89 protein-coding genes are annotated in these 97141 nt (G+C 71.7%); 32 read left to right on the forward strand and 57 right to left on the reverse strand.

Annotated features, from left to right (window positions below; all coding sequences use genetic code 11):
• From ACIA77_RS33880 to ACIA77_RS33895, 4 genes are all read right to left on the reverse strand, one after another.
• Positions 1–313: hypothetical protein (locus ACIA77_RS33880; RefSeq protein ID WP_395890122.1), on the reverse strand; the 313-nt coding region annotated here is incomplete at its 3' end.
• A 268-nt stretch (positions 314–581) separates the two neighbouring features.
• Positions 582–1412, reverse strand: coding sequence for a 4,5:9,10-diseco-3-hydroxy-5,9,17-trioxoandrosta-1(10),2-diene-4-oate hydrolase (gene hsaD / locus ACIA77_RS33885; RefSeq protein ID WP_395890123.1), 831 nt, complete (start codon positions 1410–1412; stop codon positions 582–584).
• The gene (hsaA, locus tag ACIA77_RS33890; RefSeq protein WP_395890124.1) at positions 1412–2581 is read right to left on the reverse strand and encodes a 3-hydroxy-9,10-secoandrosta-1,3,5(10)-triene-9,17-dione monooxygenase oxygenase subunit; all 1170 of its coding nucleotides are present in this window, start codon (positions 2579–2581) and stop codon (positions 1412–1414) included. The genes hsaD and hsaA overlap by 1 nt, the downstream gene beginning before the upstream one ends.
• A 33-nt stretch (positions 2582–2614) precedes the next feature.
• A complete protein-coding gene (locus ACIA77_RS33895; protein ID WP_395890126.1) occupies positions 2615–4198 on the reverse strand; it encodes an FAD-binding protein in 1584 nt (527 codons plus the stop codon).
• A 99-nt stretch (positions 4199–4297) separates the two neighbouring features.
• On the opposite strand from ACIA77_RS33895, the gene kstD reads away from it, so the two are divergent.
• The 6 genes from kstD (at position 4298) to ACIA77_RS33925 (ending at position 9861) form a co-directional block, all read left to right on the forward strand.
• Positions 4298–5962 (forward strand): 3-oxosteroid 1-dehydrogenase, encoded by a 1665-nt coding sequence (gene kstD / locus ACIA77_RS33900; RefSeq protein ID WP_395890127.1) that lies wholly within the window; start codon positions 4298–4300, stop codon positions 5960–5962.
• 68 nt (positions 5963–6030) lie between these two features.
• Positions 6031–7152 (forward strand): Rieske 2Fe-2S domain-containing protein, encoded by a 1122-nt coding sequence (locus ACIA77_RS33905; RefSeq protein ID WP_395890204.1) that lies wholly within the window; start codon positions 6031–6033, stop codon positions 7150–7152.
• Entirely contained in the window at positions 7149–7457 is a 309-nt protein-coding gene (locus ACIA77_RS33910; RefSeq protein ID WP_395890128.1) for a hypothetical protein, read from the forward strand. Before ACIA77_RS33905 ends, ACIA77_RS33910 begins: the two co-directional genes overlap by 4 nt.
• On the forward strand, positions 7450–8469 hold the full coding sequence (locus ACIA77_RS33915; RefSeq protein WP_395890129.1) for a 2Fe-2S iron-sulfur cluster-binding protein: 1020 nt from the start codon (positions 7450–7452) through the stop codon (positions 8467–8469). Before ACIA77_RS33910 ends, ACIA77_RS33915 begins: the two co-directional genes overlap by 8 nt.
• Before the next feature lie 9 nt (positions 8470–8478).
• Positions 8479–9339, forward strand: coding sequence for a MaoC/PaaZ C-terminal domain-containing protein (locus tag ACIA77_RS33920; protein WP_395890130.1), 861 nt, complete (start codon positions 8479–8481; stop codon positions 9337–9339).
• Positions 9340–9393: 54 nt separating this feature from the next.
• Positions 9394–9861: a riboflavin kinase gene (locus tag ACIA77_RS33925; protein WP_395890131.1), complete on the forward strand. Its 468-nt coding sequence runs from the start codon at positions 9394–9396 to the stop codon at positions 9859–9861.
• 16 nt (positions 9862–9877) lie between these two features.
• On the opposite strand, the gene ACIA77_RS33930 is transcribed toward ACIA77_RS33925, so the two are convergent.
• The 6 genes from ACIA77_RS33930 to ACIA77_RS33955 form a co-directional block, all read right to left on the reverse strand.
• Positions 9878–10447 carry a DUF5134 domain-containing protein gene (locus ACIA77_RS33930; protein ID WP_395890132.1) on the reverse strand — a complete coding sequence of 190 codons (570 nt, stop codon included), beginning with the start codon at positions 10445–10447 and terminating at the stop codon, positions 9878–9880.
• Positions 10448–10634: 187 nt separating this feature from the next.
• Positions 10635–11804 carry a lipid-transfer protein gene (locus ACIA77_RS33935; protein ID WP_395890133.1) on the reverse strand — a complete coding sequence of 390 codons (1170 nt, stop codon included), beginning with the start codon at positions 11802–11804 and terminating at the stop codon, positions 10635–10637.
• The gene (locus tag ACIA77_RS33940) at positions 11801–12187 is read right to left on the reverse strand and encodes a MaoC family dehydratase (RefSeq protein ID WP_395890134.1); all 387 of its coding nucleotides are present in this window, start codon (positions 12185–12187) and stop codon (positions 11801–11803) included. Before ACIA77_RS33940 ends, ACIA77_RS33935 begins: the two co-directional genes overlap by 4 nt.
• The gene (locus tag ACIA77_RS33945) at positions 12184–13092 is read right to left on the reverse strand and encodes a bifunctional MaoC family dehydratase N-terminal/OB-fold nucleic acid binding domain-containing protein (RefSeq protein ID WP_395890135.1); all 909 of its coding nucleotides are present in this window, start codon (positions 13090–13092) and stop codon (positions 12184–12186) included. Before ACIA77_RS33945 ends, ACIA77_RS33940 begins: the two co-directional genes overlap by 4 nt.
• A complete protein-coding gene (locus ACIA77_RS33950) occupies positions 13089–14267 on the reverse strand; it encodes an acyl-CoA dehydrogenase family protein (RefSeq protein WP_395890136.1) in 1179 nt (392 codons plus the stop codon). The genes ACIA77_RS33945 and ACIA77_RS33950 overlap by 4 nt, the downstream gene beginning before the upstream one ends.
• Positions 14264–15331, reverse strand: a complete 1068-nt coding sequence (locus ACIA77_RS33955) for an acyl-CoA dehydrogenase family protein (RefSeq protein ID WP_395890137.1) — start codon at positions 15329–15331, stop codon at positions 14264–14266. The genes ACIA77_RS33950 and ACIA77_RS33955 overlap by 4 nt, the downstream gene beginning before the upstream one ends.
• 149 nt (positions 15332–15480) lie before the next feature.
• On the opposite strand from ACIA77_RS33955, the gene ACIA77_RS33960 reads away from it, so the two are divergent.
• Positions 15481–16443 (forward strand): alpha/beta fold hydrolase, encoded by a 963-nt coding sequence (locus tag ACIA77_RS33960; RefSeq protein ID WP_395890138.1) that lies wholly within the window; start codon positions 15481–15483, stop codon positions 16441–16443.
• Between the two features lie 3 nt (positions 16444–16446).
• Here ACIA77_RS33960 and ACIA77_RS33965 read toward each other — a convergent pair whose 3' ends face one another.
• Entirely contained in the window at positions 16447–16986 is a 540-nt protein-coding gene (locus ACIA77_RS33965) for a Uma2 family endonuclease (RefSeq protein ID WP_395890205.1), read from the reverse strand.
• A 514-nt stretch (positions 16987–17500) separates the two neighbouring features.
• Here ACIA77_RS33965 and ACIA77_RS33970 point away from each other — a divergent pair.
• Positions 17501–19174 carry a TIGR04141 family sporadically distributed protein gene (locus ACIA77_RS33970; RefSeq protein WP_395890139.1) on the forward strand — a complete coding sequence of 558 codons (1674 nt, stop codon included), beginning with the start codon at positions 17501–17503 and terminating at the stop codon, positions 19172–19174.
• A 74-nt stretch (positions 19175–19248) separates the two neighbouring features.
• Positions 19249–19641: a nuclear transport factor 2 family protein gene (locus ACIA77_RS33975; protein WP_395890140.1), complete on the forward strand. Its 393-nt coding sequence runs from the start codon at positions 19249–19251 to the stop codon at positions 19639–19641.
• Between the two features lie 6 nt (positions 19642–19647).
• On the opposite strand, the gene ACIA77_RS33980 is transcribed toward ACIA77_RS33975, so the two are convergent.
• The gene (locus tag ACIA77_RS33980; protein ID WP_395890141.1) at positions 19648–21042 is read right to left on the reverse strand and encodes a wax ester/triacylglycerol synthase family O-acyltransferase; all 1395 of its coding nucleotides are present in this window, start codon (positions 21040–21042) and stop codon (positions 19648–19650) included.
• 58 nt (positions 21043–21100) lie between these two features.
• Between ACIA77_RS33980 and ACIA77_RS33985 the strand changes: the two genes are divergently transcribed.
• Positions 21101–22348 (forward strand): alpha/beta hydrolase, encoded by a 1248-nt coding sequence (locus ACIA77_RS33985; RefSeq protein ID WP_395890142.1) that lies wholly within the window; start codon positions 21101–21103, stop codon positions 22346–22348.
• Between the two features lies 1 nt (position 22349).
• Here the strand turns inward: ACIA77_RS33985 and ACIA77_RS33990 are convergent, their stop codons facing one another.
• Positions 22350–23570, reverse strand: a complete 1221-nt coding sequence (locus ACIA77_RS33990) for an NAD(P)/FAD-dependent oxidoreductase (protein WP_395890143.1) — start codon at positions 23568–23570, stop codon at positions 22350–22352.
• 14 nt (positions 23571–23584) lie between these two features.
• Entirely contained in the window at positions 23585–24184 is a 600-nt protein-coding gene (folE, locus tag ACIA77_RS33995) for a GTP cyclohydrolase I FolE (protein WP_395890144.1), read from the reverse strand.
• Positions 24185–24383: 199 nt separating this feature from the next.
• Here folE and ACIA77_RS34000 point away from each other — a divergent pair, with 199 nt between their 5' ends.
• Positions 24384–25043 (forward strand): helix-turn-helix transcriptional regulator, encoded by a 660-nt coding sequence (locus tag ACIA77_RS34000; protein ID WP_395890206.1) that lies wholly within the window; start codon positions 24384–24386, stop codon positions 25041–25043.
• Here the strand turns inward: ACIA77_RS34000 and ACIA77_RS34005 are convergent.
• From ACIA77_RS34005 to ACIA77_RS34015, 3 genes are all read right to left on the reverse strand, one after another.
• Positions 25028–26188: an SWIM zinc finger family protein gene (locus ACIA77_RS34005; protein WP_395890145.1), complete on the reverse strand. Its 1161-nt coding sequence runs from the start codon at positions 26186–26188 to the stop codon at positions 25028–25030. The genes ACIA77_RS34000 and ACIA77_RS34005 overlap by 16 nt on opposite strands.
• Complete coding sequence (locus ACIA77_RS34010; protein WP_395890146.1) at positions 26188–28929, reverse strand: DEAD/DEAH box helicase; 2742 nt, start codon at positions 28927–28929, stop codon at positions 26188–26190. Before ACIA77_RS34010 ends, ACIA77_RS34005 begins: the two co-directional genes overlap by 1 nt.
• Positions 28930–29398: 469 nt before the next feature.
• Positions 29399–31462, reverse strand: coding sequence for an acyl-CoA dehydrogenase family protein (locus ACIA77_RS34015; protein ID WP_395890147.1), 2064 nt, complete (start codon positions 31460–31462; stop codon positions 29399–29401).
• Between the two features lie 146 nt (positions 31463–31608).
• Here ACIA77_RS34015 and kstR point away from each other — a divergent pair, with 146 nt between their 5' ends.
• On the forward strand, positions 31609–32238 hold the full coding sequence (gene kstR / locus ACIA77_RS34020) for a cholesterol catabolism transcriptional regulator KstR (protein ID WP_395890148.1): 630 nt from the start codon (positions 31609–31611) through the stop codon (positions 32236–32238).
• Between the two features lie 38 nt (positions 32239–32276).
• On the opposite strand, the gene ACIA77_RS34025 is transcribed toward kstR, so the two are convergent.
• Genes ACIA77_RS34025 through ACIA77_RS34035 form a run of 3 tightly spaced genes read right to left on the reverse strand, consistent with a single transcriptional unit; the run spans position 32277 to position 34962 of the window.
• Entirely contained in the window at positions 32277–33266 is a 990-nt protein-coding gene (locus tag ACIA77_RS34025) for a TIGR03557 family F420-dependent LLM class oxidoreductase (RefSeq protein ID WP_395890149.1), read from the reverse strand.
• A gap of 15 nt (positions 33267–33281) precedes the next feature.
• Positions 33282–34112, reverse strand: a complete 831-nt coding sequence (locus ACIA77_RS34030) for an LLM class F420-dependent oxidoreductase (protein ID WP_395890150.1) — start codon at positions 34110–34112, stop codon at positions 33282–33284.
• A 19-nt stretch (positions 34113–34131) separates the two neighbouring features.
• A complete protein-coding gene (locus ACIA77_RS34035; RefSeq protein ID WP_395890151.1) occupies positions 34132–34962 on the reverse strand; it encodes an LLM class F420-dependent oxidoreductase in 831 nt (276 codons plus the stop codon).
• A gap of 119 nt (positions 34963–35081) precedes the next feature.
• On the opposite strand from ACIA77_RS34035, the gene ACIA77_RS34040 reads away from it, so the two are divergent.
• Positions 35082–35798 carry a class I SAM-dependent methyltransferase gene (locus ACIA77_RS34040; protein WP_395890207.1) on the forward strand — a complete coding sequence of 239 codons (717 nt, stop codon included), beginning with the start codon at positions 35082–35084 and terminating at the stop codon, positions 35796–35798.
• 48 nt (positions 35799–35846) lie between these two features.
• Here the strand turns inward: ACIA77_RS34040 and icmF are convergent, their stop codons facing one another.
• Positions 35847–39107 carry a fused isobutyryl-CoA mutase/GTPase IcmF gene (gene icmF, locus ACIA77_RS34045; protein WP_395890152.1) on the reverse strand — a complete coding sequence of 1087 codons (3261 nt, stop codon included), beginning with the start codon at positions 39105–39107 and terminating at the stop codon, positions 35847–35849.
• A 145-nt stretch (positions 39108–39252) separates the two neighbouring features.
• On the opposite strand from icmF, the gene ACIA77_RS34050 reads away from it, so the two are divergent.
• The 4 genes from ACIA77_RS34050 to ACIA77_RS34065 all read left to right on the forward strand — a co-directional run bounded on the left by ACIA77_RS34050 (position 39253) and on the right by ACIA77_RS34065 (position 41402).
• Complete coding sequence (locus ACIA77_RS34050) at positions 39253–39597, forward strand: ArsR/SmtB family transcription factor (protein WP_395890153.1); 345 nt, start codon at positions 39253–39255, stop codon at positions 39595–39597.
• Positions 39594–40037, forward strand: coding sequence for an SRPBCC domain-containing protein (locus ACIA77_RS34055; protein WP_395890154.1), 444 nt, complete (start codon positions 39594–39596; stop codon positions 40035–40037). Before ACIA77_RS34050 ends, ACIA77_RS34055 begins: the two co-directional genes overlap by 4 nt.
• Complete coding sequence (locus ACIA77_RS34060; RefSeq protein ID WP_395890155.1) at positions 40034–40684, forward strand: DUF899 domain-containing protein; 651 nt, start codon at positions 40034–40036, stop codon at positions 40682–40684. Before ACIA77_RS34055 ends, ACIA77_RS34060 begins: the two co-directional genes overlap by 4 nt.
• Before the next feature lie 151 nt (positions 40685–40835).
• The gene (locus ACIA77_RS34065; protein WP_395890156.1) at positions 40836–41402 is read left to right on the forward strand and encodes a dihydrofolate reductase family protein; all 567 of its coding nucleotides are present in this window, start codon (positions 40836–40838) and stop codon (positions 41400–41402) included.
• Positions 41403–41434: 32 nt separating this feature from the next.
• Here ACIA77_RS34065 and ACIA77_RS34070 read toward each other — a convergent pair whose 3' ends face one another.
• Genes ACIA77_RS34070 through ACIA77_RS34085 form a run of 4 tightly spaced genes read right to left on the reverse strand, consistent with a single transcriptional unit; the run spans position 41435 to position 47687 of the window.
• Positions 41435–42046, reverse strand: coding sequence for a GTP-binding protein (locus ACIA77_RS34070; RefSeq protein WP_395890157.1), 612 nt, complete (start codon positions 42044–42046; stop codon positions 41435–41437).
• On the reverse strand, positions 42027–42812 hold the full coding sequence (locus tag ACIA77_RS34075; protein ID WP_395890158.1) for a DUF742 domain-containing protein: 786 nt from the start codon (positions 42810–42812) through the stop codon (positions 42027–42029). Before ACIA77_RS34075 ends, ACIA77_RS34070 begins: the two co-directional genes overlap by 20 nt.
• Before the next feature lie 7 nt (positions 42813–42819).
• Positions 42820–43272: a roadblock/LC7 domain-containing protein gene (locus tag ACIA77_RS34080; protein ID WP_395890159.1), complete on the reverse strand. Its 453-nt coding sequence runs from the start codon at positions 43270–43272 to the stop codon at positions 42820–42822.
• Positions 43269–47687: a nitrate- and nitrite sensing domain-containing protein gene (locus ACIA77_RS34085; protein WP_395890160.1), complete on the reverse strand. Its 4419-nt coding sequence runs from the start codon at positions 47685–47687 to the stop codon at positions 43269–43271. Before ACIA77_RS34085 ends, ACIA77_RS34080 begins: the two co-directional genes overlap by 4 nt.
• 978 nt (positions 47688–48665) lie before the next feature.
• Between ACIA77_RS34085 and ACIA77_RS34090 the strand changes: the two genes are divergently transcribed.
• Entirely contained in the window at positions 48666–49094 is a 429-nt protein-coding gene (locus tag ACIA77_RS34090; RefSeq protein WP_395890208.1) for a DUF485 domain-containing protein, read from the forward strand.
• Positions 49091–50686 carry a cation acetate symporter gene (locus ACIA77_RS34095; protein ID WP_395890161.1) on the forward strand — a complete coding sequence of 532 codons (1596 nt, stop codon included), beginning with the start codon at positions 49091–49093 and terminating at the stop codon, positions 50684–50686. Before ACIA77_RS34090 ends, ACIA77_RS34095 begins: the two co-directional genes overlap by 4 nt.
• A gap of 73 nt (positions 50687–50759) precedes the next feature.
• On the opposite strand, the gene ACIA77_RS34100 is transcribed toward ACIA77_RS34095, so the two are convergent.
• Positions 50760–51323: a TetR/AcrR family transcriptional regulator gene (locus tag ACIA77_RS34100; RefSeq protein ID WP_395890162.1), complete on the reverse strand. Its 564-nt coding sequence runs from the start codon at positions 51321–51323 to the stop codon at positions 50760–50762.
• Positions 51324–51480: 157 nt separating this feature from the next.
• On the opposite strand from ACIA77_RS34100, the gene ACIA77_RS34105 reads away from it, so the two are divergent.
• A complete protein-coding gene (locus ACIA77_RS34105; protein WP_395890209.1) occupies positions 51481–52911 on the forward strand; it encodes an MFS transporter in 1431 nt (476 codons plus the stop codon).
• On the opposite strand, the gene ACIA77_RS34110 is transcribed toward ACIA77_RS34105, so the two are convergent.
• The 5 genes from ACIA77_RS34110 to ACIA77_RS34130 form a co-directional block, all read right to left on the reverse strand.
• Complete coding sequence (locus tag ACIA77_RS34110) at positions 52908–53258, reverse strand: DUF3817 domain-containing protein (protein WP_395890163.1); 351 nt, start codon at positions 53256–53258, stop codon at positions 52908–52910. The genes ACIA77_RS34105 and ACIA77_RS34110 overlap by 4 nt on opposite strands.
• Positions 53259–53284: 26 nt before the next feature.
• Positions 53285–53701, reverse strand: a complete 417-nt coding sequence (locus tag ACIA77_RS34115) for a hypothetical protein (RefSeq protein WP_395890164.1) — start codon at positions 53699–53701, stop codon at positions 53285–53287.
• A 116-nt stretch (positions 53702–53817) separates the two neighbouring features.
• Positions 53818–54699 carry a lytic transglycosylase domain-containing protein gene (locus ACIA77_RS34120; RefSeq protein WP_395890165.1) on the reverse strand — a complete coding sequence of 294 codons (882 nt, stop codon included), beginning with the start codon at positions 54697–54699 and terminating at the stop codon, positions 53818–53820.
• A gap of 122 nt (positions 54700–54821) precedes the next feature.
• On the reverse strand, positions 54822–55304 hold the full coding sequence (locus tag ACIA77_RS34125) for a helix-turn-helix transcriptional regulator (RefSeq protein WP_395890166.1): 483 nt from the start codon (positions 55302–55304) through the stop codon (positions 54822–54824).
• Between the two features lie 317 nt (positions 55305–55621).
• Entirely contained in the window at positions 55622–55789 is a 168-nt protein-coding gene (locus ACIA77_RS34130) for a hypothetical protein (RefSeq protein ID WP_395890167.1), read from the reverse strand.
• A 185-nt stretch (positions 55790–55974) separates the two neighbouring features.
• On the opposite strand from ACIA77_RS34130, the gene ACIA77_RS34135 reads away from it, so the two are divergent.
• Positions 55975–56502, forward strand: a complete 528-nt coding sequence (locus tag ACIA77_RS34135) for a GNAT family N-acetyltransferase (RefSeq protein WP_395890168.1) — start codon at positions 55975–55977, stop codon at positions 56500–56502.
• Positions 56503–56506: 4 nt separating this feature from the next.
• On the opposite strand, the gene ACIA77_RS34140 is transcribed toward ACIA77_RS34135, so the two are convergent.
• Positions 56507–57643 carry a CaiB/BaiF CoA transferase family protein gene (locus ACIA77_RS34140; protein WP_395890169.1) on the reverse strand — a complete coding sequence of 379 codons (1137 nt, stop codon included), beginning with the start codon at positions 57641–57643 and terminating at the stop codon, positions 56507–56509.
• 31 nt (positions 57644–57674) lie between these two features.
• Positions 57675–58826 carry an acyl-CoA dehydrogenase family protein gene (locus ACIA77_RS34145; RefSeq protein ID WP_395890170.1) on the reverse strand — a complete coding sequence of 384 codons (1152 nt, stop codon included), beginning with the start codon at positions 58824–58826 and terminating at the stop codon, positions 57675–57677.
• 94 nt (positions 58827–58920) lie between these two features.
• On the opposite strand from ACIA77_RS34145, the gene ACIA77_RS34150 reads away from it, so the two are divergent.
• The 3 genes from ACIA77_RS34150 (at position 58921) to ACIA77_RS34160 (ending at position 62083) form a co-directional block, all read left to right on the forward strand.
• Complete coding sequence (locus ACIA77_RS34150; protein ID WP_395890171.1) at positions 58921–59532, forward strand: TetR/AcrR family transcriptional regulator; 612 nt, start codon at positions 58921–58923, stop codon at positions 59530–59532.
• A 93-nt stretch (positions 59533–59625) separates the two neighbouring features.
• Positions 59626–60387: a hypothetical protein gene (locus tag ACIA77_RS34155; protein WP_395890172.1), complete on the forward strand. Its 762-nt coding sequence runs from the start codon at positions 59626–59628 to the stop codon at positions 60385–60387.
• Positions 60388–60469: 82 nt separating this feature from the next.
• Positions 60470–62083 (forward strand): succinic semialdehyde dehydrogenase, encoded by a 1614-nt coding sequence (locus tag ACIA77_RS34160; protein ID WP_395890173.1) that lies wholly within the window; start codon positions 60470–60472, stop codon positions 62081–62083.
• Here ACIA77_RS34160 and ACIA77_RS34165 read toward each other — a convergent pair whose 3' ends face one another.
• The 7 genes from ACIA77_RS34165 to pyk form a co-directional block, all read right to left on the reverse strand.
• Positions 62084–63025, reverse strand: coding sequence for an amidohydrolase family protein (locus ACIA77_RS34165; protein ID WP_395890174.1), 942 nt, complete (start codon positions 63023–63025; stop codon positions 62084–62086). It lies immediately after the preceding gene.
• Between the two features lie 67 nt (positions 63026–63092).
• Entirely contained in the window at positions 63093–66110 is a 3018-nt protein-coding gene (locus tag ACIA77_RS34170; RefSeq protein ID WP_395890175.1) for an AAA family ATPase, read from the reverse strand.
• Positions 66111–66180: 70 nt separating this feature from the next.
• Positions 66181–66390: a hypothetical protein gene (locus ACIA77_RS34175; RefSeq protein WP_395890176.1), complete on the reverse strand. Its 210-nt coding sequence runs from the start codon at positions 66388–66390 to the stop codon at positions 66181–66183.
• A 171-nt stretch (positions 66391–66561) separates the two neighbouring features.
• Positions 66562–66768 (reverse strand): DUF397 domain-containing protein, encoded by a 207-nt coding sequence (locus ACIA77_RS34180; protein ID WP_204090361.1) that lies wholly within the window; start codon positions 66766–66768, stop codon positions 66562–66564.
• A 17-nt stretch (positions 66769–66785) separates the two neighbouring features.
• Positions 66786–67688: a helix-turn-helix domain-containing protein gene (locus ACIA77_RS34185; protein WP_395890177.1), complete on the reverse strand. Its 903-nt coding sequence runs from the start codon at positions 67686–67688 to the stop codon at positions 66786–66788.
• Positions 67689–68179: 491 nt separating this feature from the next.
• The gene (locus ACIA77_RS34190) at positions 68180–69076 is read right to left on the reverse strand and encodes an acyl-CoA thioesterase (RefSeq protein WP_395890178.1); all 897 of its coding nucleotides are present in this window, start codon (positions 69074–69076) and stop codon (positions 68180–68182) included.
• A 36-nt stretch (positions 69077–69112) separates the two neighbouring features.
• A complete protein-coding gene (gene pyk / locus ACIA77_RS34195) occupies positions 69113–70537 on the reverse strand; it encodes a pyruvate kinase (RefSeq protein ID WP_395890179.1) in 1425 nt (474 codons plus the stop codon).
• Between the two features lie 253 nt (positions 70538–70790).
• Here pyk and ACIA77_RS34200 point away from each other — a divergent pair, with 253 nt between their 5' ends.
• Positions 70791–71738, forward strand: a complete 948-nt coding sequence (locus tag ACIA77_RS34200; RefSeq protein ID WP_395890180.1) for a hypothetical protein — start codon at positions 70791–70793, stop codon at positions 71736–71738.
• Positions 71739–71744: 6 nt separating this feature from the next.
• On the opposite strand, the gene ACIA77_RS34205 is transcribed toward ACIA77_RS34200, so the two are convergent.
• The 3 genes from ACIA77_RS34205 to ACIA77_RS34215 form a co-directional block, all read right to left on the reverse strand.
• Positions 71745–72410: a DUF2461 domain-containing protein gene (locus tag ACIA77_RS34205; RefSeq protein ID WP_395890181.1), complete on the reverse strand. Its 666-nt coding sequence runs from the start codon at positions 72408–72410 to the stop codon at positions 71745–71747.
• Positions 72411–72495: 85 nt separating this feature from the next.
• Positions 72496–73734 (reverse strand): glycoside hydrolase family 18 protein, encoded by a 1239-nt coding sequence (locus tag ACIA77_RS34210; protein ID WP_395890182.1) that lies wholly within the window; start codon positions 73732–73734, stop codon positions 72496–72498.
• A gap of 175 nt (positions 73735–73909) precedes the next feature.
• A complete protein-coding gene (locus ACIA77_RS34215) occupies positions 73910–74272 on the reverse strand; it encodes a winged helix-turn-helix transcriptional regulator (protein ID WP_395890183.1) in 363 nt (120 codons plus the stop codon).
• Between the two features lie 32 nt (positions 74273–74304).
• Between ACIA77_RS34215 and ACIA77_RS34220 the strand changes: the two genes are divergently transcribed.
• A complete protein-coding gene (locus tag ACIA77_RS34220; RefSeq protein ID WP_395890184.1) occupies positions 74305–75117 on the forward strand; it encodes a group II truncated hemoglobin in 813 nt (270 codons plus the stop codon).
• Positions 75118–75419: 302 nt separating this feature from the next.
• On the opposite strand, the gene ACIA77_RS34225 is transcribed toward ACIA77_RS34220, so the two are convergent.
• Positions 75420–76445, reverse strand: coding sequence for a 6-phosphofructokinase (locus ACIA77_RS34225; RefSeq protein WP_395890185.1), 1026 nt, complete (start codon positions 76443–76445; stop codon positions 75420–75422).
• 299 nt (positions 76446–76744) lie between these two features.
• Here ACIA77_RS34225 and ACIA77_RS34230 point away from each other — a divergent pair, with 299 nt between their 5' ends.
• Positions 76745–77836, forward strand: coding sequence for a 3-deoxy-7-phosphoheptulonate synthase (locus ACIA77_RS34230; RefSeq protein WP_395890186.1), 1092 nt, complete (start codon positions 76745–76747; stop codon positions 77834–77836).
• Between the two features lie 4 nt (positions 77837–77840).
• On the opposite strand, the gene ACIA77_RS34235 is transcribed toward ACIA77_RS34230, so the two are convergent.
• The 3 genes from ACIA77_RS34235 to ACIA77_RS34245 are packed head-to-tail and all read right to left on the reverse strand — an operon-like array spanning position 77841 to position 80100.
• Entirely contained in the window at positions 77841–78809 is a 969-nt protein-coding gene (locus tag ACIA77_RS34235; RefSeq protein WP_395890187.1) for a S41 family peptidase, read from the reverse strand.
• Between the two features lie 23 nt (positions 78810–78832).
• Positions 78833–79321 (reverse strand): polyadenylate-specific 3'-exoribonuclease AS, encoded by a 489-nt coding sequence (locus ACIA77_RS34240; protein ID WP_395890188.1) that lies wholly within the window; start codon positions 79319–79321, stop codon positions 78833–78835.
• Between the two features lie 17 nt (positions 79322–79338).
• A complete protein-coding gene (locus ACIA77_RS34245; RefSeq protein ID WP_395890189.1) occupies positions 79339–80100 on the reverse strand; it encodes a lysophospholipid acyltransferase family protein in 762 nt (253 codons plus the stop codon).
• A gap of 221 nt (positions 80101–80321) precedes the next feature.
• On the opposite strand from ACIA77_RS34245, the gene ACIA77_RS34250 reads away from it, so the two are divergent.
• The 3 genes from ACIA77_RS34250 to ACIA77_RS34260 are packed head-to-tail and all read left to right on the forward strand — an operon-like array spanning position 80322 to position 82751.
• A complete protein-coding gene (locus ACIA77_RS34250; protein WP_395890190.1) occupies positions 80322–81089 on the forward strand; it encodes an alpha/beta hydrolase in 768 nt (255 codons plus the stop codon).
• Positions 81086–81601 carry a hypothetical protein gene (locus tag ACIA77_RS34255; protein WP_395890191.1) on the forward strand — a complete coding sequence of 172 codons (516 nt, stop codon included), beginning with the start codon at positions 81086–81088 and terminating at the stop codon, positions 81599–81601. The genes ACIA77_RS34250 and ACIA77_RS34255 overlap by 4 nt, the downstream gene beginning before the upstream one ends.
• Positions 81602–81611: 10 nt before the next feature.
• Positions 81612–82751 carry a glutamate--cysteine ligase gene (locus tag ACIA77_RS34260; protein ID WP_395890192.1) on the forward strand — a complete coding sequence of 380 codons (1140 nt, stop codon included), beginning with the start codon at positions 81612–81614 and terminating at the stop codon, positions 82749–82751.
• A 9-nt stretch (positions 82752–82760) separates the two neighbouring features.
• Here ACIA77_RS34260 and ACIA77_RS34265 read toward each other — a convergent pair whose 3' ends face one another.
• Complete coding sequence (locus tag ACIA77_RS34265) at positions 82761–83504, reverse strand: IclR family transcriptional regulator (protein WP_395890193.1); 744 nt, start codon at positions 83502–83504, stop codon at positions 82761–82763.
• 121 nt (positions 83505–83625) lie between these two features.
• Here ACIA77_RS34265 and ACIA77_RS34270 point away from each other — a divergent pair, with 121 nt between their 5' ends.
• Entirely contained in the window at positions 83626–84936 is a 1311-nt protein-coding gene (locus ACIA77_RS34270) for an MFS transporter (RefSeq protein WP_395890194.1), read from the forward strand.
• 4 nt (positions 84937–84940) lie between these two features.
• Here ACIA77_RS34270 and ACIA77_RS34275 read toward each other — a convergent pair whose 3' ends face one another.
• The 7 genes from ACIA77_RS34275 to ACIA77_RS34305 all read right to left on the reverse strand — a co-directional run bounded on the left by ACIA77_RS34275 (position 84941) and on the right by ACIA77_RS34305 (position 90134).
• A complete protein-coding gene (locus tag ACIA77_RS34275; RefSeq protein ID WP_395890195.1) occupies positions 84941–85804 on the reverse strand; it encodes an NUDIX domain-containing protein in 864 nt (287 codons plus the stop codon).
• A gap of 66 nt (positions 85805–85870) precedes the next feature.
• Positions 85871–86824, reverse strand: a complete 954-nt coding sequence (locus ACIA77_RS34280; protein WP_204097353.1) for an ROK family protein — start codon at positions 86822–86824, stop codon at positions 85871–85873.
• Positions 86825–86839: 15 nt separating this feature from the next.
• On the reverse strand, positions 86840–87283 hold the full coding sequence (locus ACIA77_RS34285; RefSeq protein WP_395890196.1) for a hypothetical protein: 444 nt from the start codon (positions 87281–87283) through the stop codon (positions 86840–86842).
• Positions 87280–88440 carry an ArsA family ATPase gene (locus tag ACIA77_RS34290; protein ID WP_395890197.1) on the reverse strand — a complete coding sequence of 387 codons (1161 nt, stop codon included), beginning with the start codon at positions 88438–88440 and terminating at the stop codon, positions 87280–87282. The genes ACIA77_RS34285 and ACIA77_RS34290 overlap by 4 nt, the downstream gene beginning before the upstream one ends.
• A gap of 8 nt (positions 88441–88448) precedes the next feature.
• The gene (locus tag ACIA77_RS34295; RefSeq protein WP_395890198.1) at positions 88449–88886 is read right to left on the reverse strand and encodes an SRPBCC family protein; all 438 of its coding nucleotides are present in this window, start codon (positions 88884–88886) and stop codon (positions 88449–88451) included.
• 26 nt (positions 88887–88912) lie between these two features.
• Positions 88913–89707, reverse strand: a complete 795-nt coding sequence (locus ACIA77_RS34300; RefSeq protein WP_395890199.1) for a metallophosphoesterase — start codon at positions 89705–89707, stop codon at positions 88913–88915.
• Between the two features lie 13 nt (positions 89708–89720).
• Positions 89721–90134, reverse strand: a complete 414-nt coding sequence (locus ACIA77_RS34305) for a polyketide cyclase / dehydrase and lipid transport (protein WP_395890200.1) — start codon at positions 90132–90134, stop codon at positions 89721–89723.
• A 114-nt stretch (positions 90135–90248) separates the two neighbouring features.
• On the opposite strand from ACIA77_RS34305, the gene ACIA77_RS34310 reads away from it, so the two are divergent.
• Positions 90249–92045, forward strand: coding sequence for an AMP-dependent synthetase/ligase (locus ACIA77_RS34310; RefSeq protein ID WP_395890201.1), 1797 nt, complete (start codon positions 90249–90251; stop codon positions 92043–92045).
• 64 nt (positions 92046–92109) lie between these two features.
• Here the strand turns inward: ACIA77_RS34310 and ACIA77_RS34315 are convergent, their stop codons facing one another.
• Positions 92110–92757 (reverse strand): pentapeptide repeat-containing protein, encoded by a 648-nt coding sequence (locus ACIA77_RS34315; RefSeq protein ID WP_395890202.1) that lies wholly within the window; start codon positions 92755–92757, stop codon positions 92110–92112.
• The gene (locus ACIA77_RS34320) at positions 92732–97108 is read right to left on the reverse strand and encodes an RHS repeat-associated core domain-containing protein (protein ID WP_395890203.1); all 4377 of its coding nucleotides are present in this window, start codon (positions 97106–97108) and stop codon (positions 92732–92734) included. The genes ACIA77_RS34315 and ACIA77_RS34320 overlap by 26 nt, the downstream gene beginning before the upstream one ends.
• Between the last annotated feature and the right edge of the window lie 33 nt (positions 97109–97141).

The following is a 97141-nucleotide window of genomic DNA, read 5'->3' on the forward strand; positions in this document are numbered from 1 at the left end:
GGTGGCCCCTGGAATCGATGCCGATCACAAACATCTGAAAGCAGCCGGAGCGCAAGACTCGCCACACCGCGACATCAGACGCTTCGGCACGGAGGTGGCCCCTGGAATCGATGCCGATCACAAACATCTGAAAGCAGCCGGAGCGCAAGACTCGCCACACCGCGACATCAGACGCTTCGGCACGGAGGTGACGCCTGGAATCGATGCCGATCACAAACATCTGAGAACAGCCGGAGCGCAAGACTCGCCACACCGCGACATCAGACGCTTCGGCACGGAGGTGACGCCTGGAATCGATGCCGATCACAAACATCTGAGAACAGCCGGAGCGCAAGACTCGCCACACCGCGACATCAGACGCTTTGACACGGAGGTGACGCCTGGAATCGATGCCCATAACAAATACCCGAGAACGGTCGAGCCGCAACGCACGCAACGCCGCGAACTCAGCCGCTGCGGTACGGAGACAAACCAGGGAACGGACTCTCATCACGACGCACCGAGAACAGTGACGGCGTGGACACGCCCGGCCGCGGCATCGGCCGCGTCGCTGGCGGGATACCCCAAGAAACCGTTGCTCATCAGGAACTCCCGAGGAAATCCAGGGCGAGGCGGTTGAACTCGTCGAACTTTTCGAGTTGGGCCCAGTGGCCGCAGCCGCCGAAGATGTGGAGTTGGGCGCGGGGGATGGTTTTCAGGGCGATGAGGGCGCCGTCCAGGGGGTTGACGCGGTCTTCGCGGCCCCAGACCAGCAGGACGCGCTGGCGGAGGCGGTAGGCATCGCGCCAGAGGAGGCTTTCGTCGGGGGACGTGGCGAAGGAGTGGCCCAGGGCGCGGAGCGCGGCGAGTGACTCCGGGGTGGAGGCCAGGGCGAAGCGTTCGTCGATGAGGTCGTCGGTGACGAGGGACTGGTCGTGGACCATGATGCGCAGGAAGGCGGCCATCCGCTCGCGCGTGGGTGACACGGCGAAGCGGCCGAGCAGGCGCACGCCCTCCGTCGGGTCGGGGGCGAAGAGGTTCAGGCTCACGCCGCCCGGGCCCATGAGGACCAGCCGGCCCGCGCGGGACGGGTGGTTGAGCGCGAGGCGCACGGCGGTGCCGGCGCCCAGGGAATTGCCGACGAAGTGGGCGCGTTCGATGCCGAGGGTGTCCATGAGCTCGACGACCGCGTCGGCGCTGTAGCGGAAGTACTGCGGGTGCTCCACGGGCTTCGACGACTGGCCGAAACCCGGCTGGTCGACCGCCACGGTGCGGTACGCCTTGCCGAACACCGGCAAGTTACGGCCGAAGTTGCCCCACGCCGACGCGCCCGGGCCGCCGCCGTGCAGCAGGATCACCGCCTCAGCATGCTCGGCGCCGGCTTCGTGGTAGTGCAGCGACAGTCCACTGGGGACCGAAACGACCGAACCCATCACACCATCGCATTCTCGACGGGCAACCCGAAGGCGCCGGTGCCGAACATGACGTACGCACGCTCCGCGTCGTTGGCCGCGTGGACGCGGCCGGCGTGCGCGTCGCGCCAGAAGCGCTGGATCGGCGTGCCCCGGGACAACGCGCGGCCGCCGGAGTTTTCGAAGAGGCGGTCGATCGCCGAGATCGCGCGTTCCGTGCCGCGCACCTGGTCGCGGCGCACGCGCAACCGGGTGCTGAACGGCAGCTTCTCACCGCGGGAAGCCAGCTGGTACAGCTCGTCGATGTTGTGCGTGAGCTGCAGCCACGCGGCGTCGATCTCGCTCGCCGCCTCGGCGATGCGCACCTTCGCGAAAGGATCCTCTTGAGACTTCTCCCCCGCGTACGCCGCGCGTACGCGCTTGCCTTGGTGCTCCACGTGCGCGTCGTACGCACCCTGCGCCATGCCGATGATCGGCGCGGTGATCGTGCTCGGGTGCACCGACCCGTACGGCAGCTTGTACAACGGCCCCGGGTTCACCTCCTGCCCGGGCGTCCGGCACTTCGACGTGGCCACAAAGGACAGTGCGCGGTGCGCGGGCACGAACACGTCCTCGACCACGATGTCGTTGGACCCCGTGCCGCGCAGGCCGACGGTGTCCCACACGTCGACGATCGAGTAGTCGGCCAGCGGCAGCAAGTACGTGCAGAAGTCCACGGGCGCCCCGTCCGCGAACGCCGGCGCGCCCAGCAGCACCCACGAGCAGTGGTCGCACCCCGACGAGAAGCTCCACCGACCCGACAGCCGGTAGCCACCGTCGACGACGGTCGCCTTGCCCATCGGCGCGTACGACGACGAGATGCGCACGTCGTGGTCCTCGCCCCACACCTCCTGCTGCGCCCGCGCGTCGAACAACGCCACGTGCCACGGGTGCACGCCCAGGATCGACGCGACCCACCCGGTGGACCCGCACGCGCTCGCCACCAGCTTCACCGCGGTGTAGAACGTGACCGGATCGGCTTCCAGGCCCGCGTACGGTTTCGGCTGCAGCAACCGGAAAAAACCGGTCTCCTGCAAGGCCTTGACGGACTCCACCGGCACGCGGCGCGCGTCCTCGGTCTCCTGCGCGCGTTCCCGCAGCACCGGGAGCAGGTCACGCACTCCCGCGATCACGGCAGCCAGCTCGCTCATCGGCCGTCCCTCTCTCGTTCGACGCACCCAAGACTAGAACACGTTCTCGTTTTTGTCGACGCGATCGTCCTCCAGCGCACTGTGCTGCCCAGCCCGGCGGCCGGAAAACACGCAGTCGGCCAGCGACAACCCGCTCACGTACGACCTAGAACAGATTCCCACCGCGGTCCGCCCGGCCGCGTACAACCCGGGCACGCCCACGACCGCGCCGGTGTCCTCGTCCACGACCAGCCCGCCCAGTGTGAGCATCGGGCACGGATATCCGAGGTTCGGCTTGACGGACACGTCGATCAGCGAGAACGGCGGTTCGTCGAGCGGCCGCGCGAACTCCGCCGGCTTCCCGGTCGGGTCCGGGCCACGCCGGTACTCGTCGTACGTCGCCCGCAGCCCGGCCGGATCGACGCCCGCCCGCCGCGCGACCTCCTCGATCGACGCACCGGTGACGCGGCCGCGGTCCAGCAGGTACCGGAGCTGCAGCCGCGCGAACCACTGACCCTGCCCGCGCCCGTCGCGCCGCGCCGACGCGACCACCGGCTCGTCGACCAGCAGCCAGCCGAGGCCGCCGTGCGCCGTGATCATGCGCTCGCCGATCGCCGCACCGTAGCGGGATTCGTCGATGATCCGGCGGCCGTCGGCGTCGACGAGCAGCCCGCCGAGGAACACCGCCGGCGGCGTGAGGAACCGCCACGCCGAGATCCGGTCCAGCTCCGCCGCCCGGCCGCCGGCGGAAAGACCCAGCCGGATCCCCGAACCGTCGTCCGCCGACGTCCCCAGCGCCAAGCCGCCGCGGTACGCGGGCGCGTGCTCCCGCACCATCTCCCGGTTCGCGATGAACCCGCCCGCGGCGAGCACGACACCCCGGCGCGCGACGATCCGCAGCTCCCGCGCGTGCCGCCGTTCCAGCTGCTCGACCCGCCGGTGCAACGACCGCCGCACCGGCGGTACGTAGATCCCCGGCTTCGCCGAGTACGCCGCCAGCCGCGCGTGCCGCGCCCGAGCCCACCGCGGCGCGGCGCGCAGGCTGTCCGCGACAACCCCCGTCACCGCGCCATCGGTGACCACGAGATCCCGCACGCGCGTCTGCGGCAGCACGCGCACCCCGCGGTGCCGTGCCGCCGAAAGCAGGCGCGACATGAGCAGCTTCCCGGACGTCCCGGATCCCTTCACGCGGTGCCCGCGCGGCGCCGGTGGGGCCGCGTCGCGGAACCCGCCCGAAGCTTCACTGCCGGAGTAGTACAGGTAATGCGCGTTGCTGGGGTACGACGTCTTGTACGGACACAGGCTGCCCTCGAACGGCACGCCCCGCGCTTCGAGCCACGTGATCATCGCCGGGCTCGACTCGCAGAACCGCCGCAGCGTCCGCTCGGCCACCACCCCGCCGGTCTCGAGGCTGAGGTACGCGTGCATCGCGTCGACGCTGTCGGAGACGCCCGCCGCGAGCTGCTGCGCCGTGCCACCGCCGGCGTAGATCACGCCGCCGCTCACCCGGCTCGCGCCACCGCCCGAAAACCGGTCGAGGAGCAGCACGTCGGCCCCGGCGTCGGCGGCTTCGAGGGCTGCGCACACACCGGCCGCGCCGGCTCCGATCACGACGACGTCTGCCACGAGCTCGTCCATGTCGGCCACCCTAGAACTGAAACACGTTCTCGTCTATGGTGACAGAAACTGCTCCGAACAGGCCAGGAACTCGCGATAACACGTTACATGTGAGGTGGCATGGGGAACGAGTACGACGTGGTGGTCGCCGGCAGCGGCGCCGCCGGGATGACCGCTGCGCTCGCCGCCGCCCGCCGCGGCTTGAGCGTGGTCGTCCTGGAGAAGGCGGCGTGTTTCGGCGGGTCGACCGCGCGCTCCGGTGGCGGGGTCTGGCTCCCGGGCAACCACGCGCTGCGGGCCGCCGGCATCGACGAGCCGCCCGAACGCGCCCGCGAGTACCTGGCCGCGATCGTCGGCGACGTCGTGCCCGCGGCCAACCGCGACACCTTCCTGGCCCGCGGCCCCGAGGTGCTGGAGTTCGTCACCCGGCACACCCCGCTCGAGTTCCGCTGGGTGCCGGGCTACAGCGACTACCACCCCGAAGCGCCCGGTGGCCGGCCCGGCGGCCGCTCCGTCGAACCTCGGCCACTCGACGCGAAGCTGCTCGGCGACGACCTCGCTCGCCTCGAGCCGCCGTACAGCGCGCCGCCGCTCGGCGTCCCGATCACCCAGTCGGACTACCGCTGGCTGAGCCTGCTCGCGCGGCACCCGAAGGGCGCCGCGCGCGTCGCGAAGCTCGGCGCGCGCTGGCTCGCCGGCCGGCTGCGCGGGCAGCAGCCGATCGCCATGGGGCAAGCGCTTGCGGCAGGCCTCTACCTGGGCCTTCGCCGGGCAGGCGTCGAAGTCCTCCTCGACACGCCGTTGCTGGAACTGAGCACCGAAGACGACCGGGTGACCGGCGTGCGGACGCCACGAGGGTTCTTCGCAGCCCGCCGCGGCGTGCTGCTCGCGTGCGGCGGCTTCGAGCACAACGAGGAGATGCGTACCAAGTACCAGCGCGCGCCGATCGGCACCGGGTGGACCGTCGGCGCCGCCGCCAACACCGGCGACGGCATCACCGCCGGCCTGAAGCTCGGCGCGGCCACCGACCTGATGGACGACGCGTGGTGGGGCCCCTCGATGCCGCTGACCGGCGGCCCGTGGTTCGCCCTCGCCGAACGCTCGCGTCCCGGCTCGCTGATGGTCGACGCGCGGGGCCGGCGGTTCGTCAACGAATCCGCGCCGTACGTCGAGGCCGTCCACGCGATGTACGGCGACGGCGACGGCCCCGGCGAGCACATCCCCACCTGGCTCGTGTTCGACCAGCGCTACAAGGACCGCTACCTGTTCACCGGCATCGGCCCGCGCCAGCCGCTGCCCGGCCGCTGGTACAAAGCCGGGATCGTCGCCCGCGCCTCGACGCCGGCCAAGCTCGCCGAACGCATCGAGGTGCCCGCCGAGGCGCTCACCGCCACCGTCGAGCGCTTCAACGGCTTCGCCCGCACCGGCGTTGACGAGGACTTCCACCGCGGCCGCAGCGCGTACGACCACTACTACGGCGACCCGCGCAACCGCCCCAACCCCAGCCTCGGACCGCTGACCAAAGCACCGTTCTACGCGGTGCGGATCGTGCCCGGCGACCTCGGCACGAAGGGCGGGCTGCGCACCGACGAACACGCGCGTGTGCTGCGCGAAGACGGCTCGGTCATCGCCGGGCTATACGCGGCGGGCAACACCAGCGCGGCCGTGATGGGCCGCACCTACGCCGGCCCCGGCGCGACGATCGGGCCGGCCATGGTGTTCGGCTACCTTGCGGCGGAGCGGCTGGCGACCGAAGATCGGACCGGCACGGGAGGCAGGCAGTGACGCCCCAGACGACACCACAGGCGACGACACAGACCACGACGAAGCCGCGAGGATCCGAAGTCCGCACGATCGACGCGGGCGCGCCGCCCACGCGGTTCGCCCGCGGCTGGCACTGCCTGGGGCTCGCCGACTCGTTCCGCGACGGCAAGCCGCACGGCATCGAAGCGTTCGGCACCAAGCTCGTGGTCTTCGCCGATTCGACGGGCCGGCTCAACGTGCTCGACGGCTACTGCCGCCACATGGGCGGCGACCTCACCCAGGGCACGATCAAGGGTGACGAGGTCGCGTGCCCGTTCCACGACTGGCGCTGGAACGGCGTCGGCAAATGCGTCTCGATCCCCTACGCCAAACGGGTTCCGCTGCGGGCGCGCACGCGTTCGTGGCTCGTGCTCGAGGAGAACAAACAGCTGCTCGTGTGGCACGACCCAGAGGGCAAGCCGCCGCCCGGCGACGTCGTGATCCCGCGCGTCGAGGGCGCGTTCAGCGACGAGTGGAGCAACTGGACGTGGGATTCCATCCTCATCGAGAACGCCAACTGCCGCGAGATCATCGACAACGTCGTGGACATGGCGCACTTCTTCTACATCCACTACGCCTACCCCACGTACTTCAAGAACGTGTTCGAAGGCCACGTCGCCACGCAGTTCCTCAACACCAAGGGCCGTCCGGACAGGGGGATGGCCTCGAACTACGGCGGTGAGGACAACCTGCTGCGCTCGGAGGCATCGTACTTCGGGCCGTCGTACATGATCAACAAGCTGGTGAACTCGTTCCAGGGCTTCGAAATCGAGAACGTGCTCATCAACTGCCACTACCCCGTGACGCCGACGTCGTTCGTGCTGCAGTGGGGGATCATGGTCAAGAAGCTGCCCGGGATCTCCGACGCGCACGCGGACAAGATCGCCGCGAAGCTCGCGAAGGGCATCGGGGTCGGGTTCCTGCAAGACGTCGAGATCTGGAAGAACAAGACGCGGGTCGACAACCCGTTGCTGTGCGAGGAAGACGGCCCGGTCTACCAGCTGCGCCGCTGGTACGAGCAGTTCTACGTGGACGCCGAAGACGTCACCGAAGACATGACGCGCCGGTTCGAGTTCGAGGTCGACACGACGAAAGCCAACGAGGCGTGGGCGGCCGAGGTCGAGGAGAACCTGGCGCGGCAGCGCGCGGAGGCGGAAGAGGCAGGCGTGTGACGGCGGAGGTCACGGAGTTCCTCACCGCCGGGCTGCGGCCGCACGAGTGCCGCAGCTGCGGAACGGGTGTGCTGGTGAAGAAGAACAGCCTCGCGCACACGAGCATCCAGTGGACCAGCGAGGCTTCGCGCAGCTGCCCCGTCTTCGCGGCGCACGTGGCCGCCGGCCGGCACCCGGCGCTGCTCGACGCGTGCGAGAAGCTCACGGACAGCATCGCGGACGCGGTGCGCGACGGGACGCTCGCGGTGGCGGACGATCCGCGCGCCGGGGTCAACGGCTCGGGCCGGGCGGTGCGGGATGGCTGACGCCGTGACGCTGACCGTCGCCGAGGTGATCGTCGAGACCGACGACGCGCGGTCGATCGTGTTCGACGTGCCGGCGGAGTACGCCGAGGCGTTCGCGTACCAGCCCGGGCAATTCCTGACACTGCGGATTCCCAGTGACCGGACCGGTTCCGTCGCGCGGTGCTACTCGCTTTCGACCGCGCCGCACGAGGGCCGGGTGCAGGTGACGGTGAAGCGGACCGGGTTCGGGTCCGGGTGGGTGTGCGACGACCTCGAAGCCGGGGCGCGGGTGGACGTGCTGCCGCCGGCCGGGGTGTTCGTGCCGGCGTCGCTGGACGCCGACTTCCTGTTGTTCGCGGCGGGCAGCGGGATCACGCCGGTGATGGCGATCCTCAAGGCGGCACTGCAGCACGGCCGCGGCAAAGCGACTCTCGTCTACGCCAACCGCGACGAAACGTCCGTGATCTTCGCGAAGCAGCTCGCCGAGCTGGGCGGCCGGCACCCGGAACGGCTCACCGTGCTCCACTGGCTCGAGAGCCTCCAGGGCCTGCCGAGCGCGAAGGCCCTCGAAACGCTCGTCGAGCCCTACCGCGGCCACGACGCGTACTTGTGCGGGCCGGCGCCGTTCATGGCCGAGGCGAAAACCGCGCTGAGCGCGCTCGGGGTGCCGCGCGAGCGCGTCCACGTCGAGAAGTTCCACTCCCTCACCGGAAACCCGTTCGAGGCCGCGCCGGAACCCGAGCCCGAAGACACCGGCGAGACCGCTCACCTGACCGTCGACCTGGACGGCGAAACGCGCGCGGTCGCGTGGCCACGACAGCGGAAGCTCCTCGACCACCTGCTGGCGGAGGGCTTCGACGCGCCGTACTCGTGCCGCGAGGGCCAGTGCAGCGCGTGCGCGTGCCGGCTGGTGTCGGGTGAGGTCAAGATGCTGCACAACGAGGTGCTGGACGCCGAGGACATCGCCGACGGGATCGTGCTGGCCTGCCAGTCGCTGCCGGTGACGGACGAGGTTTCCGTGAGCTACGAGTGAGGAGAGCCCGTGCCCATCGATCCCGCGCTCGCCATCGGCGCCGACCTCGGCGAGGTGCGCTTCGCCTGGACGCCGTCCGACGTGCTGCTCTACCACCTGGCCCTGGGTGCGGGCGCCGACCCGGTCGACGAGCGCGAGCTGCGCTACGCCTACGAGCAGGACCTGCGGGTGCTGCCGACGTTCGCGACCGTCGCGGCGAACCTGCGCACGTTCGAGCCACCGGCGCTGAAGTTCCCGGGCGTGGACATCGACCTCGCCAAGGTCTTGCACGGCACGCAAGAGATCGAAGTGCACCGGCCGATCCCCACGAACGGCGAAGCGGTGGCGCGCACGCGCATCGCGGACGTGTTCGACAAGGGCAAGGCCGCCGTGCTCGTGCAGGAGACCACGGTGGCGCACGCCGACGGCAATCCACTGTGGACGGCCCGCTCCAGCATCTTCGCCCGCGGCGAAGGCGGGTTCGGCGGCGAACGGGGACCTTCGCAGCAGGTCGCGTTCCCGGACCGCGAGCCCGACGCCGTGCTGAACACCCCGACGCTGCCCCAGCAGGCCCTGCTGTACCGCCTGTGCGGCGACCTCAACCCGCTGCACGCCGACCCCGCGTTCGCGCGCGCCGCCGGGTTCGACCGGCCCATCCTGCACGGCCTGTGCACCTACGGCGTGGTCGCGAAGGCGCTGGCCGACGCCTTCCTCGACGGCGATCCGGCCCGGATCCGCTCATTCGGGACGAAGTTCGCCGGCGTCGTCTTCCCCGGTGAGCGCCTGCGCACCCGCGTCTGGCGGGACGACGGCCGGCTCCTGGCCACCACGACGGCGGCCGATCGGGCCGACGCCCCTGTGCTGTCCGACACAGTGCTCGTACCCCGCTGACCCGCCCGCCATTACGGTGTCGGGAACGGCACCAGGACAGGGACGGGACGGCGGATGGCGGACGAGCACGGCGGCACGTACTTCGTGGTTCGCGGGCCGGTGGAGCCGGGTGACAAGCGCGGCCGCGAGCTGGGCTTCCCGACGGCGAACATCGCGCTGCGCGACCAGAGCGGGCAGCTCGGCGAGGGCGTCTGGGCCGGCTGGGCCGAGCGCGCGGACGGCACGCACGTGGCCGCCGCTGTGTCGGTCGGGCGCCGCCCCACGTACTACGGCGCCGACGGCTACCGGCTCGTCGAGGCGCACCTGCTCGATTTCAAGGGTGACCTCTACGGCGAGACGCTCACCGTCTGGCTCGGCGAGCACCTGCGCGACCAGGAGAAGTACGGCTCCGGCGAGGAGCTGATCGCGGCGCTCGACCGCGACGTCGCCGCCGCCCGCAAGTGGGTCGACGACCACCCTGCGGCGCGGCTGCCCGACCTGGGCACTCCCCCGCCCGAGGGCGAGGTCCGGCGCATCGGCTGACCTCGGCGACAGACAGTCACACCGCCGCCAGCAGCACGTACCCCATACCCGCACCCATCACCGCGCGGCACACCGTGCGCGAGGTCAACCCGGGCGCGGCGACCCCGCGCGTGCGCACGGCGGTCACCCCCGACCACGCGGCGTCGACGAGGAAGTAGCCTGCGCCCACGATCGCGAGCAGCGGCACCGCGAGCCCGGTCTCCATTGTGGACATCGTGAGCCACGGTCCGTGCGCCATGCCGCCGTGGGGCATCGCGGTCACCATGTAGAGCATCGCCGCGGCCGAGAGCGCGTGGTGCCCGCAGCTCGCGGTGTGCGCTTGCCGGCGGCCGCGCCACCAGGCGAACCCGAACCAGGCCGCGGTGAGCACGAAGATCGCCTGCCAGCCCGCGGCGGGGATCGGGCCGCCGACGGGCGAGAGCATCGCCACCATGGCGATCACGAGCAGCAGTTCGGCGAGGTCGGCGTGGCGCAGGCCGTGGCCCAGCCGCGCGTAGTCGAGCCGCACGAGCCGCAGCACACACGGCAGGGCGAGCAGCGCGAACACCGCGGTGAGCAGCCACGCGAGCAGCTGCGGCCCGCTCACGGCGAGCCCGCCGGCAGGGGTCGGGACATGGCCTCACTCCAGGTTTCACGCTCTGTCGCCGATCTCGTGTCCACCGTGGCACCCCACAGCGGGTGAACGCCAGCCAGCAAAGAGGTGAAACCCGTTGGCCCACAAGAGTTACGACCTCGAATCACGCTACCGTACGGGGCCAGGGTATGAGTAGCGCTCAGTGACGAGTCAAGACTAGTCCACTGGTCGGGACGCCGGTACCCGCGGTCACCACCACGGTCTCGACGTCCCGCACCTGGTTCACCGCGGTGCCGCGCACCTGGCGGACCGCTTCGGCGATGCCGTTCATGCCGTGGAGGTAGGCCTCGCCGAGCTGCCCGCCGTGCGGGTTCAGCGGCAACGCGCCCTGCAGGGTCAGCGTGTCGCCCGCGATGAAGTCCTTGGCCTCACCCCGGCCGCAGAAGCCCAGCTCTTCCAGCTGCATGAGCACGTAGGGCGTGAAGTGGTCGTAGAGCACCGCGACGTCCACATCGGACGGTCCCCGGCCCGACTGCGCCCACAGCTGCCGGCCCACCACGCCCATCTCCGGCAGCGCCGCGAGATCGTCGCGGTAGTAGCTGGTCATCACGTACTGGTCCGGCCCGCTGCCCTGCGCGGCCGCGGCGACGACGGCGGGCGGGTGCCGCAGGTCGCGGGCGCGTTCGACGCTCGTGACGACCAGCGCCACCCCGCCGTCGCTCTCCTGGCAGCAGTCGAGCAGGTGCAGCGGTTCGGCGATCCAGCGCGACGCCTGGTGCTCGGCCAGCGTGATGGGCCGGCCGTGGAACCACGCCGCCGGGTTCGTCGCGGCGTGGGCGCGGTCGACCACGGCGATGCGGCCGAAGTCCTCGCTCGTCGCGCCGTAGTCGTGCAGGTATCGCTGCGCCACCATGGCGACCGTTGCCGCGGGCGTCGCGATCCCCATCGGGTAGTGGAACGCGTTGTCCACTCCGGACGAGTTCACCTGCGCCGCCGCGGCGGCCTGCACGCGGCCGAAGCGCTGTCCGGACCGCTCGTTGAAGGCCCGGTACGCCACGACCACGTCGGCGATCCCGGTGGCGACGGCCATCGCCGCCTGCTGCAAGGTCGCGGCCGCAGCACCGCCGCCGTAGTGGATCCGGCTGAAGAACGTCAGCTCCGGGATGCCGAGCTCGCGGGCGAGCGCGATCTCCGCGGTGCCGTCCATCGTGAACGAGACCAGTCCGTCCACATCAGACGCCGACAGCCCGGCGTCGGCCAGCGCGTGTGTCACGCACTCCGCCGCCAGCCGCAGCTCACTGCGGCCCGAGTCCTTCGAGAACTCCGTGGCGCCGATCCCGGCGATCGCCGCCGCCCCGGCGAGCGTCACGACGCACCCCCGGGCAGGGTCAGCGCGACGGTGCCCGTCACGTGCTCGCCGAGACTGCCCGCGGCGGACACGGCGACTTCCACGTCGGCGCCGTCGCGCGCGACGACCCGGCCGGTGAACGTGAGCGTGTCGCCCGCGTAGCACGGCACCCCGAGCCGGATCTTGATCGACCGGATCAGCGCCTCGGGCCCGGCCCAGTCGCTCACGAACCGTTGCACGAGCCCGGTGTCGGTGAGGATGTTGAGGAAGATGTCCCGCGAACCCCGGGCGACGGCGGCGTCGCGGTCGTGGTGCACGTCCTGGAAATCGCGCGTCGCGAGCGCGGTGCTGATCACGAACGTGGTGCTCGCCTCGATCTCCAGCGGCGGCAGCTCGGCACTCATCGCGCCACCCGCCACGCCGGCAGGGTCAGCTCGTCGTCCACCCGCACGAACGCCGCCACCACCGGCAGCCCGATCCGCACCTCGTCCGGTGCCGCGTCGAGCAGCTCCGCCACCACGCGCACGCCTTCCTCCAGTTCCACGAGCGCCACCACGAACGGCAGCCGTTTGCCCGGCACCGGCGGGTGGTGGTGCACGACGTAGCTGTGCACCGTGCCGCGCCCGCTCGCGACGACGTAGTCCGGCGTCGCGTCCAGCTCGCCGTCCGGCGGCATCGGGCCGGGCGGGTGGCGCAGCGTGTCGCCCCAACGCTGGATGCGCAGCTCGCCCTCGCGCAGGCCGGCCCAGAAGAACTCCGTGTCCCGGCTGATCACCGGCCGCAACACGGGCGCAGGGGGTTCCGCGGCGAGCGGCCGGAACTTCAGGACGCGGAACAGCATGTCCGCCACCGGTTCGCCGTCCACCGTCCAGTGCATCCGCGTGGTCAGGAACCAGCCATCGCCGAGCGCGGTGCGCTTCGGCCCGGTGACGTCGGCGAGCTCGGTCGTGACCGCGACGCGTTCGCCCGCGCGCAGGTAGCGGTGGTAGGTCTGCTCGCAGTTCGTGGCGACGATCGACGGGTACCCCGCCTCGTCGAGCACGGCGAGGATCGCGCCCATCGGGTCGTTTTCGGCGCGCACCCCGCGCAATCCCGGCATCGTCCACACCTGCGCCATCGCCGGTGGCGCGACCAGTCCGTTGTGGACACTCGACCCGGCGAACGACGAATCCGTGTACACGGGGTTGGTGTCGCCGATCGCCTCGACCCAGTTGTTCACCATCGCCTGGTTGACCGGATCCCGCGCCAGGCGCGGTGCGCACGGCCCCGCGGCGGCGATCTTCGCGGCGGCTTCTTCGATCGTCGTCATCGCGGCACCCTCGGCAGTCCCAGACCGGCGGAGGCGATGAGCTCGCGCTGGATCTCGCTGACGCCCCCGCCGAACGTCAGCACCAGGTTGCGTTTCGCCAGCACGTCGAGCCACTCGGCGAGGTCGGCCGTCTCCGGGTCGGCGAGGTCGCCGTGGCGCCCCACGAGTTCCTCCAGCAGCCGCCCGATCCGCTGGAAGCGCTCCGAGGCGAACACCTTGGTGGCCGACGCGTCGGCCACCGCGACCGGCGCGGTCGACGACGACGCCGCGACCTGCCAGTTGAGCAGCTCGTTGATCCGCGCCACCGCGAACGTTTCGGCCAGGACCGCGCGCACGTCCGGCAGGTCGAGCAGCGCTTCGCCGTCCGGGGTCCGGCGCGCGGCGGCCCACGCCCACACGCGGTCGTGCAGCCCGCCGATCCGCCCGGCGGGCCCGAGCATCACGCGCTCGTGGTTGAGCTGCGTGGTGATCAGCCGCCAGCCCTGGTTCTCCTCGCCCACCAGCAGGTCCGCCGGCACGCGGACGTCCTGGTAGTAGGTCGCGTTCACGTGGTGGGCGCCGTCGCAGGTGATGATCGGCGTCCACGAGTAGCCGGGGTCGCGGGTGTCGACGATGAGGATCGAGATCCCCTTGTGCTTCGGCGCGTCGGGCGACGTGCGCACGGCGAGCCAGATGTAGTCCGCGTCGTGGCCGCCGGTGGTGAAGATCTTCTGGCCGTTGACCAGGTACTCGTCGCCCTCGCGCACCGCGCGCGTCCGCAGCGCCGCGAGGTCCGTGCCGGCCTCGGGTTCGGTGTAGCCGATGGCGAAGTGCACCTCGCCGGCGAGGATCCGCGGCAGGAACCGCGCCTTCTGCTCCTCCGTGCCGAACTGCTGCAACGTGGGGCCGACCGTCTGCAGCGTCACGGACGGCAGCTGCACGTCCGCGCGCGCGGCCTCGTCGACGAACAGGTGCTGCTCGATCTCGCCGAAGCCCTGGCCGCCGTAGCGCTTCGGCCAGCCGACGCCGAGCTTGCCGTCCCGGCCCAGGCGGCGCACGACCTCGCGGTACACCGGCCCGTGCCGCTCGCGCAGCAGCGCCCGGCGTTCTTCGGGGGTCAGCAGGCCGGCGAAGTACGCGCGCAGTTCCGTGCGCAGCGCCTGCTGCGCGGCCGTCAGCTCGAGGTGCGGGCTCATCCGGCCACCCGCTCCCCGAGCCGGCCCAGCCGGTGCGCGGCACCACCGAGCGCCCGGCCGAGGTCCTTCACCGCCGACGAGTACCGGTGCAGCGGGTAGTCGCGGTCGACGCCCAGGCCGCCGTGCAGGTGGTGGCAGGTCGCGAGCGCGAGCGGCGCCTGGTCGGTGAGCCAGTAGGCGGCGACGTCGAGCTCGGTGTCGGCGTCCAGCCCGGCCGACAACCGCCACACCGCAGACGTCGCGGCCAGGTGCACGGTTCGCGCCGCCACGTAGACGTCGGCGATCTGCTGCGCCACCGCCTGGAACGCGGCCAGCGGACGGCCGAACTGCGTGCGCTCCCCCACGTGGCGGGAAGTCGCGGCGAGCGCGCCGGCCAGCAGCCCGGCACCGAGCGCGAGCGCACCCGCGACGGCGAAGCGGTGCAGCGTCGCCACGGCGTGGCCGGGTGCGCGATCGCGCAGGAACTCGGTGTCGGTGATGCGCACGCGGTCGAGGCGCACGGTGTATTCGGGCGCGCCGGCGGAGCTGTGCGTGCGCACGAGCTCCACGCCCTCGGCGTGCGGGTCGACGAGCGCCACCGCGGTACCGCCCGGCAGGGCGATCGGCGTGAGGATCCGCGTGGCGTCGGCCGCGTACGGCACGCCCGTCTTCACGCCGGTGAGCTGCCACACACCGTCGGCGGCCGAGCCGGCCGTGTCCGGCACGCTCGTGAGCGGCGCGGACGGTTCGTGCAGCGCCGCCGTGAGGAGCTCGTCGCCGGCCGCGACGGTCGGCAGCAGCTGCGCGCGCTGCTTCGGCGTGCCGAGCGCTTCGACGGGCAGCACACCCAGCGCCAGCACGGCGTACGCCGGCCCCGCGGCGGCCGCGCAGCCCACCTCCGTCAGCACGGCCGCGACCTCGGCCACGCCCAGCCCGTCACCCCCGAGGTCCGCGGGCAGGGCGAGCGCGAGCAGCCCCGCGTCCGCCAGCGCGCGCCAGGTTTCCCCGAGATCCGCGGTCTTGCCCAGCACCCGCGCGGTCAGCGCGGCGATCTCCGTCTGCGTATCGTCTGGGGTGAAGTCCACGCCGGTCCCTCCCTCCGGATGGCCGTCATAAGTGGAACACGTTCTAGTCTTAACCGGAAGGGGCGGGCTCGGCAACCCCCGGAAGCTTCGGCAACCGGGTACGCCAGAAGCGGAAGAGGTCGTCACACGAGAAGGGGCGCCGAGTCGACGTGGGTGCGGAACAGGTTCTCAAAGGCGCGCTGGGCGACCTCGGCTGGCAGGCGACCCGGCGGCTCGCGACGATCCCGTCCACCGCGGGCGTGCCGGACCCCGTGCCGCTCGCACTGCCCGGACGCGGCCAGACCGTGGTCGTCGACGTCGGCCCGCGCCAGGCGCCGGCGATCATCCTGCTGCACTCGGTGGCCTGCACGGGACTGCTGACCTGGTACCCGGTGCTCGACCGGCTGGCCAAGCACTACCGCGTGGTGGTGTTCGACCAGCGCTGGCACGGCCAGGGCATCCGCTCGCACGAGTTCTCGCTGCAGGACTGCGCCGAGGACGTCGTCGCGGTCGCCGACGCGCTCGGCATCGACCGCTTCGTGATCGCGGGCTACTCGATGGGCGGCATGGTCGGCCAGCTCGTCGCCTACCACGAGCGCGAGCGCGTGAGCGGGCTCGTACTGTGCTCCACGGCGAGCTACTTCCGCCGCGGCATCCGCCAGAAGGTGGCGCTCGACCTGTTCGGGCGCACGCTGCAGATCATGCGCGACCAGGCCAAGATCGGCCTCGTGCCGGGCGAGCCGCGGCGCGAGCGCCTCGCGCGCCTGGAAGACCACCGCTGGGCGCTCGCCGAATTCCGGTCCACGAGCCCGTGGGCCATCGCCGTCGCGCTCGACGAGATCGGCCGGTTCGACTCGGCCCCGTGGCTGCACACCCTGCGCTTGCCGACGTCCGTGGTCGTGACGAGCCGCGACGGGTTCATCGCGCCCGCGCACCAGCGGTCGCTGGCCCGGCGCATCGCGGGCGCGGCGACGTACGAGATCCCCGCCGGCCACACGGCGTGCGTGCTCGCGGCGAACCAGTTCGTGCCCGCGCTGATGGCGGCCACCACGTCGGTGCACGCGGCGATCGCCGACCAGGAGGCGGGCCGCACGCGGGCCGAAGACGAAGGCGAAGAGCCCGAGTCGGCGTAGGGGTCAGTAGGTCGAGACCAGGTCCGCCGGGCGGAGGTCGAGGCGGTAAGGCACTTCGAGGCGCACCGTGTCCTCGCCGGTGGCCTCGCCGTCGAGCACGTACTCGCTTCCTTCGAGGCGGTAGCACGACAGCGTCGGCTCAATGGGTTCGATGACCCAGTAGTACGGACAACCCGCCGCGGCGAGCCGGGCGGGTTTGAGGTGGCGGTCGATGTAGCGGCTCGACGGGGAGACGACCTCCACGGCGAGCACGGGCACCCCGACCAGGGCCCGTTCGGTGAAGGTCTCGCGCCGGCCGACCACCACGTCGGGGATCATCACGGTGAACTCGTCGAGCACGACGTCGACGGGCGCGGGGAGGACCTCGCAGTCCGCAGGACAAACCGGGGTGAGCGCCGCGAGCAGGCGCGCGACCACCCTCTGGTGCAGCGGGCGCGGGGACGGGCTCACCAGAAGCGTCCCGTCCACCAATTCGTACCGACGGCGTTCATCCGAGATCGTCTCCAGGTCCCGACGGGTGAGACGGTCGCCGTGCGCGAACATCGGGACTGTCATCATGCTGCCTTCGGGACGGGCCGACCGGAAAACGACTACGCAAGCGTAGACGTGTACAGGCCGCAGCGCGAACCCGCGCGCGGCGCGTCGCGGACCCGGGCGGCCCATTCCCCCGGACGTCCGCTCGTGTTCGCCATCACGATGCGTGACGGAAATGCGGCGAAACAGACCCGGTCAGCCCAGGGCAACGCCCGGTAACAGGGCCGTTCGAGTTATGTGGGCCAATTCTCGAAATGGTCATTCAGGGGAGGGTAATAGGACACCGCAGGATTACCAGTTGTACTTCTGAGCTGGGGTAACCACTTTGACGACTCGCCCGGTCGAAGTCCCCCCGGGCGCCCCAGCACGATATCATTGCGTGACTGAACGGGTCCGCGGAACCCCGATTAAGGTGAACTTCACCATTCCGCACCGCGTTCGCTCTCCGTGATTAACCGGATGGACGTGAAAAAAGGGCATTCTGGCCGGACGTTCGCAACGGCATCCGTTCCCGGTGGTGGTCATGCCTGCCCCATCCGCACCCAGCCGGCCCGTCTCCCTCTTCCGCCTCGACGGCACCGGCGCCGAGCCCGACCTGCTCGTGGCGCTCAAACCCGAACAGGTCAGCACCGACACGGCGGTCGACCTCTCGGGCACCCGCGCGCGGCTCGTCGCGGGCGCGTTCCACACCCAGGAGCCGCAGTGGCTCCCGCACGCGAGTGCGTTGACGGGCAACGACCTCGCACTGTCGTCGACGCTGCCGTTCGCCGTGCTGCTCGTGCCGCGTCCACCGTGGACATACGCGGTGTCGTGGGGCGCCGGGCACCTGGTGCTCAACGACGAGTACGTGGAACAGGGTTTCGGGCTGCTGTTCGGGATCCGCCGGCTCGACCCGTACGACCTGGGCCTGGTGGCGAGCGCCGCGCTCGACGTATCAGCGCGCGCCACGCAGATCTCGATCCCCGGTGGCGGCGAGCTTTCCGCGTTCCGCCTCGAACCCTACGGCGACCTCGTGAACCGGCTCGCGGGCTCGGCGGACCTCGGCGATCTCACCTACGGGCGCGTGACCGGCAAGCGCTACCGGATCCGCGTCGGCAACTCCCTGTGGGTGCCGCTCGCGAAGGACCCGCGAGCGTTCCTCGCCGATCTCGACGCCGTCGGCGCGGTGGTCGACGAACCGGACGCCGATTCGGCCCTGCGGTTCATCGCGCAGACGCGCCCGCTCGACCGCCGCCACCGGCTGGTGCCGACGCTCGAAGCCCGGCTCGCCTCCGCGCTCGGCGGTGGCACCGAGGCGGCGCTGGGGCTCGCGTGGCCCGCCACCGCCGTCGAGCAGGCGGAGAACGCCGGTTCCTTCCGCATCACCGGGCTGGGCCCGGGCGGCCCGCTGCACGTGGCGAACCGGCTGGAGCTCGACCACTTCACCGGACGGCTCGCGCAACTGCCCGCCGACAAGCGGGTGAAGGCCCTGCGCGCCGGTCGCGTCGTGACCTGCGCCGACGAGGCCGGTGAGGAGGAGACCGGCTCCCCCGTGCAGGTCGCGCGCTGGCTCGTGTTCGAGACGACGATCGGCCACACGCGCTACGTGTTCCACCAGGGCCGCTGGTACCGCATCGGCGAGACGTACGTGGAGCAGATGCGCGCGCAGGTCGCGAACCTGTTGTCCCGCAAGTACGAGTGGCCGGATCTCACGTGGAAACCCACCGGCGACCCCGACGACGAGAACCGCTACTGCCGGCGGGTCGCCACCCTCGACGGCTACGTCTGCCTCGACCGCGACACGGCGAGCACGCCGCTGCACCCGCGCTTCGAGCTGTGCGACCTGCTCGGCCCGCGCAACGAGCTGATCCACGTGAAGTGGCTCGGCCGCGCCACCGCCGCGAGCCACCTCTACACGCAGGCGCTCGTGTCCGCCGAAGCCCTGCACGACGAACCGGAAGCGCTGGCCCAGCTGGCCGCCAAGGTGTCCACCCTGGACGGTGGCCGGGTGCTCACGAAGGCGCCGGACACCGTCGTGCTCGCCGCGGCGGGCCGCGCCTGGACCGTCGACGAGCTGTTCACGCTGTCGCAGGTCTCGTTGCTGCGCCTCGACCGCGCCGTCCGCGGCCTGCAGGCGACGCTGAAGTTCGCCGACATCCCGCACGTGGCCAAGAGGAAGACCGCGGCGCGGCCGGCGAAACGGCGGCGCAAAGCGTGAACGCTTCAGGGTCGGTGCGCCGGCTCCGCCACTACACTGGAGCCGGCCCCGGCTCGAACCAGGCGGTGACGACGATGACTCGCGACTCCACGATCCGCGCCCGGATAGCAGAACACTGGTGGGCCTCCGAGGCCGGCGACATCGACGCCGAACACGCGATCTACGCCGTGGACGCGATCCTGGACTACCCGCAGTCCGGGGAACGCTTCCGCGGGCGCGAGCGGATCCGGGCGCAACGCGGCGGGCATCCGGCCGAGCGCCACTTCACCGTCACCCGGATTCTGGGCGGTGGTGGCCTCTGGGTGAGCGAGTGCGTGATCACCTACGACGGCGCGCCCACCCGCTCGGTGAGCATCATGGAGTTCACCGGTGATCTCGTGGCCCGTGAAACCCAGTACTTCGCCGATCCGTTTCCCGCTCCACCTTCCCGCGCGGCGCAGGCTGAGCCGATGCCGGACGGCGGCTGAGGAACCTCAGGCGGGCATCGCCTTCAGCAGTTCGGTCATCGCTTCCGGCAGCGAATCCGCGAGCGGCCACAGGTCCTTCACGAGTTCCTTGGCGCCCAGCAGCCCGACGCCGACCTTGCCGTTGTAGGAGAAGACCGTGATGTTGAGACCGGCGCCGTGGAAGACCGGGCCGAGGGGGTACAGACCGTTGACGCGTGCGCCGAGCAGGTAGAGCGGCAGCTGCGGGCCGGGCACGTTGGAGATGATCAGGTTGTGCACGACCGGATGACGCTCGGCCAGCCGCAGCGCCGAGTACGCGCGCACGCCCAGGCCGAAGGCCGTCGCCGGGGAGAACTGGGCCCAGTCGGCGAGCATGTCGGCGTCGATGTCGTAGTGGTGGTCCTTCGACAGCCGGTTGGCCTCGGCCAGGAAGAACACGCGGGCCGCGGGGTCGGGCAGGTGCGTGGGCAGCGACGCGAAGAACGCCGACACCTTGTTGCTGCCGTGGTCGCGTTCGGTGCGCTCGTGCACGGACACCGGCACCGTCGCCACCAGCGGGTCTTCCGGCAGCTCGCCGCGGCCGAGCAGGAACTGCCGCAGGGCACCGGAAACGAGCGCCAGCACCACGTCGTTCACCGTGACCCCGAAGGCGTTCTTCACGAGCTTGACGTCCGCGAGGTCGACCTGAGCGAACGCGACCGAGCGGTGGCCGGTGATCGTGCCGTTGAGCGAAGTGCGCGGCGCGGTGAACGGCACCGGCATCCCCTTGCCGCGCACCGCCTTGCCCAGCCAGCGAGGCACGAGCTCCACCAGCTCGGGCAGCAGGCGCGCCAGCTCGAACGGGCGTTGCGAGAGGCCGTGCAGGCTTTCGCGGAGGATTTCGACGCGCGTGGGCAGGCCGCTGTTGTGCCGTTCTTCCTGCGGGATCTCGGGCAACGGGGCTTCGGGCTCCAGGCCGGCGAGGTAGGTGATCAGGCTGGCGCCGCCGACGCCGTCGATGCTCGCGTGGTGCATCTTGATGAGCACCGCGATGCCGCCGCCCCGCAAGCCTTCGATCACGTAGAACTGCCACAGCGGGTGCGAACGGTCGAGCTGCTGGCCCGCGATGTGCGCGCACAGCTCGGCGAGCTCGCGGTCGTCACCCGGCGACGGCACGCCGATGCGGTGCACGTGGTTGTCGAGGTCGAAGTCCTCGTCCTCGACCCACACGGGGTGGCTGAGGTTCCAGAGTGGATTGTGCAGTTTGCGGCGGAATTCCGGGATCAGCGCGACGCGTTCCGCGAGGCGGCGCTTGAGTTCGGCGAACGAGTAACCGCCGGGGATCGTGGAGCCGTCGAGCGTGAGCAGGCCGCAGACGTGCAAGACCTGTGCCGGGGTCTCCAGGTAGAGGAAACTCGCGTCCAGCCCGCTCAGTCGTTGCATGCCGCCAGCGTAAGCCAGAACCGGCGCCCGGGCCGTACCCGGCGGTAGCATCGAGCAGGTGAAACCCGCCTTCCCGGCCCGGCGGGCAGTGCAGCTCGGGCTCACCGCCGTCGCCCTGCGCCCGCCCCGCCGCCGCTCCTCGTCCATCCCCGTGTTCTTCGCCGCCTGGCTCACCGACGAGCTGGCCCCGCACCTGCTCGCGCTCACCGTCGCCGACGCCGTGCAGCACGTCGCGCGCCACGGCCTGCGCGCACGCGGCACGAAGGCCGGACTGGCGCTCACCGCGCTGTCGGCCGTCGGGCTGGGTTCGCTGATCTCGACGGCGCGGAAGGCCCGCGGCGAGGTCGAATCGGCGCTGAACGAGGCGCTCGGGCCGGGCTACTCGCAGCGCCTGACGCACCCGCCGAGCCCGAAAGACCTGGCGACGCCGTGGGGTCAGCTGGCGCTGCCCTTCCGCACTCGCGACCCAGAGGTGGTGCGCGAGCGGAACCTCCCGTACGCCGAGGGCGGCAAGCGGTTCCTGCTCGACGTCTTCCGGCCGGCGAAACCCGTGACCGGCGCGCCGGTGCTGCTGCAGATCCACGGGGGCGCGTGGACGATCGGGAACAAGGACGAGCAGGGCCAGCCCCTCATGCGCCACCTCGCCCGCCGCGGCTGGGTGTGCGTCGCCATCAACTACCCGCTCGCGCCCGCGAACCGCTGGCCCGCGCACGTCGTCGCCGCGAAGCGCGCGCTGGCGTGGATCCGCGGGAACATCGCCTCCTACGGCGGCGACCCGGGGTTCGTCGCGGTCACCGGCGGCTCGGCCGGTGGGCACCTCGCCGCGCTGCTCGCGTTGAGCCAGAACGACCCGGCGCTGCAGCCTGGCTTCGCCGACGCGGACACGAGCGTGCAAGCCTGCGTGCCGCACTACGGCGTGTACGACATCGCCGCCACCAGCGGCGCGGAAGAGAGCCGCTACCGGCTGGAGAGCCTGCTGGCCCGCCGCGTCTTCTCCCCCGACCGCGACCCGGTGCGGTTCCTCGAGGACTACGTCGCCGCGTCGCCGCTGGACCGCGTCTCCGCCGATGCTCCCCCGTTCTTCGTCATCCACGGCCGCAACGACTCGCTGGTGCCGGTGGGGGAAGCGCGCGAATTCGTGCGACGGCTGCGCGCGGTGTCGAAGCAGCCCGTCGCGTACGCGGAACTCGCCGGCGCGCAGCACGCGTTCGACGTGTTCCCCTCGATCCGCAGCGCCCACGTGGTCCGGGGAGTGGAGCGGTTCCTCGACCACACCTACCGCACGTGGGCCGCCGCGGATCGGTGAATCAGGGTTCCAGCGGTGCGTTCGGGTCGGCCAGCCGGTCGGCGTCGATCGGGCCTTCCGCCCGGATCAGGGCCTTGAGCTGGTCGCCGACGTCCCAGACGTTCACGTTCATGCCCGCCAGCACCCGGCCCTCGAGGAGCCAGAACGCGATGAACTCGCGGGCTTCGACGTCACCGCGGAAGACGACCCGGTCGTAGCCGCCCGGGATGACGTGGCCGTGGTACTCCATGCCCAGGTCGTACTGGTCGGTGAAGAAGTACGGCAGCTCGTCGTACGTCTCGTCCTGGCCGGTCATGACGGCGGCCGCGACGGCGGGCTGGTTGAGCGCGTTGGCCCAGTGCTCCACGCGCAAGTGCTCGCCGAACAGCGGGTGCAACGCGGACGCGATGTCGCCGGCCGCGAAGACGTCCGGGTCGGAGGACCGCAGCGAAGCGTCCACCACCACGCCGTCGTCGACGGTCAGGCCCGCCGCCTGCGCGAGGCCCACGTTCGGCGCGGCGCCGACGGCGACCAGCACCGCGTCGGCCGGGACGACCGTGCCGTCGTCGAGGCGGACGCCGGTGGCCTTGCCGCCCTCGGTGGTGATCTCGTCGACCACCACGCTCAGCCGCAGGTCCACGCCGTGGGCGCGGTGCAGGTCGGCGAACACGGTGGCGACCTCGCGGCCGAGCACGTTCAGCAGCGGCAGCTCGGCCACTTCGAGCACGGTCACCTCGGCGCCGGCTTCCCGCGCGGCCGCCGCGACCTCCAGGCCGATCCAGCCGGCGCCGATCACGGCCAGGCGCGTGCCGGCCGTCAATGTCTCCTTCAGGCGCACGGAATCGGCGAGGCGGCGCAGGTAGTGCACGCCCTGCGCGTCGGACCCCGGGATCGGCAGGCGGCGCGGGCTCGACCCGGTGGTCAGCAGCAGCTTGTCGTAGCCCACGGTCTCACCCCCGTCGAGGCGCACGAGCTTCGCGGCCCGGTCGAGCTCGGTCGCCGTCACCCCGAGTCGCAGGTCGACGTCGTGCTCGGCGTACCAGCCCCCGTCGTGGACGAACACGCTGTCGCGCTCGGCCTTGCCGGCGAGGAACTCCTTGGACAACGGCGGCCGCTCGTACGGGCGGTCGGGTTCATCTCCGATGAGCGTCACGCGCCCGGCGAACCCGCTCGCCCGGAGCGCCTCCGCGGCCTTGGCGCCGGCCAAGCCCGCGCCGACGATGACAAAACCTTGCTCTGGCAAGGGGAACACCTCCGCTATGCGTTCACACCGGTCAGTGCGAAGAACTCCTGGCGGGAACGTGCATCCTCCCGCAAGGTGCCCAGCAGTGTCGAGGTCACGGTGCTCGAACCGGTGGCCTGGACGCCACGCAACGTCATGCACGTGTGCTCGGCCTCGATGACGACACCGACACCCTTGGGGCTCAGCTGCTCGGCCAGCCAGCCGGCGACCTGCTTGGTGAGCCGCTCCTGCACCTGCGGCCGGCACGCGAAGTGCTCGACGACGCGGGCGAGCTTCGACAGCCCGAGGATGCGGTCGCCGGGCAGGTAGCCGACGTGCGCGACCCCGGTGAACGGCAGCAGGTGGTGCTCGCACACCGACCGGACGGGGATGTCGCGGGCGAGCACGAGTTCGTCGTAGCCCTCGTCGTTGGGGAACGTGGTGAGGTCGAACGAGCGCGGCGTGAACAGCTCCGCGTACGCGCGCGCCATGCGTGCGGGGGTGCCCTGCAGGCTCTCGGAGTCCAAGGCGACGCCCAGTGCCTTGAGGAAGTCGCCCGCGGCGCGCGTGGCGGCGTCCAGGTCGATGCCGGGATCGGGTTCGTGCACGACGCGGAGAGCGGGGCCGGAGCGCATGGGGACACCTCGGGGTTCGACGAGTTTTCGCACATGATTATTGGTCTTATTCTGGGGACTGGTCAAGGTGAGCAGGTCAACACCACAGGTTGCTGCTTGTGGGTACCCTCATGGGCGTTATCGTGGAGATGTGACGACTGAGCCCGCCACGCCCGCCATCAAGGCGGTGGCCGCGCTGGAGGAGGACCTGCGTCGCGGGATGTACGCGTTCATCCGCGCCGCGGGGCGTCCCGTCACGCGCGACGAGGCGGCCGCGTCGGTCGGCATCTCGCGCAAGCTCGCCGCGTTCCACCTCGACAAGCTCGTGGCGGCCGGCCTGCTGCGCTCGCGGTACGAAGCCGTCGGCGGGATCCGCAAGGTCGGCCGCACGCCGAAGGTCTACGAGCCCGCGGAAACCGACTTCGCCGTCAGCATCCCGCCGCGCCGCCACGCCGTGCTCGCCGACATCCTGCTCGAGGCCGTCGCGACCGAGACCGAAGGCGAACCGGCCCGCGACGCCGCCCGGCGCGTGGCCGCCTCCCACGGTGCGGACCTCGGCGCCGCGGAACGCGAAGAGCTGCGCCCGGGCCGCCTGGGCACCGAACGCGGCCTCACGCTCACCGAAACCGTCCTGGCCCGGCACGGCTTCGAGCCGAACCGCGAAACACCCGCACGCGTGCGGTTGCGCAACTGCCCGTTCCACCCGCTCGGCGGCAAGCAGCCCGAGCTCGTGTGCGGCATCAACAAGGCCTTCCTCAGCGGCATCCTCGCCGGCCTGGAGGTACCGAACGTCGACGCCGTGCTCGTGACCCCGCGCCACGGCGGGTGCTGCGTCGAGCTGCGCGGCACCGGTGACGAGCCGGGTCACTCCGGCGGATAGGCGACGTCGAGCGGTTGCGCCGACGGCGGTCCGTCCAGGCGCCAGGCCGAACCCGCGCGGACGAAGCGGTACCACCGGTGGTCGCGTCCGTAGCGCAGTTGCAGGGACCCCTGGGTAATGCGGTTGCGCCACGTGGCCGTGGTGTCCGCGGCCCCCGAGTCCGCCAGGCACGCGCGGGCTTCCGCGAGCGGCCCCGGCCCCGGTGACCACGTGTCGCGCAGCGCCGCCAGGCCCCCGCGACCCGCCTCGGCCCAGGCTTGCGCCCACGCGGTGAGGTCCGCGACCGAAAGCCCGGTCTCGGCGGCCAGCCGCGGCCGCTCGACCGCCGGCCGCGCGGCGGCGCGGCGCGCGAGGTCTTCCTCGAACGTCAGCTCCGCCGCGGCGCCGCCCGACACCAGGAGGTCGCGCGCCCACGCCGCGGCGTCGGCGGCGAGCCCCACCAGGCTCTCCGAGGTCCAACCCGTGCTCGCCGGCGGATCGAGGTCGAGCACGGCCGGCGGGCCGGCGACGTCGGGCACCGGCGGCAGCGCGGGCACGGCCGTGACGCGGCGCGAGTACGCGCGTTTCGGCGTCAGCCCGGGGTCGCGCACGCGCGTGCGCTTCGGCCGGTCCGGCGTCCGCAGGCTGCGCAGCGTGGTGAGCACCTCGTCGCGCGGGCGGCCGCGGAGCTTGAACAGCACGAACGGGTCGGCGTCGACCTCGTCGGCCACCAGGTAGTACACGGCGGCGACGTGCTTGCACGGGTTCGCCGAATCCGGGCACGAGCAGCGCGGCCGCAGGTCACCCGGACCGGGCAGCAGGTCGGCACCGGCCTCGCGGGCCTGGGCCGCCAGCTCCTCGGGCAGCTCGCCGTCCAGCAGCGCCGCGGTGTGGCCCAGCCGGCGACCGACGACGTCGAGCAGCCGGCTCCACTGCTCGGGCGTGAACTCGCGCATCCGGATCGTCACCCGGTACGGCTCCGGACGGCTCCCCCGCACGCGCGCGGTCAGTTCACCCGGGCCGACGGCGAGCTCGCTCACCGTGCCCTTGCGCGCGTACGTGCGCCCGCGCGGCAACCGGTTCGGGTCCACGCTCGCGCGTTGCTCCAAGGCCTCCACCCACGCCCGGCCCCACCACGTGGTGCCGAACGTCCGCCGCGGCGGCATCACCCACCGCCGAGCCGAACGAGGTCGGCGAGCTCGTCGTCGGACAGCTCCGTGATCCAGTCCTCGCCCGCGCCCACCACGGCGTCGGCCAGCCCCCGCTTCGACTCCAGCACGGCGGCGATCCGCTCCTCCAGCGTGCCCTCGGCGATGAGCCGGTGGACCTGCACGGGCCGGTCCTGCCCGATCCGGTACGCGCGGTCGGTCGCCTGGTCCTCCACAGCCGGGTTCCACCAGCGGTCGTAGTGGATCACGTGCGTCGCCCGCGTCAGGTTGAGCCCGACGCCGCCGGCCTTGAGCGACAGCAGGAACACCGGCACCTCACCGGACTGGAACGACGCCACGAGCTCGTCGCGCCGCCTCGGCCCGACCTCACCCGAGAGCAGGGCGACGGGCAGCCCGCGCTCGGTGAGCCGGCGCTCCAGCAGCCGGCACAGCCGCACGTACTGGCTGAACACCAGCACGCTGTCGCCCTCGTCGAGGATCACGTCGAGCAGCTCCTCGAACGCGGCGAGCTTGCCCGACCGTCCACTGAGGACGCCGCCGCCCTCCTTGAGGAACTGGGCCGGGTGGTTGCAGATCTGCTTGAGCTCGGTGAGCAGCTTGAGCACCTGCCCGCGCCGCTGCACGCCCTGGGCCTCGCGGATCTGCGCCAGGTTCTCGCGCACCACGGCCTCGTACAGCGTGGTCTGCTCCGCGGTGAGCGGCACGAACCGGTCCGTCTCGGTCTTGCGCGGCAGCTCCGGCGCGATGTCCGGGTCGGTTTTGCGGCGCCGCAACAGAAACGGGCGCACGGTCGTCGCCAGCCGGTCGGTGGCGGCCTTGTTCCGGTCGCGTTCGATCGGCCGCGCGACCGTGCGGCGGAACCGGTCGAGCGGGCCGAGCAGGCCCGGCGTGGTCCAGTCCAGCAACGACCACAGCTCCGTGAGCCGGTTCTCCACCGGCGTGCCGGTGAGCGCCACGCGCGCCGCGGCCGGCACCTTCCGCAGCTCCTTCGCCGTGGCGGACAACGGGTTCTTCACGTGCTGCGCCTCATCGGCGGCGACGATTCCCCAGTCCACTTCGGACAGCGTCGCGCGGTCGCGGCGCACCACGCCGTACGTGGCGAGCACGACCTCGTCGGGCACCAGGTCGGCGAGGTGCCGGCCGCCGCCGTGGAAGCGGCGCACGCGCACGCCGGGCGCGAACTTCGCGAACTCGCGCTCCCAGTTGCCCAGCAGTGAGGTCGGGCAGACCACGAGCGTCGGCCCGGCGCCGAGCGGGCGCCGGTGCAGGTGCAGCGCGATGAGCTGGATGGTCTTGCCCAGACCCATGTCGTCGGCCAGGCACGCGCCGAGGCCGAGCTCCGTCATCGTCGCGAGCCAGCCGACGCCCGCGAGCTGGTACGGCCGCAGGGTCGCCTCGAGCCCGGCGGGCGCCGCGGGCGGTTCGGGGGCGCGCGAGCGCAACCGCTCCACCAGCCCGGCGAGCGCGGGCTGCGCGGCGAACTCGACGCGTTCCCCGTCCAGCTCCAGCTCGCCCGTGAGCGCCGCGGCCAGCGCCTCGGCACCCGTGAGCTTGCGGTCGCGCCGGGCCCGCACCCGTGCGAGCAGGCCCGGGTCGAGCTTCACCCACTGGCCGCGCAGGCGCACCAGCGGCCGCTTGGCCTCGGCCAGCGCGGCCACCTCGTCGTCGGTCAGCTCGGCGCCGCCGAGTGACAGGCGCCAGCGGAACTCCAGCAATTCCGTCAACGGGAAAGCCGGCCCCGCCTCGCTCGCCGGCGTTTGCGTCGCGCCGGCCTTCGCGCGGATCTCGCCGGCGAAGAGGTCTTTGGGCCACAGCACTTCGATGCCCGCGCCGCCGAGTTCGCGGCCGCCTTCGCCGAGCAGGTCCACGACGTCGTCGTCGGTCAGCGCGAGCTCCGTCGGCGCGGCTTCCGCGAGCACGCGCCCGAGCGGTGGCCACGCCCGCGCGCCGCGGCGCAGGCCGAGCAGCAGCTGCGTCTCCACCTGGTCGCCGAGCCGCTCCAGCACGGCGTCGGGCGCGTCCCACAGCGTCGCGGCTTCGACGACCAGGCTCGGCTCGAGCGCGGACCGCACGGCGAGCACGCCGGCGAACCGGTCCTCGTCGCGGACCTCGATCCGCAGGATCAGCTGCGCGCCGTGGGGACCGCGGGCCTCCAGCTCGGTGAGCCACGCCGCGCCGTCCGGCCCGATCAGCGTGGGCTCCGCCGCCGCGAACGCCGGCCCGCCCGCCCCGACGGACGCGGCCGGGCTGCGTACGAGCACGTCGGCCGCCGCGTCCCACAACGCCCGCACCAGCGACTCGGGCGAGTGCAGCCGGATCCGCTTCACCCCCGACAGCGGAAGCGCGTGCGCCTCCGGCGGCAGCGCCGAAGCCAGCCCGCGCAGCAGCTCCTCGTCGGCCGCGTCGAGCGGGCCCACGCGCCACGAACCGACGCCGCCGGGCGTGAGCGCGGGCCGCAACCGGCCGCGCGCCACGAGGTTCACCCCGGCGTTCACCGCCGCCGACCACGCCGCGACGGCCGGGCTGGCGTCGTCGGGCACCACCAGCAGCCGCGGGATCGCCCGCGCGAGCGGCACGAGCCGCGCCGACACCTTCGTGCGCGTGAACTTCCCGCCGCCGGGCAGCACGAGCTCGATCGCGGTGTCCCCCGCGACCTCGTCGCCCCAGAGCGCGAGCACGCCCTCCCGCGGCGGATCCGAGGGGAGGTAGGTGGCCTGGGTGTGTGCGCCGAACTCCACGACCAGCACCGTAGGCCAGGGGTACGACAACCGGCTCAGCGCGGCAGGCCCAGCACCCGCTCCGCCACGGCCGACAGCAGCACCTGCGTCGTGCCGCCCGCGATCGACAGGCAGCGCGTGAGCAGGAACTCGCCGGGGGCAGGCGCACCGGGACCGGCCGGTGTCGAACCTGTTCACACGCCCGACTCGCGTCGGCTCCTCAAGTCCCCTCACTCGAACCTGCGAAGTCGGAGCAACCACACCACCGGCTCTCGTCCGCTGCCGGCTCAGCCCGGCAGACCCAGCACCCGCTCCGCCACGGCCGACAGCAGCACCTACGTCGTGCCGCCCGCGATGGACAGGCAGCGCGTGAGCAGGAACTCGCCGGGGGCAGGCGCACCGGAACAGGCCGGTGTCGAACCTGCTCACACGCCCGACTCGCGTCGGCTCCTCAAGACCCCTCACTCGAACCTGCGAGAGCACCGGCGGCTCAGCGCGGCAGGCCCAGCACCCGCTCCGCCACGGCCGACAGCAGCACCTGCGTCGTGCCGCCCGCGATGGACAGGCAACGCGTGAGCAGGAACTCGTGCGACGTCGGGTCGTCGGGGAGCAGGGCGGGGTTCAGCTCGAGCGCGAACTCCGCGACGTCCTGCCGGTGGCGCACTCCCAGCAGCTTCGCGACGGACGACTCCGCGCCCGGGCCCTGGCCGTCGAGGCGGCGCAGCGTCGCTCGCAGGTCGAGGACCGAGCAGGCGCTGCCGGAGCCGATCAGCGCGCCGAGGCGTTCGCGGTCCGCCTCGGCGAGGTTCGGGCCGGGGCCCGTGACGAGCGCTTCCACGCCTTCCCCCGCCGCGGAGCCCTTGCCGAGGGCCACGCGTTCGCCGGCGAGGGTCGTGCGCGCGAGCCGCCAGCCGGCGCCCGGTTCGCCGACCACGTCGGCGTCGGGGACGAAGACGTCGTCCAGGAAGACCTCGTTGAACACGCTCGCGCCGGTGATCTCGCGCAGCGGGCGGGTGGTGATACCGGGCGAGCGCATGTCCACGAGGAAGTAGGTGATGCCCTTGTGCTTGGGCGCGTCCGGGTCGGTGCGCGCGAGGCAGATCGCGCGGTCGGCCTCGTGCGCGAGCGAGGTCCACACCTTCTGCCCGGTGAGCCGCCAGCCGCCGTCGACGCGCCGGGCCGCGGTGCGCAGCGAAGCCAGGTCCGAACCGGCGCCGGGTTCGGAGAACAGCTGGCACCAGACGAGTTCACCGCGCAACGTCGGGCCGATGAACCGCTCGCACTGCTCGGCCGTGCCGTGCGCGAGGATCGTCGGCGCGGCCCACGCGCCGATCACCAGGTCCGGCCGCCGCACGCCGGCGTCGGCGAGGGCCGCGTCGATGCGCAGCTGCTCGGCGGGCCCGGCGCCGCGGCCGTACGGCTCGGGCCAGTGCGGCGCCAGCAGTCCCGCGTCGGCGAGCGCACCGCGCCGGCGGTCTTCCGGCAGCTGCCCGATCTCCCGCACGAGCGCGGTGAGCTCGGGCGAGCCGTCGACGTCCACGTCGAGCGTGCGCCGCTCCCCCGCCAGCGCGAGGCCGGCCGCGCGCTGCCGCCAGCGCGCCGAACCGCCGAGCCAGTGCCGCAGCGCGAGCGCTCGCCGCAGGTACAGGTGCGCGGGGTGCTCCCAGGTGAACCCGATGCCGCCGAGCACCTGGATGCAGTCCTTCGCGGTGGCCACCGCCGCGTCGAGCACCACTGCGGCAGCGCTCGCGACCGCCGTCGCGTGCTGCGGCCCGCGCGCCGCCCTGGCCGCGTCCCACGCCAGCGCTTCCGCCGCCTCCGTGCGGCAGAGCATCTCGGCGCACAGGTGCTTCACGGCCTGGAACCCGCCGATCACCTGGCCGAACTGCTCGCGCACCTTCGCGTACTCGACGGCGGTGGTCAGGCACCAGCGCGCGACCCCGGCCGCCTCCGCGACGGCGAGCGTGGCCGCGAGGTCCCGGACGTCAGGCAGCTCCAGGACGTCGGCCACCGGCACTCGGTCGAAACGCACGCGCGCGAGCGGACGGGAGAAATCGAAGGGCGCCAACGGTTCCACGTGCACGCCGGCCGCACCCGGCGGCAGCAGCACGTGGCCACCGGGCACCGGGACGAGCAGCCACGCCGCCGCGCCGGCCCCCGGCACGGGCGCGGCCTCGCCGTGGAGGAACCCGTCGGCGCACGGCGCTTCGAGCAGCACGGCCACGCACGCGCTCCCGTCGGCGATGGACTCGACCAGCGCACCGCCGTGGTCCGCGAGCGCGAGCCCGGCCAGCGCCGTGCTCAGCACTGGACCGGGCACCAGCGCCTCGGCCGCCGCCGCGAGGCCCGCGGCCAGATCGGCGACGCTGCCGCCGGCGCCGCCGGTCGAAGGCGGCAATGCGACGCCAAGCAACCCGAGGCCGGCGAAGCTGCCGGGCACCACGGCCCCGGTGTCCTCGGCCGCGCGCACGGCCGCGACGGGGTCGTGGGCCTTCGCCCAGTCGTGGATCGCGGCGGCCAGCGCCGCCTGTTCACCGGTGAGCGCGACCGCCATCGGGCCTCCTCGCGGGACGGGACACTACTCGCGAGTGTAGAACGTGTTACAGTTTTTCGGCCAGCGGGTCGGAAGTTGAACGTTTCGCCAGGGAAGGTACGCTGAACGCAGAACTGGAACGAGTTCCGCAAGACGGGAGATGGCCGATGCCGGGCAAGGCGAAGGCTCCGGCGGCGAAGGCGCGCACCGGACTGGGCACGATCGGCGACGAGCTCGGGTCGGCGGCGCAGCGCGATCGCCGCCGCCGCATCATCGACGCCACGCTCCAGCTGGCCTCCAAGGGCGGCTACGACGCCGTGCAGATGCGCGCGGTGGCGGAGAAGGCCGACGTCGCGCTGGGCACGCTGTACCGCTACTTCCCGTCGAAGATCCACCTGCTCGTGTCCGGACTGGCGCGCCAGTTCGAACGGGCGCAGGAGAAGCTCGAACGCGCGTCGATCCCCGGCGAGACACCCGCGGAACGCCTGATGTTCGTGCTGGGCCGCAACACGCGCCTCATGCAGCGGGACCCGCACCTCACCGAGGCGATGGTGCGCGCGTTCATGTTCGCCGACACGTCGGCCGCCGCCGAGGTCGAACTCGTCGGCAGGCTGATGGAGGACATGTTCGCGCAGGCGATGGGGATCGCCGAACCCACGGAGTCCGATCGCGACATCTTCCACGTGATCGCCGACGTGTGGATGGCGAACCTCGTCGCGTGGGTCACCCGCCGCGCCTCGGCCGCCGACGTCGCGCACCGGCTGGAGCTGTCGGTGCACCTGCTGCTGGACAAGTAGAGCCCGCGCGAGCGGACCCCACTTGCCCCGCGAGCAGTTCAGGCGGTGAGCTTCGGCAGAACCTGGGAGCCGAACACGTCCAGGAACTGGTCCTGGTTGCGGCCGACGTTGTGGATGTAGATGCGGTTGAAGCCGGCGTCGATGTACTTCTGCAGCGAGGCGCGGTGCACGTCGGGGTCGGACGAGATGACCATGCGGCCCTCGAAGTCCTCGCGCCGCACCAGTTTCGCCATCTGCGCGAAGTCGAACGGCGAGCGGATGTCGGCCTTGGGGAACTTCATGCCCCCGTTGGGCCACTGGTCCATCGCGTTGTCCCACGCGTCCTGCTCGTCCTCGGCCCACGACAGGTGCACCTGCAGCAGCTTCGGCATCTCGTCGCCGTTCTTGCCGGCCTTCTTCGCCCCGGCGTTGAAGTTCTCCAGGATCCCGGCGAGCTTGTCGATCGACGCACCCGGCGTGATCAGCCCGTCGGCCAGCTCCCCGGTCTTGCGCGAGGTGTACGGACCGGCCGAGGCGATGTACACCGGCGGCGGGGTGTCCGGCAGCGTCCACAGGCGCGTGGTGTGCAGCTTGAAGAACTCGCCGTTGTGCTTGACGTCCTTGCCGGTGAACAGCTTCCGGATCACCTCCAGCGCCTCGAACATCCGCCGCACCCGCTCCGGGGCCTCGGGCCAGTAGCCGCCGATGATGTGCTCGTTGAGCGCCTCCCCCGACCCGATGCCCAGCCACGTGCGGCCCGGGTACGTCGCTTCCAGCGTCGCCGCCGCCTGGGCGACCATCGCCGGGTGCAACCGGAACGACGGGCACGTCACCCCGGGCCCGAGGTCACCGGTGGTGTTCTCGGCCAGCGATGCGAGCACGCTCCACACGAACGACGCCTCACCCTGCTGCGGCACCCACGGCTGGAAGTGATCCGCCGCCATCTGCCCCGAGAAACCCCGCTCCTCGGCCGCCTTCGCCAGCCTGATCGACTCACGCGGCGAGAACTGCTCCAGCGCAGCCGCCAGGCCGATTTGCACGTCACTCACGCGATTTCCGCTCCTTCACCGGTACTTTTCGACGACCTTCACCAGGGCGTCGAGCCTGCTCAGGGTCTCCGCTTCGGGCCGCGTGCCGAGCAGGATCGTGATGCGCTCCACGCCCGCCGCCACGTAGGCCTCCAGCAGAGCCTCGTTCTTGGTGCCCACCGCGAACACCGACACCGGGGTGCCCGGTGCCACCTCGTCGCGCAGGGCCATCAGCTTCCCGACGCGCTCGGGCACGACCACGGAGTTCGGCATCCACACGCCGCCGTGCCGGCCCGCGCGCCGAGCCGCGTACTTGCTGTTGCCCCCGATGTAGATCGGCGGGTGCGGCGCCTGCACCGGCTTCGGGTGCGCGACGGCGCGGTCGAAGTTCGTGAACTCACCGTGGAAGGTGGCCTCTTCCGCGGTCCACAGCTGCTTCACCGCGTCGAGCCGCTCGTCGAGCAGCCGGCCCCGGGTGTCCGGGTCGGTGCCGTGGTCGCGCATCTCCTCGAGGTTCCAGCCCGCGCCGACGCCGAAGAGCACCCGCCCGCCCGAGAAGTGGTCGAGCGAGGCGACCTCCTTCGCGGTCTGGATCGGGTCGCGCTGCGCGAGCAGGGCGACGCCGGTGCCCAGCAGCAACGTCGACGTCACCGAGGCCGCCGCGGTCAGCGCCACGAACGGGTCGTACATCCGGTAGTACATCCGCGGCAGCTCGCCACCGGCCGGGTACGGCGACCGCCGGTCGGCGGGGATGTGGCTGTGCTCGCCCACGAAGAGCGAATCGAACCCGCGTTCCTCGACCCCGCGCGCGAGCGCGTCGGGCCGGATTCCTTCGTCCGTGACGAAGCTGAAGATCCCGAACCTCATGCGGTCATCGAACCACGGTTCACCGGTGGTCCGCCGCGAGCCGGGCGAGGTCGTCGAGCGCGCTCAGCGTCTCGGCCTCGGGCAGCGTCGGCAGCATGAACGTGTACCGCTCCACGCCGGCCTCGGCGAAGCGTTTGACCGCGTCGGCGTCGGCCGCACCACCGAAAACGGTGAACGGCACGTCGGTGCGACCCTGCTCGGCCAGCCACTCGCGCACCCGGCGGATCTCCTCGCTCGGGGTCTGCTGCCGCGGCAGCCACGCGTCGCCGTAGGCGGCCAGGCGCTTGAGCGCGGCGGGACTCTCACCCCCGACGTAGATCGGCGGGTGCGGGGTCTGCACCGGCTTGGGCCACGCGAAGATCGGGTCGAAGTCCACGTGCTTGCCGTGGAACTCGGCCTCGTCCTGGGTCCAGATCGCCTTGAGCGCCTGGAGCTGCTCGTCGATCAGCGCGCCGCGGGTCTTCGGGTCGGTGCCGTGGTTCGCCATCTCCTCGCGGTTCCAGCCCACGCCGACGCCGAACGCCACCCGTCCGCGCGACACCAGGTCGAGCGACGCGACCTCCTTGGCCGTGTGGATCAGGTCGCGCTGGATCAGCAACGCGATGCCCGTACCGAGCACGAGCTCCGACGTGTTCACCGCGGCCGCCGTGAGGGCGACGAACGGGTCCAGCGTGCGGTAGTACTTCCGCGGCAGGTCGCCGCCACCGGGGTACGGGCTCTGCCGGTCCACCGGGACGTGCGAATGCTCGGCCAGGAACAGCGAGTCGAAGCCCCGCTCTTCCATCGCCTCGCCCAGCACGTCGGGGCGGATGCCTTCGTCGGTCACGAACGTGGAGATCCCGAAGTCCATGCCTCGTTCTACCCGATGTGCGGCCGCCCTATTCCCGCGCGGTCGCCTCGAGTTGACAGCCGGCCACGGACCGTCGCAGCATGGAGTTAAATCATCGTTCGTTGAATAAGGCGGTGGAGATGAACAACCCGGGTATTACCCCCGAAGACGTCGATTTCGAACAGGTCTATCGCGGCACCACCCCGCTCGGCCCGCGGATCCCCTGGGACGTCGGCTCGCCGCAACCCGCGGTCGTCGCGCTGGCCGACGCCGGCGAGTTCTCCGGCGAGGTGCTCGACATCGGCTGCGGGCTCGGGGACAACGCCGCGTTCCTCGCCTCGCGCGGGCTGCCCGTCACCGGGCTGGACGGCGCGCCGTCCGCGCTCGAGCAGGCCCGTGCCCGCGCCGCCGCGAAGGGTGTCGACGTGACGTTCGCCGTTGCCGACGCGACGAAGCTCGAAGGCTGGGAAGGCCGCTTCGACACGGTCCTCGACAGCGCGCTCTACCACTGCCTGACCGAACCGCAGCGGCACGAGTACCTCGCCGCCTTGACGCGCGCGACCCGGCCGGGTGCCCGGCTGCACCTGTTCTGCTTCTCCGAAGCGGTGCCGGAATCGTTCCCCGGGCCGTTCCGGATCAGCGAGGCCAACCTGCGCGAGACCGTCGGGAAGGACTGGACGATCGACCGCCTCGAACCCACCCGCTACGCCACGTCGTTCACCCAGGACGAGCTGGGCGCGAGCGTGCGGAAGTTCGCCGGGGGCAACCCGGACGACACCGACCTCGACCGCCTGGAGACCGACGCGCAGGGCCACGTCCAGGCCCCGGCCTGGCACCTGGCCGCCCACCGCTCCTGAACGCGGACGAGCCGGGTCCCCGCGCGGGGACCCGGCTCGCGCCGTGCGTCAGACGTTGCGGCGGTACTGGCCGCCCACCTCGAAGAACGCGTCGGTGATCTGGCCGAGTGTGCACACCCGCGCCGCGTCCACCAGCACACCGAACAGGTTGCCCCCGCGGGTCGCGGCCTCGCGCAGCGCCTTGAGCGCCTGCTGGGCCTCCTCCTGGTGGCGGTGCTGGAAGTCGGCCAGCCGGTCGAGCTGCGACTTCTTCTCGTCCTCGGTCGCGCGCGCCAGTTCCACCTCGACCTCGTCCTCACCGGCGTGCGGGTTGCGGAACGTGTTGACGCCGATGATCGGCAGCGAGCCGTCGTGCTTCTTGCGCTCGTAGAGGATCGACTCGTCCTGGATCTTGCCGCGCTGGTAGCCGGTCTCCATCGCGCCGAGCACACCGCCGCGCTCGGAGATCCGGTCGAATTCGGCCAGCACGGCCTCCTCGACCAGGTCGGTCAGCTCGTCGATGACGAACGAACCCTGCAGCGGGTTCTCGTTCTTCGACAGGCCCCACTCCTTGTTGATGATCATCTGGATCGCCATCGCGCGGCGCACCGACGACTCCGAGGGCGTGGTGATCGCCTCGTCGTAGGCGTTGGTGTGCAACGAGTTCGCGTTGTCGTAGAGCGCGCACAGCGCCTGCAGCGTGGTGCGGATGTCGTTGAAGCTCATCTCCTGCGCGTGCAGCGACCGGCCCGAGGTCTGCACGTGGTACTTGAGCTTCTGCGACCGCTCGTTGGCCCCATAGCGCTCGCGCATGGCCACGGCCCAGATCCGCCGCGCCACCCGGCCGAGCACCGAGTACTCCGCGTCCATGCCGTTGGAGAAGAAGAACGACAGGTTCGGCGCGAAGTCGTCGATGTCCATGCCGCGCGCGAGGTACGACTCGACGTAGGTGAAACCGTTGGACAGCGTGAACGCCAGCTGCGAGATGGGGTTCGCGCCGGCCTCGGCGATGTGGTAGCCGGAGATCGACACGGAGTAGAAGTTGCGCACGCCGTGCTCGATGAACCACTCCTGGATGTCCGCCATCATGCGCAGGCTGAACTCCGTGGAGAAGATGCAGGTGTTCTGCCCCTGGTCCTCCTTGAGGATGTCGGCCTGCACGGTGCCGCGCACGTTCTTCAGCGCCCACTCGCGCAGCTCCGCGACCTCGGTGTCCGAGGGCTCGCGGCCGTGCTCGGCCTCGAACGCCTCGAGCTTCTGGTCGATCGCGGTGTTGAGGAAGAACGCGAGGATCGTCGGCGCCGGGCCGTTGATGGTCATCGACACCGACGTGTTCGGCGCGGTGAGGTCGAAGCCGTCGTAGAGCACCTTCATGTCTTCGATCGACGCGATCGAGACGCCGGACGTGCCGACCTTGCCGTAGATGTCCGGGCGCGTGCCGGGGTCGTGGCCGTAGAGCGTCACCGAGTCGAAGGCCGTCGACAGGCGCTTGGCCTCGGAATCGGCGGACAGCAGCTTGAACCGGCGGTTGGTGCGGTAGGCGTCGCCCTCGCCCGCGAACATGCGCGCCGGGTCCTCGCCGTCGCGCTTGAACGGGAACACGCCGGCCGTGTAGGGGAAGTAGCCGGGCAGGTTCTCCCGGCGCAGGAACGACAGCAGCTCACCGGGCTCGGTGTAGCGCGGCAGCGCGACGCGCGGGATCCGGTTGCCCGACAACGTGTCGCGCCACAGCTGCGTGCGCAGCTCCCGGTCGCGGACCTTCACCACGAGCTCGTCGCCGCGGTACTCCTCGGCGAGCGCGTGGAAGCGTTCGAGCAGCTTCGTCGTTTCGCCGTCCACATCGGACTCGGCGGCGGCGAGCAGGCCGTCGATCGCGTCGGTCGAGGCGTCCACTGTGTCCAATTCGGACAGCGCGGCCTTCGCGGCGGCCAGGTGCTCGCGCTTGCGCACGGCGGCGACCTGCTTCTCGGTCTTGTCGTGGTACCCGCGCACGGTGTCGGCGATCTCCGACAGGTAGCGCACGCGGTTGCCCGGGATGATGGTGCTGGCGTCGGTGGACACCTTGCCCTCGACGGCGGGCAGCATCCCCGCCGACACCGACAGTCCGCGTTCGGCCAGCAGGTCGCGCAGGTGCTGGTAGAGCGCGGTCACGCCGTCGTCGTTGAACTTCGCAGCGCTCGTGCCGTACACCGGCATGTCCTCGGGCCCTTCGGAGAAGGCCTCGCGGTTGCGCACCAGCTGGCGCGCGACGTCGCGGCGGGCGTCCTCCGCCCCGCGGCGCTCGAACTTGTTGATGGCGACGACGTCGGCGAAGTCGAGCATGTCGATCTTCTCCAGTTGCGAAGCGGCGCCGAACTCCGGCGTCATCACGTACAGCGAGTCGTCCACGTAGTCGACGATGCCGGCGTCGCCCTGGCCGATGCCCGGCGTCTCGACGATCACCAGGTCGTAGCCGGCGGCCTTGCACGCGAGGATCGATTCCCGCAGCCCGATGGGGATTTCGCCGCTGCTGGTGCGCGTCGCGAGCGAGCGGAAGTACACCGGCGCCGCCCCGAGGCCACCGGGCGCGAGGCAGTTCATGCGGATGCGGTCGCCCAGCAGCGCGCCGCCGCCCTTGCGGCGTGACGGGTCCACGGCGAGCACCGCGATCCGCAGCTTGTCCTCCTGGTCGAGCCGGAAGCGGCGGATGAGCTCGTCGGTGAGCGACGACTTGCCCGAGCCGCCGGTGCCGGTGATGCCGAGCACCGGGACCTCGCGCTTGTTCGCGGCCTCGGTGATGGCGGTGAGCCACTCGTCAGCGAGCTTCTCGCGCTGCAGCTGCGTGATCACGCGCGCCAGCGCCGGTACGTCGCCGGAGAGCAGCTTGTCGACGGACTCGGGCGGCTGCGCAGCGAGGTCGACGTCGCAGGCCTCGATCATCGAGTTGATCATGCCCGGCAGGCCCATCTCGTAGCCGTCCTCGGGCGAGAAGATCCGGGCCACGCCGCGCGAGTGCAGCAGGTCGATCTCCTCGCGGACGATCACGCCACCCCCGCCGCCGAACACCTTGATGTGCCCGGCACCGCGTTCGCGCAGCAGCTCCACGAGGTAGGAGAAGTACTCGACGTGCCCGCCCTGGTACGCGGAGATGGCCACGCCCTGCACGTCCTCGGTGATGGCGGCGGTCGCCACCTCGTCGACCGAGCGGTTGTGCCCGAGGTGCACGACCTCGGCACCCTGTGACTGCAGGATGCGCCGCATGATGTTGATCGAGGCGTCGTGGCCGTCGAACAGGCTCGACGCGGTCACGAACCGGACCGGGTTCTCGGGACGGTACAGGTCGCTGCTCATACCCTCCAAAATACTTTGACTTCCTACTATTGGAAACCCGAGCGGCGGTGACGCAGCTCTCATGCCCCCGTTCGAGGTGGTTGACATCAGCCTGCTGGGGCCTATATTCAACCTATTAGTTGAACAACCAAGCGATTGAGAGCCGATGGCCACTGATCAGCTCAGCACCACGTTCGCCGCGCTGGCGGACCCGACGCGGCGCGCCATCCTCGCCCGGCTCTCCCGCGGCGAGGCGACGGTGAACGAGCTGGCCGAGCCGTTCGCGGTGAGCCTGCAGGCCGTGTCGAAGCACCTGAAGGTGCTGGAGCACGCCGGCCTCATCACCCGGGGGCGCACGCGGCAGTGGCGCCCGTGCCGCCTCGAAGCGCGACCGCTCGAGCACGTCGCCGACTGGGTGGGCGACTACCGGCGGTTCTGGGAGGCGGGGTTCGACCGCTTGGACGAGCACCTGCGACTTCTGCAGGAGCCCCGGAGGGAGACCGAGGGATGACACAACGGGACCTCACCATCACGCGCGTGTTCGACGCACCGCGCGAGCTGGTGTTCCGCGCGTGGACCGACCCGGACCACCTCGCGAGCTGGCTCGGCCCGCAGGACTTCGCCGCTTCGGTGGCGACGCTGGACCTGCGGCCCGGCGGCGCGTGGCGGGCGCGCATCCACAGTGAAAAACACGGCGTCGAACGGTGGATGCAGGGCGCCTACCGGGAGATCACGCCACCCGAACGGCTCGTCTTCACGTTCTCGTGGGACGACCCGGCCGATGAGGTGGGCGAGACGGTCGTGACCATCACGCTCGCCGACGTCGGCGACAAGACCGAGATGACGTTCCACCAGACGCCGTTCCCGAACGAGGCCGAGCGCTCCGGGCACCGGGACGGCTGGAGCTCGACGTTCGAAGATCTCGCCCACTACCTGGAGGAGGCCCGATGACCACCGCACTCCCCCGCGTCGTGTCCGCCGAAGAGTGGCAGGCCGCGCGCGAAGCCTTGCTGGCCAAGGAAAAAGACCTGATGAAGGCGCAGGACCACCTCACCGCCGAACGACGGCGGCTGCCGATGGTCCGGTTCGAGAAGCACTACGAATTCGACTCGGCCGACGGGAAGAAGAGCCTGCTCGACCTGTTCGAGGGCCGGCGCCAGCTGATCGTCTACCACTTCATGCTGCACCCCGGTGACGAAGCGGGCTGTCCGGGCTGCTCGATGGTCGTGGACAACGTGCCGCACCTGGCGCACCTCAACGCCCGCGACGTGACCTTCGTGGTCACGGCGCCCGCGACGTTGCCCGAGATCGAGCGGTACAAGGCCCGCATGGGCTGGGACCTGCCGTGGGTTTCGGCGTACGGCAGTGACTTCACCGAGGACTGCGGGGTCGGCAAGCTGTTCGGCGTGAGCGTGTTCCTGCGCGACGGCGACGACGTCTACCGCACGTACTTCACCAGCGGGCGGGGCGCCGAGACCTTCCTGGCGTCACACCGCTACCTCGACATCACGCCGTTCGGCCGCCAGGAGGCGTGGGAAGAGGAGTCGCGTGGCTCCGACGAGCCGGGCGGCTGGTGGCGAAGGCACGACGAGTACTGAGGAGTCTCGAACACTCAGCTCCCGGACGCTCGGCCGAGGACTGAAAAGGTTCCGGCCGAGCGCCGGCGGCCGTGTCCGGTCGCGGCGGGTGGCTCCGACTCTAGGGTGAAGGGCGTCCACCCGGACGCCGCCGGAGTGAAGGAGCCACGCCATGGGTGAGCTGCTGTTCTACGTCCACGTTTCGCTCGACGGCTGCGTCGAAGGTCCGCACGGCGAGTTCGACTGGCCGGTGATGGGACCCGAGCTGTCACGGCAGTCCCAGGAGCTCTCCGACCGGGCCGCGGTGTTCGCCTACGGCCGGCGGGTGTGGGACATGATGGTGGGCTTCTGGCCGCGGGCGGAGTCCGTGTCGGACGATCCGCACGACATCGCGTTCGCGCCGGTGTGGCGGAAGATGCCCAAGGTCGTCTTCTCGCGCACGCTCACCGACCCCGGGTGGAGCACCGAGGTGCTCAGCGGCGACCTCACCGAGGAGGTCGCGGCGCTGAAAGCGCGTTACGACAAGGACATCCTGCTGATGGGCGGTGCCGAGCTGCCCGCGGAACTGGGCCGGCTCGGGCTGATCGACGAGTACCACGTGGTCGTGCACCCGGTGGTGCTGGGCGGCGACAAGCGGCCGTTCGCGGTCGACGCCGAGCGGCTCGGCCTGGAGCTCGTCGAGTCCCGCGTGCTCGACGACACCGTGGTGCTGCTGCGGTACCGCCGGGTCACCGCGTGACGAGGTGACCCGGCACGACCGGGACCGCGGGTTCAGCGGGTTTTGGCCGCCCGCAGGGCGATCCACTGCCGCATGGCGTACTCGACGAGCGTGATCAGCGTCTGCTTCGTCGACTCGCGGTCCCGGGCGTCGCAGCGGACGATCGGGATGCTCGGGTCGATGGACAGGGCCTCGCGCACGTCGTTGATGTCGTGCTCCAGCACGCCGTCGAACGTGTTGACGCCGACGATGTAGGGCAGGCCGCGGTCTTCGAAGAAGTCGATCGGCGCGAACGAGTCCGCCAGGCGGCGGGTGTCCGCGAGCACGACGGCGCCGATGGCGCCCCGCACCAGGTCGTCCCACATGAACCAGAAGCGCTGCTGGCCCGGGGTGCCGAACAGGTACAGGATCAGGTCGGCGTCGAGCGACACGCGGCCGAAGTCCATGGCGACCGTGGTGGTCGTCTTGTGCGGCGTCTGGTCGAGGTTGTCGATGCCGCGGCTCGCGTCGGTCATCATCGCCTCGGTGGTGAGCGGCACGATCTCCGACACCGACCCCACGAAGGTCGTCTTGCCGGCACCGAAGCCGCCCGCGACGACGATCTTCGCCGATGTCATGGTCGGGGGTGCGGTTTCCCGCGGTGCCTTAAAGCCGACGGAGTCCACTCAAAACCCTTTCCATCAACATCAAGTGTGCTTCGGCGCCGTCATTGCCCGAAATCGTCCGGTGCACGGTGACGAGGCCGGCGTCGGCCGCGTCACTGATCAGCACCCTGGCGACGCCCAGAGGCACCCGCAGGGTCGCCGCGATCTCGGCGACGGAGCGCGGGGTCCGGCACTCTTCCATGATCGAGATGCTCTCGATCTGCTCCGCTGCCGCCTCGGGGAAGCCCCCCGCGACGACGTGGTCCGTGGTGGAGATCAGCGTCTCGAGCTCGAGCGCGTAGTTCGCCCGGGTCCGGCCGCCGGTGAGAGCGTACGGCCGCACGATCGAGGTCTCCTCGGCCGGGTCCACCCGATCGGGTCGGTCCGGCCGGGTGAACGCCGCGGGCATCACGAACTCGCCGCTGGGCGGTCCGGGGTCGAAGAGCCCGCCTGGTCTGGGCCCGTCCGCATCGGTACTGCCCGGTGGAGAGACTAGAGAGGTCACACGATCTCCTAACTCGGCCGGCGGCTGGGGTGGTGGTGCCGCCGGCGGTTCCTCCGCCGCGTGCGCTCCCGCGGGTGCGGGCGGAGGTGGTTCGGGGGACTGGGACTCCTTGGTGCTCTTCTTCCGCTTCTTGCGCGAGCGGCCCGAATCGAGGCTGAAGGCGTTGAGGACGTCGGCGAACGTGCCGTCCCCCTCGTCGCGGGCAGCATCAGGTTCCCCCGCACGCGGGGGTTCGCCGCCGTCTCCGGGCTCTCCGCCGAATAATCCGGACCCCGTGCTCATCGCGTTATCATCCCACCGGTTCGCCGATCAGCGACCCTCCCGCGCCCTGCAATTGCGCGCGGAGTTCGGGCGTGAGGATCTGGCCGACGCGGTCGACGAGCATCGTCATCTCGTAGGCCACCTGGCCGATGTCGCAGTTCGGCGCGGCGAGCACCGCGAGGCACGAACCGTCACTGATGGACATCAGGACCATGATCCCGAGTTCCATCTCGACCACGGTCTCGTTCACGGCGCCGGCCTCGAAGCAGCGGGCCGCGCCCTGCGTGAGGCTCACGAGGCCCGAAGCCACCGCCGCGAGCTGGTCCGCGCGGTCCAGCGGCAGGCGGTGGGACGCCGTGAGGAGGAGCCCGTCGGCCGACACCACGACGGCGTGCGCCACACCCGGGACTCGCTCGGCGAAGTCGTTCACCAGCCAGCCGAACTGGTTCTGTTGCGGCTGTGCCGTATTCGGCGAGGTCATTCACCCTCCAGATTTTCGTGGTTGGTCTCGGCGGCCTGTGCAGTGCGGTGCCGGCCGCGCTCGATGCCCTGTTGGAAACTGCTCAGGCGGCCACGCACGTCGTGCGCGTCGCGGGTCGGACGGGGGTTCGCCGCGCCGGAGGGCGGCGGGGCGCTGCCGGGGAGCAGCTGCTCCCCTCGGCGGCGCCGGGGCAATCCTGCCGAAGTGAACGAACTGGGCGTCGACTGGGACACCGATTGGACGGTCCGCCACCCCTCGTCGGACCCGAAGCTCCAGTCCGCGGAGGGTGTTGCGGTGGGTTTCGAGGGCGCGGAGGGGGTCGCGCCGGGTGGCGAGGCCGCGGGAGGTGTCGCGGTGGATTTCGAGGCCGCGGCGGCCGCCGCTTCCAGGTTCGCGACGGCGGCGGGCACCTGACCCGGGTTCACCGCCGGCGGACCGGGTGGCAGGTTCGTGGCCGCCGGGCGCCGCGTGGGCAGCGCGTCGGGCTTGTCCGGCCGCGCGGGGTTGGGACGGCGCGAGGGCAGCCCGCCCGGCCGTGCGGCGGTGCTGTCGCCGTTCCCGTTGCCCTGCGGCGCCCACACCGCCTGCGGGTCGAACGCCGGCGGCACCTGCTTTTCGGCGGACGGCGCGGGCGACGCGGTGCGGAACGCACCCGCCACCCCGAACCGTTCGGCAGTGGTCTGGTCCTCCTGCGCGGTGCGGAACACGTTCCCCGCACCGGGCTGCTCCGTCACGGGCGGCTGGGGCTCCGTGGGAGCTTCCCCGCCCTGCGGCGCGAACGCCGACGGCGCCTCGGCGCCGAACGACCCCGCCACGCGCTGCCGGTCGGCCGGCGGTTCCCCGCCCTGCGGCGTGAAGGCCGACGGCGCCTGCTCGGCGGCAGCCGAACCGAACGGACCCGGGACGCCGGACTGGCCGGCCGGGGTTTCTCCCCGCTGCGGCGCGAACGCCGACGGCACACCTCCGAAGGCGCCGGCCACGCCGGACTGGTCCGCCGGAGTTTCACCGCCCTGCGGCGCGAACGGCGACGGGGACTGCCCGGCCGGAGCCGAACCGAACGGGCCCGGCCGGCCCGCCGGGTTGCCCGTGCTGCGCCGCGGCAACGGCGACGGCCGCTGCGCGGCCGGTGGCGCACCGAACGGACCGGCCACACCGGGCTGGCCCGCCGGGATGTCCCCGCTCTGCGGCGCGAACGGCGACGGCGGTTGCTGAGCCGGAGCAGCGTCCGGCGCAGCCACGCCGAACGACTGACCCGCGGACGCGGAGCCGGCAGCGGTGTCCTCGCCCGGCGGGGTGGCCGCCCCGACGGTGCCCGTCGCGGAGCCCTCCTGCGGAGCGAGCCCCGGGCCGGTTTCCTGCGCCGGGCCGTCCAGGCGATCGAGCGCTTCGGCACCCAGGCCCTGCGGCGCCGCCGGGTCGACCACGCCGTCGCGAACGTCCTGGCGGCCGCGGTTCACCCCGCGCTGGAAGCTGGTCAGGCGGCCGCGCACGTCGACGGGGTCGCGCGCCGGCAGGGCCGGTTTGGCGGCCTCGGCGGCGGGCGCCGGGTCCTGCGCCGCACTGCCCGGCATGAGCTGCTCGCCGCGGCGGCGGCGCGGCAGCCCGGCCTTGGTGAACGCGCTGGGCTCGACCTGCGACGCGGCCTGGACGGCGCGCCAGTTCTCGTCGCTCGCGAAGTCCCAGTTGCGCTCGTCCTGCTCCAGCGTGGTCTCCGGCTGCGCCTCGGCCGGCTGCTCCCCCGCCTTCGCGGCGGCGCTGTCCGCTTCGGACGCTTCCGGGACGGACTTGTCGCCGGGCTTGTCAGCGGGTTTGTCAGCAGGCTTGTCCGAACCGGGCTTGTCCGGACCGGACTTGTCCTCGGCGGGCGGAGCCGGTGAGCGGAACCAGGCCGAGAGCATCTCGTCGAAGATCGGCGTGTTCTCGATCGTGATCTCCGTCGCCGATGGCGGCGGGACCTCCGGCACCTTCTGCGCGGCTTCGTTCCACCAATCGCTCAGCGTGCTGCTGTTGGCGGAGAACAGGTCCTTGCCCGAAGGCAGGTCACTCTGACGCTCGTCGACCGGCTCGGAGCTCGGCGTTTCGGCCCGCGGCTCGGGCTGGGGCTCGGGCCGCGGCGGCGGCACGTCCACGATCTGCGGCAGCCGGGGCACCGGCGGCGGAGACGTGTCGTCGCGCGGGATCGGGCTGAACAGCGCGGTGCCGGAGATCTCGAGGTCCGACGGCGGGCGCACGCCCGGGTCGACGGTGTGCCCGTTGGCGTACCCGGCGAGGTCGCTGGCCGAGGGCCACAGCTGCTGGTCGTCGGCGCCGGAGATCTGCTGCTGCGGCACCTCCGGGGCCGACCGCGCCGAACCGTTGACCGCGCGCTGGCGCCGGGGCAGGCCGCCGGGGCTCGCGGGCGGCGCGGTGACGCTGCCGACCGGGCCGGCCTGCGGTGCGTTCTCCACCGCGGCACCGGTCATGACCAGCTCCGGCGGAACCACGACGGTGGCCCGCACACCCACGATGTCCTTGCCACCGTGCAGCGAAACGCCGATGCGGTGGCGCCCGGCGAGGCGCCCGACCACGAACAGGCCCATCCGGCGCGAGGTCGCGAGGTCGACCGAGCCGGCCTCGGTGAGGCGGCCGTTGGCCTCGACCACCTCGTACTCGTTCATGCCGATGCCCTTGTCGAGGATGTCGACGTTGAGCGAACCGTCCTCGGCCAGGCGCGTCGCCACGGTCACCTGCGTCTCCGGCGCGGAGAACGCGGTCGCGTTGTCGAGCAGCTCCGCGATCAGGCGCTGGACGTCGCTCGCGGCGAAGCCGACGATCTTCACCGCCGGCGGCTGCTGCACCGAAACCCGCTGGTACTGCTCGATCTCCGACACGGCGGCGCGCAGCACGTCGTGCGCCGACACCGGCATCCCGGAGCGGCGGCCCGGCTCGGCGCCGGAGAGGACCATCAGGTTCTCGTTGTTGCGCCGCATCCGGGTGGCGAGGTGGTCGAGCTGGAACAGCGTCGCGAGCTGGTCGGCGTCTTCCTCGTCGCGCTCCAGCCGCTCGATCAGCTGCAGCTGGCGCTGCACGAGGCTCTGGCTGCGGCGCGAGAGGTTGACGAACACGCTGGAGTACCCGGCGCGCATCGCGGCCTGTTCGGTCGCGAGCTTCAGCGCCTGGCTGTGCACCTTCTCGAACGCACGCGCCACCTCGCCGATCTCGTCCTGCGCCTGCACGGGCACCGGGTCGACCTCGACGCTCTGCGAGCGGCCCTCCTGGATGTTGCGGACGGCGTCGGGCAGGTCCTTCTCCGCGACGTCGAGCGCGCTGCGCCGCAGGGTCCGCAGCGACCGCAGGATCTGGCGCGCGATGAGGAAGACGACGGCCGCGGCGGCGACCATGGCGGCGAACAGCAGCACGGCGAGCAGGCCGGCGCTGCTGCTGGCGTCCTCGACCAGCGCGGCCGACGCGTCGGTGGCGTCGGCGCTCATCCGGTTGCCGACCTCGGTGAACTGGTTGACCACGGCGTCGGACGAGGAGTTCCACTCCTGCGCCGGGATCCGGTCGAGCGCCTCGTCGCTGGACAGGCCCTGCTCGCCGAGGACCATGCCGATCATGCGCTTGCGGTCGTAGGAGGTGTCGGGCTTGATCGTGCTGTCGAAGTCCTGGCGCTGCGGTGCCGTGGCCGCCGCGTTGAAGTCGTCGATGCGGTCGTCGTAGCGCAGTTCGGCGTCGCGGACGTCGCTCAGCTGCTGCGAGCTCAGGGTGTGCTTGGCGATGCCGTAGGACACCAGCGCCTGGCTGACCGACACCTGTTCTTTGGCGGCTTCGAGGTCGTGCAGCGCGCTCGGCGTGCCGCCCAGCGCGTCGGCGCTCGCGCCCGCGGCGACCGCGGTGTCGGCGCCGATCAAGGCCCCGGTGACGGCGTTGTAGTCACCCACCGCCTCGGCGGGGTCGAGCAGGCCGGCGCCGACCTGCTGGCGGATCACGGCGATCTCGTTGACCTGCGCGGTCGCCGAGTTCACCGCACCGGACACACTGGACTCGGAACCCCCGAGGCGGCCGGCCGCGGTCAGGAACGGCTCGACGGCGGCGTCCGTGGCGGCGCGGGCCGCCTTGAGCTCGGGCGTGACACCGGAGGCGCCCGCGCTGAGCTGCGCCGCCGTGAGCGTGCGCTCCTTCTGCAGGCCGTCGGTGAGCTTGCGGAGCTGGGTGCTCAGCCCGACGAGCTGGTCGATCCGCTCGTAGTCGTCCGAGCGGCTGACCTGGCCGACGATCGCGGTGACCCCCAGCACCAGCGCGAGGACGATGGGGACCAGCGTCACCGCCGAGAGCTTGACCGGAATGCTCCAGTCCCGCCAGCGCAGCGCCGCGCGCCAGCTCGCGGCCCGGCTCGGCCGCCGGGGCGGCCGGCCGAGCAGCTTCTCAACAGGCACCTGGCCATCTCCTGCAACGGTCACGAAAGTGACTCCCTGTCCCGCGTCGTGGCTGCCCGTGGGCGGTGTCCGGTGCTCCCGGAACGGTCCACGGCATTCCGCCGACCCGCGCGATCGACCCCACTGGGGCACGACTGTGCAGACTCGTCACCACGTTCTCCGGTGTGCTGCTTCCCGGGACTTTGCACGTGCACGGCGCAACTTGCGTACTGCACGGCGGTGGTCGAGGTCAACTTGTCTGTGCCTATCGATCGCTGCGGTCAGCTGGGCCAAAGAATCGTACACCAATGCCCGCCGAGCTTATTGTCTTCCGCTTCGCCCCGTTGACCTGGGAAAAGTCCTTTCGGCCCAGGCCGGGAGGCCCGGATTCCGCCTGCCCCGGGCCCGAAGAGGGAATTCCGGTTACCGGTTGCTCCGGGTCACGGCGCCGGGCAGTCACCCGATCAGCCCACGGAGGGTAGTCAAATCCCTCGGAGGATCTACGCTCCGTGCCCCCATCGGGTGGGCCAGACCTCAAGATGAACCCGATGTTGTGGTCCGGCAGCGACGCACCGCTCGAAGCGGTGATTTCTTTCAGCATCAGGCACCGGCCTGCGAATCCCCGCCTCGGCCTCGGCCGAGCGTCCCGGAGCCCCGTCGACCGCCTCGCAGTTCGGCTACCGGGTGTCACGGTATTCGTCGGATCATTGCCGGTGGCTCAACCATTTGCCGCAGTGTTGCTCAGCAGCGACAACGTGGCGTGACATTGGCTCTCACTATTCCGAGTGATCTGTTCGTGATCTTCGCCGGGATCCCGTTTTCGCACATTTCCAGCCGAAAAACGAATTCTCGGGACCCTTCCAAGGAACCGGCTTTTTCCCGTGCCGGAGCCCGTCGTTACTATGGCCGCCTCCCAGTCCGCAAGGGCAGACCGGGTGCCACTCGACCGAGGGGCCCCAAGAGGGCCACCACCACGGACGCAAGTTGCCGGAGGCACTGATGCACAACGTCGCGCCCACCCCCGCGACGGGAACCCCGCAAGAGGAGACCGGACAGTTGCCGGCCATGTTCGCCCGCGAGGGCGCGGAGCCGGCGCCGGCCACGCGGCGTGGTCCCGACTACGAACTGATCCAGCGCAGCCCCGAGTTCGGTGCGCTGCGCAGGCGGTTCCGCAGATTCGTCTTCCCGATGAGCGCCGGCTTCTTCATCTGGTACCTCACCTACGTCGTGCTGGCCGCGTACGCGAACGACTTCATGAGCACCCGCGTGTTCGGCATGGTCAACGTCGGCATGCTGCTCGGCCTCGGCCAGTTCCTGACCACGGCCCTGATCACCCTCGTCTACGTCCGCTTCGCCGATCGCGAGGTGGACCCGCGCGTTGCCGAACTGAAGCAACGGGCCGCCGTGACGGAAGGACCCCGCCAGTGACCAGCACCGCGCTCGCCGAAAGCGCGCCGGCCAGCAACCCGCTCGTGAACACGGGGGTGTTCGCGGTCTTCGTCGTGTTCACCCTGTACGTGGTCTACCGGGCGGGCCACCGCGGCAAGAAGACGACGTCCGACTACTACGCGGCCGACAGCGTCTTCACCGGGCGCCAGAACGGCATCGCCCTGTCCGGCGATTTCCTCTCCGCCGCGTCGTTCCTCGGGATCGCGGGCGCCATCGCGGTCCACGGCTACGACGGATTCCTCTACTCGATCGGCTTCCTAGTCGCGTGGCTGGTCGACTTGCTGCTGATCGCGGAACTGCTGCGCAACACGGGCCGCTTCACGATGGGCGACGTGCTGAGCTTCCGCATGAAGCAACGCCCGGTTCGCGCGGCTTCGGCGACCTCGACGCTCGTGATCTCGTTCTTCTACATGCTCGCGCAGATGGCGGGCGCCGGTGGTCTGGTCGCCCTGCTGCTCGACGTGCACTCGCGCCTCGGCCAGTCGCTCGTGATCGGCGTGGTCGGCCTGGTCATGGTCGTCTACGTGCTGGTCGGCGGCATGAAGGGCACCACGTGGGTGCAGATCATCAAGGCGAGCATCCTGCTCGTCGCCGCGACGCTGATCACCGTGTTCCTGCTGGGCAAGTTCGGTTTCGACTTCTCCAACCTGCTCACCGCGGCCACCGACCGGAGCCCGATGGGTACGGACCTGCTCGAGCCGGGCGGTTCGTACGGTGCCAACGGCACGACGCGCCTGGACTTCGTGTCCCTGGCGCTGGCCCTGGTGCTCGGCGTCGCCTCGCTGCCGCACGTGCTGATGCGCTTCTACACCGTGCCGAACTCGCGCGAGGCGCGGCGCTCGGTGGTCTGGGCCACCACGTGCATGTTCGTGTTCTACCTGTGCACGCTGGTGATCGGCTTCGGCGCCGCCGCGCTCGTGGGCACCGACGAGATCAAGGCCGCGCCGGGCGGCGAGAACTCCGCGGCCCCGCTGCTGGCCCTGCACATCGGCGGCACGCTGCTGCTGGGCATCATCTCGGCGGTCGCGTTCGCGACGATCCTCGCCGTGGTCGCGGGCCTGACGATCACCGCGTCGGCCTCCTTCGCCCACGACGTCTACGCGAACATCTTCAAGCGCGGCAAGGCCGAACCCGCCGACGAGGTGCGGGTCGCCCGCCTGACGGCCCTCGTCGTCGGCGTCATGGCCATCCTCGGCGGCATCCTCGCCAACGGGCAGAACATCGCGTTCCTCGTGGCGCTCGCCCTGGCGGTCGCCGCGTCGGCGAACATGTCGACGATCCTGTATTCGCTGTTCTGGAAGCGGTTCAACACCACGGGCACGCTGTGGAGCATCTACGGCGGCCTCGCCGCCTGCGTCGTGCTGGTGTTCTTCTCCCCGGTCGTTTCGGGCGAAGCGGACTCGATCTTCAAGAGCGTCGACTTCAGCTGGTTCCCGCTCAAGAACCCCGGCCTGGTCTCCATCCCGTTCTCGTTCCTGTGCGGTTTCTTCGGCACGGTGTTCGGCCGCAAGGAAGAGTCGACCAAGCACGCCGAGATGGAGGTCCGGTCCCTGACCGGGATCGGCTCCTGAACGGGCGCTGGTACTGAACTCCTACTGAACAGGAGGGGCGGGTCCGGCGTGGACCCGCCCCTCCTGTTCGCGCTCACCCGCGCAGGCCGTCGAGCATCACCTTCATCAGGCGGGCCTTGTCGTCGTCCGAGGCGTTCTTCGCGGCGGTGCCCAGGCCGTGGCCGAGGCGCAGAACGTCGATGCCGGTGATGTCGGGGCGCAGCGAGCCTGCTGACTGCGCGCGGGAGACCAGGTCGCCGCAGGCGGAGCGCAGGCGGGTCTGGCACCAGACGAACGTCTCGGAGCCCGAGTCGATCGACGCCTTGAGGGCGGCGGCCAGGCCGTGGCGTTCGATGACGTACTCGACCTGCTCCCCGAGCCACGCCTCGAGCGCCTCGAACGGCGGCAGCTCGTCCGTGAGCACGGCAGCGCGCGAAGCGAGCTGGTCGATCTCGTCGCGGTAGACGGCTTCCACGAGCTTCTCGCGCGTCGGGAAGTGGCGGTACAGCGTGCCGGCGCCGACCCCGGCGCGTTTGGCGATGTCGTCGAGCGGGACGTCGACGCCGTGTTCCGCGAAGGCGTCCTTCGCGGTCGCCACGATGCGGTCGTAGTTCCGCTTCGCGTCCGCGCGCATCGGCCGCGCCGCTTCCGCCGTCATCGTCGCACCTCCTGGCAGCCACTCCCCAGAAAACGGAGAGATTCTCCGAATTACCTTGCGGAACCGGAGACGCTCTCCATATTATCGCGGACGCAAGCAAGTGGAGAGTTTCTCCACTTCACGTCGTTCCTCGCTGGGGAGTCCTCCTTTGACCGAGTTGACCGAGCAAGTCTCGTCCGCCGAGCCTAGGCCGAGAGCCCGGACCGCTGCGTCCGGCCTGGTCCTGGCCATCGTGCTGACGTGCCAGCTCATGCTCATGCTCGACGCCACCGTGATGAACGTGGCACTGCCCCGCATCCAGTCCGACCTGGGCTTTTCCGCCACCGGCCTCTCGTGGGTGATGACCGCGTACAGCCTGGTGTTCGGCGGCCTGCTGCTGCTCGGCGGGCGCGCCGGCGACCTGTTCGGGCGGCGCCGGATGTTCGTGCTGGGCACGGCTGTGTTCACGCTGGCGTCGCTGGCCGGCGGGCTCAGCACGTCGGCCGGGGTGCTGATCGCCGCGCGCGTGGCGCAGGGCGTCGGCGCCGCGATGGCCGGGCCGAGCACGATCGCGCTCATCACCACCACCTTCACCGAAGCCAAGGCCCGCGTCCGCGCGCTGTCGCTGTTCTCCGCCGTCGCCAGCGGTGGGTTCGCGATCGGGCTGATCGTGGGCGGCCTGCTCACCGAGTGGATCTCGTGGCGGGCCGCGCTGTTCATCAACGTGCCGTTCGGCCTGGCCATCGCCGTGCTGGCGCCACGGTTCGTGCCCGCGCCGCCGCGCCGGACCGCGCACCTCGACGTGCCCGGCGCCGTGCTCGGCACGCTCGGCGTCGCGTCGCTCGTGCTGGCCTTCACCCACGCCGCGTCCGACGGCTGGGGCGCGCCGCTCACGCTCGGCACGCTGGCGGCGGGCGTGGTGCTGCTGATCGCGTTCGTGCTGCTGGAGCGGCGCGTGGCCCATCCGCTGGTGCCGCTGTGGCTCTTCGGCGAACGCAACCGCGCCGCGGCCTACGCGAGCTTCTTCCTCGGGCCGATGGCGATGATGTCGATGTTCTTCTTCCTGACGCAGTTCCTGCAGGACGTGCGCCACTTCGCGGCTCTGGCCACCGGGTTCGCGTTCCTGCCGATGGCCGCGTCGATCTTCACGCTCAGCCGGCTCATGCCGCGGCTGCTCGCGCGGTTCGGGCCGAAACCGCTCGCCGTCACGGGCACCGTGCTGATGGTGTCCGGGGTCGCGTGGCTCTCGGCGCTCACGCCGGACAGCGGATACGTCGCTTCGCTGCTCGGCCCGCTGCTGCTCATGGGCATCGGCGGCGGGCTGGCGTTCTCGCCGCTCAACGTGATCATCATGTCGACCGTCCCCGCCGAGGACGCGGGCGCCGCCGGCGGCGTGCTGCAGACGATGCAACAGGTCGGCAGCACGCTCGGGCTCGGGATCCTGGTGACGGTCTTCGGCGCCGCGACGCGCTCGGCCGCGGCGGCCGGCGCCACCGGAACCCCGCTCCTGGTCGACGGGATGACGGCCGCGTTCCTGTCGGCCAGCGGGCTCGCCGCGCTCACCGTCGGGGTCGCGCTGACCTTCCGCCGGCGGGCCGCGGCGGTTTAGAAGATGTCGTTGCCGGCGTGCACGCGGTGCGTCACCCGGCGTTCGACGATGAACGAGACGAACGGGACGCACCCGGCCAGCAGCACGAGGATCGTGCTCTTGATCGACCAGCGGGCCTTGATCGCCAGGTCGATGCTGCAGGCCAGGTAGATCATGTAGAGGACACCGTGGATCGGCGAGTACACGGCCGCGGGCTTCGCGTTGCCGAAGCCGTACTCGATGACCATCGTGGCGCACAGCACGAGCAGGCCGACACCGGTGATGTACGCGGTGGCGCGGAAGCGCGTCAGAGCGCCGCCGATGCGGGCCGGGCGGGTCTGGGCGGCACCGTCGGTGCTCGTCGTCATGGAATCGTCCTCACTTCCGGGCTTGCTCAAGACTGCTGGTCGCGAGCGTGCAGCTCGCGCAAGTAGCGGTTGTAGGCGGCGAGTTCATCGTCGTCCTCGGCCGCCGGCGCCGGTGCGGGCGCGGGCCGCGGCGGGGTCGCCGGCCTCGGGACGGGCACGGTCACCGCGGCCGGCTCGCCCCGGGGCGCCTCGCCGGCGTCCTGCTCGGCCAGCTCGCGTTCGCGCAGCTTCTTGATCCGCCAGAACATGAACGCCGGGAACAGCCCGAACAGCGGCCATTGCAGCACGTAGCCCAGGTTCTGGAACGTGCCGCTCGCCGACATGAACCGGTCCCACTGCCACCACGCCAGCCCGCAGCACAGGGCGAGGCTCACGACGCACGTCGCGACGATCGTGAGCCGGCGCCCGAGCGGGGACGCGGCCGGGCCGGAGTTCGCTGGCACAGACCTGACGCTAGCACTGGGAACCAGCCGCGAAGCTGAGAGGCGCACCTGCACGTGGCCCGGCTCTCAGCCGGTGACCTCGCAGTTCGCACGGATTTCACACCGCGCGGCCCGGTTCAGCCGGCTTGCGCGGCTCGGGCCGACTTCGCGTAGCTGTCCGCGAGACCGAACACCTTCTGCGCGTATTCGGTGGAGTTGTTGTACGACAGGATGCCCGACCACCAGCCGGCCGCGGCGGCCATGTCGCGCCCGCCCGCGCACAGGTAACGGGCGGCGGCCAGCGCCGCGTCGTCGATCTGCTGCGGGTCGCCGAGGCCGTCGCCGTTGCCGTCGGCGGCCCACTTGCGCCACGTCCCCGGGATGAACTGCATCGGGCCCACGGCGCGGTCGGCCACCGGGTCGCCGTCGAACCGGCCGCCGTCGGTGTCGCCGATCGCCCGCACCCCCGTGGAGCCGTCGAGCGGGACGCCGATGATCGACTTGGACGGACGGCCGTCGGCGCCGAGCACGGCACCGCCGTACTGGCCGTGGTTCGACTCGATGCGGCCGATGCCCGCGAGCGTGGCCCACGAGATCTTGCAGCCGGGGTCGGCCGAGCGCATCGCGAGTTCCGCGTTGCCGTACGCGTGCAGCGCCCGGGCGGGGATTCCCGTGACCGCGGCGACCTTGCGCGCCCAGTCGTCGAGCGGATCGGCCGACGACCGGACCGACTGCGGGGACGTCTGCTGATCGGCCCCGCCCGCGGCGACGGCGTCCACCGGCGCAGCCGAACCGGGTTTCACGTCGGCGGCTTTCACGCTCAGCGCCGGGATGTCCGTGGTCGTCGGGCTCGCGACCGGAGCCGAGGCCCGCGTGACGAACCAGATCCCGCCGCCGGCCACCGCGAGCACCACCACGACCACCGCGAGCCGCACCGCGAGGGCCGCTCCGGCGTGGGAGCGGCGGACCGGCGCGGCGGTCACCGCGGTCTCGTCCTCGGTTTGTTCGGTAGCGGGCACGGACTGCGGTCCTCCAGCGTGGCGGTCGGTCCCTCACACAACGAGCCCGCGCAGGTTAGCGTTACGCGAAGCTCAGGATCGGTGCCGCCACGCCGGTTCACCCGGCCGGGTAACGGAATCCGTCAGGCGGATTTCTGCTGCCGCGCGAGGCGCGCGACGCACCACGCCGGCGCGCTGCCGCGGCGCAGGTGCTGGAGCACGGTCATCGGGCCGAGCCGGCGGGACAGGTCCGAAGGCGACAGACCCGCCGCGCGGTAGTCGAGGGCCCGCTGGTCGAGCGGGCTGATGCCGGCGTCCCACCACAACTCGGCCTCGGCGACGTCGCCGACCATCTGCCACCAGCCGGCAGCGGCCACGAGCAGCTCTTCGGGGACTTCGGGCAACCGCACGCGCATGGCGGCGAGGTAACCGGGGTCCGCGGCGTCGACGGGCGCCCAGCGGGACGGACCGGACCGGGCGCGCTGACCGGGGATGCCGGGCGGAGCCTGGGGCGAGTCGGCCAGCCAGGCGGACGTGATCCGGTTGACCTCCTGCTCCTCGGCCGTCTGCTCGCGCTCCGCGGCCCACTGCCGGATCAACGCGTCCACTCCGGGATCTCCGGTCATCCCTGCCTCCTCATTGGTCCCCGACGGGCCGGCCCTGACGCCTGCCCCGTTGCGCGTCCACGACTTGCACCCAACCGGCGTGACCGAGCGGAAAAACCCCCGCTGTTGCCCGGTTCCCGGGGGACCGGAGAACCGGCTGATCACGCAATGTGAGCACCGTAGGGCCGAGGCCGGTTTCTCCGCCATACCCAGGACCACACAAATTCGGTGACCAGGCCCTTTCAAAGGCCAATCCACCCGGATGGTCGAGCGATCAGGCCGGATTTCGAGATCGAGTTACTCTCAGTGATTACCGACAGGTAGGTGACACCCGGTGATCAGGAGAAGAGGGTCTGGAAGAAGGTGATGATCGCCTCGGCGCCGTTGCGCAGCCAGCCGAGCACCTGGTGCACGAGGTTGGCCGACTGGGTGGGCTGGGTGATCAGGAAGAACAGCACGAGGACGACGACCCCGATGACCACGATCTTCTTCACGCCGCTCGACATGGCACCATCCGATCCGCTCCCCCTTGCTTCCACGACGGGCACCGGCCACGAGCCCGCCGGGTCACGCTCACTCTAGTGACGAGCGGAGCGGATGGCCCGGCCGCCGATCCGGTGCCTTGCCCGACCGGGTGAGCCCGGCCCGATCGAGTGAGCCGCGCGCGGCACCGTCCCGCTAGGCTCCCGCGATGGACGACGGCGAGAAGGTGCTGCTGCAACCGGTGCGCGAGGCCGACCTCGACCTGCTCGAAGCCCTCATCAACGACCCGGCCGCCACCGGCGAGTTCCAATGGTTCGGCTGGCACGAACCCGGTTACCTCCGCCGGCGCTGGCTCGACGGCAAGATCTTCACCCCCGAAGGCGGCCTGCTCGTGCCCACCCTGGGCGGGCGCCCGCTCGGCCTGTTGTCGTGGCACCGCTCGCGTTCCGGGCCCAGTTCGTACTGCTGGAACATGGGCCTCGTCCTGCGCCCGGAAGCGCGCGGGCACGGCCACGGCACCGAAGCGCAGCGGCTGCTCGTGCGCTACCTGTTCGCGCACACGCAGTTCAACCGCGTCGAGGCCAGCACCGAGGTGAGCAACCGCGCCGAGCAGCGCTCCCTCGAGAAGGCCGGCTTCACGCGCGAAGGAATCCTGCGCGGCTACGGTTTCCGCGACGGCGAATGGCGCGACAGCGTGCTGTACGCGGTGATCCGCGAGGATCTCGCCACCTGGTGACGCGCTAGGCGATCGCGCCCGCCGTGCGCAGCGCGGCCAGATCCTCAGTGGTGAAGCCGATTTCCGTCAGCACCTCCTCGGTGTCGACGCCCGCCGTGCGGGGAGCGTGCGGGGTTTCCGCCGGCGTCCGGTCGAACCGCGGCGCCGGGGCGGGCTGCACGGTGCCGCCGATGTCCACGAAGGTCCCGCGCACCTTGTTCTGCGGGTGCGCCGCGGCTTCCCACGGGGACAGCACCGGCGTCAGGCAGGCGTCGGTGCCTTCGGCGCGGGCGACGAGATCGTCGCGCGAGTGCTTCGCGACCGCGCCCGCGATGAGCTCGCGCAGCTTCGGCCACTGCGCTTTGTCCAGGTGCGACGGTGGATCTTCGAGGCCGAGGACGTTCACGAGATCACCCCAGAACCGCATCTCGATCGCCCCGATCGCGACGTACTTGCCGTCGGCGGTTTCGTAGGTGTCGTAGAACGGGGCGCCGCCGTCGAGGAGGTTGTCGCCGCGTTCGCCGGCCCAGACACCCGCGGCCCGCATGCCGTGCAGGCTCGTGGTCAGCAGGGCCGCACCCTCCACCATGGACGCGTCGACGACCTGCCCGCGCCCGGACGACGTCCGCTCGTGCAGCGCGGCGAGCACGCCCATGGCGAGCAGCAGGCCACCGCCGCCGAAGTCACCGACGAAGTTGAGCGGCGGCACCGGGCGTTCGCCGGCGCGGCCGATGGGTTCGAGCGCGCCGGCGATGCCGACGTAGTTGATGTCGTGCCCGGCGGCCGCCGCGAGCGGGCCGTCCTGGCCCCAGCCCGTCATGCGGCCGTAGACGAGCCGCGGGTTGCGCGAGTGCACCACTTCAGGCCCGAGGCCCATGCGTTCGGCGACGCCCGGGCGGAACCCCTCGATGAGCACGTCGGCCCGGTCGGCGAGCCCGAGCACGACCTCGACCCCCTCGGGTGTTTTGGTGTTCACCCCGATCGAGCGCCGGCCGCGCGCCAGCGGATCGGCGGGGATGCCGAGCACGTCGGCGCCCGGCGTGGCGCGGTCGACGCGCACCACGTCGGCACCGAGGTCGGCGAGGATCATGCAGGCGAACGGCGCCGGCGCGAGCCCGGCGAGCTCCACCACCTTCAGCCCGCTGAGCGGTCCGGCTTTCACGGGAACGTCCTTTCTCCGTCAGGGGCGGGCGTCACAGCGTGCGGGAGATGATCTCCTTCATGATTTCGCTGGTGCCGCCGAAGATGCGCGAGATGCGCATGTCGGCCCACGCGCGCGCGATCGGGTATTCGGTCATGTAGCCGTAGCCGCCGAACAGCTGCAGGCACTGGTCGACGACCTTGTTCACGCGCTCGGTCGTCCACAGCTTCGCCATCGCCGCACCCTGCACGTCGAGCTCGCCCTTGAGGTGGCGCTCGATGCACTGGTCGAGGTACGCGCGCGCCACGGCCGCTTCCGTCGCCGCCTCGGCGAGCGTGAACTTGGTGTTCTGGAAGGAAAAGATGGGCCGGCCGAACGCCTGGCGGTCTTTGGTGTAATCGATCGTCAGGTTGATCGCGGCCTCCATGCCGGCGACCGCGGTCACGGCGATGATCAGGCGTTCCTGCGGCAGCTGCAGCATCAGCTGGATGAAACCCTGCCCCTCGGCGTCGCCGAGGAGGTTCGACGCCGGCACGCGCACGTCGTCGAAGAACAGCTCGGCGGTGTCCTGGCCCTTCATGCCGACCTTGTCGAGCACGCGGCCGCGGCGGAAGCCCGGGGTGTCGGTCTCGACCACGATCAGCGACACGCCCTGCGCGCCGGCCTCCGGGTCGGTCTTGCACGCCACCACCACGAGGTCGGCGTGGTAGCCGTTGGTGATGAACGTCTTGGCGCCGTTGATCACGTAGTGGTCACCCTCGCGCACGGCGCGGGTCTTGATGTTCTGCAGGTCCGAACCCGTGCCCGGCTCGGTCATCGCGATGGCGCCCACGAACTCGCCGCTCGCGAGCTTCGGCAGCCACTCGCGCTTGCGCTCCTCCAGCCCGTAGGCGAGCAGGTAGTGCGCGACGATTCCGTTGTGGACGGTGACGCCCCACGCGCTGTCGCCGGCGCGCGCCTGCTCTTCGTAGAGCACCGCTTCGTGGGCGAACGTGCCGCCACCGCCGCCGTACTCCTCCGGGATCGAGAGCGCGAGCAGCCCGACCTCGCCCGCCTTCGTCCAGACCTCGCGGTCGAGCTTCTTCTCGGCGGCCCAGCGCTCCTGGTGCGGCACGAGTTCCTTCTGCAGGAACGACCGGGCGAGCTCCCTGAGGTCTTCGAGTTCGGTGGTGCTCCACGAGCTCTTCTGGATCTGCAACGGCACGGCGACGCCTCCTGCTGGAAAACATTACGCGTGGAAGGTAAGTTCCATGCGGAATGTACATCCGGGGCGTCCGGTGCGTAAAGCGGGAGGCGGGATGACCGAGGTCGCGGCGAAGGCGCACCGCACCCAGGCCCAGCGCCGGGAGCAGACGCGCACGGCTCTGCTCGACGCCACCGTCGAATGCCTGGTGGAGATCGGGTACGCCCGCACCTCGATGCAGGAGATCTGCGCCCGGGCCGGCGTGTCGAAGGGCGCGGTGCAGCACCACTTCGCCACGAAAGCCGAGCTGATGGCGACCGCCGTCGAGCACCTGACGACGAAGCTGCGGACCCAGCTGGCGACCTCGCTCGACGACCTGCCGGGCGGCGCGTCCGGCGTCGAGGCGGCGATCGACCTGCTGTGGACGGGGTACTCGGGCACGCTGTCCACCGCCGTGACCGAGCTGTGGGTCGCCGCGCGCACCGACCCGGAACTGCGCGCCGCCATCCGGCCCGTCGACCGCGCCCTGGGCCGCGCGACGCTGGAGCACGTGAGCCAGGTGGCGGGCGACCTGCCGAAGGAACGAGCCGAGACGCTGTTCTGGCTCACCGTCAACCTCACCCGCGGCCTCGCGCTCGACGCCGAGCTGGGCGGCGACCCGAACCGCCGGCGCAAGCTGCTGCAGGAGTGGAAGCGCATCGCCGTCCTGATGTACTCCGACGCCTGACCCGGCGGGCAGCCTCGCGCGGTCTTTGAGCGCGCCGGCCCGGTTCGTGGTGGAATCGCAGGTAACCGCGTTGACGCACGCGAAGGAGCCGCGATGACCAGCGTGCCGCAGTACCCGCCGCCCGCCACCGAGCCCGGTGCGGTGTCCCGGCTGCTCGCGGGGATCCTCGGGGTGTTCGCGGCCGCGCTCGTGGTGGCGGGCACCTTCCTGCCGGCGGCGACCACCCAGGTGACGGTCGAGGGCCGCGTGGAAAGCGCCTTCTCCGTCACCTCGTGGACCCGGGTCATCGACGTGGCGCCGGCCGCGGAGCAGGAGCTGTTCGCGATCAGCCACGTCGCCCGCTACGGCATCCCGCTCTCGGTCACGGCGGCCGTGCTGCTGGCCGGCGCGGTGCTCGCCTTCACCCGCGCCCGGGCCGCCGCCCGGATCACGCTGATCACCGGCGGCGCGGGTGTCGTCGCGGCCGTGTGGACGATGAGCATGGACGTGTCGGCCTCCCTCAGCTACGAGCAGCGCACGTCGGCCGTGGTCGCCCACTACACGACCGGCACCGGCTTCTGGCTCCTGCTCGGCGGCGGCGTGGTGGCCGCGCTCGTGCTGGCGCTCGCCGCGTTCGGCGGCTCGCAGTGGCCGCGCGGGCAGGTTTTCGCTTACGCCGCACCGGGTTACGCCCCGCCGGGCTACGCTCCTCCGCCGCCGCCCTACGCCGAGCCGGCCACGCAGGGCGTCCTGTCGCCGGAACCCGGAGACGGGGACGCTCCGGCGGAGCCGCCGCCGCCGTTCCCGCCGCAGGACGTGCAGCCCGCCCCGGGCGTCGAACCGCCGGGCCAGCGCCGCGACGACGCCGATATGTGAACAAGATTCACGATCAGTGGTTCAGCCGACATACCGACGGTATGGTGTACTCGTCGGTAACACCGGTCTGAACGGAGACGGCATGACCAGCACGACACCGGCGAACCTCAGCGGCGACACGGCTTCACCGGCGACGATCGGAGGTGTCGCGGGTGCCCCGTCGGCCGAGCGCGCGGCCCGGCTCGTCGCCCGCGTGACCGGCGGCGCGGACTCGGCGCCGATCCGGATGACCGCGCCGTTCACCGGGCTGCCGATCACCACGCTCCCCCAGGCCACCGGCGCCGACGTGCGCGCCGCGTTCGCCGCCGCGCGCGAGACCCAGCGCGAGTGGGCGGCGCGGCCCGTCGCCGAGCGGCAACGGTTCCTCGTGCGCCTCCACGACCTGATCCTCGCGCGCCAGGCCGAGGGGCTCGACCTCGTGCAGGTCGAAGCCGGCAAGGCGCGCCTCGACGCGTTCGACGAGGTGAGCGCGGCCGCGCTGGTCGCGGCGTACTACGGCAAGCACAGCGCGAAGATCCTCGCGCCCCGGCGCGCGGCGGGCGTGATCCCGGGCCTGACGAAAGCCGGCGAACTGCGCCACCCCAAGGGGGCCGTCGCGATCATCTCGCCGTGGAACTACCCCGTGGCGCTTACCGCAATGGACGTCTTCCCGGCTCTGGCCGCGGGCAACGCCGTGGTGCAGAAGCCCGACAACCAGACCGCGCTCTCGGCGCTGTGGCTGCAGGAGCTCGCCGAGGAAGCCGGTCTGCCCGCCGGGCTGTGGCAGGTGGTGCTGGGCCGTGGTTCGGCCATCGGCCCGGCGCTGCTCGAAGGGTGCGACTACCTCTGCTTCACCGGCTCCACCCCCACCGGCAAAGAACTCGCCGGCCAGATCGCGTCGCGGCTCACCGGCTACTCGCTCGAACTCGGCGGCAAGAACCCGATGATCGTGCTGCCGGACGCCGACGTCAGCAAGGCCGCGACCGGCGCCGTCACGGCGTGCTTCTCCTCGGCGGGGCAGCTGTGCGTGTCGGTGGAGCGGATCTACGTGCACGAGAGCGTCCGCGAGGAGTTCACCCGCGCGTTCGTCACCCGCACGGCCGCGCTCAAGCTCGGCGGCGAGCTGAATTTCGGCCCGCAGATGGGTTCACTGACGTCATCGAGCCAGCTCGAAACCGTGTCGGCGCACGTCGAGGACGCGCGGGCCAAGGGCGCTCGCGTGCTGACCGGCGGCCGCGCCCGCCCGGACCTCGGCCCGCTGTTCCACGAGCCGACCGTGCTCACCGATGTCACGCCGGAAGCCGTGCTGTACAAGGAAGAGACGTTCGGCCCCGTCGTGTCGATCTACGGCTACACGGACGTCACCGACGCCATCGAACGCGCCAACGACACCGCCTTCGGCCTCAACGCCAGCGTCTGGTCGCGCAACGGCCGCGCCGGCTGGGAGGTGGCCGCGCGGCTCAAGGCCGGCACGGTGAACGTCAACGAGGGGTACGCCGCGACCTTCGGCAGCGTCGGCGTGCCGATGGGCGGGATGAAGGATTCGGGCGTGGGCCGCCGCAACGGCGCCGAAGGGCTGCTGAAGTACACCGAGGCCCAGTCGATCGCCCTCCAGCGCGGTTTGGCGCTGCGGCCGCCACGCCGCCTACCGGGCGGCGTGTGGGCGCGGGTGATGACGTCGAGCATGAGGCTGCTGCGCCGGCTGCCCTGGCGGTGATCAGCCGAGCCCGAGCAGCTCCACGGCGGTGCGGTCGAGGATCGCGCTGACGGCGTCGGCGGGCAGCCCCGCGCGTTCGACGTAGGTCACGGCCTCGACGAACCCTTCGCCCTTCTGGTAAGGGAAATCGGTGCCGAGCACGAGGCGGTCGGCACCGAGGGTGTCGGCGGCCAAGCGCAACGCCGGCCCGTGGTTGTGCCCGACGGTGTCGTAGAAGATCCGGCGCGCGGCGAGGCTCGGCTTCTCCGGGGTTTCCGGCGCCTCCCAAGGGTTCTGGCGGTCGATGCGCGGGAGGATCATCGGCAGCGCACCACCGAGGTGCGGCAGGATGATCTTCATCCGCGGGAACCGGCTCGGCACCCCGGCGATGATCAGGTGCATGACGGCGACGGTGTCCTCGATCGGCGCGCCGATCTGCCAGGTCAGGTTCCGGCCGATCAGCGGGGACTCGGCGCCGATGCCGGCGGGGTGCACGAACAGGACGCTGCCGCGGCGGTCGAGTTCCTCGTAGACGGGCAGGAACGCCGGGTCGCCGAGGGTGCGGCCGAGCACCGACGTGGTGATGGCGGCACCGAGGAAATCCAGGTCGTCGAGCGCGCGGGTGAGCTCCGCGAGCGCCGCGTCGGTGTGCGGGAACGGCAGGGAGGCGAACGCGCGGAACCGGTCGGGGTGCTGCCGGACGAGCTCGGCGTATTCGTCGTTGACCCACCGCGCGGCCTCGACGGCCGCCTGCTCGTCTTCGAAGTGCGGCGGCGCCGGGGTGGTCGAGAGCACCTGCAGGTCGATGTCCGCCGCCGTCATCTGCTCGAACCGCGCGTCGAGCTCCGCCGTGGTCCGGTCCGCGCCGAGCCCGCGCTGGCCGGCGGCCTTCGTGTTGCCCAGCCGGATCAGCAGCTGCAGGTACGCCTCGCTCCACAGGTGAGCGTGCACGTCGACGCGCATCCAGGTCCCTCCGAAGTGGCTAGCATGCTATTGACGTGATCAGTCAACCACTTCGCGGGTCAGCGCGTCAGTCGCCGGCGGCCGGTGTCGTCAGCAGCCCGCGGTCGTAGGCGATGGCGACGGCCTCCGCGCGCCGGCTGGCGCCGAGCTTGGCCATGACGCGGGAGAGGTGGACGCTCACCGTCTTCTCGCTGATGTAGAGCTCTTCCCCGACCTGGCGGTTGGTGCGCCCGAGGGCGACGCGTTCGAGGACGTCGCGTTCGCGGTCGGTGAGGGGGTTCGCCGCGACGGGCGCGGCGGCCGGGGTGACGCCGGGCAGGTCCACGCGGGCGCGGTGGGCCAGGTCGCGAACCGCGTCGCGCAGGGGCAGGGCACCGAGCGACGACGCGACGGAATGGACGGACTCCAGGGCGTCGGCGGCGGGCAGCCCGTGGGCCAGCAGAGCCTGGGCTTCGAAGTAGCGGCACATGGCCTGCTCGTACACCGCGCCGTAGCCGAACGCCGTGGCGGCGGCCGACCACAGGGCCGGGTCACCGGGACCGCTCACCCCGGACGCGGCGGCTTCCAGCCGGGCGAGCCACGCGTGGCCCTCCGGGCCCAGCGTGCCCGAGCGCGGGGTGCCGTCGACGGCACAGCGGCGCCCGTGCTCCAGCAGGCGCCGCCCGACGGACACCATCTCGTCGGCCGTCTGCTGATCACCGCGCAGGCGGGCGTCAGCGGCGCGCGCGGCGACGGACGCCAGGCCCAGCGCGGCGATCCGGATCCCGCCGAGCAGCCAGGGTTCGATCTTCTCCAGCCACGCGATCAGCTCTTCGGTCACGCGCACGGCCTCGAAGTGGTCGGCGCGCCAGAACGCCAGCTCCACGGCGGCGTCGCCCGACGACAGCGCGATCTGGATGTCCGCCTGCCACTGGTGCCGCAGCCCCGGCAGGAGCCGCCCGGCGTCATCGAAACGGCCGCGGGCCACGAGGAACAGCACCCAGTTCGCGAGGATCCGGGCGGCCACCGCGCTCGACACACCTCGCCCGGCCCGGCCGGCCGCGTCCTCCGCGGGCCAGTCGCCGCTGAGGTACCTCAGGTAGAGCTGCCGGGCCCTCAGTTCGAGCCCGTACGAGCTCCAGGTGAGCCCCGACCCCTCGGCCCGCGCGACCCCGCGCGCCGCATGCGCCAGCGCCTCGGTCATCTCGGCCTGGTCGTCGTAGCTCAAGGCGAGGAAGTACATGCCGCGCAGTTCGACGTTCAGCGCTCCGGCGTCGCGCGCCTTGCGGATGGCCTGGCGCAGGCGCTCGCGCGCCGCCGTGGCGTCGCCCGCCGAATCGGCGAGCGTGCCGAGCGTGATCAGCGCCGACGCCTCGGCCCCGACCGCGCCCACGGCCCGCGCGTCGGAGACCGCGGTGAGCGCGCTGTCGAGTGCCTCCCCCGGCTGGTCGATCGCCCGCAGCACGCCGGCGCGGGTGGCGAGCACCCACGCGCGCACCGAGCTCGGCTTCGTGTCCTTGACCAGCTCGTACGCCCGGTCGACGGCCTGCGTCGCCTCGTCGAGCGTGCCCTCCAGCGAAAGCAGGGCCTCCCCCAGCCGCCGCCACACCTTCGCGGCGCGGTCGAGGGGTGCATCGGTGGCCAGCGCTTCCGTGGCCGACCGCGCGTACGCGACCGCCCGCTCCGGCTCGCCTGACGTACCGGCGAAGTACGACGCCTCGTGCAACAGCTTCAGCTCGTCCACGCCGTCAGGCCGGTCCGCGACGGGCACGGCGTCCCAAATGGACAGTGCCTGCTCGGCGTGGCGCAGCGCGGCCCCGGGCGCGCCCAGCTTCTCCGCCTCGTCCATCGCGCTCAGCAACGCGGGCAGCGCCGTGACGTAGTCGCGGCTCTCGAGGCTGTGGAACGCCAGCTTGGCGTCGTGCCCGCGCCCCTGCGGGATCGCGCGGATCCGGGCGGCGTACGACGCGTGCATCCGCGTGCGCTCGCCCGGCAGCAGGTCCCCGTAGACGGCTTCCTGCAGCAAGGCGTGGCGGAAGACGTAGAACCCGTCCTCGATCACGAGCACGTGGTGCTGCACGGCCTCGCGCAGCGCCTCGTCGAGCTCGAGCTCGCCGAGGGCCGCGACCTCCGCGAGCGCGGCGTGCGACACCGGTTCGTTGGCCACCGAGATCACGCGCAGGACGCGCCGCGTCTCGGCCGGGAAGCGCTCCAGCCGGGCGAGCAGCACCTCGGCGAGGCCCGCGGGCAGGTCGCGGCAGTCGGCGTTCGTCGCCAGCAGCTCTTCGACGAAGAACGGGTTGCCCTCCGAGCGCGCGACGATGTCGGCCACCACGTCGGGGGGCAGTGGCTCGTCGGCCAGCGCCTCGACGAACGTCCGCGCGTCGGCCGGCCCGAACGGGCGCAGCTCGATCTGCTCGACCGTCGCCAGCCGCACGAGCTCCGACAGCAGGCCGCGCAGCGGGTGGCGCCGGTGCACGTCTTCCTCGCGGTAGCTGCCCACGATCAGCAGCCGCTGCGCGCGCAACCTGCTGACCAGGAAGGACAGCAGGTTGCGCGTGGACGGATCGGCCCAGTGCAGGTCCTCGAGCAGGATCACCACCGGCCGCGACTCGGCGACCTCGGTCAGCACCCCCAGTACAGCGTCGAACAACTGGAGCTGACCGAGGTCCTGTTCCGGTCGCGGCCGGCGCGCGGCTTCCCGTTCGCCACCCGACACCTGACCGTGTTCCCCCGGCCCCATCGGAGCCGGTTCCCCGCTCTGCGGCAGCAGCCGCGCGAGTGCCGGCCGGGACCGCACCGCCCCCGCGACGGCCGGGTCCCCCGACGAGCCCAGCGGCGCCAGTGCCTCCGCGAACGGCAGGTACGGCAGACCGCCGTCGCGCACGTCGATGCAGCGGCCGGTGAGCACCAGCGCACCGCCGGCCGCGACGTGCTCACCGAGTGCGGTGAGCAGCCGCGTCTTGCCGACGCCGGCGTCGCCGGCGATCAGCACCGCCCCCGCCTCGCGCCGCTCCGCCCGCGCGAAGGCAGCACGCAGCCGCCGCATCTCGTGGGTGCGGGCGACCAGCGGGATTCCGGAGCCGAGGCGGGGCACGAGGTGCATTCTGTCCTACCCCACCGACAGTTCCGCCATGGTTTTCACCGACAGCGTGTTCGCCGGGAGCGTCACGCGGTCACCGCGCGAGGTGCCCGGCGCGCGAGGCGACCGGCTCGGCCGAGCGGCGCTCCTGCACCGGTACCTCGACGTTGGTCAGCCGGTGGGCCCGCAGCCAGCGGACGGGCCGGCTCTGCTTCGTCATCCGCGCGTTGCGCCCGGCCTTACGCAGCTGCTCCGCGCGGTAGGCCACCTCGGCGCTCATCGCGTCCAGGAGCTGATAACTCATCGCTTCGATCCCCATCTCCGAGTTGCCTTCTTCGGTGACACTCAGAGTCGTCCTGAGGGGACGGCGCGGGCATCGGGTGATCACCCACACCTGGACGCCAGACGACCCCTTACCCGAGACACCGACCAGCGACGAGCAGGTCGGCGGGGTAAGGGGTCGCCGGGTGGACCGTCAGTCGCGCACCGGGCCACCGGCGCGCACCGCCGCCAGCAGCCCCCGCCAACCCGACGCGGGGAGGCGGACAGCACCCCCTTCGGGGTCTTTCGAGTCGCGCACCGCGGCGCCACCGCCGACGAAGGCGATCTCGACGCAGTCGTTGCCGCCACCGCTGAAGCTGCTCTTGCGCCAGGTGGCCCGGGAAAGATCCGCGTCCGGCATCGTGTTCCCCACTTTCCTCACTGTGTCCTCGGTTCCAGGTGGTGCACTGCGGCCGGCACGGCAGCCTGTTCGGCGAACCGGCCGGCCGCCTCGGTGATCAAGTCGACCGAGTCGTCCGGTTTCAGTGCGGCAGCGCGCAGGTGGTCGAACATCAGCGCGTAGCGCCGGACGTCTTCGGGTTGCTCGAGGTACAGGCCGCTGGACGTGCTGTCGTCGACGTAGACGACGTCGGGGTCGGCCTGCTCGGGGAAACCCATGATGAGGAAGGGACCCTCCATGCCGGGGTGGGCGCCGGCGGAGAACGGCACGACCTGGATGGTCACGTTCGGCTTCTCGGCGACCGCGGCCATGCGGTAGAGCTGCTCGGCCATCACCTCGGCGCCGTCGACCACCCGGTGCAGCACGGCCTCGTCGACCACGGCCCAGTACTCGGGCGGCGGGGTGTCGCTCAGCAGCTCCTGGCGGGCCATGCGCGCGGCCACGCGGCGCCGGATCTCGGCGTCCTCGGCGTCGGGTCGCAGGGCGCGGATCACGGCGTGGGCGTAGCGCTCGGTCTGCAGCAGCCCGGGTACGAGCAGCGCCTGGAACGCGCGCAGCGAACTGGCGTCGGCCTCGAGCCCCACGAACGTGCCGGTGAACACCTCGTTGTACGCGTGCCACCAGCCGCGTTTGCGCGCCTCGCGGGCCAGCTGGACGAGCGCCTCCTGCTCGTCGCCGGTGATCCCGTAGAGCGCGAGCATGTCCCGGGCGTCGCGCGGGGTGACGCCGACGTGCCCGGTCTCGATGCGGCTGACCTTCGACGCGGAACACTCGAGCTTCTCGCCCACCTCGTCGATCGTCAGGTCGGCGGCTTCCCGGAGCCGCCGCAGCTCGCTCGCGAGCCTCCGGCGGCGAACGGTGGGTCCCTGGCCTCTCGCCACGACAGCACCTCCGGATCGTCTTCCGCGTTGCGCGCACCGTCGGCCAACACTGCCCGCACCGCATATCTAACCAGCCGTCCGACTAGTCAGTGGGGTATTAACACCGCGGAATTCCCGCCTTCGGGGGCAGGTCTCCGCCCTGCAATTTGCAGATCGCGCTTGTACTCTGACATCGGTGAACCGGAACCGGTCACGCCGTGCCGGTCGCGCCGGCCGTCAAGATCGGCTCGGGTTCCTGAGCAGCGTAGACGACGGCCAGCCGGAAACAGACACCGAGTGCGCGGGCGTTTCCGGCGGAAGGTGTCCGGGGCCGCCCCCCGACCGGTCCCGGGCACCTTCACCTTCGGTTGTCACGAGTTGTCGGCGCGCGTTGCGCACACCGTGACGATTACCCGGCTACGCATTTCGTTTTTCACGCCACCCGGAAGTGTGGTTGATTCTGCGAACGCCACTCGGTGACACACTCTCAGTAGAACGAGCCGCGACCGTCCTCACAGGACGCGCAGCAGGCCCTCCTGGACGACGGTCGCGATGTGCGTGCCGTCCTGCGCGAAGAACCGGCCCGTGGCCAGGCCGCGCGCGCCCGAGGCGCTCGGCGACGTGCTGTCGTAGAGGAACCACTCGTCGGCGCGGAAGGGCCGGTGGAACCACAGCGCGTGGTCCAGGCTCGCGCCGAGGACCTTGTCGACGTCCCAGTACACGCCGTGGCGCGCGAGGATCGAATCGAGCAGCGTCATGTCCGAGGCGTAGGTGAGCACGCAGACGTGCAGCAGCTGGTCGTCGGGCAGCGAGCCGTCGGCCCGCATCCACACGCGGTTGCGCTCCGGCCGCGCGCCGGTCGAGCGCGTGATCCACGGCGGCTCGCCCACGTAGCGGACGTCGATCGGGCGCGGGCGCTCGGTGAAGCGCAGGCCGAAACCGGCCGTGCGCTCCTGGAACGTGGGCAGCGCCTCGGGAGCCGGCACGTCGGGCATCGGCTCGCCGTGGTCGAGGCCGTCCTCGTCGCGCTGGAACGACGCCGACAGCGCGAAGATCGCCTTGCCGTGCTGGATGGCGGTGACGCGGCGCGTGGTGAACGAGCGGCCGTCGCGGATGCGGTCGACCTCGTAGAGGATCGGCGCGCGCGGGTCGCCACCGCGGATGAAGTAGGCGTGCAGCGAGTGCACGCGGCGGTCCTCGGGCACCGTGCGGCCGGCGGCCACCAGCGCCTGCCCGGCGACCTGGCCGCCGAACACGCGGACCGGGGAGTGCGCGGGCGAGACCCCGCGGTAGAAGTCCTCCTCCACCTTCTCCAGGTCGAGGAGGTCGACGAGCCGGTCGAGGACCACCTGTCCGCCGCCGCCGGCTTCGTCGAGCCCGGCGGCGGCGTTCCTGGCGATCTCAGTCATGACCGAACCCTATTCGGTCCGGCTGAAGTTCGTCCCTTACGCGTGGTCGTCTTCACCGAGCCGGTGCACGTGGATCAGGTTCGTCGACCCGACGGTGCCCGGCGGGGAGCCGGCCACGATCACCACGAGGTCGCCGCGCTGGTACTTGCCCATCGCGAGCATCGCCTGGTCGACCTGGTGGATCATCTGGTCGGTGGAGGCCACCTCAGGCACGATCGTGGTGACCGTGCCCCACGTCATCGACAGCTGGCTGCGCACGCACTCCTCCGGCGTGAACGCCATCAGCGGGAGCCGCGTGTGCAGGCGCGCCAGGCGGCGCACGGTGTCACCGGACTGGGTGAACGCGACCAGCGCCTTGGCGTTGAGCCGCTCGCCGATGTCGCGGGCGGCGTAGGAGATCACGCCGCGCTTGGTGCGCGGGACGTGCGTGAGCGGCGGGACGACCGGCGAATCGGTCTCGACCGCCTCGACGATGCGGCCCATCGTCTGCACCGTCTCGATCGGGTAGCGCCCGACACTGGTCTCGCCCGAGAGCATCACGGCGTCGGTGCCGTCGAGCACCGCGTTCGCGACGTCCGAGGCCTCGGCGCGGGTCGGCCGGGAGTTGTTGATCATCGACTCGAGCATCTGCGTCGCGACGATGACCGGCTTCGCGTTCTCGCGGCAGATCTGGATGGCGCGCTTCTGCACCAGCGGCACCTGCTCGAGCGGCAGTTCGACACCGAGGTCGCCGCGGGCGACCATCACCGCGTCGAAGGCCAGCACGATGGCCTCGAGGTTGTAGACCGCCTCGGGCTTCTCGATCTTCGCGACCACCGGCAGCCGGCCCTTGCCGACGCGGTCCATGACCTGGTGCACGAGGTCGATGTCGGCCGGCGAGCGCACGAAGGACAGCGCGACGAAGTCGACGCCGAGGTGCAGCGCGAACTCGAGGTCCTCGATGTCCTTTTCGCTCAGCGCGGGCACGGACACGTCCATGCCGGGCAGCGAGACGCCCTTGTTGTTGCTGACCGGGCCGCCTTCGGTGACCTCGCAGATCACGTCGGGGCCCTCGACGGACTTGACCACGAGGCCGACCTTGCCGTCGTCGACCAGCAGCCGGTCGCCGGGCTTGGCGTCCTTCGCGAGGCCCTTGTACGTGGTCGACACGCGGTCGTGCGTGCCGGCGACGTCCTCGACGGTGATGCGGACCTCGTCGCCCGTGTGCCACTCGGCCGAGCCGCTGGCGAAGGTGCCGAGGCGGATCTTCGGCCCCTGCAGGTCGGCCAGGATGCCGACCGACCGGCCACTCTCCGCCGCAGCGGCCCGAACCAGGTCGTAGACCTGCTTGTGGTCGCTGTGGCTTCCGTGGCTGAAGTTCATCCTCGCGACGTCCATTCCGGCGTCGACGAGTGCCCGCATCTTCTCCGGCGTGGAGGTGGCGGGCCCCAGCGTACAAACGATCTTCGCGCGTCGGCTCACGTTCCAAAAGGGTAGTCCTTCCCGCCACTCACGTCTGTACCGATACCGAAAGTTCAGAGGAAGTGTTCGGAAACCATTCAGATCCCTAACCTCCGTAGGTATGACGGTGGTTCGCCGACTCATGATCTTGATCACGACGTTCGCCCTGGTCGGGGCGTGTTCTCCGGCTGCCGAGCCGCCGTGGCGGCCCGTTGACCTGCCGGTTTCCGGTACGCGCGTACTGGGATTCGTCCGAACGTCATCGGGAATCGTCATGACCGGCTCGGTGCCGGGACCCCTCGGCCGGGCGCCCGCGGCGTGGCTCGCGGGCCCGACGTGGACCCCGCTGCCGCTGCACGCGGCGACCGGCTACGGCCGGCAGGCGGAGCTGACGCTGCCGGCCGCCGCCGGGTCCCGGCTGCTCGCCCTGGGCTCCGCGTTCGGCGGCGCCCACGCCAACCCGCGCCCGACGATCTGGACCGGCTCCGGCACCGGGCTCACCGAACACGAGCAGCCAGTCGAGCTGCTGGGCGGCGAGCGCGCGGTGACCACCTCGGGCTCCGCGGCGAGCGCCGGGGGCTACCTGCTGACCGGCCAGTGGGACCACCGCACCGGCGGCGTCGGCGCGGCAGCGTGGACATCTCCCGACGGCGGGTCGTGGACGCTCTCCGAGGACCCGGCCCTGCTCAGCACCCCGGCCGGCCAGACGCGCATCCTCGCGGCCGCCGGGTTCGGCGCCGGCTACGTCGCGGTGGGCGACGTCCGCGCCGGCCTCACCGTGCGGCCCGTGGCGTGGACGTCGGCCGACGGCTCGACGTGGACGCGCGCCGACCTGCCGTCCCCCGCCGGTTCGGCATCCGTGTGGCGCGTCGCGTGCTCGGCCTCCTGCACGGCCGTCGGCGCGACGAGCGAGCAACGCCTGGCGTGCTGGCAGTCCGGCCCGTCGTGGACGGCGGCCGCCGGCGGCCCGGTGATCCCCGCGGCGCAACTGCTCGAGGTGACGGGCCTGACGCAGGACTCGGCGGGCCACCTCGACGTCACGGTGAAGGTCGACGGCCGCCCGCGGCTCTGGCGCGTCGGCCCCCACTGCGACGGCTTCGCGGAACTCCCGCTGCCCGAACCCGCCGCGTCCCTCACCGCCATCGCCGACGGCCCCGACCTGCTCCTGGCCACCACGACCGACACGGGGAGCCGGCTCTGGCGCTACCCACTCCCCCGCTGAGCCGGCTCAGCGGCGCGGCTGCTCGCTCGGCCCCACGTGGTCGCGGGCCCACTCGTTGAACTTCTTCACCTGCCGCCAGGCTTTGCGGACGCGGTCGAAAGCCTCGCGTTCGTGGAGGTAGTCCGCGGGTTCCCAGGCGCGCACGGCGTAGACCGAGCGGTAGCGCAGCAGGTCCAGGCGCGGGTGGTCGTCGGGGAAGCCGCGCGGGCGGGACTTCAGCCGATCGCCCAGGACGTCCCAGCCCTGGCGGCGCAGCGTGGCCAGGATGGACTCCAGGGCGGGCCCGTGGAGCTCGGTGTCGACGGCCGTGCGGAAGCGGGCGAGCTGGTCGGACGCGAGGTGGAAGCAACCGCCGCCGACGCGCAGGCCCGCCGGGCCGACCTCGACGTAGTAGGCGCCCCCACCGCGGCCGGCTTCGATCACGGCGCCGCAATGGGTCTTGTACGGCGTCTTGTCCTTGGCGAAGCGCACGTCGCGGTACGGGCGGAACACCTTGCCTTCGCCGAACCCCTCGCCGAACTCCGGCTCGAGCTCCTTGACCAGCGCCTCCATCGGCGCGCGCACGTCGGCCTTGTAGGTCGCCACGTTCGCGTCCCAGTAGGACTTGGAGTTGTCGGCCTCCAGGCCGTCGTAGAAATCGACGGCGTACTCGCCGAATCCCAAGAACTTCACCCGCAGCACGATAACGGCCGCCCCCGACAGAAAACTCCCGGTGCGGCCGGGCGGCCCCTGCGCCGCCGGCCGCACCGGGGAGCGGCTACTTCGCGAGCGCCGTGATCAGTTCGCCGTTCGGGGTGTCGCCGGAGAGCTCCCAGAACATCGCGCCGCCGAGGCCCTGCTGCCCGGCGTAGCTCACCTTGCCGCCGATCGTGCCCGGCGTGTCGTAGCTCCACCACTGCGAACCGCACTTCGCGTACGCGGTGCCGGCGACCGTCCCGGTGGCCGGGCAGCTCGACTTGAGGACCTTGTAGTCCTCGATGCCCTGCTCGTACTTGCCCGGCGCCGGGCCCGTCGCGGTGCCGCCGGGCGCGCTCTGCGTGACGCCGGTCCAGCCGCGACCGTAGAAACCGATGCCCAGCACCAGCTTCGACGCCGCGACGCCCTTGCTCTTGAGCTTCTGGATGGCCGCGTCCGAGTAGTACCCCGCCGTCGGGATGCCCGCGTACGAAGTGAGCGGCGAGTGCGGCGCGGTCGGGCCCTGGGCGGCGAAGGCGCCGAAGTAGTCGTAGGTCATCACGTTGTACCAGTCGACGTACTGCGCCGCGCCCGCGTAGTCGGCGGCGTCGATCTTGCCACTGCCGGTGCCGTCTCCGGTGATCGCGGCCGTGACGAGCTTCGAGGAGCCGAACTTGGCACGCACGGCCGCCATGACGTTCTTGAACGCCGCCGCGCCGCTCGTGTCGCAGCTCAGGCCGCAGGCGTTGGGGTACTCCCAGTCGAGGTCGATGCCGTCGAACAGCCCGGCCCAGCGCGGGTCGTTCACGAGGGCGTAGCAGGAGTTCGCGAACGCCACCGGGTTCTTCGCGGCCTGGCCGAAGCCGCCCGACCAGCTCCAGCCGCCGAACGACCACAGCACCTTCAGGCCCGGGTGCTTGGCCTTGAGCTTCTTGAGCTGGTTGAAGCTGCCCGCCAGCGGCTGGTCCCAGGTGTCGGCGACGCCGTCGACGCTGCCGGCCGCGTCGTAGGTCTTCTGGTAGTCCGCGTAGGCGTCGCCGAGGGCGCAGCCGCCGTTCGTGACGTTGCCGAACGCGTAGTTGATGTGCGTGAGCTTCGCCGCGGACCCGGACGTCTCGATGTTCTTGACGTGGTAGTTGCGGTCGTAGACACCCCAGTCGGTGAAGTAGCCGACGACCTTGCCGACCGAGGCTTTCGGGGCTTTCGGGGCTTTCGGGGCGGCGGCGGCCGTGGACAAGGGTGTCGCGACGGCCGCGGCGGCCAGCACAGCGGCGGCCAGGCTCACGAGCGACAGGAAGCTCTTCCTGCGGGGACGGGGCATGCCGGCTCCTTCGTCGGAGTCACACCGGGTGACCGAACGGGGACGGTGGGGACCTGCCCACCGTAAGTGGACTAGACCAATAGGTCAATGGTCCAGTCCAGTGGAGCAATCCGGCAATTCGGTCACGCCGTGGTGATGGAGCGCAGGACGGCTGACCGCGCTCCTTCCGGCGCTGTCAGGCTCGTCTCGCCGTCTCCTGGGCCGGCGTTTCAAAAGTGATCCCGGTGGCCGCCGCCCGGCGTTCGCCCCACTCGTACAGCGCGGTCAGCGCCGGCCCGAGTGCGGCGCCTTCCTCGGTGAGCCGGTATTCGACGTGCGGAATCCGGCCGACGAAGCTCTCGCGGCGCACCAATCCGTCGGCCGCGAGTTCGCGCAGCTGCTGGGTCAGCATCTTCTCGCTGACGGCCGGCATCCGCCGCCGCAGTTCGCCGTAACGGTGGGCGCCTTCCTTCAGGTGCGCGAGGATCACCGGTTTCCACCGGCCGCCGATCAGGTCGACCGTGAGCTCGACCGGGCACCAGTACCGCCTGTCCGCCATCGCGACCTCCCTCACCACGCACCGAAAAGTACGTGGTTGCCGTCGCCTCCCGCGTGCGCTGTGCTGAGCGGGTGCTCGAATACCTGCGCTACACCGTCCCCGCCGACCGGGCGGCCGCGTTCGAAGCCGCGTACGCCCAGGCCGCGACCTCGCTCGCGAAGGCACCGGAGTGCCTGGACTACGAGCTGAGCCGTTGTGTCGACGACCCTACGCGCTACGTGCTGCGGATCAGCTGGACCTCGGCCGAGGCCCACCTCGAGGGGTTCCGCCGCGGGCCGCACTTCCCGCCGTTCTTCGCGGCGATCGGCGAGTACCGGGCCGACCTCGACGAGATGCGCCACTACGAGCCGACCGCCGTCGCCGGCGAGGGCGGTGGCCGGCCGCCGACGCTGTACGAATGGGCCGGCGGGCACCCCGCGCTGGTCCGGCTCCTGGAGCTGTTCTACGGCCACGTGCTGCGGGATCCGGTGCTGGAGCCCGTGTTCCGCGGCATGGACTCCCGCCACCCCCAGCACGTCGCCACCTGGCTCGGCGAGGTCTTCGGAGGACCGGCCGACTACACGGCCCACCACGGCGGGCACCCGCACATGATCGAGCGCCACGCCGGGCGCGGCATCACCGAGGAGCAGCGCCGGCGATGGGTCACGCTGCTGCTGGAGACCGCCGACGAGGCGGGCCTGCCCGCCGATCCGGAGTTCCGGGCCGCGTTCGCGGGCTACGTCGAATGGGGCAGCAGGCTGGCCGTGATGTTCTCGGCCCCCGACGCGGAGCCGGCCGCGTTCGAACCGGTGCCGCGCTGGGACTGGGCCAAACCGCCGTGGCAGCCGCCCGCGGCCTCGTCCTGAGGTGCCGGACAGTCCGAAGTAGACAGTTCGCCCGGATCCGGGGCGGCCGTTCGGCGGCTCACCCGAGCTGTTCCCGCGCGGTGGCCAGCGCCGAGTCTCGGCCGGCGGCCAGCGGCCCTGCGGTGTCACGAGACCGACCGCCCGGGATCTCGACGAGCAAGCCGTAGCCGTCGGCGGCGCCACACACCATCCACAGTGGACACGCGTGGTGCGGCGGCTGCCGGAAGGATGGCCAGGCCGGCCACGGCCCGACGCTGACGATCCTGGGGCGCCGGGTGGGCCGCCCCACCCGGCGCGAGCACTCAGCCGAAGAAGACCTCGGCCTCTTCGTAGCGCTCCAGCGGCACCGTCTTCAGCTCGGCGGTCGCCTCCGACAGCTTCACGCGCACGATATCGGTGCCCTTCAGCGCCACCATCACGCCGAAGTCTCCGTCGGCCACCGCGTCCACGGCGTGCAGACCGAAGCGGGTGGCGAGCACGCGGTCGTACGCGGTCGGCGTGCCGCCGCGCTGCACGTGGCCGAGCACCACGGCGCGGGACTCCTTGCCGGTGCGCGCGGCGATCTCGTCGGCCAGCCAGGTGCCGATGCCGCCGAGGCGGACGTGCCCGAAGGCGTCCTTCTCGCCGGTCAGCAGGCTCTCCTCGCCGCCCTCGGGCAGCGCGCCCTCGGCGACGACGATGATCGGCGCGTACTCGTTCTCGAAGCGGCGCTCGACCCACTCCACGACCTGGTCCACGGAGAAGTGGCGCTCCGGCACCAGGATCACGCTCGCCCCGCCGGCGAGGCCGGAGTGCAGGGCGATCCAGCCGGCGTGGCGGCCCATGACCTCCACGACCAGCGCGCGGTGGTGCGATTCGGCCGTGGTGTGCAGCCGGTCGATGGCCTCGGTCGCGATGGACACGGCGGTGTCGAAGCCGAAGGTGTAGTCGGTGGAGCCCAGGTCGTTGTCGATCGTCTTGGGCACGCCGACGACGCCGACGCCGTCGTCGGTCAGCCGCTTCGCGACGCCGAGCGTGTCCTCGCCGCCGATCGCGATGAGCGCGTCGATCTCCTGCTCGGCGAGCACGGACTTGATCTTCTCGACGCCGCCGTCGACCTTGTACGGGTTGGTCCGCGACGAGCGCAGGATCGTGCCGCCGCGCGTGAGGATGTCCTCGACGTCGCGCAGGCCCAGCGGCCTGCTCTCGCCGGTGAGCGGCCCCTGCCACCCGTTGCGGAAGCCGGTGATTTCCCAGCCGTGCACCTCGATGCCCTTGCGGACCACCGCGCGGATCACCGCGTTCAGCCCCGGGCAGTCGCCGCCACCCGTCAGCACACCGACACGCATGTCTTGCCTCCGTCTTCCTCACGTGGAGATCGCAGTCACAGTCCGCCGCCAGAGTAGCGGCTTTCGTCTGGATCGGTGCAGGCCGGACCACCTGGCGAATCGGTCTGCACGGCGCCGGAACAGGGGCTCGTTGCGCACTGTGCTAGCTTGATCGGCGTGCAGCGCTATTTCTGGTTTACGAAGCCGGCCCCGGGTGGGCGCGGCGGCGTGAACCTGCGCTGACTCCCACCCGAGCCGGATCTCGAACCGGCTCGGCGATTCCCCGCGGGTCGGTGTCCACCAGGAAGGAACCACCCGCCGTGACCTCCCCGCAGCTGACCGCCGGGCCCGCCGACGCGAGCACCCTGGACAACCAGCGCACCACGTCGATCAGCCCCCTGATCTCCCCCGCCCTGCTCCGCGAGGACCACCCCGTGGACGCCGCGGTGGCGAAGGTCGTGCACGCCGGCCGCACCGAGACCGTCGACGTCCTCGACGGGCGCGACGACCGCCTCGCCGTGGTCGTGGGCCCGTGCTCCGTCCACGACCCCGAGGCCGCGCTCGAGTACGCCCGCAAGCTCGCCGCGAAGGCCGAGGAGCTGCGCGGCGACCTGCACATCGTGATGCGCGTGTACTTCGAGAAGCCGCGCACCACGCTGGGCTGGAAGGGCCTGATCAACGACCCGGACCTCGACGGCACCTTCGCCGTGAACAAGGGCCTGCGGATCGCCCGGAAGCTCCTGCTCGACGTGTCGGCGCTCGGGCTGCCGGTGGGGTGTGAGTTCCTGGACCCGATCACGCCGCAGTTCATCGCGGACATCGTCACGTGGGGCTCGATCGGCGCGCGCACGGCGGCCAGCCAGGTGCACCGCCAGATGTGCAGCGCCCTGTCGATGCCGGTGGGCATCAAGAACTCCGTGGAGGGCGACATCCAGGTCGCGGTCGACGCCACCCGCGCGGCGGCCGCGTCGCACGTGTTCCCCGGCATCAACACCGACGGCCTCGCGGCACTGCTGACGACGTCCGGCAACCCCGACTGCCACGTGATCCTGCGCGGCAGCTCGAAGGGCCCGAACTACGACGCGGCGTCGGTCACCGAAACCCTCGGCCGCCTCGCGAAGTCGGGCCTGCCGGAACGCGTGATCATCGACGCGAGCCACGGCAACAGCAACAAGGACCACGTCCGCTCGCGCGAGGTCGTGCTCGAACTGGCCGACCGCATCGCCGCCGGTGAACGCGGCATCGTGGGCCTCATGATGGAGAGCTTCCTCACCGCGGGCCGCCAGGAGCTCGACCTCGGCCACGGTGGCGAACTCACCTACGGCCAGTCCATCACCGACGCGTGCCTCGACTGGGACACCACGGCGGACCTGCTGGACACGCTCGCGGGCTCGGTTCGCGCGCGGCGCTGAGCTTTCAGCAGCCGGGCTGCGTGTGCAGCCACGCTGACGCGGCCGCGATCACCTCGTCGGTGGTCGCGGTCGCGGGCAGGGGGTGCTCGGGCCGGATCGGGTGGTTGCCGTACACCCGCCCCGTCCGGTCCACGTCGCTCACCGACGTGACGAGCAACTCGGCGCCGTCGCTGAGGTGGAACACCTCGTTGCCGGTGGCGAAGCCCGCGGTGGGCTGGCCGAAGGTGGCGGCGCGGGTGAGGCCGCGGAACGCCACGAGGGTCGCTTCACCCGAGCTGGCGGTACGGGCGGAGGTGAGCACGGCGACGGGTGGCCGCGGACGGGTCAGCCGCAGCGGGTTGGCCTCGGCGGCTTCCGGCACGCCGTCGAGCAGGACCCGGCCGGCGCGCAAGCTCCAGGTGTTCGAGCCGTTGGGCCCCCGGAAGAAGCCCAGATCACCCTCGTCGAGCAGCGGCGCGACGACGGTGAGCATCGGGAACATGTCGCCGCCGCCGTTGTCGCGCAGGTCGACGATCCAGCCGCACGGACGGCTCGCGTCGGCCGACCGGACCGCGGCCTCCCCAGCGGCGACGTACCGGCGTTCGCCTGCCGGGTCCTGCGCGAACATCGGGACGGTCAGCACGGCCACGTCACCGATGGTCCGGGCGCTCGGCACCTCGATGGTCTGCGGCGGCGGGGGCGCGGCGAGCGCAGGGTCCCTCAGCATGGTGTGCCGGTTGCCCAGCGCGAAGATCGCGCCGCGGATCGCCGAGTACGTGCCTGCCGGCGCCGTCACCCCGGCGGCTCGGCGCAGGGCCTCGGCTTCGACGGCCGGCCAGTCGACGGAGTCCCGGTCGATCGAGTGCGCGCGAAGCAGGCCGAGGGCGTTGAACAGGTAGTCACGCGCTGGATCGGGGCTCGGTGCCGACGCGGCCGTGACCAGGCCCAGCACGAGGACCAGCACCACGAACCCGGCGAGGGTGCGACGCACCACCGACCCCTCCCCCAGTGACCGGCTCAGCGGCGGCGGAACGCCGCTTCGATGACTTCCCAGCGTTGCAGGTTGTGCTTCGCGTCCGCCAGTGCGTCGTGCTGATCGGTCGGGGCGGCGGGGAGCTTGGGTTTCCCCGCGTCCTCCCAGCGTTGGCGAAGGTCGCGCGTGAAGCGGGGCAGCTGGCGTGGCAGGGCGGGCATCGGGCCCCACAGCTGGGCCAGCGCGACGTGGTCGTAGGCCGCGAACCACGCCCACAGCTCGATGCCGCCCGGGGGCTTGCCGAAGAACTCGAGCAGGTCCGTGCGGATCTTCTCGCGGCCGCGCCACGCGGGGTCGGCGGGTGAGGGCAGCTTGGGCAGCACGTTGTCCCGCACCCACGGACCCGCCTTCGCGGGGTCGAAGTCGGTCGACACGGCGTAGAACTCGCGGCCGCGCTCGTCAACGACACCGATCGACACCAGGTCGATCGTCACGCCGTCCTCGATGAACTCGGTGTCGTAGAAAAAACGCACCGGTGAACTCTAGTCGGCTAGCCGACCTTGCTGTCCGGCACCCGGGCGGCGTCGCGCCCGGCCGGCTGGGCCGGCACCTTCGGGTCGGCTCCGGCGGCTTCCGCGGCCAGCAGTTCCTTGGCCTTCGCCGCGTAGATGTCCACGTACTCCTGGCCCGAGAGCTCCATGAGCGCGTACATGATCTCGTCGGTGATCGAGCGCTCGATGAACCGGTCGCCGGACAGGCCGTCGTAGCGGGAGAAGTCGAGCGGTGCCCCGAAGCGGATCTCGAGCCGCCGCGGCCACCACATCTTCGAGCCGATCGGGTTGACCTTGTCGGTGCCGACCATCGCGACCGGGACCACCAGGCCCTTGGATTCGAGCGCGATGCGGGCGACCCCGGTCTTGCCCTTGTACAGCCGGCCGTCGGGCGAGCGCGTGCCCTCCGGGTAGATCCCGAGCAGGTGGCCCTGCTTCACGAGCCGGATGGCCGTGTCGAGCGCGGCCTGCGCGGCGTTGCCGCCCGAGCGGTCGATCGGGAACTGGCCGACGCCGGTGAAGAACCACTTCTTGAGCAGGCCCTTGAAGCCCGGCTCGGTGAAGTACTCCGACTTGGCCGGGAACGTGACCTTGCGCTTCACGCGCAGCGGCATGAAGAACGAGTCGGCGACCGCCAGGTGGTTGCCGGCGAGGATGACGCCCCCCGTCTCCGGGATGTTTTCGGCACCGACCACCTTCGTCGGCCACAGGGTCTTCAGCAGGGGGCCGATGAACACGAACTTCATGAGCCAGTACAGCACCGCGCTCCAGTCCTTCCCGAGGCTCGACGTTCGAGTTCTCGGTGCTCAAGGGTACGAAATCCGGCCGTCCGCGCACAATGAGCGGTGAACGGCTACTGCGTGGCAGCGATCGATCTCACAGCGGTAGCAGGCGGTTCGGGGCACCGGAGGGGCCCCCACAAGACCACCCGACCGTGAGAGCATGGAAGACCTACACCGCTTCGATCGGAAGGGCGTTCGCCATGAGCGTGCTCGCCGGCGCGGAACCGTTCGCCCACACCGGTTCCTCCGGAGCCGGGTTCCTGCTGTGCCACGGCTTCACCGGCACGCCGGCCGGGCTGCGGGCGTGGGGCGACCACCTGGCCGGAGCCGGGTTCACCGTGCGCTGCCCGCTGCTGCCGGGCCACGGCACGCGCTGGCAGGACCTCAACCGGACCACTTGGCAGGATTGGTACGGCGCCGTCCGCGAAGAGCTGCTCGCGCTGTCGGCCGAATGCGACACCGTGTTCGTCGGCGGCCTTTCCATGGGCGGCACGCTCACGCTGCGCCTGGCCGAGGAGTTCGGCGACCGGATCGCCGGGATCGTGCTGGTCAACCCGTCCGTCACGCGGCTGAGCGCCGACGCGAAGCTGCTGCCGCTGCTGGCGCGAGTGGTCCCGTCGATCCCCGCGATCGCCAACGACATCGCCAAGCCCGGCGTGACCGAGCTGGCCTACCCGCGCACGCCGGTGCGCGCCGCCGCGAGCCTCGCGCGCCTGTGGAAGGTGGTGCGGGCCGACCTGGGGAAGGTGACGCAGCCGGTGCTGCTGCTCCATTCGCGCGTCGACCACGTGGTGGAGCCCGAGAACTCGCGGCTGGTGCTGGCCGGCATCGCCAGCCCGGACGTGACGGAGGTGGTGCTGGAGAACAGCTTCCACGTCGCGACGCAGGACAACGACGCGGAACTGATCTTCAGCCGCAGTGTCGAATTCGCCCGGGCGCTGCGGGCGGGACAGGTGGGTGCCGGATGACGCGGGGGAAAGGCACGGACGGGCCCGAGGACGTCGACGCGACGTTCGCCGAGATCGTCGCCGATCTGCGGGCCGAGGGCGTCGGCATGTTCCTCGAAGAGGACGTGCTCGAGCTCGGTGACTCCTCGCCTGGCACTCCCCCGGACACCACCCCGACGGCGACAGCGAAACCCGACAAACCGGCTGAAACTCCCGAGTCGGACTCGTGGCGCACCGGCGGGACCACGTGGGACACCACGATGTTCACCGACGACCCCGCGGAGGACGACGAGCACTTCGTGCCACCCGAGCCCCCGCCGCTGCCCCGCCCGCGCAAGGGCGCGTTCGTGGTGCTGCTGTTCTTCGTCGTCGGGTTGCTGCTGCTGATCGTGCCGAACCTGATCGGCGTCGGCCCGGCCCTGGCGACGCCGCTGGGGATCCTCTCGCTCGCCACCGCCATCGCGCTCCTGCTGCTGCGGGTGCGCCAGGGCCCGCCGCCGGGCGCCGACCCGACCAACGGCGCCCAGGTCTGACCGGGCGGGTATGCGGATCGACTTCAGCCCTTCGCGCCGGTCGACGATAGGCGCGGAGTGGGAGCTGGCCCTGGTCGACCGGCGCAGCGGCGAGCTCTCGTCCGTGGCGGAACGCATCCTCGAGGCCGTGCGGCCCGACGGCGCCGCCGAGCACCCCAAGATCAAGCAGGAGCTGCTGCTCAACACCATCGAGGTGATCAGCGGGGTCTGCACGACCGTCGCCGAGGTGAAGGCCGACCTGGCCGAATCGCTCGACGTGGTGCACAAGGTGATCGACCCGCTGGGTGTCGAGATCTTCTCGGCGGGCTCGCACCCGTTCTCCAACTGGTACCGGCAGAAGGTGACCGACAAGGAGCGGTACGCGAAGCTCATCGAGCGCACGCAGTGGTGGGGCCGGCAGATGCTGATCTACGGCGTCCACGTGCACGTCGGACTGGACCACCGCGACAAGGTGCTGCCGGTGCTCGACGCGCTGCTGAACTACGCGCCGCACCTCCAGGCGCTATCCGCGTCTTCGCCGTACTGGGGCGCGGAGGACACCGGGTACGCGTCGAACCGCGCGCTGATGTTCCAGCAGCTGCCGACGGCCGGGCTGCCGTTCCAGTTCCGCGAATGGGCGGAGCTCGAACGGTACGTGTCGGACATGTTCACGACCGGCGTGATCGACCACTTCTCGGAGATCCGCTGGGACATCCGGCCGGCGCCGCACTTCGGCACCGTCGAGATGCGCGTGTGCGACGCCGTGCCCACGCTCGAGGAGGTGGGCGCGATCGCCGCGCTGACGCAGTGCCTCGTCGAGAGCTTCAGCACGCGCCTCGACCACGGCGAGCACCTCCCGACACTGCCGCCGTGGCACGTTCAGGAGAACAAGTGGCGCGCCGCCCGCTACGGCACCGACGCGATCATCATCCTCGACGCGGCCGGCCGCGAGCGCCTGGTCACCGACGACCTCGCCGATCTGCTGGAGGAACTCGAACCCGTGGCCCGGCGGCTGGACTGCGTGCGCGAACTGCGCGACGTCGAGACGATCCTGGAGTACGGCCCGAGCTACCGGCGCCAGCGCGCGGTGGCGAAGCAGCACAACGGGTCGTTGAAGGCCGTCGTGGCCTCGCTCGTGGCGGAGATGCGGGACGGGATCGCGCGGAGCTGATCCGCCGGATCAGTGGTGCCCGAGCGCGGCCGAGACCTGCGCGGCCGCCCGGCCGACGACCGCGGTCAGGCCGCGCATGCGGGCGGCCGGCATGTACGGCCGCGTCGCCGACACGCTGACGGCCCCGGCGATCGCGCCGCCGGCGTCGCGGATCGGCGCGGCCACGCAGCGGATGCCCGGTTCGTTGTCCTCCAGGTCCATCGCCACCCCGGCTTCGGCGTACTCGCGCATGCGGGCCAGGAAGGCCTCGACGTCTTGGTCGTCGACTTGGCCGGCCGCCTCCGCCCGGAACAGCGACCGCCACTCCGGCGCCGAGTCCAGCAGCAGCGCCATGCCGACGCCGGTGCGGGTCAGCGGCATCCGGTGCCCGATCCGCGAGCGCATCTCCGCGCCGCGGGTGCCCGCCAGTTTGTCCAGGTACAGCACCGAATCGCCGTCGCGCACGGCCAGGTGCACCGTGTCGCGCAGCTGCGCGGAGAGCTCCTCCAGCACCGGCCGGGCCACCACCGGCAGCGGGTTGCCGTGCAACGCCTGGAAACCGAGCTCGATCAGCGTGGGGCCGAGCGTGTAGCCGTCGCGCCCGCTGCGCAGGTAGCCCTCGGCGACCAGCAGCTGCGCCAGCCGGTGCGCGGTGCTGCGGCCCAGGCCGGTCCGGTCCACGAGGGCGCGCAAGGTGGTCGCGCCGCCGGCGACGGCGCGGATCACCGCGAGCCCGCGGGCGAGCGTCTGCGTGCCAGGCGGTGGAGCGGTCACGCTGGGATCCTAGATATCGGGACGACGTTCGCATAATCGGGAGCGCGTCCGCACAGTGTCGCCTTGTGACGAAAACCGATCTTGGTCTGCCCGCGCGTGCCGCCGGCGGACGGTGCGCGCGATGACCCGGACCTCCCTCCCCCGCACGGGTCTCCCCCAGCCGTCCCGGTTCCGGGTGCTGATCGCGGTGCTGATGTTCATCACCGTGGTGATCAACTACCTGGACCGGTCGAACCTGTCGATCGCCGCGCCCGCCATCGCGGGTGAGCTCGACCTGACCAAGGCGCAGCAAGGACTCCTGCTGTCGGCGTTCGGCTGGACCTACGCCGCGGTGCAGCTGCCCGGCGGCTGGCTGGTCGACCGCGTGCCACCGCGGGTGCTGTACCCGGTGTGCCTGATCCTGTGGTCGCTGGCGACGGCCTTCATGGGCGTCTTCGGCGGGTTCGTGGCACTGATCGTGCTGCGGCTGCTGGTGGGCACCTTCGAAGCGCCGGCCTACCCGATCAACAGCAAGATCGCGACGGTGTGGTTCCCGGAGCGCGAACGCGCCACCGCGATCGGGTTCTACACGTCCGGCCAGTTCATCGGGCTCGCGCTGCTCACGCCGGTGCTGTCGTGGCTGCAGGCGGCCGTGTCCTGGCACTGGGTGTTCATCACGACCGGGCTGGTCGGCATCGTCTGGGCGGTGCTCTGGTACGCCCTGTACCGGTCACCGCGGGATTCGCGGGCCAACGACGCCGAGGTGGAGCTGATCCGCGCCGGCGGCGGCCTGGTCGACCTGACGCGGGAGCGGCGGCAACGGGCGCGCATCACGCGGGCCGACCTGGCGGCCGTGCTCGGCTCGCGGAAGCTGTGGGGCATCTACCTCGGGCAGTTCTGCCTGACCTCGACGCTGTGGTTCTTCCTGACCTGGTTCCCGACGTACCTCGTGGACTACCGGCACCTGGACTACCTCAAGTCCGGGTTCCTGGCGTCGTTGCCGTTCATCGCGGCCCTGATCGGGGTGCTGGCCGCCGGTGTCCTGTCGGACTTCCTCGTGCGCCGGGGCGCCTCGCTGGGCGCGGCGCGCAAGGGGCCGATCATCGCGGGGCTGCTGCTGTCCACGCTGATGGTGTGCGCGAGCTTCACCGATTCGACGGCGCTGGTGATCGTGTTCCTGTCGGTGGCGTTCTTCGGGAACGGGCTGGCTTCGATCACCTGGTCGCTGGTGTCGGCGCTGGCGCCGCGGCGGCTGCTCGGGCTCACGGGCGGGATGTTCAACTTCATCGGCAACCTGTCCTCGATCGCCACGCCGATCGTGATCGGCCTGGTCGTGACCGACGAGAGCTTCGCACCCGGGTTCGCCTACATGACCGTGATCACCGTGCTCGGCATCCTGTCCTACGTCTTCCTCGTCGGCCGGGTGAGCCGCGTGCCGGACCCCGAAGACTGAGCGGCTAGGCGTCGAGCTCCCGCAACAGCGCCCCCGGGCCCATGATCCCGGCGCCGAGGTCCGTGACGCGGGAGCGCAGCTCGCGGTCGGCGGTCACCACGACGACGTGGTCGCCCGGGCTCGCCTGGGCGGTGACCTCGACGATGTGGGAGTCGCCGTCGGCGGGGGCCGTGGCGATGTCCACGCCTTCGATCGGCTCGACGCCCCGGGCCTGGCCCTCGACGACGAGGACGATCCGCGGCCACCACTTCCACGTCGGCCCGGCGCCGGCCCCGGCCACGTCGTCGGCGAGCCCGCGCTCGGCCAGCTTCCCGAGCCGGTCGCGCAGCCGCTCGGCGGCGCCGCGCCGGTCGCGCCACCAGCCGTCGGGCCGCGAGCCCACGACGTTCGCGCCGTCGACGACCAGCACGAGCTCCCGGCCCAGCTGTTCGCGCAGGTGCGGCCACGACGCCGCGAAGTCCCGGTGCAGCGGCAGATCGGCGACGTCCCCGGGCGCGACCCACCGCAGCTCCGCGCTCTCCTGGTTCGCGACCCGCGCGTCGAGCGACCCGTCGGCCACGCCGAGCACCGTCGTGTACGCCCAGGTCTCGTGGTCGAGCACCGACGCCGAGAGCGCCCGGAACGCCGACCGCGGCACGTCCGCCTCTTCCCACGCCTCGCGCGCCGCCGCTTCGCGCACGGATTCGCCAGTCTCGATCGCGCCGCCGGGCAGCGCCCACGTGCTGCCGTTGTGCACCCACCAGGCGCGCCGCTGCAGCAGCACACCGCGCTCGGGATCGCACAGCAGCAGCCCGGCCGCGCCGTGCGCCCCCCAGTGCAGCCGCCCGCACGAACACCGCACGAAGCGGTTCGCGGTCATCGGCGTCACCCGACCAGCCTTCCACACAAAGCCCGCGCTCCGCAGCCTCCGCGTGGACGACGACCCGGCCGGCGCTCAGCCGGCGACTTCGGCCACGTCGGCCTTCGCCGCGTCGAGGGCCAGGGCGGCGGCGCCCACGATGGCCGTGTCGTCGCCGAGGTGGGCGGTGCGGATGCGGGCCAGCGGGCGGTGGCGGGCGCCGGTGATGGCGCCCGCGTAGTGTTCGCGGGCTTCGTCGAGGAACAGCGGCGCGGATTCGGACACGCCGCCGCCGATGACGATGATCTCGGGGTCGAAGACGTCGGCCACCAGGGCCAGGCCCTCTCCCAGCCACTTGGCCAGCTCGGCCATCGCGCGCAACGCGATGGGGTCGCCGTCGCGGGCGGCGCCGGCGACGCGGCGGCCGGTCACCGAGCCCGGGTCACCCGCGAGCTCGCGGGAGAGCACCGTCGAGCGGCCCGGGTAACGGGCCAGCAGCTCCACCGCGGTGGCGGCCAGCGCCGTCCCGCTGCAGTAGCGCTCCCAGCAGCCGTACTTCCCGCACGGGCACGCGCGCCCGCCCGGCACCACCGTCAGGTGACCCAGCTCCGGGGCGACGCCGTACGCGCCGCGGTAGATCTCGCCGTCGAGCAGCAGGCCGGCACCGATACCGGTGCCCAGTGCGACCAGCGCGGCCACCTGCGCGCCCCGGGCGGCGCCGAAGCGGTGCTCGCCGACAACGGCCGAGTTCACGTCGTGCTCCAGCGTCACCGGCAGGCCCACGCGCTTTTCGATGCGGTCGGCCACGGGCGCGTCGCGCCACGCGAGGTGCGGCGCGAACATCACCGAGCGCCGGTCGCGCGCCACGAACCCGGCCACGGCCAGGCCCACGGCCGCCACGTCGTGGCGGTTGCGCAGGTCCTCGACGACGCCGGCGATGGCGTCCTCGAGAGCGTTCTCCTCACTCGGTGTCCCGACACGGGCGGTGTCCAGGAGCGATCCCCGCTCGTCCACCACCCCGGCGCGCACGCTCGTGCCGCCGACGTCCACCCCGATCGTCAGCACTCAGTTCTCCTGCTCCGGCCGCCAGTCTTCCCGCTTGCGCACGGTGATGCGCTGCACGCGCGCACCCACCGGCTCGTCCGCCGGAGCCGGGGGGCGGGGCTCGGGCCGGAAACCCGGCATGTGCACACCCGCGTCCGGCTCCCAGCGATCCGCGAGCACCGCCCGCAGCAACGCCACGAGCTGCGCCGCCTGCTCGAGCAGCCGGGCGGCGAACTCCGGCCGCTCCCCTCGCACGACGGCGACGATCGCACACAGCGGACACCACCCGCACGCGGAGGTCTCCCCGTCCCGGGGCGGTTCGTCGCGGTCCTGACCGTGCCCGGCGGCGACCACGCCCTCCAGCCACGGCGCGGCGCGCTCCACGACCATCTCGACCAGGAGCCGGATCTCCTCGGCCAGCCGCAGGCCCTCGGCGGCGTGTCCCGGCTCGTCCTGTTCGCTCACGCGCCGCCCCGGTTCCCGGCCAGGCTGATCACCAGGCCGCCTCCGTCGGATTCCGCGCCGGTGATCCGGCACGGCCGCAGCGTCTCCGGCAGGGCGATCAGCCGCCGGAAGCCGTCCACGGTGATCGCCAGGTCGTCGTCGACGCGGGCGAGGTCCACGTCGGCCTCCCGCTGCAGCGGGATCGCGACGCGCAGCTGGAACCCGTCTCCCGCCGGCGTCACCTGCAGCAGCGGGGTGACGGGTTTTCCGTTGCCGGACAGGGGATCCCGCGTGCCGTAGAGCTCACGGGCCAGCTCGGCGAGCGCGCCCGCGCCCACCGGTTCGCTCGCCCGGTGCTCGACGCGCGCGAGCTCACCCGGCCCGAACCCGGCGCCGGCGAGTTCGGCCAGCACCGCGTCCTGCTGCGCGCGCCGCGTGCGCAGCCACGTGGCCGCGGACCCGCGCCAGAACCCCGGCGCGGGCATCAGGCGGTTGGCGATCAGCCCGTCGACGGCGATGCCCCGCAGCGCCAGCGACGTCAACGTCCGGCGCGCCTCGGCGACCACGACCCGCTCGGGCGTGAGCACGAGCCGGACCGTCGTCACGGTCGGATCGGTCAGCAACTCGCGCAGCGCGTCCAGGTGCGCGCCGAGCCGCCGCACCGAACTCGCGACGCGGCCGCGCCGGCCGTGCGCGCGGGCCAGGTAGCCGGCCACGGCCTCGGGCAGCGCGAGCAGCCGCAGCGTTTCGGCGGTCGGGCCGCAGTCGACCACCACGGTGTCCCACGGCCCCTGCCCGGCCAGCCGGCGCACTTCGCCGAGGGCCAGCAGCTCGTCGACGCCCGGCAGCACGGTCAGCTCCTCGGCGTCCAGCGTGTCGAGCCCGGCGCCGGTGAGGACGCTCCGCAGCTGGTCACGCAGGCCGTGCCACGTCCGGTCGGCCAGCGCGCGCGAATCGACCTGCGCCGCCCACAGCCCCGCCGGCGAGCCGTCGCCCCGCACGTCCACTTCGGACGGCTCCGACCCCAGCGGCGCGGCGAACGCGTCGCCGAGGGAGTGGGCGGGGTCGGTGGAAACCACGAGCGTCTTCCTGCCGCGGCCGGCCAGCGCGGTGGCGGTGGCCGCGGCGAGCGTGGTCTTCCCGACACCCCCCTTGCCGGTGAACAGCAGGATCCGCATGTCGCCCTCTAGCCTTCGGCCCGTCGCTTCAGTTCCTTGAGCGCCGTGTCCATCACCATCTTCTCGGCCTTGCGCCGCAGCAGGCCGATCATCGGCAGCGCCAGCTCCACCGAGAGCGTGTAAGTGACCTTCGTGCGCCCCTCGCCGAGCTGCTCCAGCGCGTAACGGCCGTTCTGCGCCTTCTGCATCTGGCCCTTGACCAGGTGCCAGCTCACGCCGAGCCCGGAGGCGTCCCAGTCGTACTCGAGGGTGTAGACGTCCTTGATCGGCCCGGCGTCCAGGGTCAGCTTCACCTGTTTGGCCCGCCCGGCGTCGTCGGTGCCCAGCACCTCGACCTCCTGGACGGCCTTCGCCCACTCGGGGTACGCGGGGAAGTCGGCGATCACCGACATCACCCGGCGGGGCTCGGCGTCGACCTCGATGGACTGCGTGGACTGCTCGGCCATGAACGAAGCGTAGCCGGACTACGTCGTCACCAGCGCAGCACGTAGGGCTGCCCGGTCTCCTTGAAGTGACCGACGTTACGGCACTCGGTGTAGCCGACGCGGCGGCGGGCGGCCAGCGGCTGGTGCACGTGGCCGAACACCGACCAGCGCGGGCGCTGCTCGCGGACGAGCTCCAGCAGGGCCTGCGAGCCCAGTTCGGCGCGTCGCGCGACCACGTCGTAGGTCAGCTCCGGCAGGGCCGGCGGGATGTGCGTGCAGAGCACGTCGACGCCGGACAGCTTCGCCACCGACGCGTCGAAGTCCTCACGAGCCCGCAGGTAGGGGCGCCAGGCGGCGCCCTTGCGCGGGCGCGGCACCACCCCCTCGGGCAGCACCGCGCCACCGACGAAGCCGAAGCGCAGGCCGCCGATGGTGGTGACCTCGCCGTCGAGCACCTGCACGCCGTCGCCGGCGAATTCGGGCCACAGCACGGGCGAGTCGACGTTGCCGGGCGTGGCGTACGTGGGTGCCGTCATCGAGGCGAACAGCGTGGCGTACTGCTCGCGCACCGCCTCGTCGACGGCCGCGGCCGGGTCGTCGAGCGTGGCCCACAGCGTGCGCGAGTAGGCGACCGTCTCGTCGCGGGTGCCCTCGCGGCGCAGGCGCGCAAACTGCGCCACCTTCTCCGCGCCGAACAGGGCGCCCATGATGCCCTTGTCGTGCTCGCGGTAGTCGACGAAGTCCAGCAGGTCACCGAGCACGACGAGCGCGTCGGCCCCCTCCCCCGCCCGCTTCAGCGCGTCGGCGTTGCCGTGCACGTCCGAAACGACGTGAACCCGCACAAGACCCTCCTAGTCAGTCCTCGGTCCGCGGTGGGAGCCCGGGCGCTCGCCCGTCCTCGAGGACGTCCTTCAGCCCCAGTGCGAGGTCCTTCGCGGCGCGGGCCCGCCGGTCCTGCTCCCGGCGCAGCTCACGCCACGTCAGCTGCCGCGGCGCACCACCGGGGCCGGCGGGCGTCGCGCGCAGGAAGTAGTGCAGCACGGTGCCGTCGAGCACGGGTTCCAGCCAGATCTCCATCGTACCGACGAGCGCGCCGGTGACGGTCCAGCGCAGACCCTTGTCACCACGGTCGGTGTAGACCTCCAGCACGAGATCGGGCCAGTAGCGCCGCCACGACGCCGGGTCGGCGAACGCCGCGGCCAGCGTGCTGGGCGGCACCACGATGAAGGTCTCGTCCACAAGATCGAGAGCGGGCGGTCCGGGGTTCACCGGCGCAGAATGTCACGACCTCGTCCGGTGGGGCGCCGCGGCGTGGTCTTAAGGTCTACGGCAAGCTAAGTTGACCGGCGGGTAACCCCGCACGCGTCGAACACGGAGGTCCACGTGCGCGAATACAGCGCCCCCGCCGGGAAGCCGGTGACCGACGACGAGAACCTGGCCGACGTCGTCTGGGCGAACGCCGAGCGGTTCTCCGACGTCGTGAGCTTCCGCAGGCAGGTCGACGGCACCTGGCTGGACGTGACGGCCAAGGACTTCGCCGACCAGGTCGCGGCCGTCGCGAAGGGCCTGATCGCCGCCGGCGTCGGCCACGGCGACCGGGTCGCGCTGATGTCCAAGACCCGGTACGAGTGGACCCTGATCGACTTCGCGATCTGGGCCGCCGGAGCCGTCACCGTCCCGATCTACGAGACGTCCTCCCCCGAGCAGGTGCACTGGATCCTGTCCGATTCGGCCGCCAAGGCCGTGCTGGTCGAAACCGATGCGCACCGCGGTTCCGTCGACGAAATCCGCAACCGCCTCACCGCGCTGCAGCGCACCTGGCAGATCGAGGGCGCCGCGCCCGCCGTCGACGAGCTCACCGCGCTGGGCGCCGAGATCACCGACGAGCAGCTGCACGCGCGCCGCCGCGAAGTCACCGCGGGTGAGCTCGCCACGATCGTCTACACGTCGGGCACCACCGGCCGGCCGAAGGGCGTGGAGCTGACGCACCGCAACCTGCTGGCCGAGATCCGCGCCGACATCGAGGCGTTCCCCGAGCTCATGGAGCAGGGCAACTCGCTGCTGTGCTTCCTGCCGCTCGCGCACATCCTCGCCCGCGCGATCGCCGTGACCGCGCTGTCGGCCCGCGTGACGCTGGGCCACACGCCGGACGTGAAGAACCTGGTGGCCGACCTCGGCACGTTCCGGCCGACGTTCGTGGTCGCCGTGCCGCGCGTGTTCGAGAAGGTCTACAACTCGGCCAAGCAGAAGGCCCACGGCGACGGCAAGGGCAAGATCTTCGACGCGGCCGAGGCCGTGGCGGTCGAGTACAGCCAGGCGCAGGACAACGGCGGCGCCTCCTTCGGGCTGCGCGCGAAGCACCTGGTGTTCGACAAGCTCGTGTACAGCAAGCTGCGCGCGGCGCTCGGCGGGCGCTGCGTCGCCGCGGTGTCCGGCGGCGCCCCGCTCGGCGCGCGCCTGGCCCACTTCTTCCGCGGCATCGGCGTGCCGGTGTTCGAGGGCTACGGCCTCACCGAGACCTCGGCGGCGGCGAACGTGAACACCAAGACGGCGTTCCGCGTGGGCACCGTCGGCAAGCCCGTGGCGGGCACCTCGGTGCGCATCGCCGACGACGGCGAGATCCTCCTCAAGGGCGACGTCGTGTTCGGCGCGTACTACAACAACCCCGCCGCGACCGCCGAAGCCCTCACCGACGGCTGGTTCCACACCGGCGACCTGGGCGAGCTCGACTCCGACGGCTTCCTCAAGATCACCGGCCGCAAGAAGGAGATCATCGTGACGGCGGGCGGCAAGAACGTCGCCCCGTCCGGCCTCGAGGACACCATCAAGGCCTCGCCGCTCATCAGCCAGGCCATGGTCGTCGGCGACCAGCGCCCGTTCATCGCCGCGCTCGTCACCATCGACGAGGAGTTCTTCCCCGCCTGGAAGACCCAGCACGGCAAACCGGCGCAGGCCACGGTCTCCGACCTCGCCGCCGACCAGGACCTGCTGCGCGACATACAGACCGCCGTCGACGAGGCCAACAAGCAGGTCTCCCACGCCGAGGCGATCAAGAAGTTCACCGTGCTGGCGAAGGACTTCACCGAGGCGAGCGGCGAGATCACGCCGAGCCTGAAGCTCAAGCGCAACGTGGTGAACAGGAACTACGCGTCCGACATCGAGGCGCTGTACAGGCGCTGAGCCGGCGACGCGAAAAACGCGGCCCCTCCGTGCTTCGGGGAGGGGCCGCGTTTTCGTCGCGCCGTCAGGTTCGCGGGACGAAGCGGCGGATTTCGGCCCCTCGGGCGGCGAACCACTGCTCGAGCTCAGGCCCGTCCACCGACGTGCGCTCGCCGCGCAGGACGATCCGGATCGGGCCGACGACGGTGCCGGTGAACCCGGTGACGTCCGCGCCGTCGAACACGCTGTCCCGCAGGACCAGCTTGTCGGCCGTGACGCTGCCCAGCTGGGCGCCGTCGAAGCGGGTGTCGTAGAAGGCCGCGTCGGCCAGTACCGCGCCCGAGAGGTCGGCACCGGACAGGTCGGCGCCGAAGAACTCGCACCCCCGTAGCACCGCGCCGCGCAGGGTCGCCTCGCGCAGCACCGTGCCCTCGCCCTCCGCGTCGGTCAGGTCCGCCCCGGTCAGATCCGCGCCGGTGAAGTCCGAGCGGTCGAGGTGCGTGTGCCCGAGCCGCGCGTCGCGCAGCACCGTGGCGCGGAAGGCCGAGTGGACGAGCCAGAACCCGCGGACGTCGAGTCCGGGCAGCTCCGCGTTCGAGAAGTCGAGATCGGACCCCACGCCGCGTTCCCCCTCGGGGGTCGCGAGCCACTCCCGCAGCTGCGCCGCCGCGCGTTCGTCGGCCGGCCAGCTGCGTGGCGCCCACCCCTCACGGGTAGAAGATGACCTTGCCATTCCACCCCTTCTCGTTGACGATCCGGTTCATGCTGTCGATGGCCTGCTGATTGGCGTTGCGCGTGTCGACGATGACGTTGCGGCCGCTGGTGTTGATCTGCTTGTCCAGTGTCTTCTCGAACTTCGCGTCGTTGTACCCGTCCTTGAACTCCGCGCCCTCCGGGTGCTTCGAACCGGGCGGCCAGTCGGAGTGCATGGACTTCACGTCCCAGCTCTGCCCCTTGCCGTCGATGAGGTCGCCGCCGCCCAGCCCGCTCGGACGGCTGACGCCGTCGGCGAACGGGCCCACGCCCTGCTTGTTCAGGTCGAGCCCGATGTGCGCCTCGTCGATCTGGGTCTTGTCCGGCGCGGCGTCGCCGTGGTCGGGGTCCTTCAGCAGCTCTTCGTACTGCTCCTTGTTGTCCTTGGCCTGCTGGTCCCAGTGGGAGTCGAGCTTGGCGGTCTCGTCCGGCGTCAGCTGCGGGCGGGCCTTGCCGAAGTCGGCGTCGGGCCGGTCGAGGACGTCGTTCGGGTGCTCGGCGTGGTGGGCCTGGCCCCCGTAGTCGATCTTCGGGCCGTCGCCGAAGAGGTCGTCGTCGCTGCCGCCCATGCCGAAGAAGCCGTCGTCGTCACCGCCGAACCACGGGTTCTCTTCTTCCTCGTGGCCTGGGCCGTGCTCGCTCTGGTGGTCCGAATCGGGTCCGCCCTCGTGGTCCGAGTCGTGGTCGCTCTTGCCATCCGAGGCTGGATCGTGGTCGGAACCGTGATCGCTCTTGCCGTCCGACGCCGGGTCGTTGTCGTGGCCGTCCTGGCTTTCCGGGGCGTCGTCCGACTTCCCGGCGGGCCCGGGTTCACTTCCGCCCGGTTTCGTGTCCGGCGGTGGTGAGGACGGGCGGCTCGGCGCGGGCGGGTTGGTGTCCTGCACGTGGCCCGCGTCGCCACCGCCGGTTTGGGCAGGACGGTTCGGGGGTGGGACCTCGTCGTCGGTCGCCGGGTTGTTCTTGCTCATGCAGCTGCCGAGGCCGAGCGGGTCGGCGTCGAACAGCGGGTTGGGCACGTAGGTGACCGGGTTCGGGGCCGGGACGAGGCCGAGCGGGTCCTGGCTGAGGTAGCGGCCGGTGCCCGGGTCGTAGTAGCGGTAGACGTTGTAGTGCAGCCCGGTCTCGTCGTCGGCGTACTGGCCGGGGAAGCGCAGCGGGGTGGCCCCGCCGGCGCGGTCCGGGCGGGTGCGGCCCCACAGCGACGCGTTCGCGTGCCAGGCCACAGCCCCGTCCGCGGCTACCAGGTCCACGGGCGTGCCGACCTGGTCGGTGACGAACGAGAAGAACCGCACGGCGGTGCCGAGCTGCTCGGTCTGCGTCACCGGCCGCACGGTGCCGGGCACGTGGTCCCACGTCAGCGCGAGCCGCTGGCCGTCGCGGGTGCGCTGCAGCTGCTCGACCAGCAGCTGGCCGCTCCACACGAACAGGGTCTCCTCCGCCGGCTCGGCCGCGCCGGGCAGCCAGAACTGCTTCGCGACGCGCCGGCCGAGCGGGTCGTAGCGGTAGCGCCATTCGCCGCCCTCCGGCGTCCCCACGGCGACCAGCCGGTCGCGGGCGTCCCAGCGGTACGTCCACGTGCGGACGCCGGCGGCGGCCGGTTCGTGGCGCGCGATGACCCGGCCCTGCGCGTCGTGTGCGTAGCGGACCGCGCCCGCCGCGGACAGGCGGTTGCCGGTGTAGCCGCGCGGGCCCGCGTCGGGTTCGGCGAGGGGGCCGCGCGAGTGCAGGATGTTGCCCGACGCGTCGTAGGCGTAGGTCTCCTCGCCCTCACGCCGCGCGACGCCGGTGACCCGGCCCGCCGGGTCGAGGCGGTAGCGCGTCGGGCCCGACAGTGCGTCGTCGACGCCGGCGAGCCGGCCGTCGGGCTGGTAGGTGTACGCGCGCCGTTGCACGACGCCCGCCGGGGCCGTCACGGTCTGGCCGACCAGCCGGTGTTCGGCGTCGAACGCCTGCGCCAGCACCACTGCGCCGCCGACCGCGCGCTCGACCTCCCGGCCCGCCGCGTCGTAGCGGAACACCACCTCGTGCGCGGCCGCCGACAGCGTCACCGGCAGGCCGGCCTCGTCGAAGGCCCACGCGCTGACCGCGCCGGACGGCGTGGTGCGACGGGTCCCCTGCTCGTCGTGGACGTAGGTGACCGCTCGCCCGTCCACGGACTCGCGGATCACCTGGCCGTGCTCGTCGCGCTCGACCTCCAGCACGCAGCCGTCCTCGGTGGCGCGCACGAGGAACCCGACCGGGTCGTAGGCGTAGGTCGTCGTTCCGGTGGCGGTGCGACGTTCGGCGACGTTGCCGAGCGCGTCGTAGGCGTAGGTGCTGACCGAGCCGAGGCCGTCGACCGACTCCACGAGCCGGCCCGCCGCGTCGTAGGCGAACCGCAGCACGCGCCCGTCGAAGTCGGTCTCCGAGGTCACGCGGCCGGCGGCGTCGTAGGTGTAGCTCCACGACAGCCCCGCCGGGTTGGTGATCCGGATCAGCCGCAGCTCGGTGTCGTACTCGTAGGACGTCCGGGCGCCGGTGGCGTCGATCTTGACCACCGGGAGGTCGAACGGGCCGTACTCGAACCGCACCCCGCTGTGCTCCACGACGTTGCCTTCGGCGTCGTAGCGCCAGTCCTCGCGCCGCCCGGCCGGGCCGACCCGGCTGGCCGGCAGACCCTCCACGGTCCAGCCGAGCCGGGTGCGCCCGCCCGCCGCGTCGGTGACGATCCGCGGGCGGCCGAACTGGTCGCGCTCCACGGGGTCGTCAGTGGGAACGACGGGAGCGCCGGCGGACAGCTGGTCGTCGCGCGCGAACGCGGTCGCGGTGCCGGCCTGTGCGGTGTAGAGGTCGGGCGCCGTGCCCGGCGGGTACCCGCGCCGCCACGTCCGCCCGGCGCTCGCGACGGTGACGGTCAGCGTGCCGTCGGGATCGGCAGCCACCTCGGCCCGGCTGCCGTCCGGCCGGATCACGGCGGTCAGCAGGCCCTCTTCGGTGTACTCGTAGACCGTCGTGCCGCCGAGCGCGTCCGTGCGCGACCGCAGCCGGTCGTAGCGGTCCCAAGTGGACACCACGGTGGCGCCGAGCGGCCCGGTTTCACGCACGACCTGTGCGGCTTCGTTGAGCTGGAACTCCGTGGTGTGGCCCAGCGAGTCGGTGAACCGCGTGATCCGGCGTTCGCGGTCGTAGTCGAACTTGCCGTCGAAGAAGCCGCGGTCGCCGACCGTGCGCACGCAGCGGCCTTCGGCGTCGTAGACGTAGCGGTACCAGGTGCCGTTGCGGTCCTGCCACCCGGTGAGGCGGCCGTCGGCGTCGTAGTCGAACTGCTCCGCCAGGCCGGAGGAGTTGATCACGCGGGTGAGCCGGCCCAGTTCGTCGTAGCCGAACGTGCGCACGAGCACCGGGGCCTGGCCTTCGCCGAGGACGCGGATCGCCGTCACGCGGCCGGCGGCGTTGTCCAGCTCCACCCGGTAGCCCGCGGAGTGCGTGAGCAGCCGCGGCGCGCCGAACTCGTCGTACTCGACGGAAACCTGTGTGCCGTCCGCGTCGACCGCCGCCAGCAGCGGGAGGGTTTCCCCGCCGCGGCCGGGCAGGCGACCGAAGCGCAGTTCCGTGCCGCGCACCGGGTCGGTGAGCGTGTAGCCGCCTTCGGGCAGCGCAGTCAGCGGGTGGCGCGGTCCCTCGACCGGCAGCACCGGGCCGCCCGTGGCGACCCGCGGGTAGACCAGGATCGTGCCATCGGGCGAGAAGTAGCAGATGTCGTCCGCGTCGACCTCGAGCCGCTGGTCCACCGTCGAGGTCCAGCTCGGGCCGAACCACCGGCCCGCCCGGTACGACGAGAGGTGCAGGCGCTCGAGCACGAGCGGGCTCGGCAGCTCGAGGTCGGTCTGCGCGAGCACGACGGTGCCGCGCGCGATGTCCACCGGGTCGGACTTGCAGACCAGGTCGTCCTTGCCGACCGCCGTGTCGCGCGGGTTGTCCGGTTTGCCCGAGGAAGGTGTGGTCGACTCCGGCGATCCCTTCGGCGTGCCGCCGGGTGGCGGCGAACCGGCCGAGGACGACGGCGGCGGTTCGGGGTCGGTCTTGGGCGGCGGAGGCGGATCGCTCTTCGGGGGCGGCGGGGTGTCGCCGCCGTGGCTGCCGCCGCCGCCACCGGCGCTGGAGGCGTGAGTGGAGTCGTCGCCCTTCGGCGGGGGCGGCGGGTCGCTCTTCGGCGGCGGCGGGGGGTCACCCGCGCTGGACGAGTGCGTCGAGTCGTCACCACCGGACTTCGCCGGCGGCGGCGCACCGTCACCCCCACCCTTCGGCGTGCCACCACCACTGCCCGCGGGCTTGGGCGGACCCTTCGGCATCGGGCCCACGTCGCCACCCTTACCCGCCGTCGA

The organism is Amycolatopsis sp. NPDC051903, from assembly GCF_044452505.1.
Taxonomy (GTDB): Bacteria; Actinomycetota; Actinomycetes; order Mycobacteriales; family Pseudonocardiaceae; genus Amycolatopsis.

What these genes read in the sequence shown, in the direction of transcription:
- hsaD (WP_395890123.1), bottom strand. Translation starts at nt 1,412, where the DNA reads ATGGGTTCGGTCGTTTCGGTCCCCAGTGGACTGTCGCTGCACTACCAC.
- hsaA (WP_395890124.1), bottom strand. Translation starts at nt 2,581, where the DNA reads ATGAGCGAGCTGGCTGCCGTGATCGCGGGAGTGCGTGACCTGCTCCCG.
- ACIA77_RS33895 (WP_395890126.1), bottom strand. Translation starts at nt 4,198, where the DNA reads ATGGACGAGCTCGTGGCAGACGTCGTCGTGATCGGAGCCGGCGCGGCC.
- kstD (WP_395890127.1), top strand. Translation starts at nt 4,298, where the DNA reads ATGGGGAACGAGTACGACGTGGTGGTCGCCGGCAGCGGCGCCGCCGGG.
- ACIA77_RS33915 (WP_395890129.1), top strand. Translation starts at nt 7,450, where the DNA reads ATGGCTGACGCCGTGACGCTGACCGTCGCCGAGGTGATCGTCGAGACC.
- ACIA77_RS33925 (WP_395890131.1), top strand. Translation starts at nt 9,394, where the DNA reads ATGGCGGACGAGCACGGCGGCACGTACTTCGTGGTTCGCGGGCCGGTG.
- ACIA77_RS33940 (WP_395890134.1), bottom strand. Translation starts at nt 12,187, where the DNA reads ATGAGTGCCGAGCTGCCGCCGCTGGAGATCGAGGCGAGCACCACGTTC.
- ACIA77_RS33945 (WP_395890135.1), bottom strand. Translation starts at nt 13,092, where the DNA reads ATGACGACGATCGAAGAAGCCGCCGCGAAGATCGCCGCCGCGGGGCCG.
- ACIA77_RS33950 (WP_395890136.1), bottom strand. Translation starts at nt 14,267, where the DNA reads ATGAGCCCGCACCTCGAGCTGACGGCCGCGCAGCAGGCGCTGCGCACG.
- ACIA77_RS33965 (WP_395890205.1), bottom strand. Translation starts at nt 16,986, where the DNA reads ATGTTCGCGCACGGCGACCGTCTCACCCGTCGGGACCTGGAGACGATC.
- ACIA77_RS33970 (WP_395890139.1), top strand. Translation starts at nt 17,501, where the DNA reads ATGCCTGCCCCATCCGCACCCAGCCGGCCCGTCTCCCTCTTCCGCCTC.
- ACIA77_RS33975 (WP_395890140.1), top strand. Translation starts at nt 19,249, where the DNA reads ATGACTCGCGACTCCACGATCCGCGCCCGGATAGCAGAACACTGGTGG.
- ACIA77_RS33980 (WP_395890141.1), bottom strand. Translation starts at nt 21,042, where the DNA reads ATGCAACGACTGAGCGGGCTGGACGCGAGTTTCCTCTACCTGGAGACC.
- folE (WP_395890144.1), bottom strand. Translation starts at nt 24,184, where the DNA reads ATGCGCTCCGGCCCCGCTCTCCGCGTCGTGCACGAACCCGATCCCGGC.
- ACIA77_RS34000 (WP_395890206.1), top strand. Translation starts at nt 24,384, where the DNA reads ATGTACGCGTTCATCCGCGCCGCGGGGCGTCCCGTCACGCGCGACGAG.
- ACIA77_RS34005 (WP_395890145.1), bottom strand. Translation starts at nt 26,188, where the DNA reads ATGCCGCCGCGGCGGACGTTCGGCACCACGTGGTGGGGCCGGGCGTGG.
- ACIA77_RS34015 (WP_395890147.1), bottom strand. Translation starts at nt 31,462, where the DNA reads ATGGCGGTCGCGCTCACCGGTGAACAGGCGGCGCTGGCCGCCGCGATC.
- kstR (WP_395890148.1), top strand. Translation starts at nt 31,609, where the DNA reads ATGCCGGGCAAGGCGAAGGCTCCGGCGGCGAAGGCGCGCACCGGACTG.
- ACIA77_RS34030 (WP_395890150.1), bottom strand. Translation starts at nt 34,112, where the DNA reads ATGAGGTTCGGGATCTTCAGCTTCGTCACGGACGAAGGAATCCGGCCC.
- ACIA77_RS34035 (WP_395890151.1), bottom strand. Translation starts at nt 34,962, where the DNA reads ATGGACTTCGGGATCTCCACGTTCGTGACCGACGAAGGCATCCGCCCC.
- ACIA77_RS34040 (WP_395890207.1), top strand. Translation starts at nt 35,082, where the DNA reads ATGAACAACCCGGGTATTACCCCCGAAGACGTCGATTTCGAACAGGTC.
- icmF (WP_395890152.1), bottom strand. Translation starts at nt 39,107, where the DNA reads ATGAGCAGCGACCTGTACCGTCCCGAGAACCCGGTCCGGTTCGTGACC.
- ACIA77_RS34050 (WP_395890153.1), top strand. Translation starts at nt 39,253, where the DNA reads ATGGCCACTGATCAGCTCAGCACCACGTTCGCCGCGCTGGCGGACCCG.
- ACIA77_RS34055 (WP_395890154.1), top strand. Translation starts at nt 39,594, where the DNA reads ATGACACAACGGGACCTCACCATCACGCGCGTGTTCGACGCACCGCGC.
- ACIA77_RS34060 (WP_395890155.1), top strand. Translation starts at nt 40,034, where the DNA reads ATGACCACCGCACTCCCCCGCGTCGTGTCCGCCGAAGAGTGGCAGGCC.
- ACIA77_RS34065 (WP_395890156.1), top strand. Translation starts at nt 40,836, where the DNA reads ATGGGTGAGCTGCTGTTCTACGTCCACGTTTCGCTCGACGGCTGCGTC.
- ACIA77_RS34075 (WP_395890158.1), bottom strand. Translation starts at nt 42,812, where the DNA reads ATGAGCACGGGGTCCGGATTATTCGGCGGAGAGCCCGGAGACGGCGGC.
- ACIA77_RS34080 (WP_395890159.1), bottom strand. Translation starts at nt 43,272, where the DNA reads ATGACCTCGCCGAATACGGCACAGCCGCAACAGAACCAGTTCGGCTGG.
- ACIA77_RS34090 (WP_395890208.1), top strand. Translation starts at nt 48,666, where the DNA reads ATGCACAACGTCGCGCCCACCCCCGCGACGGGAACCCCGCAAGAGGAG.
- ACIA77_RS34100 (WP_395890162.1), bottom strand. Translation starts at nt 51,323, where the DNA reads ATGACGGCGGAAGCGGCGCGGCCGATGCGCGCGGACGCGAAGCGGAAC.
- ACIA77_RS34110 (WP_395890163.1), bottom strand. Translation starts at nt 53,258, where the DNA reads ATGACGACGAGCACCGACGGTGCCGCCCAGACCCGCCCGGCCCGCATC.
- ACIA77_RS34125 (WP_395890166.1), bottom strand. Translation starts at nt 55,304, where the DNA reads ATGACCGGAGATCCCGGAGTGGACGCGTTGATCCGGCAGTGGGCCGCG.
- ACIA77_RS34130 (WP_395890167.1), bottom strand. Translation starts at nt 55,789, where the DNA reads ATGTCGAGCGGCGTGAAGAAGATCGTGGTCATCGGGGTCGTCGTCCTC.
- ACIA77_RS34135 (WP_395890168.1), top strand. Translation starts at nt 55,975, where the DNA reads ATGGACGACGGCGAGAAGGTGCTGCTGCAACCGGTGCGCGAGGCCGAC.
- ACIA77_RS34150 (WP_395890171.1), top strand. Translation starts at nt 58,921, where the DNA reads ATGACCGAGGTCGCGGCGAAGGCGCACCGCACCCAGGCCCAGCGCCGG.
- ACIA77_RS34155 (WP_395890172.1), top strand. Translation starts at nt 59,626, where the DNA reads ATGACCAGCGTGCCGCAGTACCCGCCGCCCGCCACCGAGCCCGGTGCG.
- ACIA77_RS34160 (WP_395890173.1), top strand. Translation starts at nt 60,470, where the DNA reads ATGACCAGCACGACACCGGCGAACCTCAGCGGCGACACGGCTTCACCG.
- ACIA77_RS34165 (WP_395890174.1), bottom strand. Translation starts at nt 63,025, where the DNA reads ATGCGCGTCGACGTGCACGCTCACCTGTGGAGCGAGGCGTACCTGCAG.
- ACIA77_RS34170 (WP_395890175.1), bottom strand. Translation starts at nt 66,110, where the DNA reads ATGCACCTCGTGCCCCGCCTCGGCTCCGGAATCCCGCTGGTCGCCCGC.
- ACIA77_RS34175 (WP_395890176.1), bottom strand. Translation starts at nt 66,390, where the DNA reads ATGAGTTATCAGCTCCTGGACGCGATGAGCGCCGAGGTGGCCTACCGC.
- ACIA77_RS34180 (WP_204090361.1), bottom strand. Translation starts at nt 66,768, where the DNA reads ATGCCGGACGCGGATCTTTCCCGGGCCACCTGGCGCAAGAGCAGCTTC.
- ACIA77_RS34190 (WP_395890178.1), bottom strand. Translation starts at nt 69,076, where the DNA reads ATGACTGAGATCGCCAGGAACGCCGCCGCCGGGCTCGACGAAGCCGGC.
- ACIA77_RS34200 (WP_395890180.1), top strand. Translation starts at nt 70,791, where the DNA reads ATGACCGGCTCGGTGCCGGGACCCCTCGGCCGGGCGCCCGCGGCGTGG.
- ACIA77_RS34210 (WP_395890182.1), bottom strand. Translation starts at nt 73,734, where the DNA reads ATGCCCCGTCCCCGCAGGAAGAGCTTCCTGTCGCTCGTGAGCCTGGCC.
- ACIA77_RS34215 (WP_395890183.1), bottom strand. Translation starts at nt 74,272, where the DNA reads ATGGCGGACAGGCGGTACTGGTGCCCGGTCGAGCTCACGGTCGACCTG.
- ACIA77_RS34225 (WP_395890185.1), bottom strand. Translation starts at nt 76,445, where the DNA reads ATGCGTGTCGGTGTGCTGACGGGTGGCGGCGACTGCCCGGGGCTGAAC.
- ACIA77_RS34250 (WP_395890190.1), top strand. Translation starts at nt 80,322, where the DNA reads ATGAGCGTGCTCGCCGGCGCGGAACCGTTCGCCCACACCGGTTCCTCC.
- ACIA77_RS34255 (WP_395890191.1), top strand. Translation starts at nt 81,086, where the DNA reads ATGACGCGGGGGAAAGGCACGGACGGGCCCGAGGACGTCGACGCGACG.
- ACIA77_RS34260 (WP_395890192.1), top strand. Translation starts at nt 81,612, where the DNA reads ATGCGGATCGACTTCAGCCCTTCGCGCCGGTCGACGATAGGCGCGGAG.
- ACIA77_RS34270 (WP_395890194.1), top strand. Translation starts at nt 83,626, where the DNA reads ATGACCCGGACCTCCCTCCCCCGCACGGGTCTCCCCCAGCCGTCCCGG.
- ACIA77_RS34290 (WP_395890197.1), bottom strand. Translation starts at nt 88,440, where the DNA reads ATGCGGATCCTGCTGTTCACCGGCAAGGGGGGTGTCGGGAAGACCACG.
- ACIA77_RS34295 (WP_395890198.1), bottom strand. Translation starts at nt 88,886, where the DNA reads ATGGCCGAGCAGTCCACGCAGTCCATCGAGGTCGACGCCGAGCCCCGC.
- ACIA77_RS34315 (WP_395890202.1), bottom strand. Translation starts at nt 92,757, where the DNA reads ATGGCAAGGTCATCTTCTACCCGTGAGGGGTGGGCGCCACGCAGCTGG.
- ACIA77_RS34320 (WP_395890203.1), bottom strand. Translation starts at nt 97,108, where the DNA reads ATGCCGAAGGGTCCGCCCAAGCCCGCGGGCAGTGGTGGTGGCACGCCG.